A 96,717-nucleotide genomic window follows, 5' to 3' on the forward strand; every position below is an offset into this window, starting at 1 on the left:
GGAGGGGGCGGGCGGCTGGGCCAGGATGTCATGGCCGGTGCCGGTGGAAGCCCCGCGGTTCATGACCGCCAGCGTCAGTGACAGCACCATGAACGCCGTGCCCAGCACGGCGGTGGAGCGCGTGAGCAGCGTTGCCGTGCCGCGCCCGGACATGAAGGAACCCATGCCCTGCGACCCACCGATTCCAAGGCCGCCACCCTCGCTGCGCTGGATCAGGATGGTGCCGATCAGCGCGATGGTGACAAACAGGTGCAGTAAAAGAAGAACTGTGATCATGCGTCTTTCCAGTTGATCCCCGCTGGCCGCGCGGCAATCACGACGGTCGGGCGGCGCGGACAAGCGGCACGAAGGTTTCGGCCTTCAGGCTGGCATTGCCCACCAGCGCCCCGTCCACGTGTTCGACAGGCAGGATATCGGTGACATTGCGTTCGTTAACGGACCCACCATAAAGGATTCGGATCGTTTTGCCAGCATCCCCGAACTGGCGCACCAGTTCTTCACGGATGAAGGCCGCCATATCGGCAATATCCTGCTGCGACGCCGCCGTGCCCGAGCCGATGGCCCAGACCGGTTCATACGCCACGATGCCCCGGAATCCCTGCGGCAGCGAGCCCTGTATCTGCCAGCCCACCGTTTCCTCTGATTCGCCGGAGGCGCGCTGGTCGGCGTTTTCACCCACACAGACGATGGGGGTCAGCCCCGCCGCCATGGCGGCCACGGCCTTTTCACGCACCGTCTCGTCGAGTTCATGGTGTTCGCCACGGCGCTCCGAATGGCCAAGGATGACATACTCCACCCCCAGATCCACCAGCATCGGTGCTGAAATGTCACCTGTATGGGCACCAGCCTTGTCCTGATGGCAGTCCTGCGCGCCAAGCGCCATGCCCGCCTTTTTTACCGCAGGGCCAAGCCGGGCCAACTGCGTGAAGGGGGGGCAGACCACCACATCGGCCCGCGTGGGCAGGGTGGCCAGTTCCGTGGCCAGCCCCGCCACCAGGGCATCGGCCTCAGCGCTCAGGCCGTTCATCTTCCAGTTGCCGACAATTATCTGCTTCATGTTTTTTACTCCCGCCCATGCCTTTGCCTGCGCTGTCCGCTGCGGGGCAGGGCATGGTTATCATGGCGCGCAGCCTACACCATGGCGCACCCGGCGTTGCAACCCGTGCGCACGCACAACGGGTGCGCGGGCACGGTAGTGCTGGTCAAACCGCCAGCGTGACCGTATGGTGCGCGACCGGAAAACAGGAGCCCCGCAGGCGCGCGTCGTGTGCATGCCATTTTCCGTCCGCCTTTTATCTTGGTCCCTGGTGCAGGTTTTTCATGCTATCTTTTCTGTGTCGCGTGTTCATTGATTCATGGGTGGGACGCATCGTCGCCGGGCTGTTTTTCCTCGCCTTCATCGGCTGGGGCGTGGGCGATGTGCTGATGGGCATCGGCACGGAACGCGCCGACGTGGCGGCCCGCGTGGGTGAGCAGACCATCCTGGTCCAGACCTACCAGAACGCGCTCCAGTCCGAGATGCCGCAGATCGCGCAGTCCATGCACCTGTCCGATCCATCGCAGATTCCTTCCGCCACGCGTGAGCAGGTGGCCCAGCAGGTGCTCCAGCGCCTGGTGCTTCAGGCCGAGATCGCGCTGGCGGCTGACCGGCATGGCCTGATCGTGCCCGATTCCTCGGTGCGTGACGAAATTTTCTCCATCCCCGCGTTCAAGGGGCGTGACGGGCGCTTCGACCGTGCGCTGTTCAATGACCGCCTGCGCCGCACCGGCATGTCCGAGGGGCGGCTGGTTGATCTGGTCCGGCAGGAACAGGCGTCGCGCATGCTGCTCCAGCCGATTCGCGATGGCGTGGGCGTGCCCGACGTGATGACCCGCCGCCTGTTTGATTTCGAGGCCCAGACCCGCACCATCGACCTTGTGCGCGTGCCCTTTGATACCCAGCAGCCCGCCGCTGCCCCGACCGAGGCGCAGGTCGCGCGCTACTACGCCAACCATCCGTGGGAATTCCAGGCCCCTGAATACCGCCATGCCCGCATTGTCGTGCTGTCGGCGGACACGATTGGCCATCAGCTCGACATATCTGATGCCGACCTGCGCGCGGCCTATCAGGCGCAGTCGCGCACCTTCAACACGCCCGAGCGGCGGAACGTGCAGGTCGTGACCGTGCCGACACAGGACCGCGCCATGGCCCTGCGCGCCCGGTGGGTGGATGGCGGAAACTGGGCGGATGTGCAGAAGGCGGCGGGCAAGGACGCCGCCGCCGTGGAACTGCCCGGCATCCGGCAGGGCGATGTGCCGTCCGCCGAACTGGGGCGTCAGATATTCGCCGCCCCCGCCGATGCGACGCAGGGGCCCGTCCAGAGCGAGGGGGGATGGGTCGTCTTCCGCGTGACTTCCATCACGCCTGCCCATAGTGCGGCCTTTGATGATGTGAAGCAGGCCCTGCATGACCAGATCGCCCATACCCGCGCCGATGCGCTGGTGGCGGAACGGGTGCAGAAACTGCAGGATGCGATTGCGGGGGGCGGGCTGGATTCCATCCCGGCCGATCTCGGCGCCGTCGCGGTTTCGGGTGAACTGGACCAGAGCGGCCTGACGCATGAGGGCACGCCCGCCCCCATACCGGGTGGCGATGCGGCGCGGCAGGCGATCATCGGGCGCATCTTCTCCCAGCCCAAGGGGGCCAATCCCGAACTGGTGCAGGGGCCGGACGGGGTATGGTACGCCGTATCCGTCGATGGGGTAACGCCCGCGCATGGGCTGGACCTGAAGGAAGCCGGTGCCCGTGTGGCAGCCGCATGGCAGGCCGAGGCACGCCGCCATATGGCTGACCAGCAGGCCACGACCTTCTACACGCAGGCGCAGGAACATGGCGGCCTGGGGCAGGTCACGCCTGCCATTGCCGGGCTGGAGCACAGCCAGCCGATCTCGCCCATCCAGCCCGCGCCGGAAATCCCGCGTGAGGTCGCGGCCCTGATCTTCCGCCTCGACCATCCGGGGCAGAGCGTGATGGTGGAAACGGACGGGGCCTACGTGGTCGCGACGCTGACCGGCATCACCCATCCCGACCCCGCCACGCGCAAGCCGCTTTATGACCGGGTGCGCGCCGGGCTGCTCCAGTCGATGGGCGATGACATTGAAATGAGCTACGGCAATGCGCTTGAAGGCATTGTCAGACCCAAGCCGAACAACGCCGCCATCCGCGCGGTCATGGCCGAGGTTACGGGCAGAGAAAACACGGGAACAGGACAGTGACAGCAGACGCATCGCGCATACGCCCCTCCTTCCGGCAGCCTGATGCTGCCCTGCGTGGGGAGGCCCTTGCCGCCCTGCGCGCGGGGAATGCCGCACTCACCTGGCGCGTCGAACCCGCTGACCTGCTGACCCCGGTGGCCGCCTTCCTGCGCCTGTCGCGGCTGGCGCGCAGCCATGGCGGCAGCAATGGCGGGCATAACGCCTTTCTGCTGGAAAGTGTTGAGGGCGGGACCTCGCGCGGGCGCTATTCCGTTATTGGTCTGCTGCCGGACCTGATCTGGCGCTGCCATGACGGAAGCGCCAGTGTCTGCCATGACCCGGCCGCACCCGTGCATGAATTCACGCCCGAGGCCGATGCCCCGCTGGTCTCCCTGCGGCGCATCCTGCATGAAAGCCGCATGACGCTGCCCGAAGGCATGCCGCCCATGACGGGGGGCGTGTTCGGCTATCTTGGTTACGACATGATCCGGCAGGTCGAATACCTGCCCGACATGCCCGCCGATGACCTGAACCTGCCCGAAGGAATCCTGATCCGTCCCGGCCTGTTCGCCATATTCGACACGGTGCGTGACGAGCTGCTGCTGGCCGCCCCCCTGCGGCCCAAGGCCGGTGTGGCGCCCGAGACCCTGTGGGATGAGGCGCAGGCCCGCCTGCACGAAGCCCGCGCCGCGCTGTCCACCCCCGTGGAACTGCCGGATGGCCCGCAGGACGGGATCGCGCCGCCGGTGCCGGAATCCAACATGTCGCGGGATGAGTTCTGCAATGTCGTGCGCAGGCTGCAGGACTATATCGCGGCGGGGGATGCGTTCCAGATCGTGCCGAGCCAGCGCTTCAGCGCCGCGTTCAGCCTGCCGCCCTTCGCGCTGTATCGTGCGCTGCGGCGTATCAATCCCGCACCGTTCCTGTTCTATCTGGACCTTGACGGGTTCAGCCTGGTCGGTTCCTCGCCCGAGATACTGGTGCGCCTGCGCGAAGGCACCATGACGGTCCGCCCGCTGGCCGGAACCCGCCCGCGCGGGAACACGGTGGCCGAGGATCTGGCGCTGGAAGCCGAACTGCTGGCCGACCCCAAGGAACGTGCCGAGCACCTGATGCTGATCGACCTTGGCCGCAACGATGTGGGCCGGGTGTGCGAACTGGGTTCGGTCCGGGTGACGGAACAGTTCGTGATCGAGCGGTTCAGCCATGTCATGCACATCTCCTCCAACGTGGAGGGACGGCTGCGTCCCGGGCTGGAAGCGCTCGACGCGCTCATGTCCGGCTTCCCCGCCGGCACCCTGACCGGCGCGCCCAAGATTCGCGCCATGCAGATCATTGATGAGGTCGAACCCACCCGGCGCGCCACCTATGCCGGGTGCATCGGCTATTTTGGCCCCGATGGGGACATGGACACCTGCATCGGCCTGCGCATGGCGGTGGTGAAGGATGGCCGGATGTACGTGCAGGCAGGCTGTGGCGTTGTAGCCGACAGCATCCCCGATGCCGAATACGAGGAAACCCGCCAGAAAGCCCGCGCCCTGTTCCGCGCGGCGGAAGAGGCGGTGCGATTTGCCACGGGTGAGGGCGGATAAGGCGATTTTATAGCGCCCGCAGGCATGATAGGATGGCACACGACATGCCGGGCCGGACCTGAAGGTTTGACCCGGCCCAGCGGAAAAGCCATGATACGACCATGATCCTTCTGATCGATAATTATGACAGCTTCACCTTCAACCTCGTCCATTATCTGGGGGATCTGGGGGAGAAGTGTGACGTCTATCGCAACGATGCGATCAGCGTGGCTGACGCGCTGGCGCTGCGGCCCGAGGCCATTGTCATCTCCCCTGGCCCATGTTCGCCCAACGAGGCCGGTATATGCTGTGACCTGATTGCCGAGGCGGCAGGCAAGGTGCCGGTATTCGGTGTCTGTCTTGGTCATCAGGCCATCGGGCAGGTGTTTGGCGGGCAGGTGGTGCGCGCGCCGGTGCCCATGCATGGCAAGGTCTCGCCGGTCTATCACGATGGCACGGGCATTTTTGCCGGCATCCCGGAGCCGTTCAACGCCACCCGCTACCACAGCCTGACCGTTGATCCCGACACGCTGCCCGATACGCTGGCCGTCACCGCACGGTCATCGGACGGGGTGATCATGGGGCTGCGCCACGCCAGCCTGCCGATATTTGGCGTGCAGTTCCACCCTGAAAGCATTGCATCCGAATACGGCCATGAAATCATGGCCAATTTCCTGTCCCTTGCGCGGGGCCGGAACACACCGCGCAAGGCTGCCTGAGCGGCCATGAACAGCAGCACGGACCCCGCCCCGGCCCGCGAGGCAGAGTTCAGGGACATCCTCGCCCACCTGCTGGCGGGGCAGGACCTGTCACCCGCCATGGCGGGGGCGGCGTTCGGACAGATCATGGATGGCGCGGTGGGGGAAATCCCGCTGGCTGCCTTCCTGACCGCACTGCATATACGTGGCGAGAGCGTAACCGAACTGCATGCCGCCGTACGGGCCATGCGCGCACGTATGCTGGCGGTGCCGGACATGCCGGCGGGCGCCATGGATGTATGCGGCACCGGCGGTGACGGGCTGGGCACGCTCAATGTCTCCACCGCCGTGGCCTTCGTGCTGGCGGCGCTCGGGGTGCCGGTGGTCAAGCATGGCAACCGGGCGCTGTCCTCGCGCTCCGGGGCTACGGATGTGCTGCTGGAACTCGGCGTGCCCCTGCCGGTGGAAAACGGGCAGATCCGCGCAATGATGGCGCGCCACTGCGTGACGTTTCTTGCCGCGACCAGCCACCACCCGGCCATGCGGCATGTGGGCGCGGTGCGGCGCGGCCTGGGTTTTCGCACCATTTTCAATCTTGTCGGCCCGCTGTGCAATCCCGCCGGGGTTACGCGGCAGCTTGTGGGCGTGTTCTCCCCCACGTGGCTGGAAGTCATGGCCCGAACCCTGCGTGAAGCCGGGTCGGAGCGTGTCTGGGCGGTCAGCGGCGAATGTGGCGGGGGGCGGTTCATTGATGAAGTGACCCTTGCCGGTCCCACCCATGCCTGCGTGCTGGAGGGGGGCGAGATCTTCTCCCTCGCCCTCGACCCGGCGGCAACGGGCCTTACGCCCGCGCCGATCAGCGCCATCGCGGGGGGCACGCCCGCCCATAACGCCCGCGCGCTGCGCGAACTGGCCGAAGGGGCGGCGGGCGCGTACCGTGATACCGTCCTACTCAACGCGGCGGTGGCGCTGCATGTGGCGGGGCGGGGCGACACCATCATCCGGGGCGGCGGGATTGACTATGCCGCCCTGCGCGGGAACATCGCCATTGCGGCCGAAGTTCTTGATCGTGGCGCGGTGCTTGCCGTGCTGGAGGCTGTCCGGAAGTTCCGGGCGGATGAGCCTAACAGAGTAACAGGGTAGAAAATGAACGACACGCCAATGACCTCCCCCCAGACAGGTAGTGTCCAGCCCGCGGATGAAGATGGCATCCCCGATGTTCTGGAACGTATCTGTGCACGGACACGGGTGGACGTGGCGCAGCGCGCGAAAGTCATGCCGCTGAAGGAAATCACGGCCCGCGCGCGGGAAGTGAACACGCCGCCGCGTGGCTTTGGCCAGGCGCTCAAGCAGAAAACCGCCGACCACCAGATCGGCCTGATTGCGGAAATCAAGAAGGCCTCGCCTTCGGCCGGTATCCTGCGCCCGGATTACGAGCCCACGGTCATTGCCGCCGAATATGAAAAGGCGGGGGCCGCCTGCATCTCGGTCCTGACGGAAGGTTCGTGTTTCCATGGCAGCGCGGAAGACCTGACCCGTGTGCGAGAGGCGTGCAAGCTGCCGCTGCTGCGCAAGGATTTCATCATCGACCCGTGGCAGGTGCATGAAAGCCGCCTGATCGGGGCGGACTGCATCCTGCTCATCATGGTGATCCTGACCGATGCCGAGGCGGCTGAACTGCTCGACATCGCGCGCGGGCTGGACATGGACGTGCTGGTCGAGGTGCATGACGAGCAGGAACTGAACCGCGCGCTGGCGCTCGATACTTCTCTGATCGGCATCAACAACCGCAATCTCAAGACACTGCAGACCGATATCCAGACCACGCTGGACCTCGCCCCGCTGGTGCCGCCGGACCGGATCATCGTGTCCGAAAGCGGTATCCGCACGCATGCGGATGTATTGCGGCTCAACGCGGTGGGGGCCTCGGGCTTTCTGGTGGGTGAAAGCCTGCTGCGGCAGGAAGATGTGGGGGCTGCCGTCCACGCCCTGCTGGGCACCACCGCCACCGGGACCGCGCCATGACATCGCCCCGCCTGTCACATCTGGACGCGGCGGGGCACGCGGTCATGGTCGATGTCTCGGCCAAACCCGATACGCGGCGTGAGGCGGTGGCGCACGGTCTGGTCAGGATGCGCCCCGAGACACTGGCCATGATCATGGCGGGGCAGATGCCCAAGGGCGACGTGCTGGCCACCGCGCGCATTGCGGGCATCATGGCGGCCAAGAAGACATCGGACCTGATCCCGCTGTGCCACCCGCTGGCCATTTCCTCCGTGCGGGTGGAGCTTGCGCCCGATGCGGCGGGGCAGGGGGTGGAGATCACCGCCCGTGTGCGCACCACCGGGCCGACCGGCGTGGAAATGGAGGCCCTGACCGCCGCCTCCGTCGCCGCGCTGACGCTGTATGACATGTGCAAGGCCGTCGAGCGGGACATGGAGATCTGTCAGATACACGTGATCCATAAATCCGGCGGGGCTTCCGGTACTTATAACCGCGTGGCGCCCCCATGACGGAACGGGACCCCATTTCGCACCTGTAACGCCCATGTCGTGGCAGGAGCGCAGGCAAGAGCGCTCTGGCAACAAGAAGCAAGGACCTTCGATGAGTAACGAGACAGATCCCGGCCTGTCAGGTGGCCATAACAGCCGGACCATGGCCGAGGCCGACCTCAAGCACGCCTATTACCAGATGGTGCTTATCCGCCGGTTCGAGGAGCGCGCGGGCCAGTTGTATGGCATGGGGCTGATCGGGGGGTTCTGTCACCTCTATATCGGCCAGGAAGCGGTCGTGGTCGGGATTCAGGCGGAGCTGAAGCAGGGGGACAAGATCATCACCTCCTACCGTGACCACGGGCAGATGCTGGCGGCGGGCATGGACCCGCGCGGGGTGATGGCGGAGCTGACCGGGCGTGAGGGTGGCTATTCCCACGGCAAGGGCGGCTCCATGCACATGTTCTCCTCCGAGAAGCATTTCTATGGCGGGCACGGCATCGTGGGCGCGCAGGTCTCGCTCGGGATCGGGCTGGCCTTTGCCAACAAGTACCGTGGCACGGATGAGGTCTCGGTCACCTATTATGGTGAAGGCGCTTCCAACCAGGGCCAGGTTTACGAGAGCTTCAACCTCGCGGCCCTGCACAAGCTGCCCTGCCTGTTCGTGCTCGAAAACAACCGCTACGGCATGGGCACCAGCGTCGAGCGTGCTTCGGCATCGAAGGAACTGTGGCGCAATGGCGAACCGTGGGGCATCCCCGGCATGCATGTCGATGGCATGGACGTGAACGCCGTGCGCGCGGCGGCGCATGAGGCCGTGGCCCATTGCCGCGCGGGCAAGGGCCCGGTGCTGATGGAGGTCGATACCTATCGCTACCGTGGCCATTCCATGTCGGACCCGGCAAAATACCGCCAGCGTTCCGAGGTGGATGAAATACGCAAGAACCATGACCCCATCGACCGCGTGCGGCGCGAGCTGCTGGAAATGGGCGTGGCCGAGGGCGAACTAAAGGCCATGGATGACAAGGTGCGTGAGATCGTGACCGATGCGGCGACATTCGCCCAGACCAGCCCCGAACCGGACCCGTCGGAGCTGTGGACAGATGTGCTGGTGGAAAGCTGATTAAAGATGGCAACAGAAATACTTATGCCCGCCCTGTCCCCCACCATGACAGAGGGCAAGATGACCCGCTGGCTGCGCAGGACGGGGGATGCGGTCGCCGCGGGTGACGTGATTGCGGAAATCGAGACGGACAAGGCCACGATGGAAGTCGAGGCCGTGGACGAAGGGATCATGGGCCGCATCCTGGTGGCGGAGGGGACGGAGAACGTGCCCGTCAACACCCCCATCGCCATCCTGCTGGCGGAAGGTGAGGACGCCGACGCCCAGCCCGCTACAGCCCAGCCCGCACCGACCACGCAGGCACAGCCCCAGCCTGCTGGTGCACCTGCCGCACCCGCCCCGTCGGGCAGCGCGCCCGCTCCCGCCCAGCCGGAAAAGGACTGGGGTGAGTGTAGCGAGATCACGGTGCGTGAAGCCCTGCGCGACGCCATGGCCGCCGAACTGCGCCGTGATGAGGATGTGTTCCTGATCGGTGAGGAAGTGGCCCAGTACCAGGGGGCCTACAAGGTCTCGCAGGGGCTGCTGGACGAGTTCGGGGAAAAGCGGGTGATCGACACCCCCATTACCGAACAGGGCTTTGCCGGCATGGCCATTGGCGCGGCGCTGACCGGGCTGAAGCCGATTGTCGAGTTCATGACCATGAACTTCGGCATGCAGGCCATTGACCAGATCATCAATTCCGCCGCCAAGACGCGCTACATGTCCGGCGGGCAGATGTCCTGCCCCATCGTGTTCCGTGGCCCCAATGGTGCCGCCGCCCGCGTGGGCGCGCAGCATTCGCAGTGCTATGCAAGCTGGTACGGCCATGTGCCGGGGCTGAAGGTGGTCGCGCCATGGTCGGCAGCGGATGCCAAGGGCCTACTGCGCGCGGCGATCCGTGACCCCAACCCGGTCATCTTCCTTGAAAACGAGATCCTGTACGGACAGCGCTTTCCCTGCCCGGTAGATGAGGACTTCATCCTGCCCATCGGCAAGGCCAAGGTAGAGCGCGAAGGCCGGGACGTGACCATCGTGACGTTCTCCATCATGGTTGGCGTGGCCCTTGATGCGGCGGAAAAACTGGCCGCGCAGGGGATCGAGGCGGAAGTCATCAACCTGCGCACCATCCGCCCGCTGGATACGAAAACCGTGGTGGACAGCGTGAAGAAGACCAGCCGCCTCGTCTGTGTGGAGGAAGGCTGGCCGTTCGCCGGTATTGGCGCGGAAATCGCGATGCAGGTGATCGAACATGCCTTCGATTACCTCGACGCGCCGCCGGTGCGCGTGGCGGGCGCTGATGTGCCGATGCCGTTTGCCGCCAATCTTGAAAAACTTGCCCTGCCCAATGCGGACTGGATCATCAATGCCGTCCGGCAGGTTGTGTGAGGGAACGCACGATGTCGATCAACATCCTGATGCCGGCGCTTTCCCCCACCATGAAGGAAGGCAAGCTGGCCCGCTGGCTCAAGGCGGAAGGCGACAGTATCGCGTCCGGTGACGTGATTGCGGAAATCGAGACGGACAAGGCCACGATGGAAGTCGAGGCCGTGGACGAAGGGATCATGGGCCGTATCCTCGTGCCCGCCGGGACCGAGGGCATAGCCGTCAACGCGCCGATCGCCATACTGGTGGCCGAGGGTGAAAGCGTGCCTGATGCGCCTGCATCCGCGCCGGAAACCAGGCCCACCACACCTGCCGCCGCCGCGCCTGCGGCCAGCCCCGCCGTGGCGGCTGGTGCTACGCCGGTTGCGTCACCTGCCGCCGCTGCCGCTCCTGCGGGCCGCAGCCGTGTTTTCGCATCCCCGCTGGCGCGCCGTATCGCGGCACAGAAGGGCATTGACCTCGCCACGCTGAAGGGCAGCGGCCCCAGCGGGCGCATCGTGCGCCGGGACGTGGAGCAGGCCGCCAGCGCACCTGCCGCCGCCCCCGCGCCGAAGGCTGCCCCGGCCGCGACTGTGGCGGGTGGAAATTACGAAAGCGTGCCCCATTCCAGCATGCGCAAGGTCATCGCGCGCCGCCTGACGGAAGCGAAGACCACCATTCCGCATTTCTATGTGGAAATGGATGTGAAACTGGACGCCCTGCTGGCGCTGCGCAGCCAGATGAACGCGGCCTCGCCCGCCGAGGGGCCGGGATCGTACAAGATTTCGGTCAATGACATGCTGGTCAAGGCGGCGGCGGTCACGCTGCGCCGGGTGCCCAAGGTCAACGTCTCGTACACCGAGGAGGCGATGCTGGTTCACAACGATGTGGACATCTCGGTCGCCGTGTCCATCCCTGACGGGCTGATCACGCCCATCGTGCGCCAGGCCGATACCAAGAGCCTGCGCCAGATCAGCCAGGAAACGCGCGATCTGGTGGCCCGTGCACGGGCGGGCAAGCTGAAGCCGGAGGAATTCCAGGGCGGCACCTTCTCCATTTCCAACATGGGAATGTACGGGGTGAAATCCTTCTCCGCCATCATCAACCCGCCACAGGCCGCGATCCTGGCCATTGCGGCGGCCGAGCGCCGGCCGGTGGTCGGGGATGAGGGGATCACGGTCGCCACTGTCATGACCGTGACGCTGTCGGTCGATCATCGCGTGGTGGATGGCGCGCTGGCGGCGGAATGGGTATCGGCTTTCCGCACGGTTGTGGAAAACCCGATGAGCCTTGTGGTCTGAGGAAACGGTCCAGATGAGCACCACACAATTTGATGTCATCATTATCGGCGGTGGCCCCGGCGGGTATGTCGCGGCCATCCGTGCGGCCCAGCTCGGGCTGAAAACCGCCGTGGTCGAGGCCGCGCAGCTTGGCGGCATCTGCCTCAACTGGGGCTGTATCCCGACCAAGGCGCTGCTGCGCGCGTCCGAGATCAACCACCTGCTTCATGACCTCGACGGCTTCGGGTTCGCGGCGGACAACATCCGTTTCGACTTCGCCCGGGTCATCAAGCGCTCGCGCGATGTCTCGGCCCAGCTTTCCGCCGGGGTGAGCCACCTGCTCAAAAAGCACAAGGTCACGGTCATCAACGGGTTCGGTAAGCTGGCCGGTACGCAGGGCGGTCTGCGCAAGGTCTCGGTCAGCCGCGATGGCGCGGAGACCGCGGCCCTGACCGCGCCCCATGTCATCGTGGCCACGGGTGCGCGCGCGCGTGTCCTGCCGGGGCTGGAGCCGGATGGCCGACTGATCTGGTCCTACCGCGAGGCCATGACGCCAACAGCCCTGCCGCGCAGCCTGCTGGTGATCGGGTCGGGCGCGATCGGGGTGGAATTCGCCTCGTTCTACCGCAACATGGGCGCGGAGGTCACGATTGTGGAGGTGGCCGACCGCATCCTGCCGGTGGAAGATGCGGAGATCAGTACCTTTGCCCGCAAGGCCCTTGAAAAGCAGGGCATGAAGATCCTGACCGGCGCCAAGCTGGGCACGATCGCAAAGGGCGACAACTCCGTGACCGTGGATGTTACCGCGGGCGGGAAGACGCAGCAGGTTACGGTGGAGCGGGTCATTTCCGCCGTGGGTATTGTCGGCAATGTCGAGAATATCGGGCTGGAAGGCACCGCGATCGAGGTGGCGGGCACCCACATCAAGGTCGATCCCTACTGCCGCACGGGCGAGAAGGGGGTTTACGCCATTGGCGACATCGCGGCCCCGCCGTGGCTTGCCCACAAGGCCAGCCATGAGGGCGTGATGGTGGCGGAGATGATCGCGGGCCGTACGGTCCACCCGATCAGCCCGCTCAACATTCCCGGCTGTACCTACTGCCGCCCGCAGGTGGCCTCCGTCGGGCTGACGGAAGCACGCGCCAAGGAAGCGGGCTACAAGCTCCGTATCGGGCGCTTCCCCTTCATCGGCAATGGCAAGGCCATCGCGATGGGTGAACCCGAAGGGCTGGTGAAGACCATATTCGACGCGGAAACCGGCGAATTGCTGGGCGCGCACATGGTCGGGGCGGAAGTGACGGAAATGATTCAGGGCTATGTCATCGCCCGTACGGGTGAACTGACGGAAGCCGAACTGAAGGAGACCGTCTTCCCCCATCCCACCATCTCGGAAACCATGCACGAGGCCGTTCTGGCGGCGTATGACGGCGCACTGCATATCTGATCGTGCGGTTGTGATCCGTTCCGGGGGGGAAGGGGGTATGAACGCTTGACGCGGTGCGGCAGGCGTTACACTTCTGGCTATCGGCCTGTTTGCAGGGAATTTGTGCCATGTCTGTGCGTGTGATGATCGACCACCGTAAAAAGGGTGACCCCGCCCTGCGCCACCCGGAAAAGGCGCACAGGCCCGATAACCCGATCGCGCGCAAGCCCGACTGGATACGCGTGCGCGCCCCCAACCACCCCACGTACCATGAAACACGCAAGCTCATGCGTGATAACAAGCTGGTCACGGTGTGTGAGGAGGCAGCCTGCCCCAATATCGGGGAATGCTGGTCGCAGCGGCACGCGACCATGATGATCATGGGCGAAATCTGCACCCGGGCCTGCGCGTTCTGCAACGTCACGACCGGGCTGCCCCACGCGCTTGACCCCGATGAGCCGGAACGGGTGGCCGATGCCGTGGCGCGGCTGGGGCTGCGGCATGTGGTGATCACCTCGGTCGATCGTGACGACCTGGCCGATGGGGGCGCGCAGCACTTCGCGCGCGTTATCGGGGCCATACGCGCCAGCGCGCCTGATACCACCATCGAGATCCTGACGCCTGACTTCCTGCGCAAGCCCGGCGCGCTGGAGGTCGTGGTCCGTGCGCGGCCCGATGTGTTCAACCACAACCTGGAAACCGTGCCCCGGCTCTATCCCGGCATCCGGCCCGGTGCGCGCTATTACCAGTCGCTGCGCCTGCTTGATGACGTGAAACGGCTTGATCCCTCCATCTTCACGAAATCGGGACTGATGCTTGGACTGGGCGAGGAACGGGCGGAAATCCTTCAGGTCATGGATGACCTGCGGATAGCGGACGTTGATTTCATCACCCTGGGGCAATATCTCCAGCCTACGGTAAAGCATGCTGCGGTAGCCCGGTTTGTAACGCCTGATGAATTTGCCGATTACGCGGCCATGGCCCGCGTGAAGGGGTTCCTTCAGGTCAGTTCGTCACCGCTTACCCGGTCTTCGTATCATGCGGATTCTGATTTTGCGGAACTGCGAGCCGCCCGTGAACAGCGTCTGCGGACAGAGCGTGGCGTAATGGAGAGTAAGTGATGCCCACCCATGCCGAACGTCGGCTTATTGCCTATTCCCCCGATCAGCTTTTCGATCTGGTGGCCGACGTCGGGAAATATCCCCAGTTCCTGCCGTGGTGTACCAATGCGCGCGTACGCACGCGCACCAGTAACGAACTTGTCGCGGACCTGACCATCGGGTTTGGTCCCTTCCGGGAGACATTCACCAGCCGTGTCCAGCTTGAAGCCCCCAGCACCATACGTGTCACGTATGAAAAGGGGCCGTTTCGCTACCTGAACAATGTCTGGACGTTCACGCCGGATGCGCGTGGCTGCCTGGTGGATTTTTTCGTGGACTTCGAATTCCGTTCGCGCCTGCTGCAGGCGGCGATCGGCGTGGTCTTTAACGAAGCCGTGCGCCTTATGGTTTCCGCCTTCATCCGCCGTGCGCGTGATATTTACGGGCAACCGCGAACCCCGGCGCCTCAACCGATCGGTCCGGCTGAAGCAGGCAACGCCTGAGTCTCCCTGCCAGACCGGAATGAGAACATCATCATGAAAAAATTTGTCCCCGCCCTCGCCGGTGGTCTTCTGCTGCTGACCACGCTGCATGCCCATGCCGCCCCGGCGTCGCATCCCGCGCCCGGCAGCGATGCCGAAACGGCGGAACTGAACGCCCGCAGCCTGCAGGATGCACGGGCCTCGCTCAAGTCCCGGCAGGCAACAGGCCAGCAGGCCGCGCCGCAGCAGGGAAAGCAGCCCGTGCAGGCAGCCGGCACGGGCGAGACATCCGGCCCGGTTCAGGTGCCGATGACAGGCAGCACCGTCTCGGGGTACTGACCCCGCATACCCGGCATGGGGCGGCCCGGATCAAGGCCCGGCGGGTTTCATCCGCCCGCCAGCCGCCCCGCATGGTCCAGCAGCAGCGCCATTGCGGTCCTTACCGCCTGTGTGCGGACCTCCCCACGATTGCCGGGGAAGACATGGGAAATGGTATCGACCTGCCCACCGCCCGCCACACCAAACCAGACCAGCCCCACGGGCTTGTCCTGCGTGCCGCCGCCGGGGCCTGCAATGCCGGTGATGGCGATGGACAATGTGGCGTCAGGGGTGTTTGCCAGCGCCCCCTGTGCCATGGCGGCCGCGACCTCCCGGCTGACCGCGCCGTGCCGCTCCAGCAGCCCGCTGGAAATGCCCAGCGTATGGTGCTTCATGCTGTTGGAGTAGGTGACAAAACCCCCCGCCACCACATCCGATGACCCGGCCGCATGGGTCAGCGCTGCGGCCAGCAGGCCGCCCGTGCAGCTTTCAGCCGTGACAATACGGCAGCCCGCCGCGCGCAGGCGTTTCAGGACTTCGGGCATGTGGGCAAGGAAGGTCTCTGGCAACATCTGTCACAATCTCCATTTCTGGCGCGCTAACGCTTCAGGCAAGGAAACGGATGCCGCTCAGGATGGCTGCGGCCATGATCCCGGCCACGACATCATCCCCCATGATCCCTACGGCATCATGCCGCCGGTCGAACCAGCCCACCGGGCCGGGCTTGGTGATGTCGAACAGGCGGAACAGCCCGAAGGCAAGCAGCAGCCACAGCACATCCGCCCAGCGCAGCGCGGACAGGCGCAGCGGCGCAAGCGGAAGCATGGACAGCCACATGCCCGCGACTTCATCAATCACGATCCAGCCATGGTCCTCGCCATTGGAGACGAGTTCCGTCGCCCGCCACCCCACAACCGTGCAGACCACTATGGCCAGCGCCATCCATGTGCCATGGGCCAGCAGCGGCAGGCCCGCCACCAGTGCCGCCAGGGAACCTACGGTGCCGGGCGCGCGCGGCGCCAGCCCCGTACCGCAGAAACTGGCGATGAAGCGGGCAGGGGACATCGCCATCAGTTCAGCCCCAGTGCCGGGTCAGTTGCCTGATAAATGGCCATGTTTTCCTCCACCCTTTCAATGTAATTGCGTGTCTCCCCAAAGGGAATGCTCTCTATCCAGTCCAGCATGGCCTCGGGTGCGGGGGTGTCGCGCGCGGGGTTGCCCAGTGTCAGCAGCCAGTTGTCCGTCCGGTGCGGCCCGGCGTTATAGGCAGCGGCCACATACGGGATGATGCTGCCGAGACGCTGCGCGATGTTGGTCAGGTAGGCCGCGCCAAGGCGCATGTTCAGTTGCGGGTCGGTCAGGGTCGTGGCGCTGACATGCACATCCGCCAGCCCGAGCTGGCGGGCGACATCACGGGCCGTGGGCACCATCATCTGCATGAGGCCGACGGCATGCGCCGGGCTGACCACGCCCGCGTCAAACCCGCTTTCCTGCCGTGCTATGGCCAGCGCCATATCGGCGGGCAGAACGGAGGCCGCTGGTGGCGTGTAGGGGCGGGGCCAGCCTTCATGCACTAGCGTCAGCCCGTCGCGCCCGGCCAGGCGGGCCACCATTACGGCGGCATCGGGTATGTCCAGCCGGGTGGCCATGCGGGCGGCCAGCACGTGCTTCATCGGCCCGGTGTCCTGCGCATCCAGCGCCAGAATGAAATCACGCGCATGGTGCCGGTCGCCCCATGCCACCAGAATCTCGGCAGCGCGGGCCAGTTCCGTCGTATCGAAACGCACGGCGTCGGCCACGCTGGGGGCGGGTTCCTTCTGCTGGCGCAGATAGGCGCGGATCTGGCGGCCCGCCTGGTCGGGCACCAGCAACTGGTTCACGCGATTGCCCGCCAGCCATTCAATGGCCATCTGCCCGTAAAATGTATTGGCCAGAAGTGCTGCCTGCCGCCATTGCGCCCGCGCCGCGTCATGTCGGCCCTGCGCCCATAGCGCGCGACCCATCCAGAACAGCCCGCGGCTGCGGGTAATGACCGGCACCGCCTGCGCCAGCGGGGCAAAATCTTCCTGTGCGCGTTCCGGCTGCTTCAGGTATTCGCACCTGATCCAGCCGGTCAGGAACAGGGCGTCGTAATGATTGGCTGACCCGATGGCGGCGCTGTCATTGGCCACGAACAGGGCGTCATCCGCCCGGCGCGCCTGAAGCAGGTCACGCGCCAGCCCGTCACGTTCGCGCCAGAACAGGGCGGCGGTCTCGGGGGGGAGGTGTTTTTCGGTCTCGATACCGCGTGCGCGCCACAGGGCAAGCGCCCCGTCCAGTTGCTGGGCGCGGTGCAGCCAGCGCAGGTGATCAAGCAGGAGTGCTGCATCGGCCTGCTGTTCCGGTGGCAGGGCGGCAAGCATGTCTTCCGCCTGCGGGTCGTTGCGGCGGAAGGCCAGGCGGGCACGGGCAATGGGCTGCTGCGTGGCGTCAAGCAGGGCAACCTGCCTGCCCGCCGCTTCCACCATGCCGGTGCGTTCCTGGCGGTCAAAGCGCTGCCAGTGGTCCTCGCCGCGCAGGACGGCACCAAAAGCGGCCAGCAGGGCCTGCGCATCGGTGGCATTGTCCGCGCGGCGCACCCAGACATCGCGCGCCCAGTCATCAAGCCGGGGCGCGCGGGGAGTAACCGCGTTGCACCGCAGCAGTGCATGCACGTCGTTTAGTGCCAGAACCGGGCACAGCCGGGCTACGGTGGCGTCGTCCGGTTCCGCTGCAAGGGCCTGCTGGAAGCGTGCCAGCAGGGTGGGGCGCAGCGGCCATGAGGGGTTTTCGTGCAGGAAGGTGGCGTATTCATCCGCACTGCCCCCCACGGGGGAAAGCAGGCGCAGGTAGACCAGCAGTTTTGCCGCAACGGGGTCGTCATCGGCATTGCCGGTCGCGGCCTGTCCGGGGGTGGGCCAGTCGCCCTGCGTGGCAGGAGGTGCAACGGGAGGCATGGTCGGGGCGGCGGCATGGGCGCAATGCAGGGCCATGTAGCCCGCCAGCACCAGCCCGGCCGCCTTATCCAGCCACAGGCAGGTGCGCCGGGGCATTACGCGGCACTTCCCACATGGGTCCAGACTTCGCCGCCGCCTTTTATGATCAGTTCGATCGCCACCATCAGCACCACCAGCAGCCCGATCCATGAAATCCAGCGGTACCGTTCCAGCAGCCGGGCAATGAGTGCTGCCGCAACGGCCATCAATGTTACGGATATGACCAGCCCGGCCACCAGCACGCCCATATGTTCCCCGGCGGCACCGGCGACCGCCAGGACATTATCAAGGCTCATGGACAGGTCGGCCACGATAATGCGGATAATGGCGTTGCGCAGCGATGCGGGCGCGGGCGTGCCTTCCTGCGTGTGGGCGGGGCCGGCCATTTCGCGGTACATGCGCCAGCACACCCACAGCAGCAGCAACCCGCCCGCCAGCGTCAGACCGATGATGGCCAGCAGCCTGACGGCAACCAGCGCCAGGCAGATGCGGATGAGCGCCGCCCCCAGCACGCCCCACAGGATGGCGATTCGGCGTGAACGGTGCGGCAGGTTGCGCACCGCCATGCCCACCACGACGGCATTGTCCCCCGCAAGGGTCACGTCAATCAGGATGACCTGGGCCAGCGCATAAAGGGCGGAAGATGAAAAAAAGGCGGCCATGGGCGGGGCTGGTCCTGCATTGTGGGGGGAAGCGCGCAGCGGGGCAGGGCTTCACAACTGCTTTATGCCGTTCTCTGGGTGCATCATGCAATCGTGCCTGTCATGACAGATGATGTATGCCCCATGATAAAACGGGCGTGAATTAAGGAAGACGCACGCGACAGAATTGGTTAGGAAGGCGACCTGATCCCGATTGTGTTGCTGAGCCAAGGAAGCCCGAGAACATGGTACCGCGCTATACCCGCCCCGTCATGGCCGCCATCTGGTCGCCCGAGAACCGCTACCGCATCTGGTTCGAGATCGAGGCCCTGGCCTGCGAGGCCATGGCGGAATACGGCGCGATTCCCGCGCAGTCCGCCCGGACCATCCGTGAAAAGGGCGATGCCGCGATGGCCGCCTTCTCGCAGGCCGACCTTGACCGCATTGACGAGATCGAGGCCGAAACCCGCCATGACGTCATTGCCTTCCTGACCTGGCTTGCTGAAAAGATCGGGCCGGACAGCCGCTTCGTGCATCTGGGCATGACATCGTCCGATGTGCTGGATACCTGCCTGTCCGTGCAGATGGTGCAGGCGACCGACCTGCTGCTGGAGGATCTGGACGCCGTTCTGGCGGCGCTCAAGCGCCGGGCGTTCGAGCATAAATATACCCTGACCATCGGCCGCAGCCACGCCATCCATGCCGAGCCGACATCCTTCGGGCTGAAACTGGCCGGTCATTATGCCGAATTCGCCCGCAACCGCGCCCGCCTGCTCCGCGCGCGTGAGGAGATCGCGGTCTGCGCCATTTCCGGCGCGGTCGGCACCTATGCGCATATCGACCCGCGCGTTGAGGAATTCGTGGCCAGCAGGCTGGGCCTGAAGCCGGAGGATGTCTCGACGCAGGTGATCCCGCGCGACCGGCATGCGGCCTATTTCTGCGCGCTGGCGGTCATTGCCAGCGGGATCGAGCGGCTCGCGACCGAAGTGCGCCACCTGCAGCGTTCGGAAGTGCGTGAGGCGGAAGAATTCTTCCACAAGGGGCAGAAAGGCTCCTCCGCCATGCCGCACAAGCGCAACCCCGTCCTGTCGGAAAACCTGACCGGTCTGGCGCGCCTGGTGCGTTCGCACGTTATTCCCGCGCTGGAAAACGTGGCCCTGTGGCATGAGCGCGACATCAGCCATTCCTCGGTTGAGCGCAACATCTGCCCAGATGGCACGATCGGGCTGGACTTCGCGCTCATGCGCCTTGCGGGCATGATGGAAAAGCTGGTGGTCTATCCCGACCAGATGCAGGCCAATATCGACAGCCTTGGCGGTGTCGTCCATTCGGGCGAGGTGCTGCTGGCGCTGGCGCGCGCCGGAATCCTGCGCGAGGACGCCTACCGCATCGTCCAGCGCAACGCGATGGCGACATGGACCCGGCTTGGCCACAAGGATGCCAAAACCTTCCGTGAAAACCTGGAGGCCGACCCCGAAGTGGCGGGCCGCGTACCGGCAGAGGTGCTGGACGCTGCGATGGACAGCGCATCGCATCTGCGCTCCCTTGACCATACCTTCACCCGCGTCTTTGGCGAGACGGGGCCCGCACGGAGCTGAACCGCCCCGTGGCCTGACGGAAACAACAGCAGGATATTGGCGCGTGTGTACTGTCGTCATCTCTCACGATCCGGATCAGGAATGGCCGCTGCTGCTGGCGGCCAACCGTGATGAACGCCTCGACCGCCCCTGGCTGCCGCCGGGGCGGCACTGGGCCGACCAGCCCCAGGTCATGGGCGGGCAGGATTGTGTGGCGGGCGGCTCGTGGCTGACCCTGAATGACGCAGGCGTCGTGGCCGGGATCATGAACCGCGTGGGCAGTCTTGGCCCGGCGCCGGGCAAGAACTCCCGTGGCGCGCTGCCGCTGCTGGCCGGACGGTTCACGACCGCGGATGAAGCGGTCAGCCATATCGCCACGATCGACGCGGGCGCGTGGCGTTCGTTCAACATGATCGTGGCGGACCGGACGGACGCCTTTTTCATCCGTGGTCCCGGCTATGGCCAGCCGCAGGTCGAACGCCTGGCGCCCGGCGTGCACATGGTCGCCACCACCGACCCCGATGACATGGCCATGCCGCGCATCCACCGCCACCTGCCGCGATTCCGCGCGGCGGTGCGCCCCGTGCCGCCGGAATGGACGGCATGGACCACCCTGCTGGCCGACCGTTCGCTGCCGGCTGGCAGCGAGATCAACATCCCGCCGCGTTCCGGCTTTGGCACGTGCAGTTCATCGGCCATTGGTGTCGCGCGGGAAGGGGATGGCCGCCGGTCATGGTTTTTCGCCCCCGGCGCGCCCGATCGCGTGGGCTACCACCCGGTCGATCTGGGCGCGTAGGGCGGGTACCAGAGGTAAATGGTATCTTCCCGGCCGGAACGCTGCTATGGCATGCGCATTATTCGGGAACATGCCGACAGCAGATCCCGCAGATCAGGGGAGGGGCCGCTCCCGGCCCGTCCCCACAGCCTTATGTGAAGGACGAGTATGGGCCGCCGCCGCCAGCTTTACGAAGGAAAAGCCAAGATCCTTTTCGAGGGGCCGGAACCCGGCACCCTCGTGCAGTACTTCAAGGATGACGCCAGTGCCGGAAACGGCGCGAAAAAGGGTATCATCACCGGCAAGGGAGTGCTGAACAACCGCATCAGCGAACACCTGATGCTGCGTCTGCACGATATCGGGATTCCGACCCATTTCATCCGCCGCCTCAACATGCGCGAGCAGCTGATCCGTGAAGTCGAGATCATTCCGCTCGAGGTTGTGGTGCGCAACGTGGCCGCGGGCTCGCTGTCCAAGCGGCTGGGCATTCAGGAAGGCACGCGCCTGCCGCGCCCGATCATCGAATTCTATTACAAGAACGACGCCCTGAACGACCCGATGGTGAGTGAGGAACACATCACCGCCTTCGGCTGGGCCTGCCCGCATGACATGGAAGACATCGTGGCGCTGAGCATGCGCGTGAACGACTTCCTGTGCGGCCTGTTCATGGGCGTCGGCATCATCCTTGTCGATTTCAAGCTGGAATTCGGCCGCCTGTTCGAGGGCGACAACATGCGCATCGTGCTGGCCGACGAAATCTCGCCCGATAACTGCCGCCTGTGGGACGCCAAGACCAGCGAGAAGATGGACAAGGACCGCTTCCGCAGGGACATGGGCAAGGTTGAGGAAGCATATCAGGAAGTGGCGATGCGCCTGGGTATCCTGCCCGAGGCCACGAATGCCGACATGAAGGGACCGGAGGTAATGCAATGAAGGTGCGCGTGACCGTCATGCTGAAGGAAGGCGTGCTCGACCCCCAGGGCAAGGCGGTGGAACATGCCCTGCATGTGCTGGATTTCAAGAACGTGGGTGAAGTCCGCATTGGCCGCGTGATCGAGCTTGAAGTTGACGAGACCGATCCTGCCCGTGCCCGCGCGCAGGCTGATGCCATGGCGCGTGCGCTGCTGGCCAACCTTGTGATCGAGGATTTCACAACGGAGGTCGTTGGATGAAGATCGCCCGCCTTCTTGCCCTTGGCTGTGCCATGGCCGTGGCGCTGCCGGTGGCGCAGGCCTCCGCGCAGCGTGTCTCGCGCATTGATGGCAACCGGCTCGGGTCCATGTGCACCAAGCCTGCTTCCACCGGGCTGTGTGATGCCTACATCTCGGGCATTGCGGATTCCGTGACCCTTGCGCACCTGTTCGAACGCAATGCGGAAAAGGACAGCAAGGATGTCCCGGCCTTCTGCATCGCGACATCCGTTGATACGGCTGATCTGCGCGGCAAGGTCGTAAGCTGGATGAAGGCCCATCGCGACGGACTGAACCGCCCTGCGGGCGAGGTTGTCTTTACCGCACTGCATGACTCCTATCCCTGTGGCGACGGCAAATGAAGGCGGCGATTGTAGTTTTTCCCGGCACCAACCGCGAACGCGACATGGCGATCGCGCTGCGCAGCGTGACCGGACAGGCCCCGGCCATGGTCTGGCACCGCGATGCGGCGTTGCCGGCCGGGCTTGATCTCGTGGTGCTGCCCGGCGGGTTCAGCTATGGCGATTACCTGCGTTGCGGCGCCATGGCCGCCCATGCGCCCATCATGACCGCCATCCGCGAATTTGCGCAGAAGGGTGGCCACATACTGGGCGTGTGCAACGGCTTCCAGATCCTGACCGAAGCCCAGCTCCTGCCCGGCGCGCTGCTGCGCAATGCGTCGCTGCGCTTCCTGTCACAGGACTGCTTCCTGCGCGTGGAACGCAATGACACGCCGTTCACCCGCCACTGGGCGAAGGGCGACGTGTACCGCACCCCCATGGCGCATGGCGATGGCAATTACATTGCCGAGGCCGAGACCATCCGCATGCTGGAAGACACCGGGCGTGTCGCCTTCCGTTACGTGGCGGAGAACGGGCGGATGGACGCGGGCGACCCGCAGCTCAACCCCAATGGCAGCATGAACGCCATTGCCGGTGTGTTCAGCGAGAACCTGCGCATCTGCGGCATGATGCCCCACCCGGAGGATCTGGTGGATCCGCTGATGGGGGGCGAGGATGGTAAACCCCTGTTTACGGGACTTGTGGAGGCTCTGGTCGGATGAGTGCAAAGGCACAACGTCCCGTTGATGAGGCACTGGCACGCGAATTCGGCCTGACAGCGGAAGAATATGGCAAGGTCCTGGCGATCATGGGCCGCACGCCCTCGTTCACGGAACTGGGCATTTTCTCGGTCATGTGGTCGGAACACTGCTCGTACAAATCATCGCGCGCGTACCTGAAAACCCTGCCCACCACCGCGCCATGGGTGATCCATGGCCCCGGCGAGAACGCGGGCGTTGTCGATATCGGGCAGGGGCTGGCCGCCATCTTCAAGATGGAAAGCCACAATCACCCCTCCTTCATCGAACCCTATCAGGGTGCGGCGACGGGCGTGGGCGGCATCCTGCGTGACGTGTTCACCATGGGTGCGCGCCCGGTCGCGAACCTCAACGCCCTGCGCTTTGGCGACCCTGACAACGCGCAGACGCGCCGCATTGTCGATGGTGTGGTGCGCGGCGTGGGTGGGTACGGCAACTGCGTGGGCGTGCCCACCGTGGGCGGCGAGATCAATTTCCACCCGGCCTATGACGGCAACCCGCTGGTCAACGCCATGACCGTGGGCGTGGCGCGGCAGGACCGCATCTTCCTCTCGGCGGCGGCGGGAATCGGCAACCCGGTCATTTACGTAGGATCGAAGACCGGGCGTGACGGAATTCATGGCGCCACCATGTCCTCATCGGAATTTGATGAAGACGCGCTGGCCAAGCGCCCGACCGTGCAGGTGGGTGACCCGTTTGTCGAGAAGCTGCTGATCGAGGCCTGCCTTGAACTGATGGCGACCGATGCGATCGTGGCCATTCAGGACATGGGGGCTGCGGGCCTGACCTCATCCGCCGTTGAAATGGCGGGCAAGGGCGGTGTCGGCATCGACCTTGACCTTGATAACGTGCCCCAGCGCGAGCGCGGCATGAGCGCGTATGAGATGATGCTGTCCGAAAGTCAGGAGCGCATGCTGATCGTGCTGCGCCCCGACCGCACGGAACAGGCACGCGCCATCTTTGACAAATGGGAGCTGGATTTCGCCGTCATCGGCCACCTGACCGATACCGGCAATATCGTGATCCGCCACAAGGGCGCGGTCGAGGCGGACATCCCGCTGGCCCCCCTGGCCGACCAGGCCCCGGTCTATCACCGCCCCACCGCACCCGCGCAGCCGCCGCTGCCCATGGAGCCGGTCATTGACCCGGTGGGCACGGAGCAGGCGCTGATGCGGCTGATCGGCTGCCCGGACCTGGCCTCGCGCGCATGGGTTTACAACCAGTATGACAGCACGGTGGGCGGGCAGACGGTCCGCCGCCCGGGTGCCGCCGATGCCGCCATCGTCAAGGTGGAGGACACGGAACTCGGCCTCGCGTTGACCACGGACTGCACGCCGCGCTACTGCCGCGCCAATGCGAAGCTGGGCGGCGCGCAGGCTGTTGCGGAAGCATGGCGCAACATTACCGCAACCGGCGCGCGCCCGCTGGCGGTGACCGATAACCTCAACTTCGGCTCCCCTGAAAAGCCCGAGGTGATGGGGCAGTTTGTCGATGCCATCGCGGGCATGGGCGAAGCCTGCCGCGCGCTCGACTTCCCGGTCGTGAGCGGGAACGTCTCGCTTTATAACGAGACGCGCATGCCCGATGGCACGTCGCAGTCCATCCTGCCCACTCCCGCCATTGGCGGTCTGGGCGTGCTGGATGATGTGCGTCTGGCAGTCGGGCTGGAAATGCCCGATGGCTGCGACATCATGCTGCTGGGCGAGACGAAGGGCCAGCTTGGCCAGTCCATCTGGCTGCGTGAAATCCTTGGCAGCCAGGACGGGGAACCGCCCACGCTCGACCTCGCGGCGGAGCGGCGCAACGGTGATTTCGTGCGTGAACTGATCGGCCAGCGCACCATTATCGCGTGTCATGACGTGGCTGATGGCGGCGTTCTGGTCGCGGTGGCGGAAATGGTCATGGCGGGGCAGGCGGGCTGCGTGCTGGACAGCCCGCAGTCAGGCATGCGGCCCGAGGCGTTCTGGTTTGGTGAGGACCAGTCCCGCTACATCGTGGCGGTGCGTGATGGCACGGCTCTTGCTGCCATGGCGGAACGGGCCGGTGTGCCCTGCCGCAGGCTGGGCCGGTCTGGCGGGCAGGGTTTGACATTGCCCAACGGGTCTACAATATCCAAGGAACGTCTGGTCGCGGTGCATTCCGAATTCTTTCCGCGACTGATGGACCGATAGGCAGGAGCTTGAAGCCATATGGCAATGACGGCACAGGAAATCGAAACCTACATCCGCGAATCCCTGCCCGACGCGAAGATCACGATTACCGATCTGGCAGGGGACGGAGACCACTATGCATGCAGCGTGGTGAGTGAGGCTTTCCGTGGCCTGTCGCGCGTGCGGCAGCACCAGATGGTTTATGATGCGCTGCAGGGGCATATGGGTGGCAAGCTCCATGCGCTGGCCCTGCAGACACAGACCCCCGAGCAGGTCTGACCGGATTTTTCCCCATTTATTTCCATTACAGGAAACATGATCATGGCTGAAACAATCGCACAGCGCATTCAGGCGCAGATCGATACAACCCCCGTCATGCTTTACATGAAGGGTGACGCCAACTTCCCGCAGTGCGGGTTCTCCGCCCGGGTGGTGGAAGTGCTCAAGCACATGGGCGTGCCGTTCAAGACCGCGAACGTGCTGGAAGATCCCGAACTCCGCCAGGGGATCAAGGAATTCTCCAACTGGCCGACCGTGCCGCAGCTTTACATCAAGGGCGAGTTCATCGGCGGCTGCGATATCGTGACCGAAATGTACCAGACCGGTGAGCTGGAAAAGCTGCTGACCGAAAAGGGCATCGCCACGGCCGCCGCCTGATCACGCGGGGCGCCACACGGCAGACAAACAGGCGGGCGGGGCAGAAATGCACCGCCCGTTTTGCATTTGGGGCATAACATCCCTTGCGCGGCAGCTACCGTTTCGCCTAGCTTCCTTCAGGTTCGGGAATCAGAAGGGGGATGCGGATGCGACACGGTGACTTGCGTTTTGCTACAATGCTGCTGCTTGGCGCAGGTCTGATCGGAAGCATCTCAACCCCGGCCCACGCACGGACCCACCCGGTAACGGAGAGTGAGGCCGACCGCCTGACCCTTGGCGCGCTGATCGCGCCTCCGCCGCCGCCCGTACGCCATGTCGCGTACCGTCATGGCAGCACCCATGCGCCTGTGGTTCTGGCGGCGCATCATGGCTCCGTCGCCCATACGCGGCGCACGATGGTGCATACCATTGTCTATCATCCGCATGGCGCGACCATCCACCACGCCCGTACCGCGCCCGCGCGGCATCGTACCTGACCTGATATTCAGAACTGCCTGAACGCGTCCGGTATCCATTCAATGGTATTGCCGGGCAGCACGGCGCAGACATCAAAGCGGATGCTGTCGTAAACCCAGTCCGGGTTGGCGGCGCACAGGTATCGGGCTGCGTTCATGATGCGGCTGACCTGTCCGGGGCGGATGGCCTCGCCTGCCGCCAGCAGTGACGGGCGGGCCTTGACCTCCACGAATACCAGGCAACTCCCGTGCAGGGCCACAAGGTCTATCTCCCCCCAGCGCGTGCGGGCGCGGTGTAGCAGCACCTGCCAGCCCCTTGCCTTCAGATCCGCCATTGCGGCATGTTCGGCGGCCATCCCATCGTCAAAGGCCCGCCTGCCGCGTCGTTGCCGGTGGGGGGACGATGCCGGTCTGTCATGTTCGGTCAGGCTGGCCTCCCGCGTGGTGGAACATTACTGTGCAATATGTACCCGTTAGGATAAGGACAGGGCGAGAGCCGGTTTCCTGGCCGGGTAACGTCGTCCGTCCCGGGTAGGATATGTGACATGATCTTCCATGCCATCACCATATGGGATTTTTCCCTGCTGCTGGTGCGTCTGTGCATTATTGCCATCGTAATGGTGCATGTCCTGCTGACCAAGCGTGATGTCGGGGCCTCGATCGGGTGGATTGGCGTGACCGTGCTCATGCCCATGACGGGCGGCATCCTGTATTCCATGTTCGGCATCAACCGCGTGCACCGGCGCGCGCGGCGCATGGTGGGTGAACACCCGTGGCGCAGCCGCACCATGTCCTCCCACTGGCGCAGGGAGGAGGAGGGGGATTTCGCGCCCCTGGCCTCCATGGTGAGCAAGCTGACAAGCCGGCCCCTGCTCAGTGGCAATACCATCATCCCCATGCATGATGGCGATACGGTCTATCCCCGCATGCTGGAGGCCATAAACGGCGCGCAGCACAGCGTGCTGATCTGTTCCTACATCTTCCGTGCTGACAAAATCGGCCAGCAGTTCTGCACGGCCCTCATCGCCGCGCATAAACGGGGCGCGCAGGTGCGCGTGCTGGTTGATGGCGTGGGGTCGGGCTATTTCAACTGCGGTGTGGAACGTATCCTGCGCCGCGCGGGGGTGCCGGTCGGGCGGTTCATGCATTCCATGCTGCCGTGGCGCATGCCGTTCATCAACATGCGTGACCACAAGAAGATACTGGTGGTGGACGGGCGCACCGGCTTCATGGGGGGGCTGAACATCGGGGAGGAGAACATCGCCGCCTCCCACCCCCGGCATCCGGTGTCCGACACGCATTTCGAGATTCAGGGGCCGGTCGTCCACCAGTTGAGCGAGGCTTTCGCACGGGACTGGGCCTTCACCCGGGGCGAGGAACTGACGGCGGACATCTTCTTTCCCTCCCAGGTGGGCAACGGGTCGGTGCTGAGCCGGATCGTGACGGCAGGGCCGGACCTGGACATGGAAAAGATCGAGTACACGATGCTCCAGGCCTTCACGATGGCGCGGCACAGCATCCGGATCATGACGCCCTATTTCCTGCCCGATGACAGGTTCCTGACCGAACTGGCGCTGGCGTCGCTGCGGGGGATCGAGGTGGATATCGTGGTGCCATGGCACAGCAACCATACGCTGCTGGATTGGGCGCGGTCGGCCAACCTGCCGCGCTTTCTGGATTCAGGGTGCCGGATCTGGCTGGCGCGGCCACCGTTCAACCACTCCAAGCTCATGGTCGTGGACCGGCACTGGTCGTTCGTGGGCAGTTCGAATCTGGACGTGCGCAGCCTGCGCCTGAACTTCGAGATCAACCTCGAATCCTATGATGACGCGCTGGCCAGTTCGATTGACGGGTTCATCGCCATGCACCGGCATGTACGGCTGACGCATCATGATCTCGACCGGCGCTCCTTCCCACGCAAGCTGCGCGATGCCGCGGCCCGGCTGCTTCTGCCCTATTTGTAGGCCCGACCGCCCGAGGGCTTGAGCAGCACCGATATGGGGCGGTGGTCGGAGGCATAGTTCTCGATCACATGCCGCTCAAGGCAGGTCAGCCCGCGCACGAGGCAGCGGTCGAGGCGGATGGGCAGCATGTCGGCCATGCGGTGGGTGGGCGCACGCGGCCCCACATCATGAAAATGCCGGATCAGCGCGGGGCCGACCTGGTTGAAGTCCCCCAGTATCGCGGCCTGCTGCGGCAGGATCTGGACCACGCGGCGCAACTGCCGGCGATTGAGCAGTTGCCCGTGCGAGAGATGGACATTCGCCACGACAAGCGAGCGACATTCCACAATCTGCGCCACCCGGCGGATCAGCGTGCCCGCGGGCAGGGTGCAGGTCAGCGGGGGGCGGCGGTAGGGCCACGGGCTCCAGCAGGCCAGCCCGTGGATGCGGCCGGGCAGGGGGGAGCGCGCGTAATGGCCGCCGATCAGCGTGGGCAGGGTGTCGATATCCACCGTTGCCTCCTGCATCAGCAGCAGGTCGGGGCGTTCGGCGCGGATCAGGTCGATCACGTCACGCACCGTGGCCCCGATGCGGCGCAGCAGGTTCCAGCTTACGACCTTGAGCGCCCCGCCTTCACGTTCGGGCGGGGCGAGTTCCATCTGCGGCGGCATGCCCTGCCGGGGGTGGATGGAGGGCAGGCGGAGATAGGGACGGGCTAGGGTCATGGTTCGATAAAGGGCTCGCGCATTTCGTCAGGTAAGGGGGTGGGGGAATGGGGATCACCCGCCGCGAATTCAGCCGTAAGCGTATAGCCCACGCCAATCAGCACCGGGCCAAGGAAAATGCCCAGCCCGCCGAATGTCAGCACCCCCCCCAGCACGCCCAGTACGGTCAGCAGGTAGGGCATCTGCGCCCCGCGTGCGATGAACATGGGGCGGATCACGTGGTCCGCGCCGGAAATGATGATCGTGCCGTACAGCAGCAGGAAGATGCCCCAGCCGGGGTGGTGGGTCAGCAGCAGGAACACGGCCGCCGGAATCCAGATCAGCGGCGCGCCGATGGGCAGCACCGCAATGAAGGCGGTGATCGCCCCCAGCAGCACCGGGCTGGAAATGCCCGCGATGGCAAAGCCGATTCCGGTCAGGATTCCCTGTATGATGGCGGTGCCAAGGATACCGTACACCGTGCCCCGTATGGTGCGGCCCACAATGCCCAGTATCCGGTCTGCATAGACCCCGGCGATGCGGCGCACCACGGCCACGAATGTATTGCCCAGCGCATCACCGCCCAGCCAGAAAAAGAACGAGATGAACAGTGCCATGGCCAGATGCGCCATGCCGCTTGCCATCTGCATCATCGCGCTGAGCGCGGACTGCCCGATCCGCCCGGCATAGGGGCGGATGGTCTCGTCTATGCTGCCGATATCGGCTGACCATTTCTGCCATTTGTCCACGATCTCGGGGCCGAAATGCGGTATGTGCGCGATCCGCGCGGGCAGCGGCGGCAGGTGCAGCGTGCCTACGGTATCGACAATATACTGCAAGGTGGCCGGGACATCGGCAATGCTGCTCGACACCACGATGACCAGCGGCACAACCAGCACCAGCGCGCATAGCAGGGTCATGACCAGGGCCGCGGGCAGCAGCGACATGCTGGCGCGCAGCCGCATGAAGACCGGCCATGTGGAAAAGGTCAGGATCGCCGCCCAGAGCAGGGCGGTGATAAAGGGATACAGGATCAGGACGCAGCCAAATGCGATCCCGCCCAGCATCAAGCCCATCATGATACGTTCGACCATATGGCTGACGTACCCCCTCCCACGCGGAAACAAAAGACAAATGTTCAGGACTTTCGTTCCCGCGCGCTATGCTGCACCCTGTCGGGCACACAGTGTTCCTACAGACCGGGAGAAGGTATGCATCCGCTGATCTCAGCCAGTGATCTGGCCCATGCCATACAACAGGATAACATCCTTGTGCTGGATGCCAGCATGGCGCTACCCGGCCAGAGCTTCGACCCCCAGCAGCGTTTTGCCAACGCGCATATCGCCGGGGCCGTGCGCTTTGACATCGACACGTTTTCGGACCCGGACTCGCCGCTGCCCCACACCATTCCGGGGCAGGCCCGCTTTGCCCGGCTGGCGGGCGAACTGGGCATGGCCAATGACCGGCGCATCGTGTTCTACGATCAGGATGGCATGGCCTGCGCCGCGCGCGGGTGGTGGCTGGCCGGCCTGTTCGGCCATGATCAGGTGCAGGTGCTCGAAGGTGGGCTGCCCGCATGGAAACGCGCGGGCCTGCCGCTGGAATCCGGGCCGGGCGTGCCCACCCCGGCAGCCTTTGTCTGCCGCCCGCGGTACAGCCGCCTGCGCGGGCAGGGTGATGTGCTGGCCATGGTGCAGGGGCACATGTCGGGCCTGATTCTGGATGCACGCAGCCGCGCCCGCTTTGAGGGCAGCGCGGCCGAGCCCCGTCCGGGCATCCGCTCGGGCCATATGCCGGGCGCGCGCAGCCTGCCCTATACCGAACTGCTGGATGACAGTGGCCGTTTCCTGCCCGCCGATACGCTGAAGGAGAAATTCTCCGCCCTGGGCGTGAGCGGCACCACCGCCGTCACCTGTTCATGCGGTAGCGGCATGACAGCCTGCATGCTGGCGCTGGGGCTGGCCAGCGTGGGGATGGGAGCGGGCGCTGCCGCCGTATATGACGGGTCATGGGCGGAATGGGCGTCCACCCCGGGTTCGCCCATCGTGACCGGCGCATAGGAACGGACGACAGACATGACCAATCCCGCGGTGCAGGTACCCGAAGCGCTGATGGAAAGCGTGGTGCGCGGCTGGCGCGACCTTTCCACCCGGCTGGTCCAGATCGGACGCGACAGGCCGGAGGGGGCGGCGGGCATTTTCGTCAACCCGCCCGTAACCCGTGGCTCCACCGTGCTGTTTTCCAGCCTTGAGGCCATGGATGCGGCCGGTCAGCGCCGGTATGACGATGAACTGATCTATGGCGCCATGGGCACGCCCGTGCAGCACCGCCTGGAACAGGCCATTGCCGAGCTGGATGGCGGCCGGTACGGGCAGATCGTGCCCTCGGGGCTGGCGGCCTGCGCGCTGCCGTTCCTGGCCTATGTCAGCGCGGGCGATCACTGCCTGCTGTCCGATTCCGTTTATGGTCCCACCCGCCGCTTTGCCGACAGGGTGCTGCGCCGCTTCGGGGTGGAGGTGACGTATTTCCCCCCGCTGGCGGATGAGGATGAACTGCGTGCGCTGGTCCGTCCCACCACGCGCCTCATCTATGCCGAAAGCCCGGGCAGCCATTCGTTCGAGGTGCAGGACATCCCGATGCTTGGCCGCCTTGCCGCCAGCATCGGTGCGCGGCTGGTCGTGGATAATACGTGGGGCATCGGCCTGTTCGATCCCTTTGCCGCAGGTGCGCATGTATCGGTGCAGGCGCTGACGAAATACCCGGCCGGCCATTCGGACACCATTATCGGCGCGGTCAGCGTTGCGTCGGAACAGGACTGGCGGCTGCTGCGTGACACCGCCATCCAGGCGGGCCAGACGGCCGGGCCGGATGACTGCTGGCTGACGCTGCGTGGCCTGCATACCATGGGCGTGCGGCAGGAACGTCAGGCCGCGACCGCCATTGCCGTGGCGCTGTGGCTGCACGAACGGCCCGAGGTGCGGCGCGTGCTGCACCCGGCGCTGCCTTCATGCCCGGGGCATGAGAACTGGAAGCGCGATTTCAAGGGCGCGTCATCGCTGTTTGGCGTCGTGTTCGATCCCGCCTTTGACGCAGCGGACATGGCCGCGATGATCGACAGCCTGACCCTGTTCGGCATCGGGGCGTCATGGGGAGGGTATGAAAGCCTTGTGCTGCCGACAACGGGCAGCATCTCGCGCTCCTGCCGGTCGGTTACGCAGGATGGTCCGGCCTGCCGCTTCCATATCGGGCTGGAAGCAGGCGATGCCCTGCTGGCCGATCTGGAACAGGGGCTTGGGCGTATGGCTGCATCGCGTGATGGACGTGCCGGAGCCTGACGTGGATCAAGGCCGCCCCGTGGCGGCAGTGGGACACAGGGGCAGGACATAAAGGAAATACCCGGTCTCCGGCCCCCGCTTGTGGCGGGGGATAACCGGAAGCCCGGGGCGAGGGGACTCCATTGCAGGGGTCACGACATTGGAACTGAAGGTGCAAGATGGCTGGAAAGATGAAGGCGGCGGTAGTACGGGAATTTGGCAAGCCGCTGACCATTGAGGAACTCGATATTCCGCAGATCAATCCGAACCAGATTCTGGTCAAGGTCGATGCCTGCGGCGTATGCCATACCGACCTGCACGCCGCGCGCGGTGACTGGCCCACCAAGCCCAATCCGCCCTTTATCCCGGGGCATGAGGGGATCGGCCATGTGGTTGAGGTCGGCTCCAATGTCAACTGGATCAAGACGGGCGACGTGGTGGGCGTGCCGTGGCTGTACTCCGCCTGCGGGCATTGCGAACACTGCCTGGGTGGCTGGGAGACGCTTTGCGCCGAGCAGAAGGATACCGGCTATTCCGTAAACGGCTGCTTTGCCGAATATGTGGTGGCCGACCCGAATTACGTCGCGCACCTGCCCAAGGATATCGACCCCATCCGCACGGCCCCGGTGCTGTGCGCGGGGCTGACGGTGTACAAGGGCCTCAAGATGACCGATACGCGCGCGGGGGAATGGGTGGCCATTTCCGGCGCGGGTGGTCTGGGGCAGATGGCCATCCAGTATGCCGTGGCCATGGGGCTGAACGTGGCCGCCGTGGACATTAGCGAAGACAAGCTGGAAGAAGCCCGCAGGCTGGGCGCGCGCGTGACCGTGAACGCGCTTAAGGAAGATCCCGTCGCCTATATCCAGCAGCAGACCGGCGGCACGCATGGCGTGCTTGTCACCGCCGTTTCCGACAAGGCGTTCAGCCAGGCCATCGGTTACGCGCGCCGTGGCGGGACCGTTGTGCTCAATGGCCTGCCGCCGGGTGATTTCCCGCTGTCGATCTTTGACATGGTGATGAACGGCACCACCGTGCGCGGTTCGATTGTCGGCACCCGTCTCGACATGATCGAGGCGATGTCCTTCTTCACCGATGGCAAGGTCTCGACCGTGGTCAGCACCGACAAGCTGGAAAACATCAACACCATTTTCGACAATCTCGAACATGGCCGCGTGCATGGCCGTGTCGTGCTCGACTTCCGTAACGGCGCGTGAGGCAACCCTAACCCCTTTATGGCGTTCTGTTTTATAGTTTCGGCATGACGGCCTATCGGTCATGCCGGTATCATGAACGAAGGACAGGTACGGATATCATGAAGAAAACGGTGATTCTGGCGGCGCTGTGTGCGGTCGGTATGGACGTGGCGACGCTGGCACCGGTTATGGCCGATACATGTGACGGTGTAACCGACCATGCGGAGTGTGAAATGCGCCTCAAGGCCCATGAAACCGGCCGCGCCACCCGGGAAAAGGCCCACGAGGCTGGTGAAAAGACCGATCAGGCAACCGGGGACGTAAAGAACTGGGGCGACAGGACCGGCAAGAAGCTGGACAAATGGGGCCACGAGACAAAAGGCGACATGAGCCAGTTCTTTACCGGCCACAGGTAAGGCTGATCGGCCACGAACAAAAAAAGGGAGGCACCTCGGTGCCTCCCTTTTTTCATGCCGCCTGACGTGGATCAGGAATGGTGATGATCGGCCGCTTCATGCTCCCGCCAGCCGCTTTCGATCGCGTGCAGGAATGTCTTGAAGTGCTTTTTGATTTCATCGGGGGAAGCCTTTTCCATGACTTCCTTTTTCGCCGCGGTCAGCGTCGCGGCTGCGTGGATGAGGGCGGCGTGGATGGTGTCGTTGGGTTCCCGGCTCATGTCATGCTCTCCTGATTTCATGGATGTCTCACGATGTAGGATGCCCCCTGTCATGACAACCGGACAGCCTGCATGCCTGCCGTTCCCTCACTCCCCTTGATTTCACACCGGCATGGCACGGGCCTGTAACGCTCAGGGTGCAGAACGGACGGAAGACGCGCCCATGGCCTGCGCGAAGCATGCGGTCAGCATGCTGTGCGGATCAGGGTTGATCCCGACGAATATGATGTCCTTGCGCACATAAAGCAGCTTGTGCCGTGGCCCCATGGTCACGCGCGGCAACACCACGGGCTGGTTTTGCGCCACCTGCGCGCGCGTGCTGGTAACCCAGTCATGGCTAATGCGGGCAAGGCGCGTCAGGTCGGGAATGACAATGGCCAGATGCATGGCGGTCAGCCCCACGCAGGCGGTCGCCAGCACCGCCCGGAATGTCCGGTCCAGCGGGCATTGGAACAGCAGGCATGACAGGTAGCACGCCAGCAGCACGCTGGCCGGAAAGGATACCCGCGCCGCCATGGCCGCCCGCGGGAACATGAGCAGCAGGCTCATGTAAACCACGGCCAGGGCCGCAAACACCCATGCATGGCCCGCCCGCAGGGCATGGGATACGGAAATCTGCCGCCTGCCCAGAAACAGCCCCACCCCGATAACCAGCACGAAGGGGAGCCAGTACGGGTCAAACAGGCTGCCCATGTTGCCCAGCAGCCCATCCAGCCGGTCGGGCAGGGGGCTGGGGGGCAGGGTGCGCATGCGTACGTAATTGCCCGGCGCCAGCCCCAGCACCATCGTGCCCGCGCCGTGGCTGCACAGCAGCGCCCACGGGACCGGGCGCATGCGTTTCCATGCCAGCACGCACGCCCCCATCAGCACCAGCGTCAGCAGCACCGAAAGCGGCTCAAGGAACGTGGCGATCAGGAAAACGGCCACATACTGCGCCATGTTCATGCGCGTGCGCTGCGTAAGGATGCGCGCCAGCACCCAGATTTCCCCCGCCACGGGCCACAGGTAGCCAATGGCCCCGGTCTTCCACAGCGCGACCTCGCCAATCGTGCGGGGCAGCCACCACAGCATGAGGAACACCAGCAGGCACTGCGCCAGCCCATCGGCCCTTCGGGTCACGGGGGCGGCGTTCACTGCATCGCGGCACATATGCATCACGACATGCACCACAAAGGCGAAGACCGCCGTGTTCACCACCGCGAAGACGACCAGTGACCCATAGTGGTGCAGGTCAAGGAAAAGGAAGGTGATGAGCGTGGTGAACCACCGCCCGGTCCAGAAATTGTAATTGCCCCATACGGTGCGCAGGATGGTGCCGATATGGGGCGGCATGGTCCGGCAGTAATCATCCGCCCATAGCGGCGTGACCAGGTTGGCCCACAGCAGGAAAACCGAGCACAGCGCCAGCCCAGCCCGTTCTCCGGGCACGAAAGGGGGGGCGATACGCGGCTGTGGTTTCATGGCATGCATCCCCTTCCGGTCCAGCCCACGCCATACCATGCCCGCACCCGGACGGAAAAAATAATGGCAGGTGGCGCGAACTGTTCTGCCTGATCGGCCCGATGCCGGGGTTGTGTCATGGATCGGGGGTTGTAGCATCGTCTAGGAAGCATAGTCTGCCCGGTCATGACGGGCCGGAGCCGAGCCGCAATGCCAAGGGGTAGAGTTAACGTGTTACAGCCTGCAACTTCGTCCGTTTCCACCGGGAATACCCCCGCTACCGCCCCAGCCCCGACTTCTCCCGGTTCACAGGCTGTGCGCGCGGCCCTGACCACGGCGGCTGCAGGCCTGCTGGTCGGGCTGGATACGGGCCTGATTGCCGAGGCGCTGGGCTTTATCGGCCGTGATTTCCATGCCTCGGCGCGTATGCAGGAATGGATCGTCTCGGTGCTTATGGTCGGCGCGCTGCTCGGTTCGCTGGGGGCGGGGGTGTTCTCGCGCCGGTTTGGCCGCAAGCTGACGCTGGGCACCGCAACGCTGCTGATCGGGCTGGGCGCGCTGTTATGCGCCACGGCGGGCATGATCGGGCAGATCCTGCTGGGGCGGTTCCTGATCGGGATGGCCATCGGCATCTGCACCTTCACCGCTCCGCTCTATATTTCCGAACTGACCACGGGCGTGATGCGGGGCACCATGGTGTCCACGTTCTCCATGCTCCAGTCCGCCGGTATCCTGCTGGGGTATCTGGCGGGGGGAATCTTTTCGGGCGGCGGGCACTGGCGGCTCATGGTGGGGCTGCCGGTCATTCCGGCGGCGGTGCTGTGCGTGGGCTGCGTGTTCCTGCCGGCCAGCCCGTCATGGCTGGCGGCGCGTGGCCGCTTCGAGGAGGCGCGGCGCGTGCTGCGCAGCCTGCGTGGTGATGAGGAGATGGCCGACAGGGAACTGGACAATATCCGCCACGAACTGGGGGAGGGACGCCCCGTGGGCGGCTTCGCCCTGCTGCGCAGCAAGCCGTATTTCCGCCGCTCCGTCGCGCTGGGTGTCGGCCTGCAGGTCATGCAGCAGCTTACCGGCATCAATGTCGTCCTGTATTACGCGCCAAAGATCCTTGAGGGCGCGCATTTCGGCACATCCGCCGCCGCATGGGCGACCGTGCTGGTGGGGGTCATCAATGCGGTGATTGGCGTGGTGGCCGTTTACATGGTGTCCCGCTGGGGGCGCAGGCCGCTGCTGGCGGCAAGCTGCATCATCATGGCGGCAGCGCTGGCCGTGGCGGCGGTGATCGAGGGGCTGCACCTGCAAGGAACGGGGGCGACGTTTTCCCTCATGGGGGCGCTGCTGGTGTTCGTGGCGGGGTTCGGTATGGGCGCCGGTCCGCTGGTGTGGACACTGTGTTCGGAGATACAGCCCATCGAGGGCCGGGATTTTGGCGTGGCCTGTTCCACGCTGGCCAACTGGGGCATGGACTGGGGCGTGAGCAACACGTTCCTCAGCATTGTGGCGGTGGCTGGCGCGGGCTGGACATTCGCGGGGTTCAGCGCGCTCAACGTCGCGTTCCTGCTGTTCACCCTGCTGCTTGTGCCCGAGACACGCAATGTCCCGCTTGAAGTGATCGAGCAGCATCTCGAGGCCGGGCGCCCGCTGCGTGAAATCGGACGGTAGCGCCCCGTCAGCCCATCAGGTGGATCAGGCGGAGCCGGGGCGGCAATGCAGCAGCATGCTGCCCACGGCGGCCATGTGCGTGCCCGCGCCCAGCACCACCATGACGTGCCACAGCGCGTTGGAAAAGGGCATGCCCTCGCGCATGTAGAACACCACCCCGATACAGTAGAAGACCAGCCCCAGCACCAGCAGGAAAAAGGCGGGCGAAGGCAGCATCCATACCCGCGGGTCGGGGCAGAGGAAGAACACCCACGCCACGCACAGGTAAGGCACCACATGGAACCGGCGTGACCATGTGAAAAAGCACATCTTGGTCACGACCCCGGCCAGCGCCATGGCCCATAGCAGGGCGCAGAACCGCAGGCTGTTCACGCCGTGACCGCCCAGCAGGATGAAGGGTGTATAGGTCGCGGCGATGGCGACGAAGATGACGGACTGGTCAATGCGCTGCAGCCCGCCCTTGAGCCGGGACGGCGGGCAGAAATTATAGGCGGCGGAAGACAGGCACGTACCCAGGATTCCGGCGCAGTAAAGCACCGTGACACCTTCCTGCACCGTGGAGTGGGAGTGCAGCGCCGTATGCAGCAGCCACAGCATCCCGTATCCCAGCCCCACAACCCCCACCACATGCACCAGCAGGTCGGTCACCCACTCGGCCGCGGAATAGATGGGAAAGCGCGTACGGGTCGTCATGCCGACCGGGATACTCCCTATTTCCGCTTTGGTCCGGTCCTGTATCATGAATAAGTCAGTTTCCTCGCGCGTAAGAAAGTCCGCCTTTCCCGCATCTGTCCACCCGGCCCGCTGTCCGTTATGACAGGCGGGAGGCTTGCGATGCACGCCACATGGCTAAGGGGAAACGGAGGGAAACATGCAGGGGTTCTGGCCGTGTCTATGGGTTCTGGCCGCCATGGCAGGGGGGCACTTCCTGCTGGGGGTGAGCCTTACGCCATGGCATGTCATCGGATTGGGACTGGCCGGAGTTGCCGGGTTTCTGGCCGCATGGGGCCTGTTTCTGGCCGGTGTCATGCTGCTGGCCTTCATTAGTGGCCTGCTGGAGCGCACGGGCAGCAAGATGCGGTGGTAAGGCGGCAGCCCTGATCCCCGCCGGGTGGCGGATGGTGCCTTTCCGCCGGAACAGGGGCTGCCCCCTGTTCCGTGGTGTGGATGTCAGCGCGCCGTGCGCTCGCCCTTTACATGGGCGCACAGGGCCTGGATTTCGGCTGCGGTGACGCCTTCGGGGTTGTGCTTGGCCTTTTTGGCAATCTCATGCTCGGTGCCGGAGGCACGGCCATGTTCACCGGCCACATGCTCGGCGAGGGCGATGACTTCCTCCTTCTGCAGCAGCTTGGGCTCCTTCAGGCCCTTGTCAGCCAGCTTGTGCATGTGTTCGCGCGCGGCGGCGGTGGGTTTGTCGGTCATGATGGACAGTCCTAATCCTGTGGAACGCAAAATGCGCGCCATTGTGTTATAACGGAAGACAGCGCACGAAAACCGATAGGGATGCACGGCGCCAGGGCATATTTCACATATCTGCCCCGGTTATCTGCCCTAGTCCCATCCGCAATCATGGACAGGCTTACGGATACAAGACATGCACGACACCACCCGGCCCGGTCCCGACAGCGCGCAGGTGCGACTGGCCCCCACCATGACGCTGACCGCCGCGCAACTGCGCCTGAAGGACGAAGTGCTTGCCTTCTGCCGCGCCCACCGGGGGGATGAACATGCGCTGTTCATTATCGAAGGCGATGCGGGCACTGGCAAAAGCCTGCTGCTCAATACGCTGTTCACCGCCATCCAGCACGCGGCGCGCGGGGATGACGCGCATGACCCCCTGCATGGCAGCCAGAACCGGGTGCTGGTGAACCACCCCGAAATGATCAAGCTCTATCGCAACATCGCCCAGTCCCAGCCCTGCCTGCGCAAGAAGGATTACGAGCGCCCCACCACCTTCATCAACCAGATGGCGGGTACCGACAGGCGCGCCGATATCGTACTTGTGGATGAGGCGCACCTGCTGCTGACACGCAGCGACCCCTACAACCGCTTCCGGCAGGATAACCAGTTGGCGGAAATCATCCGCCATGCCCATGTGGTCGTGATCGTGTTCGATGCGCGGCAGGTGCTCAAATTCAAGAGCCTGTGGGATGATGCGACCCTGGCCCGGCTGGTGGCGGGCTACCCGGTCGTGACCCGCAGGCTGGACCAGCAGTTCCGCATGCACGCCAATGCGGATGTGATGGCATGGATACGCGCCCTGCGTGACGGCTGGCTGCGCCCGCTACCCGCGCCGCAGGAATTCGATTTCCGTATTTATGATGATGCGCAGGCCATGTACGAGGCCATAAGGCAGCGCAATGCGCAATACGGCATGTGCCGCATGCTGGCGACCTACGACTATCCCTATACCCTGAACGGGCAGGACCATTTCATTACGGAGGGGCGCTTTCACCTGCGCTGGGACCGCGCCATGCCACAGGCCCGCCTGCCATGGGCTGAACGGCCGGACACGATTGATGAGGTCGGTTCGGTCTATACCATCCAGGGGTTCGACCTGAATTATGCAGGCGTCATCCTTGGCCCATCGGTCACGTATGACCCGGCGAAGGACCGCATTGTCATTGATCCCGCGCGTTATGAGGACCGCGCCGCCTTTACCGGGCGCGACGGCGTGGACAATCCCCCGGCGGTGATGGAACGGATCATTCTCAATTCCATCAACGTGCTCATGACCCGGGGGGTGAGGGGGCTGTATATCTACGCCAGTGACCCGCGCCTGCGCGCCCGGCTGATGACACTGTGGCAGGCCCGGCAGGAAGAACGCACGCCACAGGCCGCCACATGAGGGCGAAGTATCAGCCCTGCTGGCCGATCCGCTTCAGGTAGGGCAGGATTTCCGGCCCGGCCTCGATGGCGTGACCCAGAACGGTTTCGACCAGCGTGGCAAGACGCTGGGCATCAAGCCCCGCCAGTGTCACGCTCAGGTCGTGCTTTTCCTGGTCGGAGAGTTCCGGGGCCTGAATAATGCGCCGCTCCACGGCGGCCTTCATGGCGTCTGTGGTGAAGGGCAGGTCGATAATCTGGTCTTTGCTCATGGCCGTATTCCCGTATGGATAAACTGACACGGCCATCGTACGGGGTGCGGGCGTCGGGGCCAACCGCCCCGCGCGCGATGCGGTTATGCAACAGCCATCACGATGGCGGCCCCGGCCATGATCACTCCTGCTCCGCCTGTTCCTTTGCCATGGCGCGATGCAGGCGGGCTGTCTGGGAAAAGCCGCGCATTTCCTGCGCTATGCCCTGACGTTCCAGCCCGCGCAGGCCGGTGGCGTACCCGATTTCCTGCTTGAGCTGACCCAGCACCACGTTGGTGCGACCGCGAAGTATTGTCCTGAAACGATCCATATAAAAATCCCAGAAAGGGTAACAGGAAGCACCGCACTGTGTGCATGTCTGACATGCACCATACTGCCAGTGAAATGCAACAGCCAATGTGGGGCCTGCCCACATTATCGGGTGGGGGCACCCATGGTTCCCCGGTTTCAGGTGCCGGGGTTGTGTCGGGCATTTATGTTATAACCAGCGGTAAAGCAGCATTGTGGGCGTGCCCGCGCGGATATGGGTGGGGCGGATATTACAGAATTACCCCTATATTCGTGCGGAATAACTGTTATAAATCAGTCCGGATATAAAATATAATAGATAAGAAAATGGTATATTTTTATATTTTATATTCACCTATTGCAGAATGTATTTGATTTCGATCATGGTTGTTCATGCCGGTGTGCCAGACGGTTCCGTGGATCGAAACGGCCCGGACAGGTCCGTTTCTGATATAAGAGGACCGTATTCACTATGCCCAAAAACGTCGTAAACCCCGAGTTTCTGCCCATTCTGGAAAAAATGCCCTCCTTTGACGGGCTGTCGGGCCGTTCGCTGCCCGAAGTACGCGAAATTTTCCTGACATCCGTGCGGCTGATCGAAGGGCGACCGCTGCCCGACGTTGAAACGCAGGAAGTCTATGTGCCCGGCCCCGCGGGTGCGCCGGATGTGCGGGTCGTGACCTACCGCCCGCGTGAACGCCGCCCGAACGCACCGGCCATGGTCTATATCCATGGTGGTGGCCTTGTTTCCGGCCACCCGGAAGTCGATGACCCCAAATGCCAGCTTCTGGCCAGCAAGATGGGCTTTGTCATTGTCTCGGTCGATTACCGCCTGGCGCCGGAGGTCAAGTATCCCGGTGCGATCGAGGACTGTTACGCCGTGCTCAAGTGGGTGCATGAAAATGCACAGACGCTGGGCATCAACCGGCAGAAGGTCGCGGTCGCGGGTGAGAGTGCCGGCGGCGGGCTGAGTGCCGCGCTGTCGCTGCTGGCGCGTGACCGCAAGGAATACAGCCTTGCCTACCAGTTGCTGATCTATCCGATGCTGGATGACCGGACCGCGACAAAGGTCGATCCCGCACCGGATTTTGGCGAATTCGTCTGGACCCGTTCGGCCAATAAATATGCGTGGGAAGCCTATCTCGGCGCCTCGGCCGGTGGGGCGGATACGCCAGCCTATGCGGCTGCCGCGCGGGCGAAGGATCTGTCAGGCCTGCCGCCCACCTTTATCGGTGTGGGTTCAATGGATCTGTTCCTGTGCGAGGATCTGGACTATGCCCGCCGCCTGATGGCGGCTGGCGTCCCGACCGAGGTATCCGTCGTACCGGGGGCGTACCATGTGTTTGACATGTTCGTGCCCGATGCCGAACTTTCCGTCCGGTTCATGGACAATTACTGCGCGGGCCTGAAGCGGACGCTGGGCCTGTAACGGGTAAACCTCCGGGCCGTTCATGGCCCGGAAACGATCGAGCAGCCCCCGGCATGGTCATGTCGGGGGTTTTTCGCTTTTGCACCGGCGTGGAATGAACGAAGGGTGCGCGGTTTGCCGCAACGCAGGCCATAGTCCGCCGTTCAGGGCAGGGGGGCATGCTGGCCATGAAAATGACAGGATGATGGGTCATGATGACCAACAGATGATCACCACCACGTAAAACCTGCAAAATGTAGGGAGAAATCAATCCTAACGCTGATGGTAGCGGTGGACGGATTTGAACCGCCGACCAAGGGATTATGATTCCCCTGCTCTACCGCTGAGCTACACCGCCATCGCGTTAGGATGAGTGCGGAATACCCGTGCTCCGGGGGGAAGTCAACCCGTGTTTTGGCTTCAGGGTGGAAAAGGTCCGGTTGGGAGCGGATTTGTCATTTCCGCCCGATAGGGGGTACTACAGGAGCCTCACCCCACATTCGAAAACAACAGGAAAAGGCTACGCATCCTTTGTGAAAACTGAATTCCTTACCTTATTGACCCATCTGCGGCATCTGCTCGACTGGCTGCCCGGCCTCATGTCCTCCGTCCTCATGCTGTGCGCGGCGGGACTGGTGGCGGAAATGTTCAGCCGCTTCATCACCAAACTGATCCTTCGCATTCCCGGCAGCAGGCGCGGCGCTTTCGTGCGGTCGTTCACGCTGGCCATGCAGCGCCCCGCGCGGATCATGCTTGTTCTCCTGTTCGTGGGCACGGCCCTGCCGGTATCGGGCCTGCCGGCCGATATCATGCAGGATACGGCCCATGCGCTGGTGGTGCTGTTCGTCCTGATGCTGGGGTATGCGGCGCTGGTTGCCACGCGCATCCTGTCCGATGCCTATTTCAACCGGATCAATGGAAAGGATGACAAGGACGACATCCTGCTGCGCACGCACATGACGCAGGTGCGCGTGCTGCGCCGCACGACGGACCTGCTGATCGGGCTGGTGACGGTCGGGGCCTCGCTCATGACATTCGAGCCGGTGCGGCAGTACGGCCTCAGCCTGTTCGCGTCCGCCGGTGCGGCGTCACTGGTTGTCGGTCTGGCGGCACGCCCGCTGCTGACCAACCTGTTTGCCGGCGTCCAGATCGCGATGACACAGCCGATCCGCATGGAAGACCTGATCATCATTAATGGTGACTGGGCGTGGGTGGAGGAAATCACGTCCACATATGTCGTGCTGCGGGTGTGGGACTGGCGGCGGCATATCGTGCCGATTTCCTATTTTCTGGAAAACCCGTTCCAGAACTGGACGCATAATTCCGCCGCCCTGATTGGCGTGGTCTTCATCCATGTGGATTTTCAGGCTCCCATGGACCGCATCCGTGAGCGCCTGCGCGAGATCGTGCATTCCGCGCCGCTATGGGATGGCAAGGAGTTCGCCGTGCAGGTGGCGGACTGCAACGCCCATGTCATGACCATACGTGTCATTGCCAGCGCGCGCTCGGCCATGCAGAGCTGGGACCTGCGTTGTGAGATACGTGAGCAGATCATCGCCTTCCTGCGCGATGAATGTCCCGAAGCCCTGCCGCGCGACCGGCTTACGCATGTCGGCTCAATGTCCGGGCTGGATGTGATGGAGGGGCCGGGCGTGCTGTCACCACCGGTCTCACGGCCGCCGCCGGGCGCCTATACCGGGCCGCGAAGCGGCATGAGCGGGGGCGGCATGGCCCCCACCGATGGCGGGCAGGGTCACGGCTGACCCGTTCGTGTCAGGACAGGTACAGGAAAGCCGCGCAGCCCGCGCCGATGCAGTACCAGCCAAATGGCCGCAGGGCCCAGTCCTCATGATCGCGGAAGTAGCGCATGAGGATACCCGTGCACACCAGGGCAACAATCGCCGCCACGATCGCGGCAATGACCGCCACGCGCATCTGCCCCGGCAGGGGCGGCGCATGCCGCAGCTTCAGCGCCTCCAGCACGGTCGCGGCCAGAATGACCGGCTGCGCCATGAGGAAGGCGAACCGCGCCGAATTCTCATGTGACAGGCCGCGCAGCAGCCCCCCGGCAATACATGCGCCGGAGCGTGACAGGCCAGGAAAGAACGCAAGGCACTGGAACAGCCCGATCACCAGCGCTTCCCCGAACCCCAGCGAGGCGAGGGGGCGGTCACTTTCGTGCAGCAGCCTGTCGCGCATCCGGTCCACCACCAGCAGCATGACGCCATTGAGTGCGAGGAAGATCGCCGCATAGCGGGCCGTGCCGAACAGGCTGCGGATGGCATGCTCGAACAGCCCCCCGATCAGGACCGCCGGGATGGTGGCTACGATCAGCAGCGCCAGGATGCGGATGCTGTCCATCTGGTAGGTCACGCCGTAGCGCCCCGTGGCGCCGGTAAACAGCGCCACCCAGTCACGCCAGAAAAAAACCAGCAGGGCCACGCATGTGCCCAGGTGCAGCATGACCAGCAGGGGCAGGAACATTTCCCCATGCAGGTCCACGGGCCAGCGCAGGATGGCGGGCACGATGGCCGCATGGCCAAGGCTGCTTATGGGGAACTGTTCGGTGGCGCCCTGAATGATCGCTATGATGATGGCCTGAAGGAGTGTCATTGTCCGCCTGTCCATGACGCAGTAGGATGGAAGTATAAGGAACGGCATAACGCCTGATCCACCCCGTTCCGCCCCGTGGCGGAGACCGGTGTGGTGGTATGGAGCCGTATCGGGCAGGGAGCCAGCATGGCAAGGGAAAGAAGCGGCGCGATCATATCCAGTGGACTTGTCCTTCTGGTGGCGGGTGGGTTCTGTATCTACGCGCATGCCTCGCAACGCGGCGGCGTTCATGACCGCTACCCCGTCATGGCGCGCTTCGTTTCGGCCAACGGGCTGCATGTCGGCGCGGATGTCGATATGGATGGCGTGCCTGTGGGCCGGGTTACCTCCATTACGCTCGATCCCGCAACCTATATGGCCAATGTGGGCTTTACGCTCGACCGTACATTGTCGTTGCCTGAAGATACAAGTATTTCAATCGGTAGCCCGACACTTACGGCCGATACCGCGCTGCTGGTGGAGCCGGGCAGGGCGGGCACGAAGCTCGGCCCCGGCGCGGTTGTCACCAACACGCGCGAGCCGCTCAGTCTCGAGCAGCAGATCAGCAACTACATCTTCGGCAATGGCGGCCTGCCCACGAACTGATGGGCGGTGGCGCAGGGGGCGGCCCCTGCCTCAGTCATTCAGCGGGTAGCTGGCCATGAGCCTGCGCTGGCGCAGCCAGCTTTTCAGCATGGTCATGGCCCCGCTGCTCTTCCAGCCTTCGCGCCGTTTTTTCGCGCCGATGCGGAATGTCTCGCGGTAGTGCATGAACTGCGTGGCGTAGGCCGTGCGCAGGGTGGTGCGCGCATCCCATATATGGGTGGCTTCGGAGCCGACGCCGTTGATCTCGATGATCTGGAAATCCCTGCCTTCGCGCAGGGTGGCGAGGCTGCGGGCCTTGGCGTCGATCCGCCCGAAGTGGAAATCGGGGATGTCGCGCATGATCTCGTTCACGCGCGCCACAAGGGCCGGGGTGATGTCCACCGCGCGGTCATGAAAGATCGAGCCCTTGCAGTGGTTGCCCGCAAAGACCAGCGGCAGCGACTGGCCCGCCTCCAGCACGTCATGCAGGCGGTCCTTCAGGCGCGGCAGGTAGATATGGGGCACGAGACGGGTGCGGCTGTCTGCATGGAGCAGTTCTTCCACCGTGGAATGGCCGTCACCGGTCAGGCAGGGTACTTCCTTGTAGGTGAGCGAGGTAATGCGCCCCTGTGCCTCATCGGGGTGGCGGATGTAGAACAGCCCCACCTCATGCCCGTAGGGGATCAGGTGCTGGAGCATCACCGCCACGCCGCGCCCGAAGGCGGCAAGCCCCGCGCGCAGGCTTTCGGCATCGCGCATGATGCGCACGCCCGTGCCGTTGCAGCCGATGTCGGGCTTGAGCACGATGGGAAATGACAGGCCCGCCGCCTTCATCGCGTCCAGCGCGCGGGGCAGGTCGTCGCTGCCGGTGGTGATGACGGCATAGGGCGCGATCCATTCCCGCGCCACGTCACCCGCCATGTCCAGGATCGAGCTTTTGCTCTCGCCACACAGGCCGCCGGTCTCGATGCGGGGGTTGGCGGCGGTGGGCAGGCTGAAATCACGGTACCGCAGCCCCAGGATGATCCAGTACAGCACGATGGGCGTGTAGAAGATCCAGCCCGGCCAGAACTCGAAAGCCGAGACCGTCGGGGCGTCGGTGCGTGAGGCTGTCCGGGGTTCGGCGGCGGTGATCATGTCGGTCATCGGGTCTCATTATCATGCAAACGTGCGACCATGCGGCTGATCAGGAAAATGGTCAGGACGAAACCGGCCATGCCTGCCCATTTCCATGTTCCCAGATGGTCGATCAGGAACTGCCCCACCTGCAGGGATGCCGCGAACAGCAGGGATGTCCATATCAGCGTGGCCAGCACCGCAGCGACGCAGAACAGCCCGAAGCGGGCATGAAAGAAACCACATGCGGTATAAAGCGGCAAGCGCGCCCCCGGTATGAACCGGCTTATGAACACGATGCGGAATACGTTGCGGTCAAACCACTTACCTTCCCGCGCGCCGCCGGGCAGGGTGATCCAGCGCCGTGCGGGCGGCCACAGCGCGCCCAGCCGCCCCATGCCATAAAGCCCCATGTCCCCCACGATGATGCCGATATAGAGCGCGACCAGCGCGACCATGATGTCCACATGGCCGGTGCGGACCTGCATGGCGGTCATGATGGTTGCGGCGTCTTCAAGTATGAAGGTGCCGATAATGATCGCCATGGCCTGTACGAAGGGGGAAGCGCCGGCGGCGGCCAGCACGGACATCAGGGATGTGGGCATACGGACTGTTTCAGCGCATCCGGCGGGGATGGGAAGGAAAAACCGCAACCACGATATGTACAAGCCCTTCGGTCGGCCCGGCAGGCGGGCAGGGGAGCGCAGGCCACCGGGGCCAGCGCGGGAACTGCTGGTGGCGTCCTTGTGGCATGCTTCGCCCATGGCCACAAACGGGAAATTATGTCGCGTATTGTATCACGTCTGTCCCGATATGCTGATCAGTGATTGAAACGGCCGGGAGGGCGTGGCACAGCATCGGGTATGCTCGAACGTCGCCGTCTCCTCCGTCGCACCGCCACCGCCTTTGCGGGGGCTGGCGCATCGTGGCTGCTGCCCATGCGCGCGGTCCGCGCCCAGACGGCCGATCCGATGATGGGGGATTACGCCGGTTTTGTCGCCGGTATCCGCCAGGAAGCGATTCGGCAGGGCCTGACGGCGCCCGGTGTCATGCGCGCGCTGGACCTGTCCGCGCCGAACATGAAGGTGATCGAGCGTGACCGGAACCAGCCGGAATTTCACCTGACATGGGCGCAGTACCGTGCGCGCGTGCTGACGCAGCACAAGGTGGATGACGGGCGCGCCGCCTTCGCGCGTGAGCGTGCCGTGCTGGAGCAGCAGGTCCTGACCCGCTACGATGTCTCGCCCGGCGCGGTTATGGGCATATGGGGGCTGGAATCGGCCTACGGCACGCTGACCGGCAGTTTCGGCGTGGTCGATGCGCTATGCACCCTCGCCTTTGAGGGGCGGCGTGCGAAATTCTTCCATGGCGAACTGCTCAAGGCGCTGGCCATCCTCAACGCAGGCGACATCACGCCCGAAAGCATGACCGGCAGCTACGCGGGCGCCATGGGCCAGCCGCAGTTCATGCCCAGCGCCTACCTGAAATACGCGGTGGATATTGATGGCGACGGACGGCGCGACATCTGGCACTCCATGCCCGACATATTCGGCTCCATCGCCGCCTACCTGGCCGGTTCGGGCTGGGTGGCGGGTGAAAGCTGGGGGCAGGAGGCCAGCGTGCCGGACAGCCTGCCGCAGTCCGAGCTTGGGCATGCCCGCACCCGCACGCTGGGGGCGTGGATGAAGCTGGGCGTGCGGCAGGTGGGTGGCATACCCTTTGCCCGGCCCGACATGACCGGCGCGGTGCTGCGCCCGGACGGGCCGGGGGGCGAGGCCTTCATGGTCTATCGCAATTTCGCCGCGATCCGTCGCTATAATCCATCTGATTTCTATGCGCTGGCCGTTGGCCTGCTGGGAAACGAAATTACCTGACGGCTCCCGTCATTCCGCCATCTCGTCACCCGGCCCGTGGCATATGCCCGGCCGGTCTCTACCGGACCAAGGATACAATGCACACCCGACGTTTCCTTCTGGCTGGGGCCACCAGCTTTCTTGTATCCGCCACGGCGCTGGCGGCGCCCGCCTCCCGCCGCCGCCATGCCGCGGCCCCCACGGCTGATGCCAGCGCGCCGCCGGCTGTCGCCTCCACACCGGCCAACAGCCTGATCGGCCCGATCGACACGGTCGCGCGCTGGGCCTGTATCGTCGATTACACCACGGGCGCGGTGATACTGGAAAAGGCGGCGGATGAGCGCATGCCGCCGTCCTCCCTGACCAAGATGATGACGGCCTATGTCGTGTTCGGCATGCTGCGCGCGGGCAGGCTGACGCTGGAGCAGACGCTGCCCGTCAGTGAAAAGGCATGGCGGATGCAGGGGTCGAAAATGTTCGTGCCGCTGCATGGTTCCGTAAGCGTGGCCGAACTGATCCAGGGCATGGTGATCCAGTCGGGCAATGACGCGTGCATCGTGCTGGCGGAAGGGGTTGCGGGGTCCGAGGACCAGTTTGTCAGCCTCATGAACACGCAGGCCGCCCAGATGGGCATGACCAACAGCCATTTCATGAACGTGACCGGCTGGCCGATGGACGGGCACTACATGTCCGCGCGTGACGTGGCGACCATCGCCATGCACCTGATCCATGATTTCCCGGAATATTATCACTTCTTTTCCGAAAAAAGCTTCTCCTTCAACAAGATCACGCAGGAGAACCGCAACGCGCTGGTGGTCAAGGGCATTGCCGACGGCCTCAAGACCGGCCACACGGATGCCGGTGGCTTCGGCCTGTGCGCCAGCGCCGAGCGCGGCGGCAACCGCGTGGTCATGGCGCTTAACGGCCTGCCCAGCAGCAATGTGCGCGCGAATGAGGGCGAGAGGCTGTTTGAATGGTCGTTCGTCAATTTCGAGAACGCGACCCTCATCCACCGGGGCGCGGTCATGGACAACGCGCCCGTCTGGCTGGGGCAGGCGCATAGCGTGCCGCTGGTGGCGACGCGTGACGTGACCCTTACGCTGCCGCATGGCTGGCAGAACCGGGTGCATGTCAGCATGGTGTACGACAGCCCCGTGCCCGCCCCCATTACCATGGGGCAGCAGTTGGGGGAGGTGGTCATTTCCAATACGGGATTGGCTGAAATCCGTATTCCGCTTGTGGCGGGGGCAAACGTGCCACGGCTGGGGATCATGGGCCGGGCGGTGGCGGTACTGGGCCAGAAGCTGGGGCACGGCTAGGCCATGGCTGGCCTGTTCATTACGTTTGAAGGCGGCGAGGGGGCGGGCAAGTCCACACAGGCCCGCCTGCTGGCCGAATTCCTGCGCGCGCAGGGGCATGACGTGGACCTGACGCGGGAGCCGGGCGGCACGCCGGGGGCCGAGGCGCTGCGGGATTTCCTGCTGTTTGGTGGTCATGACCTGTCAGCCCGGGCGGAGGTGCTGGCGCATTTCGCCGCACGCGCCGACCATGTGGAACGTCGCATCCTGCCTGCCCGCGCGCAGGGCCGGATCGTGATCTGTGACCGCTTTGCCGATTCGACCGAGGCCTATCAGGGTTACGGGCTGAGCCATGGCGACCCGGCACTGCTGGACATGATCGGCCGCCTGCGTGGCCTGATCCCGGCGGCACCCGACCTGACCTTTGTGCTTCAGGTGCCGCCCGCCATCGCCCAGGCGCGCATGGCCGGGCGCGGCAATGCCCGGACCGACCGTTACGAGGCGCTGGACCCCGCCTTCCATACCCGCGTGGCGGAAGGGTTCGACATCATCGCCCGCCGTGACGCCGCGCGCTGCCACCGCGTGGACGCCAGCGGCCCGATGGAAAGCGTGCAGCAGGCCATCCGCGCGGTGCTGGCGCCGTATCTGGACGGGGCGGGCAGGGGGGCGGATGTCTGATCCGCGTACCTGCCGCCAGCTTTTCGGGCATGATGCGGCGTGGCGGGAATTCCTTGCCGTCATCCGCACCGGCAGGCTGCACCACGCATGGCTGCTGACGGGGCCGGAGGGGATTGGCAAGGCCACCATGGCCTTCATGATGGCGCGCGTGCTTCTGGCCGCGGAAGATCATGACAGCCCCGTTGGCCGCCGGGTCAGCGCGGGCACGCATGCCGACCTGCTGGTGATCGCGCGCGGAATGGATGAAAAACGCCACCGCCTGCGCCGTGAGATCGTGGGAGATGACATACGCCCCATTTCCGCCTTCCTGCGCCGCACCGCGGCGGAGGGCGGCTGGCGCGTGGTGATCGTGGATGGCGCGGAATACATGAACCGCACGGCGGCCAACGCCATCCTCAAGATCCTTGAGGAACCGCCCGAGCGCGCCATCCTGATCCTGACGACCTCCGTGCCGGGCCGCCTGCTGCCCACCATCCGCAGCCGCTGTCGGGTGCTGGGCCTTGGCGCGCTGGATGACGCGACCATGCGCGCCGTGCTGTCACACATGCCTGAGGCCCCTGATGCGGGGACGATGGACAGCATCATCGCAATGGCGCGGGGGGCGCCGGGCAAGGCGCGGGAACTGCTTGACGGTGATGGCGCCGGGGTCGCCCGGCTGGTGGCGCGGGTCATGAACGGTGACGCGGGTGAGGCCGGGGGCTATGACATAGCCGAGCAGGTCACAAGACGGGAAAATGGTTTTTCCGTCTTTTTCGATCTGCTGTGTAATGCCATATCTGAAAAAACGCGTGATCTGGCCCGGGATGCGGCCGTGATGCGTGAAAGAGATCTCCGCCCGGCCCGCCTGGCCCTGCTGTGGCAGGACATGGTACGGCTGCGCGCGGAAACCGAACAATTCAATCTGGACAGGCAGCAGGCGGTTTTAACGGCGCTTGCGCGGGTGAGTGAAACATGACACGGCGCTACTACGTCACCACACCAATCTATTACGTGAACGGGGCGCCACATATCGGCCACGCCTATACCTCCGTCGCGGCGGACGTGATCGCGCGCTTCAAGCGGCTTGCGGGGTTCGATGTCTTTTTCCTGACCGGAACGGACGAGCACGGCCAGAAGGTGGAGCAGGCGGCACAGGCCGCGGGCATGGAACCCATCGCCTTTGCCGATCGCGTCGCGGCCGATTTCCGTGACATGTACGACAAGATGGCCATCTCGTATGATGATTTCATCCGCACGACCGAACCCCGCCACGCGGAGGGTGCCTCCGCGCTGTGGAAGCGGCTGGAGGAAAACGGCCATATCTACCTCGGCGCGTATGAAGGCTGGTACGCGCTGCGCGATGAATGTTTCTATGGCGAGGACGAACTGGTCACCGGCCCCGACGGCACCAAGGTCGCACCCACGGGTGCCGCCGTGGAATGGGTGAAGGAGCCGTCCTACTTCTTCCGCCTTTCCGCCTTTGGTGACAGGCTGCTGGAACTGTATGAAAACCAGCCCGGCTTCATCGAACCCGCAAGCCGTCGTAACGAGGTGGCAAGCTTCGTGCGGCAGGGGCTGCGCGACCTGTCCATCAGCCGCACCAGCTTCAACTGGGGCATTCCCGTGCCGGGCGATCCGAAGCATGTGATGTATGTGTGGGTCGATGCGCTGGCCAATTACCTCTCCGCCGTGGGTTTCCCCGATGAAACGGCGGCGCGGTGGGATTTCTGGCCCGCCAACCTGCATCTGGTGGGCAAGGACATCCTACGCTTCCACGCCATCTACTGGCCCGCGCTGCTGATGGGGGCAGGGCTGGAACTGCCCCGGCGCGTGTTCTCGCACGGGTGGTGGACCATCGAAGGCCAGAAGATGAGCAAGTCACTGGGCAACGTGGTGGACCCGCGTGACCTGGTGGAGACCTTCGGCCTTGATCCGGTCCGGTTCTTCCTGATGCGTGAAATGCCCTTTGGTGGCGACAGCGACCTCAGCCGCCGGGCCATCATCTCGCGCATGAATGTCGAACTGGCCAACGACCTTGGCAACCTGGCGCAGCGCACGCTTTCACAGATCGCGCGCAACTGCGGCGGGGTCCTGCCCGCGCAGGGTACGCACACGGCGGAAGATACCGCCCTGCTGGCCCCGGCCACCCTGCTGCCCCAAATCATGCACGAGCAGATCGACCGTCAGGCCCTGACCGACGCGCTGGAAGAAGTGTGGAAGGTGATCCGCGCCTGCAACGCCTATATCGACCATCAGGCCCCGTGGAAGCTGAAGAAGACCGACAGCGCGCGCATGAATGATGTGCTGCGCGTATTGGCCGATGCGCTGCGCATCATCGCGACCGTGCTCCAGCCCTACATGCCTGACAGCATGGACCGGATGCTGACCCAGCTTGGCGTGGAAGCGGGCGAGCGCGATTTTGCCGCACTCGACACGCCGCTGCCCGAAGGCCGCGTGTTGCCCGCCCCGCAGGGCATCTTCCCGCGTTTTGTTGAACCGGAGGCGACATGACCCGTACGGGGCTGACCGATTCCCACTGTCATCTCGACCATTTTTCCGATGAGGAACTGCCAGAGGTCCTGACCCGCGCGCGGGAAGCCGGGGTGGATGGCATGGTCACCATCGGCACCCGCCTGTCACACGCGGCACGGCAGAAGAAACTGGCGGAACTGGACCGGCCTGACCTGCGGGTATGGTGCTCCATCGGCACCCACCCTGACCATGTGGCGGAGGAGACCCTGCCCGATGCCGCCACCCTCATCGCCATGGCGGATGACCCGCGCGTGGTGGGGCTGGGGGAAAGCGGGCTGGACTACTTCCACGGGCAGGAGGATGTCCGCCCGCTGCAGCAGGAAAGCTTTCGCGTGCATATCGACGCCGCACGCCAGACCGGCCTGCCGCTGGTGATCCATACGCGTGAGGCGGATGATGACATGCTGGCCATCCTGCGTGACGAGACGGAGCGCAACGGGGCCTTTCCGTTCCTGATCCACTGCTTCTCCTCCGGGCCGGAACTGGCGCGGGGGGCACTGGAGCTGGGGGGGTATATCAGCTTCTCCGGCATCGCGACCTTCAACCGCGCGCAGTCGGTGCGTGACGTGGCACGCGACGTGCCCGCTGACCGCCTGCTGGTCGAGACCGATTCGCCCTATCTCGCCCCGGTGCCCCGGCGCGGCAAGCGCAACGAACCCGGCTACGTGGCCTATACCGCCCGGGTGCTGGCCGAACTGCGCGGGATGGAGGACGCGGCCTTTGCCGAGATGACCACCCGCAATTTCACCCGTCTGTTCAGCCGGGCGGCCTGACGGCATGGAGGTGATCATCCTCGGCTGTGGCGGCTCGGCGGGCGTGCCCATGCTTGGTGGCCCTGATGGGGCGGGGGAGTGGGGGGAATGTGACCCGGCGGAACCACGCAACCGCCGCACGCGCTCATCCATCATCATAAATGACGGGCCGGGCCGGATGCTGCTGGTCGATACCGGGCCGGACCTGCGCGCCCAGCTTCTGGCGCAGCGGGTCAGTCGGGTGGATGCGGTGCTGTACACCCACGCCCATGCCGACCATATCGCCGGTCTGGACGAACTGCGCGGGGTCAACCGCGTCATCAACGGGCCGCTGCCCGTCTATGGCACGGCGGAGGTGCTCGATGAGGTCAGGGTGCGGTTTGACTACGCCTTCCGCCCCTGGACACCGCCACGGATCATCCGCCCCATCCTTGAGGCTCATGCCGTCAGCCTGCCGGAGCGGCGGGTCATGGCGGGGATGGAGGTTGACCTGTTCAGCCAGCAGCATGGCTGGACCGAAACGCTGGGCCTGCGGGTGGGACCCATGGCCTACTGTACCGATGTGGTGGAACTGGATGACGGCGCGCTCGATACGCTGCGCGGGGTCGATACGTGGCTGGTGGACTGCTTCCAGCGCGTGGAACATTCCTCCCACGGGTGGCTGGAGCGGGTGCTGTACTGGCGCGACATCATAAAGCCCCGCCGCACCGTGCTGACCCATATGGGGCCGGACATGGACTGGGGCTGGATGCAGGCCAACCTGCCTGATGGGGTCGAGGCCGCGTATGACGGATTGCGCCTGTACGCCTGAACACGCGTCGCCTGACGCGGATAATTCCGACATATAAAATGCAAAGCATGCGCGTAATGCTTGCCAGCGGCCCGTTCGCACCCTATGAGGGTGCGCCAACGGTCGGTGACCCGAGGCGCGGGGAAGCCGCCATCTGTTGACGAGGCCCCTGCATCATGTCTTCCACACCGAAAAATACATCCGCCCCCCGCATCGAGGACCGAATCCGCGAGGCGCTGGCCTTTGACGACGTGCTGGTCGTGCCGGACGAATCGAATGTCCTGCCTTCGCAGACATCGACCAAAACCCGGCTGACCCGCAAGATCACCCTCAACATCCCGCTGGTTTCCTCCGCCATGGATACCGTGACCGAGGACAGCATGGCCATCGCCATGGCCCAGAACGGCGGGCTGGGCGTGATCCACAAGAACCTGACGATCGAACAGCAGGCCGAGCAGGTCCGTCGCGTCAAGCGCTTCGAATCCGGCATGGTGGTCAATCCCGTCACGGTCTATCCCGACCAGACGCTGGCCGAAGTCAACGCGATCATGTCCCGCCATGGCATAAGCGGCCTGCCGGTCGTGGAGCGCGAGACCAACCGTCTGGTCGGCATCCTGACCAACCGTGATGTCCGCTTCGCCACCGACCCGGGGCAGCGCGTCTATGAACTCATGACGCGTGAGAACCTCGTGACCGTGCGCAACAACGCCGATCGTGACCAGGCCCGCCAGCTCCTGCACCGCCACCGGATCGAGAAGCTGCTCGTCATTGATGACGAGGACCGCTGCATCGGCCTCATCACTGTCAAGGACATGGACCGCGCCGTCCAGTACCCGCAGGCCAACAAGGACAGCCTCGGCCGCCTGCTCTGCGCGGCCGCGACCGGCGTGGGCGATGACGGCGTGGCCCGTGCGAGCGAACTCATGGCTGCGGGCGTGGACGTGCTGGTGGTCGATACCGCGCATGGCCATTCGGCGGGCGTTCTGAAAACCATCGAGCGCCTGCGCGCCATCGAGAACGATATCCAGATCATTGCCGGTAACGTCGCAACCCCCGAAGCCGCCCGCGCGCTGATCAACGCCGGGGCGGACTGCGTAAAGGTCGGGATCGGCCCCGGCTCCATCTGCACCACGCGCGTGGTGGCGGGTGTGGGCGTGCCGCAGTTCTCCGCCGTGATGGAAACCTCGGCCGCGTGCCATGAGCTTGATGTGCCCGCCATTGCCGATGGTGGCATCCGGACATCGGGTGATATCGTCAAGGCCATTGGCGCGGGGGCGGATGTGGTGATGATCGGCTCGCTGCTGGCAGGCACCGAGGAAGCACCGGGCGAGGTGTTCCTGTATCAGGGCCGCACCTATAAATCCTATCGCGGCATGGGCAGCCTTGGCGCGATGGCGCGCGGATCGGCCGATCGTTATTTCCAGCAGGAAATCAAGGACACCCACAAGATGGTGCCCGAAGGGATCGAGGGCCGCGTGGCGTACAAGGGCGCCATGGGCGCGGTGGTCCACCAGCTTGTGGGCGGGCTGCGTGCCGGCATGGGCTATACCGGCTCCGCCACGGTGGCGGACCTGCAGAAGCGCGCGCGCTTCCGCCGCATTACCGGCGCGGGCCTGCGTGAAAGCCATGTGCATGATGTCTCCATCACGCGCGAAGCCCCGAACTACCGGCAGGACTGATCCTGCCGCCTTAATGACAGCAACGGTTCCATAATCCATGACACCCAGCGCACGGCTTTCCGCCGCCATTGACCTGCTTGCCGCAATGGAGGCGACGCCGCAGCGTCCGGCCGATGCGCTGGCCAACGCCTTTTTCAGGGAGCGCCGCTATATCGGCGGCGGCGACCGCCGGGCCATCTCGGCGCGTGTCTGGCGCATCCTGCGCCACTGGCGGCGGCTGGAATGGTGGATCGGCCGTGCGGGCGTGGCGTTCACGCCGCGCATGCTGGTGCTGGCCATGATGGCGCTGGAACCGGATGGTAAGGAAAACCCCCAGACACTGTTTACGGGGGAACGTTACGCGCCCCTGAGCCTGACGGGGCCTGAACAGGCGCTGTACAACCAGCTCCGTGGCCAGTCGATTACACATGCGGACATGCCGCGCGCCGTCAGGCTGGAGGTGCCGGACTGGCTGCTGCCCCGGCTGGAGCGCACGTTTGGCGATGCGCTGGAGGCGGAACTCGCTGCCATGGAGGGCGAGGCCACGCTCGACCTGCGCGTCAACCTGCTCAAGGGTGATCGTGGCCGGGCGCGCGCGGCGCTGGAGGCTGAGGGCATCCATGCCACGGACACCACCCTGTCCCCATGGGGCCTGCGTGTTGCGGGCCGCCAGCCCATTACATCCAGCACCGCGTTCCGTGAGGGGCTGGTCGAGATACAGGATGAAGGCAGCCAGCTTGTCGTGGCCGCCGTTGGCGCGCGGCCGGGCATGCGGGTGCTGGACTATTGCGCCGGTGCCGCGGGCAAGACGCTGGGCATGGCCATGACCATGGAAAATCGCGGCCATATCGTGGCCTGCGATGTCTCCGAACCGCGGCTGGAGGGGGCGGTGCGCCGCCTGCGCCGCGCCGGTGTGCATAATGCCGAACGCCACCTGCTGGTCACGGGTGATCGCTGGGCGCGGCGGCGCGCGGGCAGCTTTGACCGCGTGCTGGTCGATGCGCCCTGCACGGGCACCGGCACATGGCGGCGCAACCCCGATGCCCGCCTGCGCCTGCGTGAGCAGGACCTGCTGGAACTGACCGCGAAACAGGCGGACATCATGGACCGCGCCGCAACGCTGGTCCGGCCCGGCGGGCGGATGGTCTATGCCACCTGTTCCGTCCTGCGTGAGGAAAATTCGGACCAGATTGCCGCCTTCCTTGCGCGTAATCCCGATTTCTCGCTGGTTGCGCCGGATTCGGTGCATGATGACCTGCCACCGGGCCTGAGCACTGACGGACAGGTCAGCCTGACGCCTCGGCAACATCATACCGATGGTTTTTTTGCTGCCATCATGCAGCGCAAATCCTGATATAAAATATACGAAGGCCCCGATCGTGACGCATGCCCCTGGCTGAAAGCCGGCAGGGCGGCGGGGGCGTTTTGCAACAACGCGGGACATGGGCATGCAGGCCACAAACCTGGCGATCGGAATTCTGTGCGTACTGGGCGGTGGAATCGCCGCCCAGTGGGTGGCGTGGCGGTTCCAGCTTCCGGCCATCGTGCTGCTGTTCGCAATCGGGCTGTTTTACGGGCCGGGGGTGGGGCTTATCCACCCGGCGGCGGCGATCGGCCCTTATTTCCATCCGCTCGTGTCCATGGCCGTGGCCTTTATCGTGTTCGAGGGCGGGCTTGCGCTTGACCTGCGCCAGTGGCGGCAGGCGGGGGAAGGGGTGCTGCGGCTGACAGCGGCGGCCCTGCCCATCAACTGGGTGCTGGGTTCGGTCGCGGCGCATTACGTCGGGCATCTGAGCTGGGGCACGGCATGGCTGTTCGGGGCGATTGTGGTCGTGACCGGGCCGACCGTGGTGCTGCCGCTGCTGCGCCATACCAAGCTGCAGCCACGGGTCGCGGCCTTCCTGCGGTGGGAAGCCATTGTCAACGATCCCATCGCCGCCATTCTGGCCACGCTGGTGCTGGAATGTCTGCTCATCAAGCCATCGTACAGTCCTGGCATGTCGCTTGCGGCGGTGGAAATCGGGCCGCACCTGCTGTTCGCCACCATGTTCGCGATTGGCTGCGGCATCTTTCCCGCCGTGCTGATCAAGTTCCTTTCATCACGCGACATGCTGCCTGAAATCCTGCGTATTCCCATGATCCTGGCCTTCGCCATGGGGGTTGCGGCGGTGTGCAATCTGGTCATGCAGGGGGCGGGGCTGATGGCGGCCACGGTATTTGGCATGGCGCTGGCCAACCTGCATGTAACCGGCATGACGGAGCTGCAGCGCATCAAGGAATCCCTTGGCGTGATCGTGGTGTCATGCCTGTTCATACTGCTGACGGCGGACCTGCAGCGCACGGTCCTGTCACAGCTTTCGCTGTCCATCATGGCGCTTACGTTTACGGTCATGTTCGTGGTGCGGCCGCTGGGCATTTTCCTGTCCACCATCGGCGCCCGGATGTCATGGCAGGAGCGGCTGTTCGTGGGCTGGATCGCGCCGCGCGGCATCGTGGCCGCCGCCGTGTCGGGGGTGATCGGCCTGCAGTTGCATGAGGCGGGCTACCCCGGCGCCAACCTGATCACGCCCGCCGTGTTTGCCCTGATCGCATCGACCATGATCCTGCACGGGTTTTCGCTCCGCCCGCTGGCGCGCGCACTGCGCCTGACGCTGTCCGATGAACCGGCGCTGGCCATAATGGGGGCCAATGCATGGTCCACCAACCTTGCCCGCGTGCTGCATGAGCGTGGCATACCCGTGCTGCTGGTGGATACCTACGCCCCGGCGCTGGACAAGGCCGCGCGCTTTGGCGTGCCGGTGCTGAATGCGGAGCTGCTGTCGGTCGAGGGACAGGAAAGCCTTGAGGAACGTCCCGCCGACTACCTGATCGCCGCCACGCCGGACGCCATCTATAACGGGCTGGTCTGCGCGCGCATGGCGCCGGATCTGGGGCGGCAGCGCGTGTTCCAGGTCAGTCCGGGCGTGGCACGGCTGGACCTGTACCATGGGCTGAGCCGGGATTCGCGCGGCAAGGTGCTGGGGGAGCCGGGCTGGAATTTTTCCCTGATCGACTCCCTTTATGCCCGGGGCTGGCGCTTTGACAGCTTCATTGTGGAGGAGACCGAGGGCGAGGTCCGGATGGAGGAAAAGGAGGGCATGCTGTTCATGACCATCCGCAAGGGCACCGCGATCTGGATTTTCTCCGCCGAGGACGTGATGCAGAACGAGCCTGCCGATGGCGACATCATCGTGATGTTCATGCCGCCCGCCCAGACGGCGGCCCAGCCTGCGGGCGAGGCCCCTATACCGGCCTGACCTCGATTTCCGACAGGCCTGCGGCGAGGAGATCGCGCAGCGCAGGCTCGGCCATGGCGATGCACCCTTCCGTCGGCCTGCCACCTGCAGGTGGCAGGTGCATGAATATGGCGGACCCCGCGCCGGGCCGCACAGGGGCGTCATTATAGCCCAGTACGACGATAATGTCGTAAACGTGATCTTCCCGCCATAACCGCTCATGCCGCGCGGGATGGGGCAGGGTAACGTACTGGTTATAGTCGCGATGGGTCGGATCGTCGCACCAGCCATCGGTCGGGCACAGGGGCTCTACAGGCAGATGACAAACTGGTGATGCAACGCGGTCCGCCCGGTAGAACACCCGCCGCAGGGGCAGAATACCGGCCGGGGTTGCATGATCTCCCTCGATTTTCGGGCTTTTGATGCCGCCCGCGCCGATAATGGCCGGAACGATTGTGCGCATGCAATGCAGTCGTGCATCCAGCCCTGTATTCGTTTGCAAAATTGCGCGTATCATGAATTCCTCTGGGTTGGGCCGTATTTAATGTTATCTCCGGCCCGATCTGGCTGCGTGCGGTGCCATGCCACGGGTTGTGGAACCGGACATGAACAGGCAAGACAGAGACTGGTCCGATAAGGGGCCGGGATTAAAGTGATAAAGAGGGTTCGATGGCAGGAGCACGTCCCATACTGATAGCGGACGACGATCAGACTTTACGTCAAATGCTCGTTGAACAGCTACAGGTTGATGGTGAATTTGAAGCGATCGAGGCCGGCTCCGTCGCCGAGGCCTGGGAGAAACTGCAAGCACCGGGCGCCCGGTTTGACGCGATCATTCTGGATGTTTCCCTGCCCGACGGCGACGGGCGCGATTTCTGCGCCGAACTGCGCCGCAAGGGCAAGCGGATTCCCATCATCATCCTGACCGGCTCCGATGAGGAAACGGATGTGGTGCGGGGGCTGGACGCCGGGGCGAATGACTATGTCGCCAAGCCGTTCCGTATTGCGGAACTTCTGGCCCGCCTGCGTGCACAGATGCGCATTTTTGAAAACAGCGAGGACGCGGTCTTCGCGATCGGGCCGTATATCTTCCGCCCCTCCGCCAAGCTCCTGCAGGAGACGGCCAAGAACCGCCGCATCCGCCTGACGGAGAAGGAAGCCGCCATCCTGAAGTTCCTGTACCGCGCCGGCACCCGTCCCGTGCCCCGCCAGGTGCTGCTGAACGAGGTATGGGGCTACAACGCCGCCGTCACCACCCATACGCTCGAGACGCATATCTACCGCCTGCGCCAGAAGATCGAACCCGATCCCACCAACGCCACCCTGCTGGTGACGGAAGGGGGCGGCTACCGTCTGGACCCGGAAGGCGGCAAGGCGCTTCCTGCCTGATCCTGACGGTTGACAGGCTGTTATCTGACGGGCCGCCCGGTTGCTGGGCGGCCCGGTCTGTTTTCAGGGCTGTGTTTTACACATCCAGATCGACAATGACCGGCACATGGTCGGATGGCTTGTCCCAGTCACGTGCATCCCTGAGCACTTCCATGCCGCGCAGGGCGGGCTGCAGGTCCGGCGTGATCCACACATGGTCCAGACGCCGCCCACGGTTGGACGCACGCCAGTCGCGGTTGCGATAGGACCACCACGTATAGAGTTTCTCACTGGCGGGTACGAAGTGGCGCATGGCGTCAACGAAGCCGGTGTGCTGCCATTTCAGCAGGCCCTCGGTCTCCGGCGGGGTGTGGCTGACGATTTTCAGGAGCTGCCGGTGGCTCCACACATCATGTTCCAGCGGGGCGATGTTCAGGTCGCCCACCAGCACCGTGCGCCGCATGTCCTGCGCGGAGAACCAGTGGCGTGCCTCCTCGATGAAGGCGAGCTTATGCGCGAATTTGGGGTTTTCCACCGGGTCGGGAATATCACCGCCAGCAGGCACGTAGAAATCATGCACATCAATCGCGGCCGCCCCGGTGCCGTGGCGCACGGCGATATGCCGGCAGTCACCGCGCTCACACCAGTCGGGTGTGTCTTCCAGCACGCTGACCGGCTGGCGGGACAGGATGGCGACCCCGTTATAGCCCTTCATGCCCCGGAACACGACGTGATCAAACCCCAGCGCGCGCACGTCTTCCATGGGAAACAGGGCGTCGGGCACCTTGGTTTCCTGCAGGCATATCATGTCGGGCGCCGTGTCCTGACAGAGCCGGGCGAGCAGGGGCATCCGCAGGCGGAGGGAATTGATATTCCAGGTGATGATACGCATATCGGGTGCATTGCCGATCCGGCGCAGGCTGGCAAGGCCCTTTTTGCGCGGCTGCCGGGCCGGGTGGGACAAAAACAGGAACGAATTGCGAAAGGCGTCTGATATTTCGTGTAAAAAGGAAACCGGACATCTGAAACACGTAAATGCCACAATTTGTCCACTTGTGGGGTTGACAGGGCCTGTTTTGCCCAATGTAGCGTGGCTTTTCCGTTTCAGTTCCTGCGCTTACCGATATAGTTATTTTAAATCAATAAGTTAGTATTAATGATGTTTTTTTGGGCAATCCAAGTCGAGGAAAGGAAAACCGCCATCCGCACGTTTTTTTCTGCTGCTGCTCCACAGACTTATCCACACCATCGGTGGATGAACGGCTACCATCCATGACAACCGCCATTTCAGCCCCCCCAACGCGCCCCGTGGGGGTGGAGGCGATTCATCACGCGCTCCAGACCATGCCGCAGTCCCCCGGTGTGTACCGCATGCTGGGGCCGAAGGGGGAGGTGCTGTATGTTGGCAAGGCGCTAAACCTGAAAAAGCGCGTGACCTCCTATACCCATGTCAGCCGCCTGACCGAACGCCTGCGCCGCATGGTGTCCGAAACCGGCAGCATGGAAATCGTCACCACACATACCGAGGCCGAAGCCCTGCTGCTGGAGGCCAACTACATCAAGCGCATGCAGCCGCGGTACAACATCCTGCTGCGTGATGATAAGAGTTATCCATGGATCATGCTGACGGACAAGCATGATTTTCCTCAGATCAGCAAACACCGGGGCAAGCCGGTCAAGGGCGCGTCCTACTGGGGGCCGTTTGCCTCCGCCTGGTCGGTCAACCAGACGCTCAACCTGCTCCAGCGCACCTTCCTGCTGCGCTCATGTTCCGACAGCGAGATGCAGGGCCGTGCGCGCCCGTGCCTGCTGCACCAGATCCACCGCTGCTCGGCCCCGTGCGCGGACCGGATCAGCCGCGAGGACTACGCTGCGCTGGCCGATCAGGCGCGCAGCTTCCTGGCGGGCAAGAACCCGCACATGCGCGAGCAGCTTGTCAGTGAGATGGAGGCCGCAGCCGAAGCACTGGAGTTCGAGCGCGCCGCCGCCATCCGTAACCGCATACGCGGGCTGTCGGCGCTGCAGCAGGATTCGAGCGTGGTCAATCCATCCTCGCTGGTGGATGCGGACATCATCGCCATCTGGCAGATCGCCGGGCAGTCCTGCATCCAGGTCTTTTTCATCCGCGCGGGGCGCAACAACGGCAACCGTGCCTTCTTTCCCAGCCATGCGCGTGACGAGAACGCGCCCGATGTGCTCGCCGCCTTCATCGGCCAGTTCTACGATGACAAGCCGCCCCCGCCGCAGGTGCTGGTCAATCAGGACCTGCCCGAACATGACGTGCTGGCATCGGCATTGAGCCTGCGCAGGGGGCGCAAGGTGGAGATCCTCCATCCCCAGCGGGGCGAAAAGCGCGGTGTAATCGACCATGCCGCAATCAACGCGCGTGAGGCGCTGGAGCGCAGGCTGGCCGAAAGTGCGGGGCAGGCGCGGCTGCTGCAGGGGGTGGCCGACCTGTTCGGGCTGGACGCGCCGCCTGCGCGAATCGAAACCTACGATAACAGCCACATCATGGGCGCCAACGCCTATGGCGTGATGGTGGTGGCGGGGCCGGAAGGTTTCGAGAAACGGGCCTACCGCAAATTCTCCATCAAGGGGCCGGTCACGCCCGGCGATGACTTCGCCATGATGCGCGAGGTGCTGGAGCGCCGTTTCCGCCGCGCGCTGCGCGACCGTGAAGAAGGCAACCGCCCCGAGGACTGGCCCGACATCCTGCTGATTGATGGCGGGGCAGGGCAGTATTCCGCCGTCAGGGCGGTGCTGGATGATCTGGGCGTGACCGGTGTGACGCTGGTGGCCATCGCCAAGGGTCCGGACCGTGATGCCGGGCGGGAATGGTTCCACACCGCTGACCGCCCGCCGTTCCAGCTTCCGCCGCGTGACCCGGTGCTGTATTACCTCCAGCGCCTGCGTGACGAGGCCCATCGCTTCGCCATCACCACGCACCGCGCCGGGCGGTCCAAAACGCTGGTGCGTTCGGAACTGGACGATATTCCCGGCGTTGGTCCGGCACGCAAGCGGGCGCTGCTCAACCACTTCGGCTCGGCGCGCAGCGTGCGGCAGGCGGGGCTGGGGGAACTGGAAAGCGCGCCGGGAATCAACCGCGACATGGCGCGGACCATTTACGGGTATTTCCATCCCGACTGGACAGGAGAGTGAACGGCTGTCATGCAGATGTGAGCGCAGAACCTGCCTGACAGGCGTTATCGGTATTTCGACTTTCCCCCATCCTTGGTTATAGCTGTATAAACATGCTTACCGACCTGCCCAATCTCCTGACCCTGTCCCGCATTGTCGTGGTCCCCATTGTCGTGGGGCTGGTCGTCCTCCATACGCCCCAGACCGACTGCGCGGCCTGCGTGCTGTTCATCCTGGCCGGGATAACCGATTACCTGGATGGCAAGCTCGCCCGGGCCTGGAACCAGAATTCGGATCTCGGGCGCATGCTCGACCCGATCGCGGACAAGCTGCTGGTCGGTGCCTCGCTCATGGTCATGGCGGGGCTGGGGCGGCTGCCCTATGGCTGCCTGTACCCGGCCATCATCATCCTCTCGCGTGAGATTCTGGTCAGTGGCCTGCGGGAATATCTGGCCGCCACCCGGGTCGGCCTGCCGGTGACGAAACTGGCGAAGTGGAAAACCGGATTCCAGATGACGGCCATCGGCTTTCTGCTGGCAGGCGACAGCACCGCCGTCCTGCTGCATATTGGCTGGCTGCCGGTTGATGCGCTGGGTGCGGTGATGATGTGGATTGCCGCGGCGCTGACCCTGATTACCGGGTGGGATTACCTGTCCACCGGTCTGCGGCACGTCAACGCGACCGATCCGGGTGCCACGAAATTATCTTCCTGACCTACATGAAAAATTAACGCCCGCCATGGTTGCTCTTCATGGCGGGTACGGTGCCCGCGTTTACCGGACAGGTAAGGGGGGCAACGGTGCGCAACATCCTGGTGCTGTTATTGCTGGTGGGGCTGGCCGGGTGCGGGGGATTTGGCAAGATATTGTCCGACAATAGCGAATTGCCCGGCAGCCTGCCCAATACCCCGCGCGCGGATGTGGAGAACATGCGCCGCGTGGTGGGGCAGGCCCCGCAGGTGCTGCCCATCCTGCCGCAGGAGCGCAATATCTGGCCCGTGATTCCCGCCACGGGGCAGGAAATGCTGGCGGGCATGGACACGGGCGCCACGCCGTCCGCCACCGCCCCACCCGCGCCGGACCTGCCCGCGGGGGGTGAGATGCAGATCGGCAACGATGGCGTGCAGCTTGTCCTGCCGGATGGGGATTCCCAGCTTTCCACATTGTCTTCACGCCCCTTGGCGACGCATAAGGACGTGTCGGACAAAGCCATCGTCATACCCAATGGTGATGGCACCAGCACCGTGGTCGGCCCGGATGGCACGATGCACGAACAGCGGGCCGACTGACCGCGGCCTGTCCGCCGGTCATGACCGCCACAGGGGAGAGGGAACCGGGATGCTGCACATTCTCTATTTTGCATGGCTGCGGGATCGGCTGGGCCGCGCGGATGAGACCCTGCCCCTGCCGGCGGATGCCCGTTCCGTTCAGGACCTGATCACGCAGCTTCGCGCCCGTGGGGGCGAGTACGGAGCGATCTTCGCCCGGCCCGAGCAGATTCGCGTGGCCGTGAACCAGCGTTTCGCCACGGTCGCGGCCCCCATTGCCGCCAATGATGAAATTGCGTTCTTCCCCCCGGTTACGGGAGGCTGACCCCATGCCCCCCGTGACCGTTCGCGTCCAGCCCGATCCTTTCGACACTGCCCATGAGACCGCGCTGCTGCTGCGCGGGCAGGACATGGTGGGGGGCGTCGGGGCGTTTACCGGCGTTGTTCGTGGGGGGAATGGGCTGGTTGCGCTGGAGCTGGAACATTATCCTGGCATGACCGAATCCCAGATGCAGCGGATTGCCGATTCGGCATGTGAGCGATTCGGGCTGCTGGGCTGCACGGTCATCCATCGCGTGGGGCGGCTGGAGGTGGGCATGCCCATCGTGCTGGTGCTGTGCGCGGCGGCGCATCGGGGCAGTGCCTTCGAGGCCACTGAATTCATTATGGACTGGCTCAAGACCCGCGCCCCGTTCTGGAAGCGTGAGGTGTTTGCCGATGGTCGCAGCGCGTGGGTCGAGGCCCGTGCGGATGACGACGCGGCGGCCGCGCGGTGGGACGGGATCGTGGCGGCGGCAGGGGCTGAATTAAAAAAATAATCTGCCGCAATCACTGCTTGACCAAGGTTGCCCGCTGAGTCGGAAGAACGGTCCACATTTTTATCCCCTACATTATGTAGTGCATTTCAGGGGCGCATGGCCCATATATAGGGGCATATCGTAAAACCTTCCCCCAACCTCCCAGGATCGCGACAGACCCTGCGGGTTGGCATGAGTCGAGTACGGAGAAAGTATATGGTCCTGGATGACGTATCCGGCGGTGTGTCTGACTGTTCTGACACCGGGGACGATACCGTCCAGGGAAAGGACGGTACCACAATGTCTGACATGCTGGATAACGTGGTCCAGTTGCCCGGTCATCATCCCGTGCGCGTGGATCATTCCCGCGATTCGCTGCTGACGGCATTTGGCAAGGCCACGCTCGATAACCGCTACCTGCTGCCGGGGGAAAGTTATCAGGACCTGTTCGGTCGTGTTGCTTCCTATTACGGGGCGAATCCCGCCCATGCCCAGCGGCTGTACGACTACATTTCCCGCCACTGGTTCATGCCCGCAACGCCGGTGCTGTCCAATGGCGGCACGACACGCGGCCTGCCCATTTCGTGCTTCCTGAACGAAGCCAATGACAGCCTGCGCGGCATCGTGGACCTGTGGAACGAGAATGTCTGGCTGGCCTCCAAGGGCGGCGGCATCGGGTCCTACTGGGGCAACCTGCGCTCGATTGGCGAGAACGTGGGCCGCAATGGCAAGACATCGGGCGTGATCCCGTTCATCCGGGTCATGGACAGCCTGACTCTGGCCATCAGCCAGGGGTCGCTGCGCCGTGGCTCGGCTGCGGTGTACCTGCCGGTCTGGCACCCCGAAATCGAGGAATTCATCGAACTGCGCCGCCCCACCGGCGGTGACCCCAACCGCAAGGCGCTCAACCTGCACCATGGCGTGCTGGTGCCCGACGCCTTCATGCGCGCGGTGGCGGAGGATGCGGAATGGGCGCTGCTTTCGCCCAAGGACAAGACGGTCATCCGCAAGATCTCGGCGCGTGCGCTGTGGATTCGTATCCTGACGGCACGCATGGAGCAGGGCGAGCCGTACATCATCTATTCCGACCACGTGAACAATGCGCGCCCCGAGCACCACAAGCTGGCGGGGCTGGAGGTCAAGACCTCCAACCTGTGTGCGGAAATCACCCTGCCGACCGGCATGGACCAGCACGGGCGCGAGCGGACGGCGGTGTGCTGCCTATCCTCGCTCAACCTCGAGACGTGGGATGAGTGGAAGGACAACCCGCAGTTCATCGAGGACGTGATGCTGTTCCTCGACAACGTGCTGCAGGACTTCATCGACCGCGCGCCCGATGACATGGACCGCGCGCGCTACGCCGCCATGCGCGAACGCTCGGTCGGGCTGGGGGTGATGGGTTTCCATTCCTTCCTGCAGGCCAACAACGTACCGTTTGAAAGCGTGGTGGCCAAGGTCTGGAACCGCAAGATTTTCAAGCACATCCGTGAGCAGGCCAATGCCGCCTCACGCAAGCTGGCGGAAGAGCGCGGTCCATGCCCCGACGCCGCCGATTATGGCGTGATGGAGCGGTTCTCGAACAAGATGGCCATTGCGCCCACGGCGTCGATCTCGATCATTGCGGGCAATGCCAGCCCCGGAATCGAACCGATCGCGGCCAACGTGTTCCTGCAGAAGACGCTGTCCGGCTCGTTCACCGTGCGCAACCGCCACCTTGACCGCCTGCTGACCGAAAAGGGACGCAATACGAGCGAGATCTGGTCCTCCATCACGCTGAACAAGGGCAGCGTCCAGCATCTGGACTTCCTGACCCAGCAGGAAAAGGACGTGTTCAAGACCGCGTTCGAACTCGACCAGCGCTGGGTGATCGAACATGCGGCCGACCGTGCGCCGTTTGTCTGCCAGGCGCAGTCGATCAACATCTTCCTGCCTGCCGACGTGCATAAGCGTGACCTGCACCAGATTCACTACATGGCGTGGAAGCGGGGAGTGAAGTCGCTCTATTACTGCCGTTCGCTGTCCATCCAGCGTGCGGATGCGGTCAGTGACGGGCAGGAAAAGCGCGACATGACACGTAACGAGGGCAGTGCGCCCGTCGCGTCGGCCCCTGCAGCCCCGACTACTTCCACCGATTACGAGGAATGTCTTGCCTGCCAGTAAGGCAGGGCATTTCCCTTTCGGAATATTATCTTTTGCGCTGTCCGGCCCCGAGGGGGTGGACAGCGCATACCAATGTACAGGACAGGCATGGCCATGACCGATAAAGCCCCCGGCGCAGATGCCCATACCGAACAGGCGTCCAACCTGCTGACCGCCAATCCCGTCTACAAGCCGTTCCGCTACCCCTGGGCCTATGATGCGTGGCTGACGCAGCAGCGCGTCCACTGGCTGCCCGAGGAAGTGCCGCTGGCCGATGACGTGAAGGACTGGCACCGCACCCTGAACGAGGGCGAACAGCATCTGGTCACGCAGATATTCCGCTTCTTCACCCAGGCGGATGTGGAAGTGAACAACTGCTACATGAAGCAGTACAGCCAGGTGTTCAAACCGACCGAAGTGCTGATGATGCTCTCGGCCTTTTCGAACATCGAGACCATCCACATCGCTGCGTACAGCCATCTGCTCGATACCATCGGCATGCCCGAGACCGAGTATTCCGCTTTCCTTAAGTATAAGGAAATGAAGGATAAATATGACTATATGCAGCAGTTCTCGGTAAAGGATAATTACCAGATCGCGCGCACGCTGGCCGCGTTTGGCGCGTTTACCGAGGGGCTGCAGCTTTTTGCGTCCTTCGCCATCCTGCTCAACTTCCCCCGGCATAACAAGCTCAAGGGCATGGGGCAGATCGTGTCATGGTCCGTGCGTGACGAATCCCTGCACTGTGATTCGATGGCGCGGCTGTTCCGGGTGTTCGTGCATGAAAACCCCGAAATCTGGACTGATGCGCTGCGCGACGACATCCGCCAGATCTGCCGCGACATTGTCGAGCACGAGGACGCGTTCATCGACCTGTCGTTCGAGATGGGGCCGGTCGAGGGGCTGAGTGCCGATCAGGTGAAGGAATATATCCGCTTCGTCGCCAACCGTCGTCTTGGCCAGCTCGGGCTTGATGGCATTTATGACATCGCAGTCAACCCGCTGCCGTGGGTGGATGAAATGGTCAATGCGGTCGAGCATGCCAATTTCTTTGAAAACCGGGCGACGGAATACAGCCGCGCCTCCACCACCGGCACGTGGGACGAAGCCTTCGCGGACTGAGGCGTGCCGCCCGTGCCCCGTCAGGGCATAAGCGGCGCACCATCCTCCAGCACATGGCGGGCGGCGGCGGTAAAGCGGCCGTCGGCTTCATGCAGGACAAGGCCGGGCAGCATTTCGCTGCCCGCGCGCGCATTGGCACAGCCCTGCAGCAGCACGATGCGCGCGGGGCGGCCATATGCCGGCCAGAACGGAAAAATTCTGATCCGGCCAAGGGGAACCTCCTCCATGGCCCTGATCCCGGCAGAAAGCAGGCTGGCAGGTAGCGCCAGTGTCAGCGTGCCGTGATGGCGTAGCTGGGCGGCAAGGGCACGCACCCATTGCGCCAGCGCGCCCGCGGGCAGGCGGCGGGCCAGGTCGCGCCGCGCATGGCTGGAGGCCGACGAATCATGGGCATGCCATGGCGGGTTGGCGAAGGCATGGTCAATGCGGCGTATGCCCGGCCCCGAAAGCACCGGGTCATCAGGCAGGGCAGGGATGGCGCTGACGCGCGCGCGCAGCGCGTGCTGTCCGTTCAGTTCAAAATTATGCTGCGCCAGCAGCGCGGTGGCGGGGTCATGCTCCAGCCCGATTCCGCTCAGACCGGACACCCGATTCGCAAGGCACAGCAGCCCGGCCCCCGCGCCGCATCCGCCCTCCATAACGCTTTGCCCGGCGCGTGCGGGCACGAAAGCAGCCATGAGAACGGGTTCCAGCCCGGTCCTGTTTCCGGTGCGAAACTGCCGGTAGAGCACCTTTCCACCCAGCAGGGTGCCTGACGTGACCGGGGGCAGGCCGGAGGGCGCAGGCGGTAATGTCGTGTCTGCCCCGCGTCGTATCTCTGTGTGCTCTGGCTTGACCGTTATTCCAGCGCCGCCCATATACTCGTATCCATGTTCATATTTTCGGAACCGGGAGAGTAACCTTTTGGCCCTAGCAGTTAGTCTGCCGGAATCCGACGAAACGGCAAGTCAGAAAGACGAAGGGGCTCGCCGCCCGATGGCAGATGGATCAGAAGTCGCCCTGCGTGACCTGGCGGAATATCTTGCTGATGACATGGCCGCGTGCAACCGCGCCATTGTCGAGCGGATGGACAGCCCGGTCGCCCTTATCCCACAGCTTGCGGCCCATCTGGTCGCGGCAGGCGGCAAGCGGCTGCGCCCGCTGCTGACGCTGGCCTCCGCCCGGCTGTGTGGTTATCGCCCCGATGCGGCGCACCAGCGGCATGTGGCGCTGGCCGCGTGCGTGGAGTTCATCCATACGGCAACGCTGCTGCATGATGACGTGGTGGATGAAAGCGCCCTGCGCCGTGGCATGGCCAGCGCCAACGCGGTGTTTGGCAACAAGGCGTCGGTGCTGGTGGGGGACTTCCTGTTCGCCCGTTCGTTCCAGCTCATGACCGATGACGGTTCGCTCAAGGTCATGAACATCCTGTCCTCCGCCTCCGCCACGATTGCGGAAGGGGAGGTGCTGCAGATGTCCACGCAGAATGACCTTTCCACCCGGATTGACCAGTATCTTGAGGTCATCCACGGCAAGACCGCAGCCCTTTTCGCCGCCGCATGCCGCGTGGGCGCGGTGGTGGCCGACCGGGATGAGCGCGTGGAGCTGGCGCTGGAAACCTATGGCACCAATCTGGGCATGGCGTTCCAGCTTGTGGATGACGCGCTGGACTATGCGGCCGATCAGGCCCGCCTGGGCAAGACGGTTGGCGATGACTTCCGCGAAGGCAAGATTACCCTGCCCGTACTGGCTGCCTATGCCGCCGGGTCGGAGGAGGATCGGGCCTTCTGGCAGCGCGTGATTGAACAGAGCGAGCAGCAGCCCGAGGACCTCGACCACGCCCTGAGCCTGATCGAGAAGACCGGCGCCATCCGCATCACGCTGGACCGGGCCATGGACTATGCACGCAAGGCGTCCGAGGCCCTGTCCATCTTCCCGCCCAGCCGCCTGCGCCAGCTCCTGCAGGATACGGCCAGCTACACGGTCAACCGGCTGCGCTGAGCGCCTGCCGGTTTCCTGAAAATTTAAGGGGGCCGGGCGTTACAGCCCGGTCGTGACCGGGGTGGCTGTGTTCATATTGCCCGCGTCAAACAGGCATGGTGCGTCCGTGGCGTATCCCAGCCTGTGCAGCCCGGGGCGCAGCAGGTCCAGATCATCGGGCATGGCGGTGAAAAACACCCGTTCCGGCTGATCGGGGCTGTCCGGGTCGTCCGGCCTGTCAAATCCTGCCACAATGCGGGCGGTCTGCCGTGCAACGGCAGGGGCCGGGTCCAGCCAGGTTACGCCCGGCGGGCCGATCTCACGCATGGAATCGAGCAGGAAGGTATAGTGGGTGCAGCCAATGCCCACGACGTCTATGTCCGCGCCATGGGGCTGGCCAAACAGCCCATCAAGCTCCATTGCCAGTTGCCGCCGGTCCGGCGGCACGCCACGGAAGGTGGACTCCGCCATATCCGCCAGCCCGCGTGCGCCATGGGCCAGAAGCGTGCAGTCGGGCGCAAAGCGTGCGCGCAGGTCTTTCAGGTAGGGGCGGCGCACCGTCGCGCGCGTGGCCAGCAGGCCGATCGTGCCGGTACGGGTCTGGTCCGCCGCCCACTTGATGGGCGGCACGCAGCCCACGAACGGTACGTCATAGGCCGCGCGCAGGCTGTCCAGCGCAAGGGTGCTGGCTGTGTTGCAGGCAATGACCACCACGCTGGGCCGTAGCCGGGCAATGGCGCGGCCCAGCAGGTGGACAATCCGCTCACGCAGCGGGGCGTCAGGCTGCTCGCCATAGGGGAAGATGGCGGTATCCGCCAGATAGTCAACCGGCATGGCGGGCAGGAGCGTGCGAAGCTGGGCGACAACGCCCAGCCCCCCGATGCCGGAATCAAAAGTAAGGATACGGGGCATCAACCGGCAGGCTGATCAGGCACCCGCATCGCGCTTGGCCTTGAGCGCCAGCGCCTCTTCCGCGCTGCCCACACCACCATGCTTCGCGGACCATGCGCAGGGATCTTCAAGGAAGCGGCGGACTTCGGCTGCATCCTTTTCGGAGAAGTAGGGCTTGCCTGCGCAGGCTTCCAGCACATCCCACCACGTGCACAGGGCGTGCAGGCTTATGTTCATGTCCGCCAGCGTGCGGTAGGCACCGGGGAACACGCCATAGAAGAAGACCACGAACGTATGGTCCACCAGCGCGCCTGCCGCGCGCAGGGCCTTGGCGAACTGTACCTTGGACGAGCCATCCGTGGTCAGGTCTTCCACCAGCAGGGTGCGCATGCCCTCGGGCACGTCACCTTCGATCTGGGCGTTACGGCCAAAGCCCTTGGGCTTTTTGCGCACATAGGCCATGGGGGCCATCATGCGGTCCGCGATCCAGGCGGCGAAGGGAATCCCGGCCGTTTCCCCGCCGACTACGGCATCAATGCTTTCGTAGCCGACATGGCGGCCGATCTTCTCCACCGCCAGTTCCATGATCTTCTGGCGTGCGCGCGGGAAGAAGATGATGCGGCGGCAGTCGATATAGACCGGGGATTTCCAGCCGGATGTAAGGGTATAGGGATCATCGGGGCGGAAGTTGACAGCTTTTATTTCCAGCAGCAGGCGCGCCGTCATTAACGCGGCATCGCGGTCCCACGCTGTCGAACCTGTTGAAAGTCCAGCCCCGTTCCCCGTGGCGTCGTGCATACCCTATCTCCGGCCAAATGATATTCAGTATTCTGAGTGACTGGAGAGACGATTAACCGCAACGGATGGGAAAATCCATCGGTCTGCGCCCCCTGCGCCTAAAAACGCGCAAAAAAGCAGGGAGGGAAATATAACGTGACAGGATTAATGCCGTGTAACGTGACGTTTACCTTGCCCAAACAGGTCATTCGTTTTAACATCACAATATTGATAATCATTCTCATTGATGGGTCATCGTATCGTGTCTGCTCAGAACAGTCGCATCGCTCGCAAGTGTGAACGTGCCGTCATCACAGCCTATCAGGAACTGCGTGGTGTCGGGAGCAGTGATGTGTCGGCATTCCATGCCTGCACGACCCTATACCGTATCCACCACCCCGAATCCTCGCTGAACGAGGCCCGGCGCCTGGTATCGGAATGGATTGACCATCACGTGATCCAGCGGCGCTCCGGCCCCACGAACGGGTGCGATTGCGAGGAGCAGCACTAAGGGCAATGAACGTATTGCCCGACCACCCGTATTTTTTCATGTCGGTATAATAAATTACAGCGCGTTTCCGGCTGGAAACAGCCGCATCGTGCAAAGCGCCTGACCGGGTGCACAGCCGTCCATATTCAGGAAGCCGCCGGAAAACCCCTCAAGGTATTTCTAAAGTCAGAAGAAAGTTTTTGGTGAAGCTTTTTACAAAAAGCTTCAGTAACGCTGCCATATAAAAAATAAGGCGCACCAAAAAGCGTTTCTCACGCCCTAATAAACAGATTTATCACCCGGCATATCCGGGCAGAGTGCAGGCGGGACCATGGCCCCGCCTGACACCGTTATTCAGGCACGCTTGTCAAACGGCACGAAGTCGCGTTCCGGCGAGCCAACATAAAGCTGGCGGGGGCGGCCGATACGCTGGCCCGGTTCCTCGATCATTTCCTTCCACTGGCTGATCCAGCCGGTGGTGCGGGCTACGGCAAACAGCACGGTGAACATGCTGGTGGGGATGCCCATGGCCTTGAGGATGATGCCGGAATAGAAATCGACATTCGGATACAGGCTGCGCTTGACGAAATATTCGTCATGAATCGCAATCTTTTCCAGTTCGATCGCCAGATCCAGCAGCGGGTCGTCCTTGATCCCCAGTTCGCCCAGAACCTCATGACAGGTGGCCTGCATGATCTTCGCGCGCGGGTCGAAGTTCTTGTACACCCGGTGGCCAAAGCCCATCAGGCGCACGCCGCTGGTCTTGTCCTTCACCTTGGCGATGAATTCGGGGATGTTGTCCTTGTGGCCGATTTCGGCCAGCATCTTCAGCACGGCCTCGTTGGCGCCGCCATGTGCGGGTCCCCACAGGGCCGCGATGCCAGCCGAGATGCAGGCAAACGGGTTGGCCCCGGTGGACCCGGCAAGGCGCACGGTGGATGTGGAGGCATTCTGCTCATGGTCCGCGTGCAGAATCAGGATGCGGTCCATCGCGCGGGCCAGCACCGGGTTGATCTTGTACGGCTCGCTAGGCACGGCGAACATCATGGACAGGAAGTTTTCCGCATAGGACAGGTCGTTGCGCGGATAGATGAAGGTCTCGCCCTGCGTGTATTTATAGGCCCATGCGGCGATGGTCGGGATCTTCGCGATGATGCGCATGGCCGACTGGTAGCGGCTTGTCGCGTTCGAGATGTCCAGCCCCTCGTGATAGAAGGAGGACAGCGCTCCCACCGTGCCACACAGGATGGCCATGGGGTGCGCATCGCGGCGGAACCCGTTGAAGAAGTTGCGGATCTGCTCGTGCAGCAGGGTGTGATGCTTGATGGAGTTCACAAACCCGTCGTACTGCGCCCGGTCGGGCAGTTCGCCGTTGAGCAGCAGATAGGCCACTTCCATGAAGGTGGCCTGTTCGGCCAGCTGCGCGATGGGATAGCCACGATGCAGCAGGACACCCTTTTCACCATCAATGAAGGTGATCTTGCTGGAACATGACGCCGTTTCGCCATAACCGGGATCGTAGGTGAATACGCCCGCCTGTGCCGGCAGCTTGCGGATATCGATAACATCCGGCCCCATCGTGCCGGACAGCATGGGCAGCGTGACGTCCTTGCCATCCAATGAGATTTTGGCGGTTTTTCCGGACTCGCTCATCTACAACACTCCTCCTGGGTGCCATCCCCGGCGCGCATCGGGGCGGGGTGGCACATGTCTCCAACCTCCGGGCAATCTGTCGTTCAGCCAACAGTTTGTAAGTCTGCCCAAAATTTATATCCCCGGCTTCCGCCTGCGCGGCCGTTCCCCGGGTCTCGGGTGTGACGATAGGAACGAACCCCCTGCGTGGCAATCCGTCCACCCGCATCGTGGCAATGACATTATTGGCAAGACAGGTCCAGCAGGCGGATTTCACCATCCGTTGCCCTGTTCCAGGGCTGTCCTGTTGTGAAACAGGCGATAGAGGCAGGCGGGAATCCCTGCATCAGCCCGTTTTCCAGCGCGGGCGGGCAGCCCTGCGCGCCCCAGCGCAGCACAAGCGCCTGCAGGCCGGGGTTGTGGGCCAGTATCATGATATTGCTGACTTTATCCGGTACCGCATACAGCTCGTTACGGATGGTCTCCGCCGTCGCGTCGTACAGCGTGTTCACATATTGGATAGCAGGCGCATCATCGCCATAAAATGACCCGAGCGCCTCCAGCGTCTGCCGCGTGCGCAGCGCGGGGCTGACCAGCACCAGTTCCGGTGCGAAGTGCCGGGCGCGCAGCCATTCGCCCTGTCGTGCCGCCGTTTCATGCCCGTGCGGAGTGAGGGGACGCGCCAGGTCGGCCTGCGCGCCCATTTCACCAAACGGGGCCGGGGCCGCCTGCGCATGGCGCATCAGGACAAGCCGCCGGGGCGGGGGGGAGCCAGCGGATGCGGCGGCCATGGGCTGGCTCAGCGCCCTTCGCGCGCGAAGGCTTCATGGTGGCGGATGACCTCGCGGATGATGAAGGCGAGGAACTTTTCCGCAAAATCCGGGTCAAGCTGCGCGGTACAGGCCAGTTCGCGCAGGCGTGTGACCTGACGGGCCTCACGCGCGGGGTCGGCGGGGGGCATGTTGTTGGCGGCCTTGAGCTTTCCCACCGCCTGTGTGTGGCGGAAGCGTTCAGCCAGCATGTAGATCAGGGCCGCGTCGATATTGTCGATGCTGCGGCGCAGTTCCTCCAGTTTCTGCTGCGCTGCGTCCTGCGGGGCCTGGGTGGTGTTCATATGGATCGGTTCTCCTGGATTGGGCGGGTGAAGGAAGGGACTTATATGACAGGTGGCAGGTCGATCCATGCCAGATGGCCGCCCTTGCCCGCGCCCGTATCGGTAAAAATGGCCCTGCCGCCCATCCGCCCGGGCCGGACCCATGGCCGCCCGTCGGTCGAGCGGCGGTCATGCCCGCAATAGACGGTGTAACCCGCCGGGATGTGATCGACCCAGTTCAGCCGCCGTTCGGGGTAGCCATCTTTCTGCATGTGGCCCGTCGTCTCGCCGAACAGCGCGCGGGAGAGCAGGGGGGTGACGGTGCCAAGCCCCGGCGGCGGCAGTTCACCCAGCATGCGGGCATGAAAGCCGCCATGGACGAATATGGAGCGCCCCAGCACGATCCATGCGGGCGCGCGCGACAGGTCGGCCAGCGCGCGCTGACGCACATCGCTGTTTTCCTCGGTCATGAACTGGGTCAGCGTTTCCATGAGCGGCGGGTCACGGCGCATCTTGCGGCCCTGCAGGGCGCGGGCAAGCTTGCGGTCGTGATTGCCCAGTATGAACAGGCCGCGCCCCTCGTCGATCAGCTGCTGCATGAGGCGGAAGGCCCCGGCGCTGTCCGGCCCGTAATCGACCAGGTCACCAAGCTGGATGACGAACCTGTCGGTCGCGGCGGCGTGGCGGAAGGCATGCAGATCCCCATGCACGTCGCCCACCACGCGCAGCGGCCTGCCCGCCAGTACCTGCGCCAGCGGATGGGGCGGCGGGGTGGGGATGACCGGCTCGGGTGTTGCGGCGGGCGCCCTGCGCGCGGACGCGTGGGGCGTGTCGTTCCCTGCCATGACAGGCCGGTGAGAGGGAAATCGGCGTCTCAAACGAAAAAACCCTCCTGTCCTGTTGGCGATGCCGTGTGTGGGTGCCCCTTGCTGGGTCTGGTCTCCTATTATTCACAAGATTGGCCGCCATGCACTAGGGGATGGTCAATAATGTGTCGCCAGTGACACGAAACGGTTGCATCCGGGTAACGCCCCCGCCGCAACAGGGAGCGTATTGCCAAAAATACCGACCAAAAATACACCATGCACATTGCCTGCCCCACCGATGGAGCAAACGTGAAAGCGTGAACCGGAGTCCGGGTGGGGGTGTCACACTATTTTGTTGTGACGTGGCCCACAGGACGGAGAACAGATGTTGGCGTCATGCTGAAGTGAAACGCAGCGCCACGGCATAAGGTGCAAAGGGAATACCCGCACCCTGTGCGGCGGTGAGGCTGCCGGACTGGCACACGGGGCATCAGGGAGCGATGCGGATGCCCGTTCAGGACCGTGGCTGAGGCATACGACATACCGGCGCGGTCAGGCCGTCCGGACATAACGATAAGAGTTTGAGGGAAAGTTCATGATCGACCACACCCGAATCCGGAATGCGGCGCTCCGGGCCAAGATCACCACTGCCGAGCAGGCGGCCTCCCTTGTCCGCCCCGGCAGTACGGTCGGCACCAGCGGCTTCACCGGCGCCGGTTACCCCAAGGCCGTGCCGCAGGCGCTGGCGGCGCTGATGGAGCGCGAACATGCCAAGGGCAATGACTACCGCATCCGGCTTCTGACGGGGGCCTCCACCGGGCCGGAACTCGATGGCGCGCTGGCCAAGGTCAACGGCATCTCCTTCCGCATGCCCTACAACTCCGATCCCGGCCTGCGCGCGCGTATCAACGCGGGCGAGACCGAATATCTGGACATGCACCTTAGCCACGTCGCGCCCATGGCGTGGGCGGGCTTCTTTGGCGAGATCGACACCGCCATCATCGAGGCCACCGCCATCCGTGAGGACGGCAGCATCGTCCCGTCCTCCTCCGTGGGGAACAGCAAGACATGGCTGGATACTGCCAGGCAGGTCATCATCGAGGTCAATAGCTGGCAGGATGCGGCGCTCGAGGGCATGCACGACATCTGGTACGGCGCGGCCCTGCCGCCGCACCGCCAGCCCATCCCGCTGCTGCGGCCCGATGACCGGATCGGCGGCACCTCGCTCAAGGTCGATCCCGCCAAGATCGTGGCCATTGTCGAGACCAATGCCCCCGACCGTAACGCCCCGTTCTCGCCGCCGGACCAGACCGCGCGTGGCATTGCGGGCCATCTCATGGAGTTCTTCGAGCATGAGGTGAAGAAGGGCCGCCTGCCGCCTTCGCTCCTGCCGCTCCAGTCCGGTGTAGGCAACGTGGCCAATGCCGTGATGGGCGGGCTTGAGGAAGGCCCCTTCAATGACCTGACCGCCTATACCGAGGTGATTCAGGACGGCATGCTGGGCATGCTGGAAACGGGCAAGATGCGTGTGGCCTCGGCCACGGCGTTCTCCCTCAGCCCCGAGGCGGCAGAGTCGCTTAATGCCCGCATGCGTGAGTTCCAGAAGAAGATCATCCTGCGCCCGCAGGACATCAGCAACCACCCCGGCTTGATCCGCCGTCTGGGCTGTATCGCCATGAATGGCCTGATCGAATCGGACATTTACGGCAACGTGAACTCGACCCAGATCATGGGCTCCAAGATCCAGAACGGGATTGGCGGCTCGGGCGATTTCGCGCGCAATGCCTATATTTCCGTGTTCATGACGCCTTCCACGGCCAAGGGCGGCAAGATTTCCGCCATCGTGCCCATGGCGTCGCATGTCGATCACATCACGCAGGATTCGCAGGTGCTGGTCACCGAGCAGGGCCTGGCCGACCTGCGTGGCCTGTCGCCCAAGCAGCGTGCCGAAGTCATCATCGCCAACTGCGCGCATCCGGACTACCGGCCCATGCTGCAGGATTATTTCAAGCGCGCCCGCGCGGGTTCGTTTGGCCAGCAGTCGCCCCATCTGCTGACCGAGGCCCTGTCGTGGCACCAGCGCTTTATCGAAACCGGCAGCATGATGCCCTGATAACGCGCGATGGCCGTGCATGCTCCGGCACGCACGGCCATTGTGGTTGTGCGCCGGTTTACGGTGCGGTGGGGCGGTCCTCGTCCACCATTTCGGTGGCGCGTTCCAGATCGACCGAGAGTACGCGGCTGACCCCGCGCTCCTGCATGGTCACGCCATACAGCCGGTCCATGTGCGCCATGGTCAACTGGTGGTGGGTGACGACAAGGAAGCGCGTGCCCGCCTCGGCCACCATATCGGCCAGAAGGGCGCAGAACCGGCCCACATTGGCGTCATCCAGCGGGGCGTCAACTTCGTCCAGCACGCATACGGGTGCTGGATTGCAGCGGAATACCGCAAAAATGAGCGACAGCGCCGTCAGTGCCTGTTCCCCACCGGACAGTAGCGACAGCGTGGCCAGCTTCTTGCCCGGCGGCTGGGCATAGATTTCCAGCCCCGCCTGTAGCGGGTCATCATTGCCAATCATGCCCAGATGCGCCCGGCCACCATTGAACATGCGGCTGAATAGCGACTGGAAATGCTGGTCGATCTGGGAAAACGTGGCCATGAGCCGCTCGCGGCCCTCACGGTTGAGCTGGCCAATCATGCCGCGCAGGCGCGCGATGGCGGATTGCAGCTCGTCACGTTCATGCAGGATGGTGTCGATCCGGCCTGCCGCGTCCTGTGCCTCGATATCGGCACGCAGGTTGACGGGGCCGAGTTCGTCGCGCTGGCGGCTCAGGCGCGAGACCTTGCGGCGCAGGCTGGTCTCGGCCGCAACGCTCAGGTCGGACGCAACGACCCCTGCGGGGGGCGAGGAATCCGCCTGTAGCTGCGCCAGAAGCTGATCGGCCTGTTCGCGCCTGCCTTCGGCCCGGACCAGTGCCTCGCGCGCGGCAGTCAGGGTTTCTTCCGCCATCTGGCGGCCCTGCTGCAGTTCGGTCAGGCGGGTTTCCGCCTGTTGCAGCGCCTGGGCGGCCTGATCATGGTCCGCCGCGTGGCGTTCCAGTTCGGTGGTGATGGCGTCACGCCGCGTGCGCACCGCCACGGGCTGCGGCGCGAGACGTTCATGTTCCGCCTGTGCCGCGTGCAGGCGGGCCTGTGCGGCCTCTGCTTCGAGTGTCGCGGCTTCCACGCGAGCGGCCCATTGCGTCCGGTCCTGCGTGGCGGTGGTCAGGCGCTGGTGCAATGCGGTTTCTTCCGCCTGCAGGCGGGCAAGTGCATCCCGGCTTTCCTGTTCACGCGCGCGCAGGGTGGTGGCCTGCTCCCGCAGTTCCGTCAGCGCCCGCTCCAGTTCCGTGGCGTCGGGCAGGGCCTCAAGGCGCGCCTGTGCGCTCTGTACGGCTGTCCCTGCCTGTTCCAGCGCGTGGGACAGGTCGGCCATCCGGGCACGCCGCGCTTCGAGCCGCGCGGCCGTGTCGCGTGTCTTCTGTTCCAGCGCCGCGCGGGCCGTGCGGGCGTGGTCCAGATCGGCAACGGCTTTTTCCGCAGCCTCCCGCGCGGCTTTCAGGGCCTGTTCGGCGGCGGTTGCTTCCGCACTGGCTGTCCGGGCTGCTGCCTCGGCCACGTCAGGCGCTGGCAGGGTGGCCAGGTGCTCGCGTCGTGTGTCCAGTTCCGTGCGCAGGGCATTGCGGTCATTTTCCAGCCGGGCCAGTTCGGGCTGCATGGCGTGCAGGCGGGTTTCGGCCTCCCCATGGCTGGCCATGGTGGCCTGCATGGCCTGACGGGCCTGTTCCAGCGCTGCTTCCGCCTGCTGGCGGCTGGTGCGCAGGTGGTTTTCCCGCGCCTGTCCGTCCGCTGCTTCGCGTGCGGCTTCCTGCTGGGCATGGGCCAGTTGCGCAAGGTCGGGCAGGGTGGCCTCGTGCGCTTTCGCGCGGGCGAGGGCGGCTTCGGCCTCCGTCAGCGCGGCGCGGGCGGTGTCCTGCTGCACGGCAAGGGTGCTGATCTGCGCGGCAGTGGTGGCATGCTGGCGTGAAAGGGTGGCTTCCTCGCTTCGGCAGGTTTCAAGGGTGTTTTCGGCCTGAACGCGCACGTCGCGGCACTGCGCCAATGCCTGTGCCGCCTGCTGGCGGGCGGCGGCGGTGGCTGCGCCATCCTGCTCCAGCGCGGGAATTCCGGCGCGTACCTGTTCCAGTTCGGCCCGCAGTTCACGCAGGCGGCCCAACTGTTTCAGGCGCAGGGCGGCACGCCCCGGCAGGTTGGGGGCCTGTGTATAGCCATCCCAGCGCCACAGCGCGCCCTCCCGCGTGACAAGGCATTGCCCCGGTGCAAGGGCAGGCTGGAGGGACGCGCCATCCACGCCATCTTCCAGCAGGCCCGCCACGCCCAGCGCGCGCGACAGCGCGGCGGGTGCGTCCAGCAGGGTGGAAAGCGGGGTGATGCCGCTGGCAGGGAAAGGCGGCAGCGCGCCCGGCGGCAGGTCATGCCATACGCGCGGGGCCGCGCCATCGACCGTGGCGTCCAGCCCGTCCGCCAGCACTACGGCCAGGGCGGTTTCCAGACCGGGGGGTACGTGCAGGCTTTCAGCCAGCGTCACACCGGTGGCCGGGGCCTGTTCCGTATCGCTTTGCAGCGCGCGGGCCAGACCGTCGGCTTCCGCCTCCAGCCCGGACAGGCTGGCGCGTGCCTGCGCCAGCCGGGCGGTGCTGGCTTCTTCCGCATCCGTAGCGGTCATGAGGGCTGTTTCAGCCGCCGTCATGGCTGTCCGTGCGGCTTCCAGCGCCCGTGCTGCATCCTCGCGTCGGGTTATGGCCTGTTGCAGCACGGCGTCGGGCACGGCCTGCGCGCGCAACTGCTCCAGACTGGCCGAGAGTGTCTCCACGGCCTGACCGGCGCGGGTGTGCGCGGCCTGTGCGCCGTGTAGCGCTTCTTCCGCTGCCTGCCGGGTGGAACGGGCTTCCTTCAGCCGGGCATTGGCCTGTATCTCGGCCTGCGTGGTCCGGGCGCGTTCCTTTTCGGCGCTGGCCAGTTCGGTGCGGATATGGACCAGTTGTTCATCGGCCTGCGCTACTACCGCGTTCAGGCGCTGGCGCTCGGCTTCGGGCACCAGTGCGGCGCGTGCCTTTTCCACATGGTCGCGCAGGGTGGTCACGTCGCGTTCCAGTGCGTCGAGCCTGTTGCGCGTGGCGGTGATGTCCTGCGTGGCCTGTTCGTGCAGGCGGCGGCTTTCGGTGGCGGCGTTGCGGGCCAGACCGGCCTGAAGCACGGCTTCCGAATGGGTGCGGGTGGCTTCTTCACGCAGGGTGCGGGTTTCACCAACCTGCTGTTCAGCCTGGCGGATATGCCCGTCATGCCGCGCAATCGTATCCGCATCGGGCATGTCGGCCTCAAGGGCCGCGATTTCATCTGCTAGCGCCGCATGCTGCGTGGCCAGGCGTTCATGCGCGGCGGTGGCCGTATCCAGCACCTCACGCGCCTGCGCGCTCTGGAGCTGGGCTTCACGCAGGGTGGTGGTGGCCTGTTCCACCCGGGCGGACAGTTCCGCCACGCCCTGCGCCAGTTCCCAACATTCCGCCTGTCCCGCTTCGCGCAGGGCGGGCAGGGCGGCCAGTCGTTCCTCCACGCTGGCCTGTTCGGCATGAAGGCCAGCCAGCATGGCCTGCGCATCGTCACGGCGGGTCAGGGCCGCCACTTGCGCGGCCTCACATTCCGCAAGGCGGGTGGCCGCCTGCGTCAGCGCGGATTCGGCGTGGGCCAGTTCATCGGCAATGGTTTCCGCGCGCACCTTGAAGCGTTCCAGCGCGGTACGTCGCTCATCCAGTTGCGCGCGGAGCTGCGGCAGGGTCTGGTTGACCTCATAATCCGCAATGACGGCGGTTTCCGCCATCTCTTCCGCTGCCTTCAGGTCGGTGCGGGCGGTGCGCAGGGCGGCTTCGCTTTCCGCCACGCCGTTATGCGCGCGCGCATGCAGCAGCGCGAGCAGGGCGGTTTCCGCCTCCCGCAGGCCCTGTGAGAGTTCGCGGTAATGGCCAGCCTGTTCCGCCTGTTCCTGCAGGTCGCCCAGCCGGGCCTCAAGCTGCAGGCGCAGGTCTTCCGCGCGCGCCAGATTGGCCTCGGTCGCGCGCAGTTTCAGTTCCGCTTCGTGCCGGCGGCCATGCAGGCCGGTAATGCCGGCGGCTTCCTCCAGAATGGTGCGGCGTTCTTCGGGCCGTGCATTGACCAGCGCGGAAACGCGCCCCTGGCTGACCATGGCCGAGGATCGGGCACCCGACGCCAGATCGGCAAACAGGGTCTGCACGTCGCGCCCGCGCGTGGTGCGGCTGTTGATGCGGTAGTTGCTGCCGCCACCGCGTTCGGCCCGGCGGCAGACCTGAAGTTCATCCTGCCCCTGAAAGGGCGGGGGGGCGACTTCCGCAGCACCCTCCAGCGTCAGGGTGACTTCGGCCATGTTGCGCGCGGCCCGCGCCGTGGTACCTGCGAAGATGAGGTCATCCATCTCGCCCCCGCGCAGGGTGCGGGCATTGGTTTCCCCCATCACCCAGCGCAGGGCCTCGACCACGTTTGACTTACCGCAGCCATTCGGCCCGACAATGCCGGTCAGGCCGGGCAGGATGTCCACGGTGGTCGGGTCGGCAAAGCTCTTGAACCCGGCAATGCGCAGCCGGACGAAACGGGCGGTCATGATGTGATGGCCGCGATCAATTTGCCGCCGCCTCGACCTTCTTGGCGAACTCCTCGTAGCTCAGTTCCTGCGAGACCTGTTCGCGGTTGTTGAAGCGGAAGGTGGGGGTGCCGTCGATCTTGTACTGCATCTGGGCGCGATCCTCCTCCTCCATGATGGCGTGGCGCAGGCCCTCGTCATGGATGGTCTGCTGGAACAGATCGGACGACATGCCCGCGAGGGCGGCCATCTTCCCGATTTCCTCGGTATGGTCCACGCCCTGCTGGAAGGCCCAGTGGTCCTGGCTGGACAGCAGGGCGAGCACGAAGGCCTCATAGCGTTCGGGCGGCAGGCTGCGGGCGACCATGGCGGCGGTCAGCGCATCGCCATCCAGCGGGAAATCACGGAAAATGTAGTACACCTTGCCCGTGTCGATCAGCTTGCTGCGGATTTCGGGAAAGACCTCGGCGGCAAAGCGCGCGCAGTGCGTGCAGGTGAGCGAGAACCATTCCTCCACATGCACCTTGGCCGAAGGGTTGCCCGCCGCCCGGATCGACATGCGCGGATCGGCCGCCTGCGCCATGGCCCGGCTGGACAGCAGGCCGCCGCCAGTCAGCAGCGCGGGGGCAAGGGCAAGCAGGGTGCGGCGTTTGATAGGCATCAGGGGTAACTCTCCGGTATGGATCAGGGTGGGGCATATCCCCGGCGGCGCGAGTGTAAAGAGGCGGGCGGCCTGCGTAAATCCATCCGCCCGCCGGGATGCGCGCCACCGGGGCGCGGGTATCCCGGCGGGGCGGGTGTCAGGTACTTTCCTTGGGCGGCAGCCGCACGCGCACGTTGCGGATGTGGCGGGCATCCGAATCCAGAATACGGAAAACCATGCCACTTTCATGGGTTACGATTTCGCCCCGCGTGGGCACATGCCCGGCAAGGCGGAACACGAGGCCGCCCACGGTCTCGATTTCGGCTTCCCGCTCATCGCGCGTCAGGACGGGGCCGACCTTTTCCTCAAACGTGGCGACGGGGGTGCGGGCATCGACATCCAGCGTGCCATCGGGCCGTTCACGGATCATGTTGACGGTGGGTTCGTCATGCTCGTCCGAGATGTCGCCCACGATCGTCTCGATCAGGTCCTCGATGGTGACAAGGCCGTCAATCCCGCCGTACTCATCAATCACCAGCGCCAGATGCACGTGGCGCAGGCGCATCTGCAGCAGCAGGTCGAGCACCGGAAGCTGCGGCGCCACCATCAGCGGCTGGCGCAGCAGCGGCTCCATGCGGAAGGCCTCGCTCGTGCCGACATAGGCGATCAGATCCTTTACGTGGATCATGCCGACAATGTCATCGAGCTGCTCGCGATAGACCGGCATGCGGGAATGGTTTTCCCGCCGCATCATGGCCAGCGCCTCATCAAGGCTGATGCTGACCGGCATGGCCACGATGTCGGCGCGCGGGATCATCACGTCATCGGCGGTGATGCCGCGCAGGCGCAGCACGTTGGCCAGCAGGGCACGCTCCTGCCGGTCGAGTTCGGAGGAGCGGGGATCACCTTCCTCCGCTGCCTCATCAGCTTCCTTGACCAGCGCGGCAATGGAATGGCGCAGGCCCTGATCGCCGCGTTTGCGGCTGAACAGTGACAGCAATCCCTTGCCGCGCGATCCGGACGGAGGTTCCGCGCCGTCCGCCGCATCCGTGCCGGGGCGGCTCATGACCGTCGCTCCCGCGCACCGGCCATCCGGCCCTGCTTCCATGGGTTGGCGACGCCAAGGCCGGACAGCAGGCGGGCTTCGCACATTTCCATCTCCCGCGCCTCGCCGGGGTGGTGGTGGTCATACCCGGCCAGATGCAGGACGCCATGAATGACCAGATGCGCCAGGTGTGCGGCCATGTCGCGCCGCGCCGCCCGTGCCTCGCGCCGGACGGTCTCGAACGCGATGATGATGTCACCACCCCACACACCGCCGCGCGCCTGCATGGGCGCGTATTCGAATGTCAGGACATTGGTGGCCTTGTTCCGCCCGCGATGCCGCCAGTTCATCTGCCGCACCAGACGGTCATCCGCCAGTACGACCGTGACCGGCCCGTGGCAGCCGGTGGCCGCCAGCGCCACGTCCACCGCGCGCGTGACCAGACGGACGGGGTGGCGGACGGCGCGGTTCCAGCGCCTGTCCGCCACGGTTACATCGGGTTCGTCCATCCCGGCCGGAAGGACGGGCATGGTCGCCCGTCCCGCTGCATCCGCGACCCCGCCATGCTGGGCGGGGCCTGTGCTACTTCGAGGTTTCATCGTTCTCCTGCTGCGATCGCGCGCGATGCGGGCGGTGTTGCGCCCCGGCACGCTGATCGTAAGCCTCCACTATACGCGCCACCAGCGGGTGACGCACCACATCACGTGATTCAAAACGCATCATGCCGATCCCGGGCAGGCCGTCCAGTGTTTCGACAGCTTCGCGCAGCCCGGATGTCACGCCGCGCGGCAGGTCAACCTGGCTCAGGTCGCCGGTAATGACCATGCGCGTGCCTTCCCCCATGCGGGTCAGGAACATCTTCATCTGGGCGGGGGTTGTGTTCTGCGCCTCGTCCAGAATGACAAAACAGTGTGCCAGCGTGCGCCCGCGCATGAAGGCGAGGGGCGCGACCTCGATCTCGCCCGTGCCCATGCGGCGGATCACCTGATCGCCCGGCATCATGTCGTGCAGCGCGTCATAGAGCGGGCGGAGGTAGGGGTCGATCTTTTCCTTCAGGTCACCGGGCAGGAAGCCCAGCCGCTCACCCGCTTCCACCGCGGGGCGTGACAGCACGATCCGGTCCACCTGCCCGGCCTGGAGCATGGCCACCGCCTGCGCCACGGCAAGGTAGGTCTTGCCCGTGCCCGCCGGGCCAAGGCCGAAGACCATTTCCTGCCGGGCCAGCATGGCCATGTAATGCCCCTGACCGATCGAGCGCGGCACGACGGGGCCGCGGCGGGTCATGATGCTGGGCAGGTCCGCAAGCGAGGGGGCGGCGGGAATGACGGGCGTGCGGACATCTTGCATGGCGGGCAGGTCCCCCGTGGCGGCAGGTGGGGCGGAAAAGGCGTGGGCGGCCAGGCGGATGGCGGTATCGACGGCGGCGGTATCCACCGTCTGGCCCGCGCTGGCGCGGCGGTAGAGTTCAGCCAGCGTGCCCTGTGTCAGTCCGACCCGTTGGGCCGCGCCGCTAATGGCGATGCGGTTGCCACGGCAAGACAGCCGGACATCAAATCCACGTTCAAGGTGCAGGAGATGACGGTCGTGATCCCCCACAAGCTGGGCCAGAAGCGCGTTATCCTCAAACTGCATGGTCACGGTGCGGTCGTTCGCCACCGTGTCAGCGGGGGTACGTCGCCCGCCAGTGCGGCGGGGGGCGTGGAGCGTGGATTGTGTCTGTTCTCTCAAGCCCTGTCTGTCTCCTCTGTCAGGACACCACCAAGGGAGTTGGTGTATGTATGGCGGATGTCCACATTGGCCACCCGGCCGATCAGGCTGTCCGGGCCCTCCACATTCACCGCCTGCAACCACGGGCTCTTGCCCGAAATCTGGCCTGGCTTGCGCCCGCGCCCCGTAAACAGCACGGGTGTGACCCGGCCCACGGTTGCATCGTTGAATGTATCCTGTTGCACGCGCAGGATGGCCTGAAGTTCCTGCAGGCGCGCATCTTTCACGTCTTCGGGCACCTGTGCGCCCGCACCGGCTGCGGGCGTGCCGGGACGTGAGGAATATTTGAAGGAATAGGCCTGCGCGAAGCCGATGTCGCGGATCAGGCGCATCGTGTCGGCAAAGTCCGCATCCGTCTCGCCGGGATGGCCGACAATGAAGTCGGACGACAGCGCAAGGTCGGGCCGCGCACTGCGCAGGCGGTCCACCAGCACGCGGTATTCATCGGCCGTGTGCCCCCGGTTCATGGCAGCCAGCACCCGGTCGGAGCCGGACTGCACCGGCAGGTGCAGGAACGGCATGAGCTGGGGCAGGTCGCCATGCGCGGCGATCAGGTCATCTTCCATGTCGCGCGGGTGGGACGTGGTGTAGCGGATGCGTTCGATCCCCACCTCATCGGCTAGCACGCGGGCCAGGCGCGCCAGCCCCCATGTGCCGCCATCCGGCCCCTCGCCATGATAGGCGTTGACGTTCTGGCCCAGCAGCGTGATCTCGCGCACGCCAGCGGCGGCCAGCCTGCGGGCCTCGGCCAGCACGGCGGCGGCGGGGCGGCTGCTTTCGGCGCCGCGCGTATAGGGCACGACGCAGAAGGAGCAGAATTTGTCGCACCCTTCCTGAATGGTCAGGAACGCCGCACCACCAGCAGGGGCCACGCGCTCGGCGGGCAGGAAGTCGAATTTCTGCTCGACGGGGAAGTCCGTCTCGATCACCGCACCCGCCGCGCGGGCGGCGCGGGCCACCATTTCAGGCAGGCGGTGATAGGTCTGCGGCCCGAGCACGATATCGACATAGGGCGCGCGCGCCAGGATTTCCCGGCCTTCGGCCTGCGCCACACAGCCGGCCACCGCCAGTACCGTGTTCATGCCGCGGGTCGCGCGCTCCTCCTTGACCAGACGCAGGCGGCCGAGCTCGGAAAAGACCTTTTCCGCCGCGCGGTCACGGATATGGCAGGTGTTGAGGATGATCATGTCCGCCGCATCCGGCGTGCCCACGGCTCGGTAGCCCAGCGGGCGCAGGACATCGCTCATCCGTTCGCTGTCATACACGTTCATCTGGCAGCCCCATGTTATGACATGCAGCCCCCTGGCGGACGGTGTCACGGGTTCGGGCTGCGCCATGCCGGGGCGGGGAGAAAGGCTGTTCACGGGTCAGGTATCCTTGGGCATCGTCACGGGGGGCATCATCGCGGGCATCAACCCCGCTAACGGGCGCAACACATCGTAGCTCGCGCGCGTGCGGTCAAGAGCCCTGCCGCCGATATGCCAAGGAACAAATGGCCTGCCCATCCGCGCTCCCGGTCCATCTGGTGGGGGTGCCGGGCGCGGCAACCCCTTCCTGCCGTGCCTGATCATGCGCGCCGGGACCGGGGGGTTGTCAAGTCAGGATACCCCGCACGCGACGGATTGCCACATAATGTAACCCGATTGCGCATAGGCTCGCCATATTCGCAACTTATTAAGGACACATCGTTAATATCGGTTTGATCATGCATGCCGGGAATGGCAGACATAACAAAGTGGGACCATAACCGCACGGAAGACAGGAACAGGGGCGGCACCGTTTGACAGGATTGCGTCATCTCCGCATGGCATGCCGCGCGACTGCGCGTGCCAGGCACGGCGCCGGTTGTGTAGGTCTGTATGCGGTCACGATGTTTTTCCTTGCCCTGCTATGGGCGGGGAAGGGCATGGCAGCGGACCCGCAGGCCTATGTCACCACCATCCGGCCCACGGGCAATGCCGATCTTGATGCGGCGCTGCATGCCTCGTCCGACCTGCTTTCGCTACAGAAAACACAGGCAGTCAGCCCTTTTGCCCTGACCGGGCGCATCCATAACGACTATTCCCGCCTGATCAGCGCGCTGGAAAGCTATGGCTATTACGCGGGCGCCATCACCATCGCCATAGCCGATGGTGGCGCCAGCCATGACGGGCGCGACCCGGACCTGCCGGAATGGATGCAGGCCATACCGGCAGGGCACAAGGCGCAGATCACCATCACGGCCACCCCCGGCGTCCAGTTCACCATCGGCACCGTAAGCCTTGTGCCGGACAAGGGCGATGCGGCGGTGCATCTCAATACCGATGAGGCAGCGGCCTTTGGCATGAAGCCGGGCCTGCCCGCGCGGGCGGACAGCGTGCTGGGGGCAGGTGCAACGCTCCAGACTGCCCTGACGGAGGAAGGCTACGCCCTGGCGCATGTCGGCACGCCGCAGGCATGGCTGCGGCCCGACACACACACGCTGGATGTCGCCTATACCGTGCATCGCGGGCCGGTGGTCAATCTGGGGGCGTTCGATTTTGCGGGGCTGCAGCGCACGCACCCGTCCTATATCGTCAAGCGCCTGACCATTGCGCCGGGGGAGCTGTACCAGCCATCGCGCATCGAGCGCGCGCGGCAGGACATTGCCTCTACCGGGCTATTTTCCGATGTGCAGGTCAACCATGGCGATACGCTGGCGCCTGATGGCACCATGCCGCTCGATTTCTCCTTCCGCGAGGGCAAGCGCCACAGCGTGGGGGCGGAAGGCGGGTATTCAACCGACCTGGGTGGCCGCGCGGGTGTAACGTGGTCGCATAACAACCTGTTCGGCAATGCCGAGCGGCTGAAGCTGACCGCGCTGATCACCGGGCTGGGCGGCACGGCCGAGCAGGGGCTGGGCTATGATTTCTATGCCGACCTGATGAAGCCCGATTTCGGCTCCCGCCAGCAGAACATGAGCGCACGCATCGAGGGAATTCGCCAGTTGCTCTATTCCTACCGCCAGACGGCGCTGCTGGCGCGCATCGGTATCGTACGGCATGTCAACCGGCGCTGGAACGTGTCCTTTGGCGGGCAGATCGAGCAGGAACAGATCCAGCAGATGAGTAACGACAACAGCTACTTCATCGTGTCGCTGCCGCTCTCGGCCAATTATGACGGAACCGGCGTGGACAACCCCATCACCCCCGCCACGCACGGGGTGCGCATCGGGGCGAACATCACGCCCTCGGCCTCGCTGACCGACGGGACATCGTTCTTCACCATCATGCAGGCCACGGTCTCGACCTATTTTGACCTGCGCCACCTTGGCCTCTCGCGCCCCGGCCGCAGCGTACTGGCCTTTCGCGGCACCATCGGTAACGTGGAAGGGGCCTCGACCTTCGCCATCCCGCCCGATCAGCGGCTTTACGCCGGTGGCAGCGCCACTGTGCGCGGGTACCGTTACCAGGGCGTGGGGCCGCAGTTCCCCAATACGCGCTACGCCATTGGTGGCACGTCCATGGATGCGGGATCGTTTGAATACCGCCAGCGCATATTGCAGAAATTCGGGGCCGTGGGCTTTATCGATGCAGGTCAGGTCACGGGTGACCATGTGCCGTTCAATGGCACCGTGCGTGTGGGCGTGGGGGCCGGGGCGCGTTATTATACGCCCATCGGGCCGGTGCGGCTGGACGTGGCCGTGCCGCTCAACCGTCCGCCGCGTGGGGACAAGTGGGAGCTGTATGTGGGGCTGGGGGAGACATTCTGATGCCTGAGCCGACATCCACGCCCCAGCCGCCCCGGCCATCCTCCCGCCGCCGCACCATACTGCGTGCGGTCGCCCTTGCGCTGGGGATTCCGCTGGGGCTTGTCGTCCTTGCGCTGGCCATGGTGCTGGTGGCGGCCAATACCGGCATGGGCCAGCGCGAGATCGAGCGCAGGCTGCCCGGCCTGACCGGTGGCAGCGTGCATCTGGCGGGGCTGGGCGGGCGCTTTCCCGATGCGCTGCATGTCCGGCATCTGGAACTGGACGACTATCGCGGGGCATGGCTTTCGATTGATGACCTGCAACTGGACTGGTCGCCCCTGCGGCTGCTGACCCGGCATGCGGTCATAAGCAACCTGTCCATGGCGCGCCTGTCCATCCCGCGGCTGAGCGAGGACGATCCCGCCCACCCCCCGAAGCCTGAAAAGCAGTCCGGCGGCACCGTCCATATGGGCGTGGACATCCGCGCCGCGCATGTGGCGCGTATCGAGGTGGGGGCGCCCATTGCCCGTATCCCGGCGGTGTTCGGTCTGGACGGGCATGCGCGGCTGGACGACATCGCGCCGGTTCTGGACCATTTTTCCATGGCGACCCTGCCGCCAGCCGATATCGCCCTGAACCTGACCCGGCTGGACCATCCCGGCCATGCCGAACTGAACCTGCGGCTGGACCGTAAAAACGTGGCCGCGACCCTGCGCGCGCATGAGGGGACGGACGGGTTCATATCCAGCCTGACCCGGCAGGAGGCACTGGCGCCGCTGGACCTGTCGCTGGACCTGAACGGCCCGCGTGATGACACCCGGATTGCCCTTGTGCTGGCCACGGGCGTGGTCCATGCGCGTGCCGATGGCCGGATCGGGCTGGGTAACCAGCATATGGCGCTGGATGTCACGGCCAGCAGCAATGCCCTCATGGTCGGAGGTGACGCAGGCTGGCAGGGGGCGAAGCTGGCGGCCCATCTGGGCGGGACGGTCAACCGCCCCACGGGCAGGGGATCGCTCGACATCGACCGCCTTGTTTACAATGACGCCGGTTTTTCCACCCTGCATCTGGAGGCCGAAGGGCTGGACAGCCCGGGGCAGGCAAAGCAGGAAGACGCGCGCGTTCATGCCGTTGTGGACGGCCTGCGTATTCCCGGCCAGCAGCCGGCCCTGTTCGCGGCAGCCCCGCTTACGCTGGACCTTGTCTGGCACCCCGATGCCCCGGATGGGCCGGTTGACCTGTCACTGGCGCATCCGCTGGTAAATCTGGCCGGGCAGGTCACGACTGCCCGGTCCATGGCGGCGCGTTTCCATGCCGACCTGCCCGACCTTGCCCCGCTGGCGGCGGCGGGTGGTGCGAAGCTGCATGGTCATGCCGGGCTGGATGGCAACGTGACCCTGCCAGCAAAGGGGCGGGAAGGGCGATTTGGGATCGACAGCCATATTGTTCTTGATGGCGGTATGCCCATCGCCGTGGGCCTGATCGGGGACAAGGGGCACCTGAACGTGGGCGGCACCATCACGACCGACCGGCATGGCGGCAGTACGGTGGTCTTTTCCGCGCTCACGCTTGATGGCGCGACGCTGGGGCTGGATGCCACACCCACACGGCTGGTGACCGGTACGCCATTGCAGGTCGATGCCACAGCCCATCTTGCGCTGTCGGACCTGCACGTGCTTGCCCCGACCCTGCATGGCCGGATGCAGGCGGACCTGCGCGCCCTGGGGCCGCTCAATGACCTGATGGCCAGCATAAAGACACAGGCCAGCATCGCCGCGGGCAATACGGCGGCGGATGATGTGCAGGCCAGCCTGCGCATGGAGCACCTGCCGCAGGTCAGGCAGGGGGTGCTGGATGTTTCGGGCACGGTGGACCGTGGGCCCATTGCCGTATCCGCCCATCTGGACAGTGACGGCGCGGACAGCCGCCACCTGCTGGTGGACCAGTTGAACTGGAAAAGCCTGACGGGCAAGGCGGACATGACCCTGCCAAAGGGGCACTTGGTCCCCTCCGGCACGCTGGACCTGCACATGACGCGGCTGGCGGACCTGCGTGACCTGACCGGGCAGGATGTGAGCGGCCACCTGTCGGCCGTGCTGCACAGCACGAGCGCCACCGCCACGGCCCCCGCCGCGCTGGATGTGAATGTGGACAGCGCGCTGAACGCGGCCATGGCGCAGATCGGGCGGCTGGTGCTGCGGGGCAGGGTGCTTGACCCCGTCGGCGCGCCGGTGAGTGATCTGGACCTTGTGGTGGATCAGGCCCGTTTCCGCGATATGGGGGGGCAGGGCCATGTTGTGGTGAAGGGGCCGGTCTCCGCGCTGAATGTCACGGCGCAGGTGGGGGCGAATACGCCATGGACCGGCAGCGCCACGGTTGATACCGCGCTGCTGGCCAATGTGTCCGCCCATTCCGTGGCCCTGAACCGGCTTGTGGCGGCAGCGCGGGGTGAGCAGGTCCGGCTCGAAGCACCCGCCAGCATTACGTATGGCAAGGAAACCAGCATCGGCCACCTGCGGCTGGGCGTGACGCCGCCGCACGGGATGGCGGGCAGTATCGAGGCGGATGGCCGGATCAGCCCCACGATGGACCTGCATGCGGTCATCAGCCGCCTTTCCCCCGACCTGCTGGCACCGTTCATGCCCGGGCTGCACGCGCAGGGCACGCTTTCGGCCGAGGCACGGCTGACAGGCCCGACCGCCAACCCATCGGGCAAGGTGAGCCTGCATGGTACGGACCTGAAATATCATACCGATTACACATCATCCCTTGCGCCTGCGTCACTGGACGCGACCGCCAGCCTGACTGTGGGCATGGCGCAGGTGGATGCGCGGGTTCAGGCCGGGAGCCAGATCAATCTTGGCCTGCGCGGGACGGCACCCGTCAACCGGACCGGGCAGCTCAGCCTCCAGGCCGAGGGGAATGTGGACCTTGCGGTATCCAATGCCTATCTGGGGGCCAAGGGCATGCAGGCAGGCGGCAACCTGCAGGTTGCCATGGGGGTGCGCGGTACGCTGGGCCAGCCGCGCCTGAACGGCACGCTCATGCTGGCAAATGGCCTGTTTCATGATTTCGGGCAGGGCGTGCAGCTTTCGGCCCTGCATGGCACCGTCAACGCGCTGGGGGACAGGCTGGAAATCTCATCCCTGACCGCGCAGGCGGGCAAGGGCACGCTTGCAGCATCAGGCAGTTATGGCGTGCTGCAGCCCGGCCAGCCGATCGACCTGCGCATCCATGCCGATAACGCCCGCCCGCTGGCCAGTGACCTCATTACCACGACACTGGATGGCGACCTGGGAGTGAAGGGCATGCTCTCCAGCCGGATTGATGCGACGGGCGACATAAGCCTCAGGCGTGTGGACATCAACATACCCGATTCCCTGCCCACTTCGGTTGCCCATCTGGACGTGATCCGCCCCGGCGATGAGAAGAAGGCCGAGCAGGAAGCCCATACCTCCTCCCTCGTGGTGGGGCTGGGGCTGGATGTGCGCTCACCGGGGCAGTTCTACGTGCGCGGCCATGGGCTGAATACGGAAATGCACGGGCATATCCACGTGGCGGGCACGGCCACCGCGCCGGTGGTGACGGGGGCGTTCTCGCTGGTGAAGGGGGGATTCTCGCTGGGCGGGATTTCGCTCGACTTCAGCAAGGGGCAGGTGGGCTTCAACGGCGTGGGCGTGACCCATGCGATCGACCCGACGCTGGATTTCGTGGCCGAACGCAGCACGAATGACGGCACGGCGCGGCTGAACGTGGGCGGCTACGCCAGCGCGCCCAAGATCACGTTCTCCTCCACCCCGCCACTTTCACAGGACCAGATTCTTGCCATCCTGCTGTTTGGTACGGATTCGCAATCTCTGTCAGCCACGCAGATGGCCTCCATCGCGGCAGCGGTGGCGACGCTGAGCGGCGGGGCCGCCTTTGACCCGCTGGGCATGGTGCGCAAGACGCTGCATCTGGACCGGTTGCAGATGAGCAGTTCCTCCAACGGGTCGGGCGGTAACGATACCGGGGCGATCGAGGCCGGAAAATATGTGATGCGGGGCGTGTATGTCGGGGCCAAGCAGGCCACATCGGGTTCCGGCACACAGGCGCAGGTGCAGGTTGACCTGACCAAGCGGTTGAAATTCAATACAACCGTTGGCACTGGCGGCAACGTGACCGGCTTTACCACCCCCGAAAACGACCCCGGCAGCAGTATCGGCCTGCTGTACCAGTTCAAGTACTGAGGGCGCGCAGCCCTGTTCCACCCGTGGGAAATGCATTACGATCCCGCGATGATTGTTCACGTTACGGCCCGTGGCGGCCTGCTTCCCATCATGCTCGCCATAGCCAGCGGCATGCTGGCTATGGGCATGGCGCTGCCAGCCCTGCCGCTGGAATTCCAGTCCCGTTTTGCAAGTGGCACAACACTTATTGGCGTCGTGATGGGCATACAGTCCGCCGCCACCCTGCTGACACGGCCCTGGGCGGGGCGGATGGCGGACCGGCGCGGCGGGCGTGATACGCTGCTGGCCGGACTGGTCTGCACGGCGGGTTCGGGCATGGCCTACAGCCTTGCCCTGCTGCCGGTGCTGTCGCCCGCGACCCAGCAGGCCGTGATCGTGGCGGGCCGCCTGCTCATGGGGCTGGGTGAGGGGCTTATGGTAACGGGTGGCGGCGTATGGGCCGTCATCATCGCCGGGCGCGCACGGGCGGGTGCCGCCATGTCGTGGGTGGGGTTCGCCATGTTCGCCGGGCTGGGCATGGGGGCGGCGGCTGGTGATGTGATCGAGGCACATGCAGGGTTTTTCACGCTCTGCCTTGTCGCCATCGCCCTGCCTACAGGCGGCGCGCTGCTGACCGTGTCGCAGCCACCGTCACCACCACAGCATGATGGCAGCCACGCAGGCGCGCGGTGGAAGGACCTGATCGGGCATATATGGGTGTGGGGCCTGACGCTGGCGCTATCCGCCATCGGGTTTGCCGCGATTTCGTCGTTTCTGGTTATCTTCTACGCGGCGGAGGGCTGGCATGCGGGCGGTTGGGCGCTGGCCGCGTTCGGGGTGGGGCATATGCTCGCCCGTATCGTGGGCACCCGCCATGTGGACCGGCATGACGTGCGGCCCATGGTCGCGATCATCATGCTGACGGAAGCCGTGGGGCTGGCCATGATCTGGCTGGCGCCGGGACCGCTGGGGGCGGCGATGGGCAGCTTCCTCGGGGGGCTCGGGTATTCGCTGACCTATCCGCTGCTGGCCGGTCCGGTGCTGCGGCAGGTGCCCGCGCGGTTTTCAGGCTCCGCGATCGGGTTGTTCGATGTGTTCTTTGATATTGCGGCAGGCTCCGGTGCGGTGTTTTCCGGCCTGCTGGCCGGGGTGGCCGGTCCACGCAGCCCGTTTGCGCTGGCCATGGTGGCGGCCCTGGCCGGGGTGGCCATCATGGCGGTGGTGCCCCGCCCGCAACGCGCCGGGGCGGAGTAGCGCCTGCCGGAAAGCCGGCGTTATGACTTCTTGACGAATTCCGACTTCAGGTTCATCGCGCCGATGCCGCTGATCTTGCAGGCGATGTCATGCCCGTCGCCACCATCGGCCAGGCGGATGTTCTTCACCTTGGTCCCGCCCTTTACGACAAGGGATGACCCCTTGACCTTGAGATCCTTGATCACGGTTACGGTGTCCCCATCGGCCAGCACGTTGCCGTTGGCGTCCCGTATTACCATGTCATTGCCCGGCGCGGTGGCGCTGTCCTGCGGGTTCCATTCATGCCCACATTCGGGGCAGGTCCACAGGCTGCCATCGGGGTAGGCATGTTCGCAGCCACAGGCGGGGCATTTGGGGTCGGCATCCATCTCTATTTCATCTTTCATGTCGGCAGGGTACGCGGGTGTGCGCCCTGCCCATAGCAAAACCGCCGGCACAGGGGCCGGCGGGCAGGGTGGGTCAGGGG

General features: G+C 64.7%; 93 protein-coding genes and 1 tRNA gene. 58 read left to right on the forward strand and 36 right to left on the reverse strand.

The features are described from left to right. The 3 genes from secG to DY926_RS17240 all read right to left on the reverse strand — a co-directional run. On the reverse strand, positions 1 to 276 hold a 276-nt coding region (gene secG / locus DY926_RS05865; protein ID WP_116702519.1), incomplete at its 3' end, for a preprotein translocase subunit SecG. 37 nt (positions 277 to 313) lie between these two features. After that, entirely contained in the window at positions 314 to 1,057 is a 744-nt protein-coding gene (gene tpiA, locus DY926_RS05870; RefSeq protein ID WP_116702520.1) for a triose-phosphate isomerase, read from the reverse strand. Between the two features lie 60 nt (positions 1,058 to 1,117). Then, positions 1,118 to 1,273, reverse strand: a complete 156-nt coding sequence (locus tag DY926_RS17240; RefSeq protein ID WP_158551935.1) for a hypothetical protein — start codon at positions 1,271 to 1,273, stop codon at positions 1,118 to 1,120. Positions 1,274 to 1,359: 86 nt separating this feature from the next. Between DY926_RS17240 and DY926_RS05875 the strand changes: the two genes are divergently transcribed. From DY926_RS05875 to DY926_RS05935, 13 genes are all read left to right on the forward strand, one after another. Further along, on the forward strand, positions 1,360 to 3,255 hold the full coding sequence (locus tag DY926_RS05875) for a peptidyl-prolyl cis-trans isomerase (RefSeq protein WP_241503078.1): 1,896 nt from the start codon (positions 1,360 to 1,362) through the stop codon (positions 3,253 to 3,255). Then, positions 3,252 to 4,826: an anthranilate synthase component I gene (gene trpE, locus DY926_RS05880; RefSeq protein WP_116702522.1), complete on the forward strand. Its 1,575-nt coding sequence runs from the start codon at positions 3,252 to 3,254 to the stop codon at positions 4,824 to 4,826. Before DY926_RS05875 ends, trpE begins: the two co-directional genes overlap by 4 nt. 101 nt (positions 4,827 to 4,927) lie before the next feature. Next, positions 4,928 to 5,524 (forward strand): anthranilate synthase component II, encoded by a 597-nt coding sequence (locus tag DY926_RS05885; RefSeq protein WP_116702523.1) that lies wholly within the window; start codon positions 4,928 to 4,930, stop codon positions 5,522 to 5,524. A gap of 6 nt (positions 5,525 to 5,530) precedes the next feature. After that, a complete protein-coding gene (gene trpD, locus DY926_RS05890) occupies positions 5,531 to 6,646 on the forward strand; it encodes an anthranilate phosphoribosyltransferase (protein ID WP_116702524.1) in 1,116 nt (371 codons plus the stop codon). 3 nt (positions 6,647 to 6,649) lie between these two features. Next, positions 6,650 to 7,528, forward strand: a complete 879-nt coding sequence (gene trpC, locus DY926_RS05895; protein WP_186336092.1) for an indole-3-glycerol phosphate synthase TrpC — start codon at positions 6,650 to 6,652, stop codon at positions 7,526 to 7,528. After that, entirely contained in the window at positions 7,525 to 8,016 is a 492-nt protein-coding gene (gene moaC, locus DY926_RS05900) for a cyclic pyranopterin monophosphate synthase MoaC (protein ID WP_116702526.1), read from the forward strand. Before trpC ends, moaC begins: the two co-directional genes overlap by 4 nt. 91 nt (positions 8,017 to 8,107) lie before the next feature. Further along, entirely contained in the window at positions 8,108 to 9,118 is a 1,011-nt protein-coding gene (gene pdhA, locus DY926_RS05905; protein WP_116702527.1) for a pyruvate dehydrogenase (acetyl-transferring) E1 component subunit alpha, read from the forward strand. 6 nt (positions 9,119 to 9,124) lie between these two features. Further along, the gene (locus DY926_RS05910; protein ID WP_116702528.1) at positions 9,125 to 10,483 is read left to right on the forward strand and encodes a pyruvate dehydrogenase complex E1 component subunit beta; all 1,359 of its coding nucleotides are present in this window, start codon (positions 9,125 to 9,127) and stop codon (positions 10,481 to 10,483) included. 11 nt (positions 10,484 to 10,494) lie between these two features. Next, a complete protein-coding gene (locus tag DY926_RS05915) occupies positions 10,495 to 11,760 on the forward strand; it encodes a pyruvate dehydrogenase complex dihydrolipoamide acetyltransferase (RefSeq protein WP_116702529.1) in 1,266 nt (421 codons plus the stop codon). Positions 11,761 to 11,773: 13 nt separating this feature from the next. Then, the gene (gene lpdA / locus DY926_RS05920) at positions 11,774 to 13,183 is read left to right on the forward strand and encodes a dihydrolipoyl dehydrogenase (RefSeq protein ID WP_116702530.1); all 1,410 of its coding nucleotides are present in this window, start codon (positions 11,774 to 11,776) and stop codon (positions 13,181 to 13,183) included. Positions 13,184 to 13,290: 107 nt separating this feature from the next. Then, on the forward strand, positions 13,291 to 14,283 hold the full coding sequence (gene lipA / locus DY926_RS05925; RefSeq protein WP_116702531.1) for a lipoyl synthase: 993 nt from the start codon (positions 13,291 to 13,293) through the stop codon (positions 14,281 to 14,283). After that, on the forward strand, positions 14,283 to 14,765 hold the full coding sequence (locus DY926_RS05930; protein ID WP_116702532.1) for a type II toxin-antitoxin system RatA family toxin: 483 nt from the start codon (positions 14,283 to 14,285) through the stop codon (positions 14,763 to 14,765). Before lipA ends, DY926_RS05930 begins: the two co-directional genes overlap by 1 nt. 33 nt (positions 14,766 to 14,798) lie before the next feature. Next, the gene (locus DY926_RS05935) at positions 14,799 to 15,083 is read left to right on the forward strand and encodes a hypothetical protein (protein WP_116702533.1); all 285 of its coding nucleotides are present in this window, start codon (positions 14,799 to 14,801) and stop codon (positions 15,081 to 15,083) included. 47 nt (positions 15,084 to 15,130) lie between these two features. Here DY926_RS05935 and DY926_RS05940 read toward each other — a convergent pair whose 3' ends face one another. The 4 genes from DY926_RS05940 to DY926_RS05955 are packed head-to-tail and all read right to left on the reverse strand — an operon-like array spanning position 15,131 to position 18,738. Next, positions 15,131 to 15,634, reverse strand: a complete 504-nt coding sequence (locus tag DY926_RS05940) for a CinA family protein (protein ID WP_116702534.1) — start codon at positions 15,632 to 15,634, stop codon at positions 15,131 to 15,133. Positions 15,635 to 15,668: 34 nt separating this feature from the next. After that, a complete protein-coding gene (locus DY926_RS05945; RefSeq protein ID WP_116702596.1) occupies positions 15,669 to 16,127 on the reverse strand; it encodes a phosphatidylglycerophosphatase A family protein in 459 nt (152 codons plus the stop codon). Between the two features lie 5 nt (positions 16,128 to 16,132). Further along, a complete protein-coding gene (locus tag DY926_RS05950) occupies positions 16,133 to 18,133 on the reverse strand; it encodes a lytic transglycosylase domain-containing protein (protein ID WP_241503079.1) in 2,001 nt (666 codons plus the stop codon). After that, the gene (locus DY926_RS05955; RefSeq protein WP_116702535.1) at positions 18,133 to 18,738 is read right to left on the reverse strand and encodes a YjbE family putative metal transport protein; all 606 of its coding nucleotides are present in this window, start codon (positions 18,736 to 18,738) and stop codon (positions 18,133 to 18,135) included. Before DY926_RS05955 ends, DY926_RS05950 begins: the two co-directional genes overlap by 1 nt. A gap of 224 nt (positions 18,739 to 18,962) precedes the next feature. On the opposite strand from DY926_RS05955, the gene purB reads away from it, so the two are divergent. The 10 genes from purB (at position 18,963) to DY926_RS06005 (ending at position 26,641) form a co-directional block, all read left to right on the forward strand. Further along, on the forward strand, positions 18,963 to 20,315 hold the full coding sequence (purB, locus tag DY926_RS05960) for an adenylosuccinate lyase (RefSeq protein WP_116702536.1): 1,353 nt from the start codon (positions 18,963 to 18,965) through the stop codon (positions 20,313 to 20,315). Positions 20,316 to 20,358: 43 nt separating this feature from the next. After that, positions 20,359 to 21,090 carry an NRDE family protein gene (locus DY926_RS05965; protein ID WP_116702537.1) on the forward strand — a complete coding sequence of 244 codons (732 nt, stop codon included), beginning with the start codon at positions 20,359 to 20,361 and terminating at the stop codon, positions 21,088 to 21,090. 147 nt (positions 21,091 to 21,237) lie between these two features. Then, on the forward strand, positions 21,238 to 22,002 hold the full coding sequence (purC, locus tag DY926_RS05970; protein ID WP_116702538.1) for a phosphoribosylaminoimidazolesuccinocarboxamide synthase: 765 nt from the start codon (positions 21,238 to 21,240) through the stop codon (positions 22,000 to 22,002). Continuing rightward, positions 21,999 to 22,241 (forward strand): phosphoribosylformylglycinamidine synthase subunit PurS, encoded by a 243-nt coding sequence (gene purS / locus DY926_RS05975; RefSeq protein WP_116702539.1) that lies wholly within the window; start codon positions 21,999 to 22,001, stop codon positions 22,239 to 22,241. Before purC ends, purS begins: the two co-directional genes overlap by 4 nt. Further along, positions 22,238 to 22,621 (forward strand): Rap1a/Tai family immunity protein, encoded by a 384-nt coding sequence (locus DY926_RS05980; RefSeq protein WP_116702540.1) that lies wholly within the window; start codon positions 22,238 to 22,240, stop codon positions 22,619 to 22,621. Before purS ends, DY926_RS05980 begins: the two co-directional genes overlap by 4 nt. After that, positions 22,618 to 23,322: a phosphoribosylformylglycinamidine synthase subunit PurQ gene (gene purQ, locus DY926_RS05985; RefSeq protein WP_116702541.1), complete on the forward strand. Its 705-nt coding sequence runs from the start codon at positions 22,618 to 22,620 to the stop codon at positions 23,320 to 23,322. The genes DY926_RS05980 and purQ overlap by 4 nt, the downstream gene beginning before the upstream one ends. Further along, positions 23,319 to 25,529, forward strand: coding sequence for a phosphoribosylformylglycinamidine synthase subunit PurL (gene purL / locus DY926_RS05990; protein WP_116702542.1), 2,211 nt, complete (start codon positions 23,319 to 23,321; stop codon positions 25,527 to 25,529). The genes purQ and purL overlap by 4 nt, the downstream gene beginning before the upstream one ends. A gap of 18 nt (positions 25,530 to 25,547) precedes the next feature. Continuing rightward, positions 25,548 to 25,787: a BolA family protein gene (locus tag DY926_RS05995; RefSeq protein WP_116702543.1), complete on the forward strand. Its 240-nt coding sequence runs from the start codon at positions 25,548 to 25,550 to the stop codon at positions 25,785 to 25,787. A 42-nt stretch (positions 25,788 to 25,829) separates the two neighbouring features. After that, positions 25,830 to 26,165, forward strand: a complete 336-nt coding sequence (grxD, locus tag DY926_RS06000; protein ID WP_116702598.1) for a Grx4 family monothiol glutaredoxin — start codon at positions 25,830 to 25,832, stop codon at positions 26,163 to 26,165. Positions 26,166 to 26,311: 146 nt separating this feature from the next. Continuing rightward, a complete protein-coding gene (locus DY926_RS06005) occupies positions 26,312 to 26,641 on the forward strand; it encodes a hypothetical protein (RefSeq protein ID WP_186336093.1) in 330 nt (109 codons plus the stop codon). 8 nt (positions 26,642 to 26,649) lie between these two features. Here the strand turns inward: DY926_RS06005 and DY926_RS06010 are convergent, their stop codons facing one another. Next, the gene (locus DY926_RS06010; protein ID WP_116702545.1) at positions 26,650 to 26,976 is read right to left on the reverse strand and encodes a YraN family protein; all 327 of its coding nucleotides are present in this window, start codon (positions 26,974 to 26,976) and stop codon (positions 26,650 to 26,652) included. Positions 26,977 to 27,165: 189 nt separating this feature from the next. On the opposite strand from DY926_RS06010, the gene DY926_RS06015 reads away from it, so the two are divergent. Continuing rightward, complete coding sequence (locus DY926_RS06015; RefSeq protein WP_116702546.1) at positions 27,166 to 28,584, forward strand: phospholipase D-like domain-containing protein; 1,419 nt, start codon at positions 27,166 to 27,168, stop codon at positions 28,582 to 28,584. Here DY926_RS06015 and DY926_RS06020 read toward each other — a convergent pair. Both DY926_RS06020 and DY926_RS06025 read right to left on the reverse strand, forming a co-directional pair. Next, entirely contained in the window at positions 28,575 to 29,288 is a 714-nt protein-coding gene (locus DY926_RS06020; protein WP_116702547.1) for an endonuclease/exonuclease/phosphatase family protein, read from the reverse strand. The two genes, DY926_RS06015 and DY926_RS06020, sit on opposite strands and share 10 nt — an antisense overlap. Beyond that, positions 29,285 to 30,361, reverse strand: coding sequence for an AI-2E family transporter (locus DY926_RS06025; RefSeq protein WP_116702548.1), 1,077 nt, complete (start codon positions 30,359 to 30,361; stop codon positions 29,285 to 29,287). Before DY926_RS06025 ends, DY926_RS06020 begins: the two co-directional genes overlap by 4 nt. Before the next feature lie 117 nt (positions 30,362 to 30,478). Here DY926_RS06025 and DY926_RS06030 point away from each other — a divergent pair, with 117 nt between their 5' ends. The 4 genes from DY926_RS06030 (at position 30,479) to DY926_RS06045 (ending at position 34,190) form a co-directional block, all read left to right on the forward strand. Then, on the forward strand, positions 30,479 to 31,327 hold the full coding sequence (locus tag DY926_RS06030; protein WP_116702549.1) for a sulfurtransferase: 849 nt from the start codon (positions 30,479 to 30,481) through the stop codon (positions 31,325 to 31,327). A 15-nt stretch (positions 31,328 to 31,342) separates the two neighbouring features. Then, on the forward strand, positions 31,343 to 32,602 hold the full coding sequence (gene metC, locus DY926_RS06035; protein WP_186336094.1) for a cystathionine beta-lyase: 1,260 nt from the start codon (positions 31,343 to 31,345) through the stop codon (positions 32,600 to 32,602). A 158-nt stretch (positions 32,603 to 32,760) separates the two neighbouring features. Next, entirely contained in the window at positions 32,761 to 33,795 is a 1,035-nt protein-coding gene (gene adhP, locus DY926_RS06040; protein WP_116702550.1) for an alcohol dehydrogenase AdhP, read from the forward strand. Between the two features lie 98 nt (positions 33,796 to 33,893). Next, positions 33,894 to 34,190, forward strand: coding sequence for a hypothetical protein (locus DY926_RS06045; protein WP_116702551.1), 297 nt, complete (start codon positions 33,894 to 33,896; stop codon positions 34,188 to 34,190). Between the two features lie 71 nt (positions 34,191 to 34,261). On the opposite strand, the gene DY926_RS06050 is transcribed toward DY926_RS06045, so the two are convergent. Together DY926_RS06050 and DY926_RS06055 are read right to left on the reverse strand one after the other, a co-directional pair. Beyond that, positions 34,262 to 34,450: a hypothetical protein gene (locus tag DY926_RS06050; protein WP_116702552.1), complete on the reverse strand. Its 189-nt coding sequence runs from the start codon at positions 34,448 to 34,450 to the stop codon at positions 34,262 to 34,264. Between the two features lie 132 nt (positions 34,451 to 34,582). Then, positions 34,583 to 35,911 (reverse strand): DUF6056 family protein, encoded by a 1,329-nt coding sequence (locus DY926_RS06055; RefSeq protein ID WP_116702600.1) that lies wholly within the window; start codon positions 35,909 to 35,911, stop codon positions 34,583 to 34,585. 189 nt (positions 35,912 to 36,100) lie between these two features. Here DY926_RS06055 and DY926_RS06060 point away from each other — a divergent pair, with 189 nt between their 5' ends. After that, the gene (locus DY926_RS06060) at positions 36,101 to 37,552 is read left to right on the forward strand and encodes a sugar porter family MFS transporter (RefSeq protein WP_116702553.1); all 1,452 of its coding nucleotides are present in this window, start codon (positions 36,101 to 36,103) and stop codon (positions 37,550 to 37,552) included. A gap of 24 nt (positions 37,553 to 37,576) precedes the next feature. Here DY926_RS06060 and trhA read toward each other — a convergent pair whose 3' ends face one another. After that, positions 37,577 to 38,245, reverse strand: coding sequence for a PAQR family membrane homeostasis protein TrhA (gene trhA, locus DY926_RS06065; RefSeq protein ID WP_116702601.1), 669 nt, complete (start codon positions 38,243 to 38,245; stop codon positions 37,577 to 37,579). Between the two features lie 178 nt (positions 38,246 to 38,423). Here trhA and DY926_RS06070 point away from each other — a divergent pair, with 178 nt between their 5' ends. Further along, positions 38,424 to 38,639, forward strand: a complete 216-nt coding sequence (locus tag DY926_RS06070) for a hypothetical protein (RefSeq protein ID WP_116702554.1) — start codon at positions 38,424 to 38,426, stop codon at positions 38,637 to 38,639. An 83-nt stretch (positions 38,640 to 38,722) separates the two neighbouring features. Here DY926_RS06070 and DY926_RS06075 read toward each other — a convergent pair whose 3' ends face one another. Then, the gene (locus DY926_RS06075; protein ID WP_116702555.1) at positions 38,723 to 38,974 is read right to left on the reverse strand and encodes a hypothetical protein; all 252 of its coding nucleotides are present in this window, start codon (positions 38,972 to 38,974) and stop codon (positions 38,723 to 38,725) included. Positions 38,975 to 39,146: 172 nt separating this feature from the next. On the opposite strand from DY926_RS06075, the gene DY926_RS06080 reads away from it, so the two are divergent. Beyond that, positions 39,147 to 40,400, forward strand: coding sequence for a DUF2075 domain-containing protein (locus DY926_RS06080; RefSeq protein WP_116702556.1), 1,254 nt, complete (start codon positions 39,147 to 39,149; stop codon positions 40,398 to 40,400). A gap of 10 nt (positions 40,401 to 40,410) precedes the next feature. On the opposite strand, the gene DY926_RS06085 is transcribed toward DY926_RS06080, so the two are convergent. Beyond that, positions 40,411 to 40,650 carry a hypothetical protein gene (locus DY926_RS06085; protein ID WP_116702557.1) on the reverse strand — a complete coding sequence of 80 codons (240 nt, stop codon included), beginning with the start codon at positions 40,648 to 40,650 and terminating at the stop codon, positions 40,411 to 40,413. Positions 40,651 to 40,771: 121 nt separating this feature from the next. After that, positions 40,772 to 40,960: a CsbD family protein gene (locus DY926_RS06090; RefSeq protein WP_116702558.1), complete on the reverse strand. Its 189-nt coding sequence runs from the start codon at positions 40,958 to 40,960 to the stop codon at positions 40,772 to 40,774. Positions 40,961 to 41,410: 450 nt separating this feature from the next. Between DY926_RS06090 and DY926_RS06095 the strand changes: the two genes are divergently transcribed. After that, the gene (locus DY926_RS06095; protein ID WP_116702559.1) at positions 41,411 to 42,367 is read left to right on the forward strand and encodes an alpha/beta hydrolase; all 957 of its coding nucleotides are present in this window, start codon (positions 41,411 to 41,413) and stop codon (positions 42,365 to 42,367) included. Positions 42,368 to 42,629: 262 nt separating this feature from the next. Here the strand turns inward: DY926_RS06095 and DY926_RS06100 are convergent. Then, positions 42,630 to 42,704: transfer RNA gene (locus DY926_RS06100), tRNA-Met, on the reverse strand. A gap of 175 nt (positions 42,705 to 42,879) precedes the next feature. Between DY926_RS06100 and DY926_RS06105 the strand changes: the two genes are divergently transcribed. Continuing rightward, on the forward strand, positions 42,880 to 44,109 hold the full coding sequence (locus tag DY926_RS06105) for a mechanosensitive ion channel family protein (RefSeq protein WP_116702560.1): 1,230 nt from the start codon (positions 42,880 to 42,882) through the stop codon (positions 44,107 to 44,109). A gap of 10 nt (positions 44,110 to 44,119) precedes the next feature. On the opposite strand, the gene DY926_RS06110 is transcribed toward DY926_RS06105, so the two are convergent. After that, positions 44,120 to 44,959, reverse strand: a complete 840-nt coding sequence (locus tag DY926_RS06110) for an undecaprenyl-diphosphate phosphatase (RefSeq protein WP_116702561.1) — start codon at positions 44,957 to 44,959, stop codon at positions 44,120 to 44,122. 126 nt (positions 44,960 to 45,085) lie between these two features. Between DY926_RS06110 and DY926_RS06115 the strand changes: the two genes are divergently transcribed. Next, the gene (locus DY926_RS06115) at positions 45,086 to 45,544 is read left to right on the forward strand and encodes an MlaD family protein (RefSeq protein WP_116702602.1); all 459 of its coding nucleotides are present in this window, start codon (positions 45,086 to 45,088) and stop codon (positions 45,542 to 45,544) included. 30 nt (positions 45,545 to 45,574) lie between these two features. On the opposite strand, the gene DY926_RS06120 is transcribed toward DY926_RS06115, so the two are convergent. Beyond that, positions 45,575 to 46,669, reverse strand: coding sequence for a D-alanine--D-alanine ligase (locus tag DY926_RS06120; RefSeq protein WP_116702562.1), 1,095 nt, complete (start codon positions 46,667 to 46,669; stop codon positions 45,575 to 45,577). Continuing rightward, positions 46,666 to 47,244, reverse strand: a complete 579-nt coding sequence (locus DY926_RS06125) for a DedA family protein (protein WP_116702563.1) — start codon at positions 47,242 to 47,244, stop codon at positions 46,666 to 46,668. Before DY926_RS06125 ends, DY926_RS06120 begins: the two co-directional genes overlap by 4 nt. 258 nt (positions 47,245 to 47,502) lie before the next feature. Here DY926_RS06125 and DY926_RS06130 point away from each other — a divergent pair, with 258 nt between their 5' ends. The 10 genes from DY926_RS06130 to DY926_RS06175 all read left to right on the forward strand — a co-directional run bounded on the left by DY926_RS06130 (position 47,503) and on the right by DY926_RS06175 (position 59,475). Continuing rightward, positions 47,503 to 48,513 (forward strand): lytic murein transglycosylase, encoded by a 1,011-nt coding sequence (locus DY926_RS06130; RefSeq protein ID WP_186336095.1) that lies wholly within the window; start codon positions 47,503 to 47,505, stop codon positions 48,511 to 48,513. 77 nt (positions 48,514 to 48,590) lie between these two features. Beyond that, the gene (locus DY926_RS06135; RefSeq protein ID WP_116702564.1) at positions 48,591 to 49,811 is read left to right on the forward strand and encodes a D-alanyl-D-alanine carboxypeptidase family protein; all 1,221 of its coding nucleotides are present in this window, start codon (positions 48,591 to 48,593) and stop codon (positions 49,809 to 49,811) included. Positions 49,812 to 49,814: 3 nt separating this feature from the next. Further along, on the forward strand, positions 49,815 to 50,468 hold the full coding sequence (tmk, locus tag DY926_RS06140) for a dTMP kinase (protein ID WP_116702565.1): 654 nt from the start codon (positions 49,815 to 49,817) through the stop codon (positions 50,466 to 50,468). Next, a complete protein-coding gene (locus DY926_RS06145) occupies positions 50,461 to 51,423 on the forward strand; it encodes a DNA polymerase III subunit delta' (protein ID WP_116702566.1) in 963 nt (320 codons plus the stop codon). Before tmk ends, DY926_RS06145 begins: the two co-directional genes overlap by 8 nt. Next, positions 51,420 to 52,958, forward strand: coding sequence for a methionine--tRNA ligase (gene metG, locus DY926_RS06150; protein WP_116702567.1), 1,539 nt, complete (start codon positions 51,420 to 51,422; stop codon positions 52,956 to 52,958). The genes DY926_RS06145 and metG overlap by 4 nt, the downstream gene beginning before the upstream one ends. Continuing rightward, on the forward strand, positions 52,955 to 53,752 hold the full coding sequence (locus DY926_RS06155) for a TatD family hydrolase (RefSeq protein ID WP_116702568.1): 798 nt from the start codon (positions 52,955 to 52,957) through the stop codon (positions 53,750 to 53,752). Before metG ends, DY926_RS06155 begins: the two co-directional genes overlap by 4 nt. Positions 53,753 to 53,756: 4 nt before the next feature. Next, entirely contained in the window at positions 53,757 to 54,542 is a 786-nt protein-coding gene (locus DY926_RS06160) for an MBL fold metallo-hydrolase (protein WP_116702569.1), read from the forward strand. Between the two features lie 155 nt (positions 54,543 to 54,697). Then, the gene (gene guaB / locus DY926_RS06165; RefSeq protein ID WP_116702570.1) at positions 54,698 to 56,200 is read left to right on the forward strand and encodes an IMP dehydrogenase; all 1,503 of its coding nucleotides are present in this window, start codon (positions 54,698 to 54,700) and stop codon (positions 56,198 to 56,200) included. Between the two features lie 37 nt (positions 56,201 to 56,237). Continuing rightward, a complete protein-coding gene (locus DY926_RS06170; RefSeq protein WP_116702571.1) occupies positions 56,238 to 57,533 on the forward strand; it encodes an RsmB/NOP family class I SAM-dependent RNA methyltransferase in 1,296 nt (431 codons plus the stop codon). Between the two features lie 94 nt (positions 57,534 to 57,627). Then, a complete protein-coding gene (locus DY926_RS06175; protein WP_116702604.1) occupies positions 57,628 to 59,475 on the forward strand; it encodes a cation:proton antiporter in 1,848 nt (615 codons plus the stop codon). On the opposite strand, the gene DY926_RS06180 is transcribed toward DY926_RS06175, so the two are convergent. Beyond that, positions 59,462 to 59,917 (reverse strand): L,D-transpeptidase family protein, encoded by a 456-nt coding sequence (locus DY926_RS06180; protein ID WP_116702572.1) that lies wholly within the window; start codon positions 59,915 to 59,917, stop codon positions 59,462 to 59,464. The genes DY926_RS06175 and DY926_RS06180 overlap by 14 nt on opposite strands. Positions 59,918 to 60,123: 206 nt before the next feature. Between DY926_RS06180 and DY926_RS06185 the strand changes: the two genes are divergently transcribed. Then, positions 60,124 to 60,843: a response regulator transcription factor gene (locus tag DY926_RS06185; RefSeq protein ID WP_116702573.1), complete on the forward strand. Its 720-nt coding sequence runs from the start codon at positions 60,124 to 60,126 to the stop codon at positions 60,841 to 60,843. Between the two features lie 76 nt (positions 60,844 to 60,919). On the opposite strand, the gene DY926_RS06190 is transcribed toward DY926_RS06185, so the two are convergent. Further along, entirely contained in the window at positions 60,920 to 61,714 is a 795-nt protein-coding gene (locus DY926_RS06190; protein WP_186336096.1) for an exodeoxyribonuclease III, read from the reverse strand. A 380-nt stretch (positions 61,715 to 62,094) separates the two neighbouring features. On the opposite strand from DY926_RS06190, the gene uvrC reads away from it, so the two are divergent. The 7 genes from uvrC to DY926_RS06225 all read left to right on the forward strand — a co-directional run bounded on the left by uvrC (position 62,095) and on the right by DY926_RS06225 (position 69,285). Then, positions 62,095 to 63,981: an excinuclease ABC subunit UvrC gene (gene uvrC / locus DY926_RS06195; protein WP_116702575.1), complete on the forward strand. Its 1,887-nt coding sequence runs from the start codon at positions 62,095 to 62,097 to the stop codon at positions 63,979 to 63,981. 92 nt (positions 63,982 to 64,073) lie between these two features. Next, complete coding sequence (gene pgsA, locus DY926_RS06200) at positions 64,074 to 64,673, forward strand: CDP-diacylglycerol--glycerol-3-phosphate 3-phosphatidyltransferase (RefSeq protein WP_025812605.1); 600 nt, start codon at positions 64,074 to 64,076, stop codon at positions 64,671 to 64,673. Positions 64,674 to 64,711: 38 nt separating this feature from the next. Beyond that, entirely contained in the window at positions 64,712 to 65,248 is a 537-nt protein-coding gene (locus tag DY926_RS06205; protein WP_241503081.1) for a hypothetical protein, read from the forward strand. A gap of 49 nt (positions 65,249 to 65,297) precedes the next feature. Next, positions 65,298 to 65,552, forward strand: coding sequence for a molybdopterin converting factor subunit 1 (gene moaD / locus DY926_RS06210; protein WP_116702576.1), 255 nt, complete (start codon positions 65,298 to 65,300; stop codon positions 65,550 to 65,552). A 4-nt stretch (positions 65,553 to 65,556) separates the two neighbouring features. Then, on the forward strand, positions 65,557 to 66,045 hold the full coding sequence (locus tag DY926_RS06215; RefSeq protein WP_116702577.1) for a molybdenum cofactor biosynthesis protein MoaE: 489 nt from the start codon (positions 65,557 to 65,559) through the stop codon (positions 66,043 to 66,045). A gap of 279 nt (positions 66,046 to 66,324) precedes the next feature. Beyond that, on the forward strand, positions 66,325 to 68,184 hold the full coding sequence (locus DY926_RS06220) for a ribonucleoside-diphosphate reductase subunit alpha (protein ID WP_241503082.1): 1,860 nt from the start codon (positions 66,325 to 66,327) through the stop codon (positions 68,182 to 68,184). Between the two features lie 87 nt (positions 68,185 to 68,271). Further along, positions 68,272 to 69,285 carry a ribonucleotide-diphosphate reductase subunit beta gene (locus DY926_RS06225; protein WP_186336097.1) on the forward strand — a complete coding sequence of 338 codons (1,014 nt, stop codon included), beginning with the start codon at positions 68,272 to 68,274 and terminating at the stop codon, positions 69,283 to 69,285. Positions 69,286 to 69,305: 20 nt separating this feature from the next. Here DY926_RS06225 and DY926_RS06230 read toward each other — a convergent pair whose 3' ends face one another. Then, positions 69,306 to 70,142, reverse strand: coding sequence for a tRNA1(Val) (adenine(37)-N6)-methyltransferase (locus tag DY926_RS06230; protein ID WP_241503083.1), 837 nt, complete (start codon positions 70,140 to 70,142; stop codon positions 69,306 to 69,308). Positions 70,143 to 70,260: 118 nt separating this feature from the next. Between DY926_RS06230 and DY926_RS06235 the strand changes: the two genes are divergently transcribed. After that, positions 70,261 to 71,265: a polyprenyl synthetase family protein gene (locus DY926_RS06235; protein WP_116702579.1), complete on the forward strand. Its 1,005-nt coding sequence runs from the start codon at positions 70,261 to 70,263 to the stop codon at positions 71,263 to 71,265. Positions 71,266 to 71,304: 39 nt separating this feature from the next. Here DY926_RS06235 and DY926_RS06240 read toward each other — a convergent pair whose 3' ends face one another. Beyond that, entirely contained in the window at positions 71,305 to 72,156 is an 852-nt protein-coding gene (locus DY926_RS06240) for a glutamate racemase (protein ID WP_116702580.1), read from the reverse strand. Positions 72,157 to 72,171: 15 nt separating this feature from the next. After that, entirely contained in the window at positions 72,172 to 72,933 is a 762-nt protein-coding gene (locus tag DY926_RS06245; RefSeq protein WP_116702581.1) for an orotate phosphoribosyltransferase, read from the reverse strand. Positions 72,934 to 73,159: 226 nt separating this feature from the next. On the opposite strand from DY926_RS06245, the gene DY926_RS06250 reads away from it, so the two are divergent. After that, entirely contained in the window at positions 73,160 to 73,423 is a 264-nt protein-coding gene (locus DY926_RS06250; RefSeq protein ID WP_116702582.1) for a hypothetical protein, read from the forward strand. Between the two features lie 333 nt (positions 73,424 to 73,756). Here DY926_RS06250 and gltA read toward each other — a convergent pair whose 3' ends face one another. The 4 genes from gltA to DY926_RS06270 all read right to left on the reverse strand — a co-directional run bounded on the left by gltA (position 73,757) and on the right by DY926_RS06270 (position 76,972). Next, entirely contained in the window at positions 73,757 to 75,055 is a 1,299-nt protein-coding gene (gene gltA / locus DY926_RS06255) for a citrate synthase (protein ID WP_116702583.1), read from the reverse strand. A gap of 221 nt (positions 75,056 to 75,276) precedes the next feature. Further along, on the reverse strand, positions 75,277 to 75,825 hold the full coding sequence (locus tag DY926_RS06260; protein ID WP_116702584.1) for a SixA phosphatase family protein: 549 nt from the start codon (positions 75,823 to 75,825) through the stop codon (positions 75,277 to 75,279). A gap of 8 nt (positions 75,826 to 75,833) precedes the next feature. Beyond that, a complete protein-coding gene (locus DY926_RS06265) occupies positions 75,834 to 76,148 on the reverse strand; it encodes a chorismate mutase (RefSeq protein WP_116702585.1) in 315 nt (104 codons plus the stop codon). A 41-nt stretch (positions 76,149 to 76,189) separates the two neighbouring features. After that, the gene (locus tag DY926_RS06270; protein WP_408886034.1) at positions 76,190 to 76,972 is read right to left on the reverse strand and encodes a metallophosphoesterase; all 783 of its coding nucleotides are present in this window, start codon (positions 76,970 to 76,972) and stop codon (positions 76,190 to 76,192) included. Positions 76,973 to 77,528: 556 nt separating this feature from the next. Here DY926_RS06270 and DY926_RS06275 point away from each other — a divergent pair. Next, the gene (locus DY926_RS06275) at positions 77,529 to 79,046 is read left to right on the forward strand and encodes an acetyl-CoA hydrolase/transferase family protein (protein WP_116702586.1); all 1,518 of its coding nucleotides are present in this window, start codon (positions 77,529 to 77,531) and stop codon (positions 79,044 to 79,046) included. Between the two features lie 58 nt (positions 79,047 to 79,104). On the opposite strand, the gene DY926_RS06280 is transcribed toward DY926_RS06275, so the two are convergent. The 6 genes from DY926_RS06280 to miaB form a co-directional block, all read right to left on the reverse strand. After that, entirely contained in the window at positions 79,105 to 83,646 is a 4,542-nt protein-coding gene (locus DY926_RS06280; protein WP_116702587.1) for an AAA family ATPase, read from the reverse strand. Positions 83,647 to 83,662: 16 nt separating this feature from the next. Beyond that, complete coding sequence (locus DY926_RS06285; protein ID WP_116702588.1) at positions 83,663 to 84,286, reverse strand: thioredoxin domain-containing protein; 624 nt, start codon at positions 84,284 to 84,286, stop codon at positions 83,663 to 83,665. Positions 84,287 to 84,425: 139 nt separating this feature from the next. Continuing rightward, on the reverse strand, positions 84,426 to 85,334 hold the full coding sequence (locus DY926_RS06290; protein WP_116702589.1) for a hemolysin family protein: 909 nt from the start codon (positions 85,332 to 85,334) through the stop codon (positions 84,426 to 84,428). After that, positions 85,331 to 85,843, reverse strand: coding sequence for an rRNA maturation RNase YbeY (ybeY, locus tag DY926_RS06295; protein WP_116702590.1), 513 nt, complete (start codon positions 85,841 to 85,843; stop codon positions 85,331 to 85,333). The genes DY926_RS06290 and ybeY overlap by 4 nt, the downstream gene beginning before the upstream one ends. Before the next feature lie 52 nt (positions 85,844 to 85,895). Further along, positions 85,896 to 86,951, reverse strand: coding sequence for a PhoH family protein (locus DY926_RS06300; RefSeq protein WP_116702609.1), 1,056 nt, complete (start codon positions 86,949 to 86,951; stop codon positions 85,896 to 85,898). Between the two features lie 86 nt (positions 86,952 to 87,037). Beyond that, on the reverse strand, positions 87,038 to 88,417 hold the full coding sequence (miaB, locus tag DY926_RS06305) for a tRNA (N6-isopentenyl adenosine(37)-C2)-methylthiotransferase MiaB (protein ID WP_241503088.1): 1,380 nt from the start codon (positions 88,415 to 88,417) through the stop codon (positions 87,038 to 87,040). 452 nt (positions 88,418 to 88,869) lie between these two features. Here miaB and DY926_RS06310 point away from each other — a divergent pair, with 452 nt between their 5' ends. Genes DY926_RS06310 through DY926_RS06320 form a run of 3 tightly spaced genes read left to right on the forward strand, consistent with a single transcriptional unit; the run spans position 88,870 to position 96,251 of the window. After that, positions 88,870 to 90,810, forward strand: a complete 1,941-nt coding sequence (locus DY926_RS06310) for an autotransporter assembly complex protein TamA (protein ID WP_116702592.1) — start codon at positions 88,870 to 88,872, stop codon at positions 90,808 to 90,810. After that, positions 90,810 to 95,018: a translocation/assembly module TamB domain-containing protein gene (locus DY926_RS06315; protein WP_116702593.1), complete on the forward strand. Its 4,209-nt coding sequence runs from the start codon at positions 90,810 to 90,812 to the stop codon at positions 95,016 to 95,018. Before DY926_RS06310 ends, DY926_RS06315 begins: the two co-directional genes overlap by 1 nt. A gap of 48 nt (positions 95,019 to 95,066) precedes the next feature. Next, positions 95,067 to 96,251 carry an MFS transporter gene (locus tag DY926_RS06320; protein ID WP_241503086.1) on the forward strand — a complete coding sequence of 395 codons (1,185 nt, stop codon included), beginning with the start codon at positions 95,067 to 95,069 and terminating at the stop codon, positions 96,249 to 96,251. A gap of 20 nt (positions 96,252 to 96,271) precedes the next feature. Here the strand turns inward: DY926_RS06320 and DY926_RS06325 are convergent, their stop codons facing one another. Beyond that, positions 96,272 to 96,619, reverse strand: a complete 348-nt coding sequence (locus DY926_RS06325; RefSeq protein ID WP_116702595.1) for a zinc ribbon domain-containing protein YjdM — start codon at positions 96,617 to 96,619, stop codon at positions 96,272 to 96,274. Positions 96,620 to 96,717 lie beyond the last annotated feature (98 nt).

Source organism: Komagataeibacter melaceti (assembly GCF_003403295.1).
GTDB classification, from domain to species: domain Bacteria; phylum Pseudomonadota; class Alphaproteobacteria; order Acetobacterales; family Acetobacteraceae; genus Komagataeibacter; species Komagataeibacter melaceti.

Bases quoted from the DNA above. Each gene is read 5' to 3' on its own strand.
- DY926_RS06265 (WP_116702585.1), bottom strand. From the start codon at position 76,148: ATGAACACCACCCAGGCCCCGCAGGACGCAGCGCAGCAGAAACTGGAG.
- DY926_RS05980 (WP_116702540.1), top strand. From the start codon at position 22,238: ATGAAGATCGCCCGCCTTCTTGCCCTTGGCTGTGCCATGGCCGTGGCG.
- DY926_RS06280 (WP_116702587.1), bottom strand. From the start codon at position 83,646: ATGACCGCCCGTTTCGTCCGGCTGCGCATTGCCGGGTTCAAGAGCTTT.
- DY926_RS05935 (WP_116702533.1), top strand. From the start codon at position 14,799: ATGAAAAAATTTGTCCCCGCCCTCGCCGGTGGTCTTCTGCTGCTGACC.
- DY926_RS06215 (WP_116702577.1), top strand. From the start codon at position 65,557: ATGCCCCCCGTGACCGTTCGCGTCCAGCCCGATCCTTTCGACACTGCC.
- DY926_RS06125 (WP_116702563.1), bottom strand. From the start codon at position 47,244: ATGCCCACATCCCTGATGTCCGTGCTGGCCGCCGCCGGCGCTTCCCCC.
- DY926_RS06260 (WP_116702584.1), bottom strand. From the start codon at position 75,825: ATGGCCGCCGCATCCGCTGGCTCCCCCCCGCCCCGGCGGCTTGTCCTG.
- DY926_RS05910 (WP_116702528.1), top strand. From the start codon at position 9,125: ATGGCAACAGAAATACTTATGCCCGCCCTGTCCCCCACCATGACAGAG.
- DY926_RS05945 (WP_116702596.1), bottom strand. From the start codon at position 16,127: ATGTCCCCTGCCCGCTTCATCGCCAGTTTCTGCGGTACGGGGCTGGCG.
- DY926_RS06175 (WP_116702604.1), top strand. From the start codon at position 57,628: ATGCAGGCCACAAACCTGGCGATCGGAATTCTGTGCGTACTGGGCGGT.
- adhP (WP_116702550.1), top strand. From the start codon at position 32,761: ATGGCTGGAAAGATGAAGGCGGCGGTAGTACGGGAATTTGGCAAGCCG.
- DY926_RS06020 (WP_116702547.1), bottom strand. From the start codon at position 29,288: ATGACCCTAGCCCGTCCCTATCTCCGCCTGCCCTCCATCCACCCCCGG.
- tpiA (WP_116702520.1), bottom strand. From the start codon at position 1,057: ATGAAGCAGATAATTGTCGGCAACTGGAAGATGAACGGCCTGAGCGCT.
- DY926_RS06030 (WP_116702549.1), top strand. From the start codon at position 30,479: ATGCATCCGCTGATCTCAGCCAGTGATCTGGCCCATGCCATACAACAG.
- DY926_RS05950 (WP_241503079.1), bottom strand. From the start codon at position 18,133: ATGCCCCGGCGCACCTGCCTGTGGCTGGATAAGGCGGCCGGGCTGGTG.
- DY926_RS06085 (WP_116702557.1), bottom strand. From the start codon at position 40,650: ATGAGCAAAGACCAGATTATCGACCTGCCCTTCACCACAGACGCCATG.
- DY926_RS06010 (WP_116702545.1), bottom strand. From the start codon at position 26,976: ATGGCCGCCGAACATGCCGCAATGGCGGATCTGAAGGCAAGGGGCTGG.
- DY926_RS06005 (WP_186336093.1), top strand. From the start codon at position 26,312: ATGCGACACGGTGACTTGCGTTTTGCTACAATGCTGCTGCTTGGCGCA.
- DY926_RS06235 (WP_116702579.1), top strand. From the start codon at position 70,261: ATGGCAGATGGATCAGAAGTCGCCCTGCGTGACCTGGCGGAATATCTT.
- DY926_RS05930 (WP_116702532.1), top strand. From the start codon at position 14,283: ATGCCCACCCATGCCGAACGTCGGCTTATTGCCTATTCCCCCGATCAG.
- trpD (WP_116702524.1), top strand. From the start codon at position 5,531: ATGAACAGCAGCACGGACCCCGCCCCGGCCCGCGAGGCAGAGTTCAGG.
- purS (WP_116702539.1), top strand. From the start codon at position 21,999: ATGAAGGTGCGCGTGACCGTCATGCTGAAGGAAGGCGTGCTCGACCCC.
- DY926_RS05885 (WP_116702523.1), top strand. From the start codon at position 4,928: ATGATCCTTCTGATCGATAATTATGACAGCTTCACCTTCAACCTCGTC.
- trhA (WP_116702601.1), bottom strand. From the start codon at position 38,245: ATGACGACCCGTACGCGCTTTCCCATCTATTCCGCGGCCGAGTGGGTG.
- DY926_RS06275 (WP_116702586.1), top strand. From the start codon at position 77,529: ATGATCGACCACACCCGAATCCGGAATGCGGCGCTCCGGGCCAAGATC.
- DY926_RS06180 (WP_116702572.1), bottom strand. From the start codon at position 59,917: ATGCGCACAATCGTTCCGGCCATTATCGGCGCGGGCGGCATCAAAAGC.
- DY926_RS06230 (WP_241503083.1), bottom strand. From the start codon at position 70,142: ATGGGCGGCGCTGGAATAACGGTCAAGCCAGAGCACACAGAGATACGA.
- DY926_RS05915 (WP_116702529.1), top strand. From the start codon at position 10,495: ATGTCGATCAACATCCTGATGCCGGCGCTTTCCCCCACCATGAAGGAA.
- gltA (WP_116702583.1), bottom strand. From the start codon at position 75,055: ATGAGCGAGTCCGGAAAAACCGCCAAAATCTCATTGGATGGCAAGGAC.
- DY926_RS06220 (WP_241503082.1), top strand. From the start codon at position 66,325: ATGTCTGACATGCTGGATAACGTGGTCCAGTTGCCCGGTCATCATCCC.
- DY926_RS06015 (WP_116702546.1), top strand. From the start codon at position 27,166: ATGATCTTCCATGCCATCACCATATGGGATTTTTCCCTGCTGCTGGTG.
- purB (WP_116702536.1), top strand. From the start codon at position 18,963: ATGGTACCGCGCTATACCCGCCCCGTCATGGCCGCCATCTGGTCGCCC.
- DY926_RS06110 (WP_116702561.1), bottom strand. From the start codon at position 44,959: ATGACACTCCTTCAGGCCATCATCATAGCGATCATTCAGGGCGCCACC.
- metG (WP_116702567.1), top strand. From the start codon at position 51,420: ATGACACGGCGCTACTACGTCACCACACCAATCTATTACGTGAACGGG.
- trpC (WP_186336092.1), top strand. From the start codon at position 6,650: ATGAACGACACGCCAATGACCTCCCCCCAGACAGGTAGTGTCCAGCCC.
- DY926_RS06120 (WP_116702562.1), bottom strand. From the start codon at position 46,669: ATGACCGACATGATCACCGCCGCCGAACCCCGGACAGCCTCACGCACC.
- DY926_RS06160 (WP_116702569.1), top strand. From the start codon at position 53,757: ATGGAGGTGATCATCCTCGGCTGTGGCGGCTCGGCGGGCGTGCCCATG.
- DY926_RS17240 (WP_158551935.1), bottom strand. From the start codon at position 1,273: ATGCACACGACGCGCGCCTGCGGGGCTCCTGTTTTCCGGTCGCGCACC.
- DY926_RS06240 (WP_116702580.1), bottom strand. From the start codon at position 72,156: ATGCCCCGTATCCTTACTTTTGATTCCGGCATCGGGGGGCTGGGCGTT.
- DY926_RS06185 (WP_116702573.1), top strand. From the start codon at position 60,124: ATGGCAGGAGCACGTCCCATACTGATAGCGGACGACGATCAGACTTTA.
- metC (WP_186336094.1), top strand. From the start codon at position 31,343: ATGACCAATCCCGCGGTGCAGGTACCCGAAGCGCTGATGGAAAGCGTG.
- DY926_RS06075 (WP_116702555.1), bottom strand. From the start codon at position 38,974: ATGACCGACAAACCCACCGCCGCCGCGCGCGAACACATGCACAAGCTG.
- lpdA (WP_116702530.1), top strand. From the start codon at position 11,774: ATGAGCACCACACAATTTGATGTCATCATTATCGGCGGTGGCCCCGGC.
- DY926_RS06190 (WP_186336096.1), bottom strand. From the start codon at position 61,714: ATGCGTATCATCACCTGGAATATCAATTCCCTCCGCCTGCGGATGCCC.
- DY926_RS06270 (WP_408886034.1), bottom strand. From the start codon at position 76,972: ATGGCAGGGAACGACACGCCCCACGCGTCCGCGCGCAGGGCGCCCGCC.
- DY926_RS05940 (WP_116702534.1), bottom strand. From the start codon at position 15,634: ATGTTGCCAGAGACCTTCCTTGCCCACATGCCCGAAGTCCTGAAACGC.
- DY926_RS06170 (WP_116702571.1), top strand. From the start codon at position 56,238: ATGACACCCAGCGCACGGCTTTCCGCCGCCATTGACCTGCTTGCCGCA.
- guaB (WP_116702570.1), top strand. From the start codon at position 54,698: ATGTCTTCCACACCGAAAAATACATCCGCCCCCCGCATCGAGGACCGA.
- DY926_RS06135 (WP_116702564.1), top strand. From the start codon at position 48,591: ATGCACACCCGACGTTTCCTTCTGGCTGGGGCCACCAGCTTTCTTGTA.
- DY926_RS06290 (WP_116702589.1), bottom strand. From the start codon at position 85,334: ATGAGCCGCCCCGGCACGGATGCGGCGGACGGCGCGGAACCTCCGTCC.
- DY926_RS06070 (WP_116702554.1), top strand. From the start codon at position 38,424: ATGCAGGGGTTCTGGCCGTGTCTATGGGTTCTGGCCGCCATGGCAGGG.
- DY926_RS06250 (WP_116702582.1), top strand. From the start codon at position 73,160: ATGGGTCATCGTATCGTGTCTGCTCAGAACAGTCGCATCGCTCGCAAG.
- DY926_RS06325 (WP_116702595.1), bottom strand. From the start codon at position 96,619: ATGGATGCCGACCCCAAATGCCCCGCCTGTGGCTGCGAACATGCCTAC.
- ybeY (WP_116702590.1), bottom strand. From the start codon at position 85,843: ATGCCCGTCCTTCCGGCCGGGATGGACGAACCCGATGTAACCGTGGCG.
- DY926_RS06320 (WP_241503086.1), top strand. From the start codon at position 95,067: ATGATTGTTCACGTTACGGCCCGTGGCGGCCTGCTTCCCATCATGCTC.
- lipA (WP_116702531.1), top strand. From the start codon at position 13,291: ATGTCTGTGCGTGTGATGATCGACCACCGTAAAAAGGGTGACCCCGCC.
- DY926_RS06115 (WP_116702602.1), top strand. From the start codon at position 45,086: ATGGCAAGGGAAAGAAGCGGCGCGATCATATCCAGTGGACTTGTCCTT.
- grxD (WP_116702598.1), top strand. From the start codon at position 25,830: ATGGCTGAAACAATCGCACAGCGCATTCAGGCGCAGATCGATACAACC.
- pgsA (WP_025812605.1), top strand. From the start codon at position 64,074: ATGCTTACCGACCTGCCCAATCTCCTGACCCTGTCCCGCATTGTCGTG.
- DY926_RS05955 (WP_116702535.1), bottom strand. From the start codon at position 18,738: ATGGCCGCCTTTTTTTCATCTTCCGCCCTTTATGCGCTGGCCCAGGTC.
- DY926_RS06130 (WP_186336095.1), top strand. From the start codon at position 47,503: ATGCTCGAACGTCGCCGTCTCCTCCGTCGCACCGCCACCGCCTTTGCG.
- miaB (WP_241503088.1), bottom strand. From the start codon at position 88,417: ATGGCGCAGCCCGAACCCGTGACACCGTCCGCCAGGGGGCTGCATGTC.
- DY926_RS06315 (WP_116702593.1), top strand. From the start codon at position 90,810: ATGCCTGAGCCGACATCCACGCCCCAGCCGCCCCGGCCATCCTCCCGC.
- DY926_RS06205 (WP_241503081.1), top strand. From the start codon at position 64,712: ATGGCGGGTACGGTGCCCGCGTTTACCGGACAGGTAAGGGGGGCAACG.
- DY926_RS05995 (WP_116702543.1), top strand. From the start codon at position 25,548: ATGGCAATGACGGCACAGGAAATCGAAACCTACATCCGCGAATCCCTG.
- DY926_RS06045 (WP_116702551.1), top strand. From the start codon at position 33,894: ATGAAGAAAACGGTGATTCTGGCGGCGCTGTGTGCGGTCGGTATGGAC.
- DY926_RS06245 (WP_116702581.1), bottom strand. From the start codon at position 72,933: ATGCACGACGCCACGGGGAACGGGGCTGGACTTTCAACAGGTTCGACA.
- DY926_RS06080 (WP_116702556.1), top strand. From the start codon at position 39,147: ATGCACGACACCACCCGGCCCGGTCCCGACAGCGCGCAGGTGCGACTG.
- DY926_RS06155 (WP_116702568.1), top strand. From the start codon at position 52,955: ATGACCCGTACGGGGCTGACCGATTCCCACTGTCATCTCGACCATTTT.
- purC (WP_116702538.1), top strand. From the start codon at position 21,238: ATGGGCCGCCGCCGCCAGCTTTACGAAGGAAAAGCCAAGATCCTTTTC.
- DY926_RS06145 (WP_116702566.1), top strand. From the start codon at position 50,461: ATGTCTGATCCGCGTACCTGCCGCCAGCTTTTCGGGCATGATGCGGCG.
- DY926_RS06050 (WP_116702552.1), bottom strand. From the start codon at position 34,450: ATGAGCCGGGAACCCAACGACACCATCCACGCCGCCCTCATCCACGCA.
- DY926_RS06090 (WP_116702558.1), bottom strand. From the start codon at position 40,960: ATGGATCGTTTCAGGACAATACTTCGCGGTCGCACCAACGTGGTGCTG.
- pdhA (WP_116702527.1), top strand. From the start codon at position 8,108: ATGAGTAACGAGACAGATCCCGGCCTGTCAGGTGGCCATAACAGCCGG.
- DY926_RS06225 (WP_186336097.1), top strand. From the start codon at position 68,272: ATGGCCATGACCGATAAAGCCCCCGGCGCAGATGCCCATACCGAACAG.
- uvrC (WP_116702575.1), top strand. From the start codon at position 62,095: ATGACAACCGCCATTTCAGCCCCCCCAACGCGCCCCGTGGGGGTGGAG.
- DY926_RS06095 (WP_116702559.1), top strand. From the start codon at position 41,411: ATGCCCAAAAACGTCGTAAACCCCGAGTTTCTGCCCATTCTGGAAAAA.
- moaD (WP_116702576.1), top strand. From the start codon at position 65,298: ATGCTGCACATTCTCTATTTTGCATGGCTGCGGGATCGGCTGGGCCGC.
- DY926_RS06055 (WP_116702600.1), bottom strand. From the start codon at position 35,911: ATGAAACCACAGCCGCGTATCGCCCCCCCTTTCGTGCCCGGAGAACGG.
- moaC (WP_116702526.1), top strand. From the start codon at position 7,525: ATGACATCGCCCCGCCTGTCACATCTGGACGCGGCGGGGCACGCGGTC.
- purL (WP_116702542.1), top strand. From the start codon at position 23,319: ATGAGTGCAAAGGCACAACGTCCCGTTGATGAGGCACTGGCACGCGAA.
- DY926_RS06025 (WP_116702548.1), bottom strand. From the start codon at position 30,361: ATGGTCGAACGTATCATGATGGGCTTGATGCTGGGCGGGATCGCATTT.
- DY926_RS06285 (WP_116702588.1), bottom strand. From the start codon at position 84,286: ATGCCTATCAAACGCCGCACCCTGCTTGCCCTTGCCCCCGCGCTGCTG.
- tmk (WP_116702565.1), top strand. From the start codon at position 49,815: ATGGCTGGCCTGTTCATTACGTTTGAAGGCGGCGAGGGGGCGGGCAAG.
- DY926_RS06060 (WP_116702553.1), top strand. From the start codon at position 36,101: ATGCCAAGGGGTAGAGTTAACGTGTTACAGCCTGCAACTTCGTCCGTT.
- purQ (WP_116702541.1), top strand. From the start codon at position 22,618: ATGAAGGCGGCGATTGTAGTTTTTCCCGGCACCAACCGCGAACGCGAC.